The sequence below is a fragment of the Streptomyces sp. RKAG293 genome (assembly GCF_023701745.1).
Classification (GTDB): Bacteria; Actinomycetota; Actinomycetes; order Streptomycetales; family Streptomycetaceae; genus Actinacidiphila.
The window spans coordinates 5,965,344-6,080,686 of sequence record NZ_JAJOZB010000001.1 but is presented as its reverse complement, the minus strand read 5'-3'; the positions used below and the strand labels follow the sequence as shown (position 1 = coordinate 6,080,686).

The following is a 115,343-nucleotide window of genomic DNA, read 5'->3' as shown; positions in this document are numbered from 1 at the left end:
GGATGAGGAGGGTGACGTCGCCGCCGTCGTCCAGGATCATGTTCAGGCCGCCGTCGGGCCAGGTGACGGCCTGCTCGGCACACCACCAGTACTCCTCCATCGTCTCGCCCTTCCAGGCGAAGACGGGGGTGCCCCGCGGGTCCTCGGGGGTGCCGTTCGGGCCCACCGCGACCGCCGCCGCCGCGTGGTCCTGGGTGGAGAAGATGTTGCAGGACGCCCAGCGGACCTCGGCGCCCAGCGCGACCAGGGTCTCGATGAGGACGGCGGTCTGGATCGTCATGTGCAGCGAGCCGGTGATCCGCGCGCCGGTCAGCGGCTTGGACGCCGCGTACTCGGCGCGGATCGACATCAGACCGGGCATCTCGTGCTCGGCCATGATGATCTCCTTGCGGCCGAACGCGGCGAGGGAGAGGTCCGCGACCTTGAAATCAGCGGCGGTGAGGGACGGCATCTGCGCTCCTTGTGTTCTGGTGGATCTCAAGCGTCGCGGTGGACCGGTTGAGGGTGATGTAGTGCAGGCCGGGGGCGCCTTCGTCGAGCAGGCGCTGGGCCAGCCGCGTCGCGTGGTCGACCCCGATCCGGTGGGCGCTCTCCGGGTCGTGCTGCGCCGCCGCCAGCTGCTCGGCCAGCCCGGGCGGGAAGGTCGCGTCGCTCAGCTCCGCGAAGCGCCGGATCTGCCGGACGTCGGTGGCGGGCATGATCTCCGGGATGATCGGGGTGTCGCATCCCGCGGCGGCCACCCGGTCCCGCAGCCGCAGATAGTCGTCCGCGTCGAAGAACATCTGGGTGATGGCGTAGTCGGCGCCCGCCCGGCACTTGTCGACGAAGTGCCGGATGTCGTCGTCCCAGTTCAGGGAGCGGGGGTGGCGTTCCGGAAAGGCCGCCACGCCGATGCTGAAGTCACCGATGGAGCGGACGAGTTCGACGAGGTCCGCCGCGTGGTCCAGGCCCCCGGGATGCCGCTGCCACGGGCCGCGCGGGTCGCCCGGCGGGTCGCCGCGCAGGACGAGGACGTCGCGGATCCCGGCGTCCGCGTACCGGCCGACGATCTGCCGCAGCTCCGCCACCGTGTGGCCGACCGCGGTCAGATGGGCGACCGGGCGCAGCGTCGTCTCGGTGGCGATGCGCCGGGTGACGTCCACGGTCCGGTCGCGGGAGGAGCCGCCGGCGCCGTAGGTGACGGACACGAAGGTGGGTCCGACGGCCTCGATGCGGCGGATCGCGTCCCACAGGACGCGCTCGCCCGCGTCCGTCTTCGGGGGGAAGAACTCGAACGAGAACGTGCGCTGCCCGGCGGCGAGGACATCGCGCAGGTTGTTGCTGGTCAGCGTGGTCGACATGGTGGGCACGGTCCTCCTTACGCCTTGTAGTAGCTGGCTTCCGGGTGGTGGATGACGATCGCGTCGGTGGACTGTTCCGGGTGCAGCTGGAACTCCTCGGAGAGGACGACGCCGATGCGTTCCGGCTTGAGCAGGTCCATGATCTTGGCGCGGTCCTCCAGGTCCGGGCAGGCCGGATAGCCGAGCGAGTAGCGGCAGCCCTGGTACTCGGTGCGGAACATCGCGTCCAGGTTGTCCGGGTCGGCGCCCGCGATCCCCAGCTCGGAGCGGACCCGGGCGTGCCAGTACTCGGCCAGCGCCTCGGTCAACTGGACGGAAAGGCCGTGCAGTTCGAGATAGTCGCGGTAGGCGTTGGCGGCGAACAGCTCGTTCGCCACCTCGGAGACCTTGTTCCCCATGGTCACGACGGTGAGCGCGATGACGTCCGGCTCACCGCTGCCTTCGGGGCGGAAGAAGTCCGACAGGCAGAGGTGCCGGTCGCGGTGCTGGCGGGGGAACGTGAAGCGGTGGCTCTCGCCGCCGGTCTTCTCGTCCAGGATGATCAGGTCGTCGCCCTTGGACACACAGGGGAAGTAGCCGTAGACCACGGCCGCTTCGAGCATGTTCTCGGTGTGCAGCCGGTCCAGCCACATCCGCAGCCGCGGCCGGCCCTCCGTCTCGACCAGCTCCTCGTACGAAGGCCCGCCCCCACGGCCGGACTTCAGCCCCCACTGGCCCATGAACGTGGCCCGCTCGTCCAGCCAGGAGGAGTACTCCGCGAGCGGAATGCCCTTCACGATCCGCGTCCCCAGGAACGGCGCCTTCGGGACGGGGTTGTCGGCCGCCACGTCGGAGCGGGCGGGCAGCAGTTCCGGGGTCACCGGACCGCGTGCGGGACGGTCCACGGCGGCGACGCGGCGCTGCTTGAGCGGGGGGAGGGTGGCGCCGGGGACGCCGCGCTTGACGGCGATCAGCGCGTCCATCAGCCGCAGGCCCTCGAAGGCGTCGCGGGCGTAGCGGACCTCGCCTTCGTAGATCTCGTGCAGGTCCTGCTCGACATAGGCGCGGGTCAGCGCCGCTCCACCCAGAATCACCGGATAGTCGGCGGCCATCTTGCGCTGGTTGAGCTCCTGCAGGTTCTCCTTCATGATCACGGTGGACTTCACGAGGAGACCCGACATGCCGATCACGTCGGCCTTGTGCTCGGTGGCCGCGTCCAGGATCGCCGCCACCGGCTGCTTGATCCCGAGGTTCACGACGTTGTAGCCGTTGTTCGACAGGATGATGTCGACGAGGTTCTTGCCGATGTCATGGACGTCGCCGCGAACCGTGGCGAGCACGATGGTGCCCTTGCCCTCCGCGTCGGACTTCTCCATATGCGGTTCCAGATACGCCACCGCGGTCTTCATGACCTCCGCGGACTGCAGCACGAACGGCAACTGCATCTGACCGGAGCCGAACAGCTCACCGACGACCTTCATGCCCTCCAGCAGCGTGTCGTTGACAATCTGCAGAGCCGACTGAACGGTCAGCGCCTCATCGAGATCCTGCTCCAGGCCGTTCTTCTCACCGTCGATGATCCGCCGCTGCAAGCGCTCGTCCAGCGGCAGCGCGGCCAGCTCTTCCGCACGCCCCGCCTTCACCGATTTCATGTCGACACCCTCGAAGGCCGCCAGGAAGGCCTGCAACGGGTCGTAGCCCTCACGACGCCGGTCGTAGACCAGGTCGAGGGCGATCTCCCGCTGCTCCTCGGGGATCCGGGCGATCGGCACGATCTTGCTGGCGTGCACGATGGCGGAGTCGAGGCCGGCTTCCACGCACTCGTTGAGGAAGACCGAGTTCAGCACGACACGGGCGGCGGGGTTGAGGCCGAAGGAGATGTTCGACAGACCCAGGGTCGTCTGTACCAGGGGATGGCGGCGCTTCAGCTCCCTGATGGCCTCGATCGTCGAGATGCCGTCCTTACGGGACTCCTCCTGGCCGGTCGCGATCGTGAACGTCAGGCAGTCCACCAGGATGTCCGATTCGAGGATGCCCCAGTTGGTGGTCAGGTCCTCGATCAGCCGCTCGGCGATGGCGACCTTGTGCTCCGGGGTCCGTGCCTGACCCTCCTCGTCGATGGTCAGCGCGATCAGCGCGGCGCCGTGCTCGGCGGCCAGCGCCGTGATCTGCGCGAACCGGGACTCGGGGCCGTCGCCGTCCTCGTAGTTGACGGAGTTGATGACCGCCCGGCCACCGAGCTTCTCCAACCCCGCCCGCAGGACGGGCACTTCGGTGGAGTCCAGTACGATCGGCAACGTCGACGCCGTCGCGAAGCGACCGGCGACCTCGGCCATGTCCGCGGCACCGTCACGGCCCACGTAGTCCACGCACAGGTCCAGCAGGTGCGCACCCTCGCGGATCTGGTCGCGGGCCATCTCGACACAGTCGTCCCAGCGGCCTTCCAGCATGGCCTCACGGAACTTCTTCGACCCGTTGGCGTTCGTCCGCTCACCGATCGCGAGATACGACGCGTCCTGCTTGAACGGCACCGTCTGGTAGAGCGACGCCGCACCCGGCTCCGGGCGCGGATCGCGCGGCGACAGCTCCAGGCCCCGCACCCGCTCCACGACCTGCCGCAGGTGCTCAGGGGTGGTGCCGCAGCAGCCGCCCACCAGGGACAGCCCGTACTCGCGCACGAACGTCTCGTGGGCGTCCGCGAGCTCCTCCGGCGACAGCGGGTAGTGCGCGCCGTCCTTGCCCAGCACTGGCAGCCCGGCGTTCGGCATGCAGGAGACGGCGATACGGGCGTGCCGGGCGAGATAGCGCAGGTGCTCGCTCATCTCGGCGGGGCCGGTGGCGCAGTTCAGGCCGATCATGTCGATGCCGAGCGGCTCCAGCGCCGTCAGCGCCGCGCCGATCTCGGAACCCAGCAGCATCGTGCCCGTCGTCTCCACCGTGACCTGGCAGATCAGCGGCAGCTGGATGCCTGCGGAGCTCATCGCCCGCCGGGCGCCGACGATGGCGGCCTTGGTCTGGAGCAGGTCCTGGGTGGTCTCCACCAGGATCGCGTCCGCGCCGCCGTCGATGAGGCCGGCGACGTTCTCCTCGTAGCCGTCCCGCAGCAGCGCATAGGGCGCGTGGCCGAGGGTCGGGAGCTTGGTGCCGGGTCCTACGGAGCCCAGCACCCAGCGCGGCCGGTCCGGCGTGGCGAAACCGTCCGCCACCTCACGGGCCAACCGGGCGCCGGAGAGCGAGAGTTCATGAATGCGGCCGGGGATGTCGTACTCCCCCAGCGCCGCCAGGTTCGCACCGAAGGTGTTGGTCTCGACGCAGTCGACACCCACCGCGAAGTACTCCTCGTGCACCGACCGGACGATGTCCGGCCGCGTCACGTTCAGAACCTCGTTGCAGCCCTCCAGGTTCTCGAAGTCGTCCAGCGACGGGTCCTGCGCCTGCAGCATCGTGCCCATCGCGCCATCGCCCACCACCACCCGCGACGCGAACGCGTCCCGCAGCAGCCGCACCCTCTCCCGGCTCTCCTGGCTCTCCTGGCTCTTCTGACTCTTCTGGTTCCTCTGGCTCTTCTGGCTCACGCTCACAGGGACCTCGCCAAATAGGACAGCCGCGGTTCGAGCTCAGTGGCGGACGCGGTGCCGTAGCCGGTCCGCAGCCGGCTGAGGAGGTCGGTGCGGTCCAGGTGGTACTCCTGGGTGCCGACCGATTCGAGGACGACGGTGGCCAGCGCGCAGCCCAGTTCGGCCGAGCGCCGCAGGGTGAGATCCCAGGAGACGCCGGCGAGGAACCCGGCGCGGAAGGCGTCGCCGACCCCGGTGGGTTCGGTGGCGCCGGTGGTCGGGGCGGCCGGTACGAGGATCGGGGCTTCGCCCGCGCGCTCGATGCGGACGCCCTTGGCGCCGAGCGTGGTGATCCAGGTGCCGACGCGCTGGAGCACCTGGTCCGCGCTCCAGCCGGTGCGTTCCTGGAGGAGCGCCGCCTCGTACTCGTTGCTGAAGAGGAAGCGCGGGCCGTCGAGGAGCAGCCGCACCGACTCGCCGTCCAGGCGCGCGAGTTGCTGCGACGGATCGGCCGCGAAGGGAATGCCCAGCTCACGGCATTCGGCGGTGTGCCGGAGCATCGCCTCGGGGTCGTTGGGGGCGATGACGACCAGGTCGAGGGCGCCGGCGCGTTCCGTGACGGGGGCGAGGGCGATCCGGCGGGCCTCGGCCATGGCGCCCGCGTAGAACGTGGCGATCTGGTTCTGCACCGAGTCGGTGGTGCAGACGAAGCGGGCCGTCTGGTGCTCGTGGGAGACCTGGACGGAGTCGGTGTCGACGCCGTGCTGCTTGAGCCAGACCTGGTAGTCGGCGAAGTCCGGGCCGACCGCGCCGACCAGTACCGGGGCGAGGCCGAGCTGGCCCATGCCGAACGCGATGTTCGCCGCCACCCCTCCCCGCCGGACCTCCAGGGTGTCGGCGAGGAAGGACAGGGAGACGTTCTGGAGCTGGTCGGCGACCAGGTGGTCGGTGAACCGACCGGGGAAGACCATCAGATGGTCGGTTGCGATGGATCCTGTGATGGCGGTGCGCATCTCAGTCACTCACTCCTCCGGTGCTCTTCCTCGGCCGGCTGTCAGAGACCGGCGGCCTGGCGGAGTTTGGCCGCCCGGTCGGTGGACTCCCAGGTGAAGTCGGCGTCCGTCCGGCCGAAGTGGCCGTAGGCGGCGGTCTGCGCGTAGATGGGCCGCAGCAGGTCGAGGTCGCGCACGATGGCGGCCGGGCGCAGGTCGAAGACCTGGCTGACGGCGTCCTGGATGCGGGCCACGGGGATGGTCTCGGTGCCGAACGTCTCGACGAACAGCCCGACGGGGGCGGCCTTGCCGATGGCGTAGGCGACCTGGACCTCGCAGCGCGTCGCCAGATCGGCGGCGACGACGTTCTTGGCGACCCAGCGCATCGCGTAGGCGGCCGAACGGTCCACCTTGGACGGGTCCTTGCCGGAGAACGCGCCGCCACCGTGCCGGGCCATCCCGCCGTACGTATCGACGATGATCTTCCGGCCGGTCAGCCCCGCGTCACCCATCGGACCACCCACCTCGAACCGCCCGGTCGGGTTGACGAGCAACCGGTAGCCCTCCGTCGACAGGGTGAGGCCGAGGGCTTCGAGCTCCGGCTCCACGACGAACTCCCGGATGTCCGGGGCCAGCAGGGAGTCCAGGCTGATGTCGGGCGCGTGCTGGCTGGAGATCACGACGGTGTCGAGGCGGACGGCCTTGCTGCCGTCGTACTCGATGGTGACCTGGGTCTTGCCGTCCGGGCGCAGATACGCCAGCCGGCCGCTCTTGCGGACCGCGGAGAGCCGGCGGGAGAGGCGGTGGGCGAGGGCGATAGGCAGCGGCATCAGCTCGGGCGTGTCGTCGCACGCGTACCCGAACATCAGGCCCTGGTCACCGGCGCCCTGACGGTCGAGGTCGTCCTCGCCGCCCTCCACCCGCGACTCGTACGCCGCGTCGACGCCCTGCGCGATGTCCGGGGACTGCGCACCGATGGAGACCGACACACCGCACGAAGCCCCGTCGAATCCCTTCGCGGACGAGTCGTACCCGATATCCAGCACCGTCTGCCGCACGATCGCCGGAATATCGGCGTACGCGGACGTGGTGACCTCGCCGGCAATGTGCACCTGACCGGTCGTGATCAGGGTTTCGACAGCGACCCGGGCGGTGCGGTCCTGCCCGAGGAGTGCGTCGAGTACGGAGTCACTGATCTGGTCGGCGATTTTGTCGGGGTGTCCCTCGGTAACCGATTCCGACGTGAAAAGGCGGCGGGCCATGGATTCCTCCAGATGCGTATCCAACGCTCCGGTGGACCGTGGAGCGATATCCACGAGAGCGTGCGATCGGCTCCTTGCGGACGGCTAAAGCGAAACCTGTGCACGGCCCGCCCAACGGGGGTAGCCTTTTTTGACGCCCTTGCGGGCCGTGGATCGCTTTAGGGGCGCTTTAGTCCCACCTGTCGCAATGGATGCGAGAAAGGAGCTATCCATGACCCGCTACCTCATCAGCTTCCTCCCGTGGATCGCCTATGCCTTCGTCGCCACAAGCGATGACTGGCGCAAGGGTGCACTGGTCGGGCTCGGGATCGCCACAGTGGTGATCTGGCGCGATCGCAAGTCCGGCAAGAACTGGGACGAGATGGTGATCGAGACCAGCGCGTTCGTGTTCTTCGCGGGGATCGCCTGGCTGTCCTACGCGCAACCGGACTCGGATCTGGTCCGTTACGGGCCGGCTCTTGTCGACGCGTGGCTCGCCCTCACCGCCTGGGGCTCGCTGCTCATCCGTCGGCCGTTCACCCTCGGCATCGCACGCAAACTCGTACCGGAGAAGGTCGCCCGCACGGAGGCGTTCTACCGGACCAACGCCGTCATCACGCAGGTGTGGGGGCTCGCCTTCGCGGCCGCCGCCGTCGTGCTGGCCTTCATCATCCGCGCCGACGCGCACGCGACGACACCCATGATCGTCGTCAAGGTCGCCAGCTTCGTGATCCCCGTGCTCTTCACGATCCGCTACCCGAAGGCCGTCGCCGCGCGCCGCGCGCACCAGACGGCCTGACCCCAACCCGCGCCAACGCTCCCCCCACCGTCCCACCGCCTCAGTGAGTGAGGCGGTGGGTTCAGTGTTGCCCCGGTTCGGTACTGCGTCGCTGCCCGGCTCCGCCCACGGCGGCCACGGGGGACATGACCGTGCGGCGGCCACGGTGACATGACCGTGCCCCGGATCCTCAGCGGATCCGGGGCACAGGCGGAAGGTTGGTGTCGGTCAGCCGTAGGCCCAGGCGCCCGGCGGGCTGTAGCCATCGGGGGTCCAGCGCGGCGGCCGGCTGCTCTGCCCGCCCCGTCCGCCCTGGTCGTCGTCGGCCACGGCCTTCTGCCGGAGGACGGCGAGGAGGGCCACCGTCGCGGCGGCCACCTGTTCGTCGTCCGGCTCGCCGCGGACGAACTGGATGAGCAGTTCGTCGGCGCCCACATCTGCTGCCGGCTCTTCCGCGGCCGGTGCGCTCGGTGTCGTCATGGCCGTCACACCGGCGGGTTTCCGTGCTTGCGGGACGGGAGCGTGGCGTGCTTCGTGCGGAGCATCGCCAGCGAGCGGATCAGCACCGAACGGGTCTCCGCGGGGTCGATGACGTCGTCGACAAGACCGCGCTCCGCCGCGTAGTAGGGGTGCATCAGTTCCTCCTGGTACTGCTTGATGCGCTCGGCGCGGACCGCGTCCGGGTCGTCGGCCGCGGCGATCTCGCGCCGGAAGACGACGTTGGCGGCGCCCTCCGCGCCCATGACCGCGATCTCGTTGGTCGGCCAGGCGAAGGACAGGTCGGTGCCGATGGACCGCGAGTCCATGACGATGTACGAACCGCCGTAGGCCTTGCGGAGGATGACCTGGATCCGCGGCACGGTGGCGTTGCAGTACGCGTACAGCAGCTTCGCGCCGTGCCGGATGATGCCGCCGTGCTCCTGCGCGCTGCCGGGCAGGAAGCCCGGCACGTCGACGAGGGTGACCAGCGGAATGCTGAACGAGTCGCACATCTGGACGAACCGCGCGGCCTTTTCCGAGGCGTTGATGTCCAGGACGCCCGCCAGGGACGCCGGCTGGTTCGCCACGATGCCGACCACCTGGCCGTCCAGCCGCGCCAGCGCGCAGACGATGTTGGTGGCCCAGGCGGCGTGCACCTCGAAGAAGTCGCCGTCGTCGACGATCTCCTCGATCACCGGCCGGATGTCGTAGGCGCGGGTGGCGTCGGCCGGCACCAGTTCCAGCAGCGACTCGTTGCGGCGGTCGGCCGGGTCGGCCGTGGTGACGGCCGGCGGCAGTTCCCGGTTGTTCGAGGGCAGCAGCGAGAGCAGGTAGCGGACTTCGGCGAGGCACTCGGCCTCGTCCTCGTAGACGAACTGGGCCGCGCCGGAGACGGACGCGTGCACGTCGGCGCCGCCGAGCTGGTCGTGGGAGATCTTCTCGCCGGTGACGGCCTGCACCACGTCGGGCCCGGTGATGTACATCTGCGAGGTGCCGCGCACCATGAAGACGAAGTCGGTGAGGGCCGGGGAGTAGGTGGCGCCGCCCGCGCACGGGCCGAGCATCACGCTGATCTGCGGGATGACGCCCGACGAGCGGACGTTGCGGCGGAAGATGCCGCCGTAGCCGGCGAGCGCGGTGACGCCTTCCTGGATGCGGGCCCCGGCGCCGTCGCTGAGGCTGACCAGGGGTGCGCCGGCCGATTCTGCCAGGTCCATCACCTTGTGGATCTTCTCGGCGTGGGCCTCGCCCAGCGAGCCGCCGAAGATCCGGAAGTCATGGGCGTAGACGAAGACCGTGCGGCCCATGACCTCGCCCCAGCCGGTCACCACACCGTCGGTGTAGGGGCGCTTGTTCTCCAGCCCGAAGCCGGTGGCACGGTGCCGGCGCAGCGGTTCGATCTCGGTGAACGTGCCCTCGTCGAAGAGCAGTTCCAGCCGTTCGTGAACGGTCAGTTTGCCCTTGGCCCACTGCTGTTCCGTCGCGCGCGGCCCCGGTCCGTCCCTGACCGTCTGTTTGACCAGGTTGAGCAGCGCGACCCGGGACCTCGGGTCCTGCCGCGGTGGCGGGAGCTGTCCCGTCACCGGGGCCAGCGTCTGCGGCCCGGTCGAGGTGATGTCCTCGGCAATGGTCATGGTTCGGTTCACCCATCCACTCGGTCAGGTCCACTCGGTCAGGCGATTGCAGCGATTGATGAAACAGCCTGAACCTCATTGAAGCCGCGGCGTCGAAGCAGGTGCCACAGCATCGACCCCCTACCCTCCGGCAGCCCACCCCTATTCCCTGTCCGGTATGGGTGTTGCTAAGGGGAGCGGGCGGGGAGACATAGGGGTTACTCCCCCTTGCGACAGCCCGTAGAAAAGACCGGACGAGGCCAGTTCGCGACAAGGCGGGTTTCAGCGATGACTACGGCAATGGTGTTTCCAGGAATGGGTCCCACCCGTTTCTCCGACCTGGGCAGGTTTCTGCTTCTGAATACCTTTGCCCGCGATCTCCTGCCGATCGCCGACGAGGCCCTGGGCTACTCGGTGTTCGACCGGTTCCGTGAGTCCGGCGAGGATTATTCGGAGGCGGCGCAGGTCGCCTTCATGGTCGCCTCGACGGCGCTCGCCCAGTGGGCCCGCGCCGAGCTGGGCGCCGAGGCCGGGATCTGCGCGGGGCCCAGTTTCGGCGAGAAGCCGCTGATGGCGTTCTGCGGTGCGCTGGACTTCCCCGACGCGGTGGTGATGACGGCCCGGCTGGCCCGTTGCACCGCCGACTACTTCGCCACCGAGCACCGGGACGTGGTCACCCAGTCCTTCGTCCGGGCTCCCGTCGACGGGCTGCGCGAGCTGCTCGCCGGGATGGACGAGCGGGGCGAGTGGTACGACCTGTCCTGCCGCCTCGACAAGGGCTTCGAGATGATCTCGCTGCGCGAGGAGCATCTGGAGGCGTTCACCGGCCGGCTGCGGAAGATCGGTTCGCTGCCGCTGTACGCGATGCGCCCGCCGATGCACTCCTCGCTCTTCACCGGGCTGCGTGACCGGGCCGCCGTCGAGGTCATCGACGCCCTGCCGCTGCGCGACCCCGAACTGCCGGTGCTCGCCGACCAGGACGGCCGGCTCATCGACACCGCCGAGGGGCTCAGGACGATGCTCCGGGACCACTTCGTGCAGCCGGTGGACTGGCCGGCGGTCCTCGCCGAGCTGGGCAGGCGCGGGGTGACGCGGCTGGTGGTGGCCGGCCCCGACGCCCTGTTCAGCCGGGTGGAGTGCGCGGTGCGCCACTTCGACGTCGTCCTGGCCGATCCGAAGCACGCGATGCGTCCCAAGGCAGGCGTCTGACATGAGCGTGATCACGGAGACGGGATCGACGACGACGGCGGCGGAAGCCACCGGACCGACGGCGGCCGCCCTGGACCACACCCTGCACGGCCGGTTCCTGCGCGGCCTCGCGATCGCCCCCGACCGTCCCGCCTTCCGGGTCGGCGGCCGGGACGTCAGCTACACCGAGGCCCACGACAGCGCGCTGGCCTGGGCGGGCGCCCTCCGTGACGCGGCTCCCGCCGGGACGCACGGCCCGCGCGTCGTCGCCATCCTGGCCACCAAGACCCCCGAGGCCTACATCGGACTGCTGGCCGCCCTCTACCTGGGCGCCGTGGCGGTCCCGGTGAACCCGGACTTCCCCGCCGCCCGCAACCGTTCGATCCTGACGGCGGCCGGCGTCGACGCGGTGATCACCGACCGGCGCGGACTGGCCGCCCTCGACGCCCTGACGGCGGACTGGGACGACCGGACCGCCGCGGACGGCCCGCTGCTCGTCCTCGTCCCGGGCGCGGAACCGCGCCCGGACCTCATCACGGCCACCCCGCAGGAGACCGCCCTCGCGGCGCCGCTGCCGGCCGGTGCCGAGGACACCGCGTACATCCTGTTCACGTCCGGCTCGACCGGCCGCCCGAAGGGCGTGCCCACCAGCCACCGCGCGGCCGACAGCTACTTCCGCACGCTGGACGCGCGGTACGGCTTCGGCCCCGACGACGTGTTCTCGCAGACCTTCGACCTGACCTTCGACTGCGCCATGTTCGACCTGTTCTGCGCCTGGGGCGCGGGCGGCTGTGTCGTCCCGATCCCCATGCAGGCGTACCGGAACCTGCCGGAGTTCCTGGCCGAGCAGCGGATGACGGTGTGGTTCTCGACCCCGGGCGGCATCGCGCTGGCCCGCCGCACCGGCGCCCTGTCGCCGGGCGCGCTGCCCGGGCTGCGCTGGAGCCTGTTCGCGGGCGAGCCGCTGCACCGGCAGGACGCGGAGGACTGGCTGCGGGCCGCGCCGCACTCCGTGGTGGAGAACCTGTACGGGCCGACGGAGCTGACGATCACCGTGACCGCGCACCGGCTGTCCCCCTCGACCCCCGACGAGCGATACGTCAACGGCGTCGTCCCGATCGGCCCGGTGCACGACTCCCTCCGCCAGCTGCTGCTCGCCCCGGACGGATCGGTGGACACCGGAACCGACGCCGGCGGGAGCGAGAGCCGGACGGACGCCGGTGAGGGCGAACTGTGCATCACCGGGCCGCAGATGTTCTCGGGCTACCTCGACCCGGCCGAGGACGCGGGCCGTTTCCTGGAGCACGACGGGCGGCGCTGGTACCGGACCGGGGACCGCGTACGCCGGTACCCGGACGGCGAGATCGCCTACGTGGGACGGGCCGACGACCAGGTGCAGGTGCAGGGCTGGCGGGTGGAGCTCTCCGAGGTCAGCCACAGCGTGCGCCGGCTGCCGGGGGTCGAGGACGCCGTCACGGTGGCCGCGGCCGTCGGCGGCAGCCACGAACTCGTCACGTTCTACACCGGTGAGCCCGCCGCATCGGCCGACCTGGCCCGCCGGTTGACCGCGGACCTGCCCAAGGCGATGGTCCCCCGGCTCTTCCAGCATCTGGAGGAGTTCCCGATGAACCCCAACCGGAAGATCGACCGGTCCACTCTCAGGTCCCGCGCCGAGGCGCTGCTGGACCGCGGCCGGATCCGCAGCTGACAAGGAGATGACCGTGACCATCGTGGACACCGTGAGCGACCACACCGACCGCGTCGCCGACACCCGGCGGCTGCTGCACGAACTGCTGGACACGACGGCGGCCCTGCGGCCCCGGAACATCGCCGTACGCGACTCCAGGGACGCCTGGACCTGGGAGGACCTGGTCCAGCAGAGCCACAGCGTCGCCGGCTGGCTGCGTGAGCAGGGGGTGGGCCCGGGCGACCGTATCGTCGTCCGGCTGCCGAACGTCCGCGAGATGGTGGCGCTGCTCTACGCCGCCTCCCGTGTCGGGGCGGCCCTCGTGCCGATCAGCGCGGAGATGAAGGAGTTCCACCTCAGGGCCGTCATCGCCAACTGCGAGCCCCGGGTGGTCGTGGTCGTGGACGGGCTGGCCGAGGGCGTCCAGGCGCTCACGGAGGTGCCCGTGCACGAGGTGGGCGCCGTCTGGGCCGCCGCCACCGGCACCGAGGTGCGCGTCACGTCCGAGGCGACGTCGGTCGACTCCCCCGCCGTCCTCATCTACACCTCGGGCAGCACCGCCACCCCGAAGGGCATCGTCTGCCCGCACGCGCAGATGTCCTTCGCCGCCGACGCCATCAACCAGGTGCTCGGCTACCGCGCGGACGACGTCGTCTTCTGCCGCGTCCCGCTCTCCTTCGACTACGGCCTGTTCCAGGTACTGCTGACCTGCCTGTCCGGCGCCGAACTCGTCCTCGCGGACGGGGAGGCCGACCCCAAGCTGCACATCCTGATCCGCGAGACCGGCGCGACGATCCTGCCGCTCGTCCCGTCGCTCGGCGGCCCGCTGATCCGGCTCGCCGAGCGCGACCCGCGCCCCACCAAGCTGCGGATGTTCACCAGCACCGGCGCGGCCCTGGAGCAGCGGATCATCGACGGGCTGTGGCGCTGCTTCCCCGACGCCCGCGTCGTGCGGATGTACGGCATCTCCGAGTGCAAGCGGATCACCGTCATGCCGCCCGACGAGGACCGCACCCGGCCCGGCTCGTCCGGCCGCCCGCTCCCGGGCACCCAGGTGACCATCCTCGACGAGGAGGGCAACGAGGTCCCGGCCGGCGGCAGCGGCGAGATCACCGTCACCGGACCGAACGTCATGGCCGGCTACTGGCGGCTGCCCGAGATCACCGCCCGTACCTTCCGCACCGACCCGGAGACGGGCGTCACCCGCCTGCACACCGGTGACTACGGTTCGCTGGACGCGGACGGCTATCTGTATTTCGAGGGCCGCCGCGACGACATGTTCAAGCGCAAGGGCATGCGGGTCAGCACCATCGAGATCGAAGCCGCCGCCATGGACATCCCGGGGGTGCGGAACGCCGCCGCCCTCAAGCCGACCGCCGACCGCGACCTGCTGCTGTTCGTGGCCGCCGACCTGCCGCCGCAGACCGTACTGCGCGAGCTGGCGCAGCGGCTCGAGGCCGTCAAGGTCCCGTCGCTGTGCAAGGTCATCGACGACTTCCCGCTGACCGCCAACGGCAAGAACGCCAAGCAGCAGCTCGAGGCGCTGCTCGTAGCGGAAGAGCTGGCCGCCGGATGACCATCACCGAGGCCACGGCCGTCGTGAGCGACGAAGAGCTGGTCGCGCGCTACGGATCACCGCTCTACGTCTACGACCTGGACCGCGTCATCGCCGCCCGCGACGCTCTGCGGGCCGCCCTGCCGGAGCAGTTCACCCTCTTCTACTCCCTGAAGGCCAACCCGCACCCCGGGCTGGTCCGCGCCCTCGGCGAGGGCGACGGGGCGTGCCGCGCCGAGGTGTGCTCGACCGGCGAGCTGGCGTCCGCGCTCGAAGCCGGTCACCGCGCCGACCGGATCCTCTACTCCGGTCCCGGCAAGACGGCGGAGGAGATCTCCGCCGCGCTGACCGCGGGCGTCCGCACCTTCTCCGTCGAGTCGCTCGGCGACCTGCAACGGCTGGGCGCGCGGGCGGTGCTCCACGGCACCACCGCCGACGCCCTGATCCGCGTCAACAGCGCGGCGGCCGCCGCCACCACCAGCATCCGGATGACCGGTACGCCCTCCCAGTTCGGCTTCGACGCGGAAGGTCTCTCCGACCTGCTGCCGGAGATCCGCGCGGTGGAGGGGATCCGGGTCGCGGGCGCGCACTTCTTCCCGCTCAGCAACTCCAAGGACGAGGCGAGTCTCATCGCCGAGTTCCAGGAGACCATCCGCGGCGCGGCCCGCCTGGAGGCCGAACTCGGCACACCGCTGCGCCTGTTGGACATCGGCGGGGGGTTCGCCGCCCCGTACTCGGTGCCCGGCGGCCGGCCCGTCTACGGGAATCTGCGCGCCGCACTGGAGCAGACCCTCGACGAGCACTTCCCGCGCTGGCGGCAGGGCGTCCCGGAGATCGCCTGCGAGTCGGGGCGCTATCTGGTCGGCGACAGCGGCCGGCTGCTGACCACGGTCACCAACGTCAAGCAGAGCCGCGGCCGGACCTTCGCGGTGCTGGACGCGGGCATCAACACCCTCGGCGGCATGGCCGGTCTGGGGCGGCTGCTGCCGCTCTCGGTCGAGCCGAAGGCCGGCGGGCGGGACGGTGAGGATGAAGAGGAGGAGACCGTCGTCACCCTCGCCGGACCGCTGTGCACCCCCGGTGACCTGCTCTCCCGCTCCGCCCGCATGCCCCTCCCGCGGCCCGGCGACGTGATCGCCGTACCCAACGTGGGCGCGTACGGGCCCACCGCGAGCCTGCTGCTGTTCCTCGGCCGTCCCGCGCCGGCCGAAATCCTGCTCAGAGCCGGTGAAGTGACGTCGGCATCGCGCCTGATCTCTTCCCGCGCAGAAATCGACACTGGAGTTCAGTGATGAGCGAGTCCGCATCCCACGAGTCCACCGCAGACGGCTCCGCCGTCGATCCGGCCGACCGGGCCGAGCTGGTCGATCTGGCCGAACTGGCCGGCCTGGCCGAGGCGGAGCAGTACCGACGCCTTCTCGCGGTGGTCCGAAGGGAGGCGGAAGCGGCGCTGCGCAAGGCCGGTCGGGAGGGACAGTTCCCGCTCGACCTGTCGCAGCCGTTCCTGCAGCTCGGCTTCGACTCGCTGGCCGTCGTCGATCTGCACCGCCGGCTCAGCGACGCGACGGGGCTCGACCTGCCGATCACCATCGCCTTCGACCACCCGACGCCGACCGCGCTGGCCAGGCAGCTGATGTGGGAGGCCTTCGGCGTCCGGTTCGACGGCCGTACAGGAGCCGATTCACCGGCCGCCGTTCCCTCTTCGGCCGCCGGCTCCGGCTCCGGCTCCGGCTCCGCATTCGACGAGCCGATCGCGATCGTCGGCATGGCGTGCCGCTACCCGGGTGGCATCAGCTCACCCGAGCAGCTGTGGGACCTGGTCGTGTCGGGCCGGGACGCCATCGGCACCCTGCCCACCGATCGCGGCTGGGACGTGGAGGGCCTCTACGACCCGGACCCGGACGCGCCCGGCAAGACGTACACGCGGGAGGGCGGCTTCCTCTACGGAGCGGCCGAGTTCGATGCCGACTTCTTCGGCATCAGCCCGCGCGAGGCCGCCTCCATGGACCCGCAACAGCGCCTCACCCTGGAGACCTCCTGGGAGGCGTTCGAGCGGGCCGGCATCGACCCGGCCGGGCTGCGCGGATCGGCGACCGGCGTCTTCGTCGGGGCCGAACCGCAGGAGTACGGACCCCGGCTGCACCAGGCGCCCGAGGGCTACGAGGGATATCTGCTCACCGGCAGCGCCACCAGCGTCATCTCCGGGCGCGTCGCCTACACCCTGGGCCTGGAGGGCCCGACGCTGACGGTCGACACCGCGTGCTCCGCGTCGCTCGTCGCCCTGCACCTCGCGGTCCAGTCGCTGCGCGCCGGCGAGTGCTCGCTCGCGCTCGCGAGCGGCGTCGCCGTGATGTCCAGCCCCGGCGCCTTCACCGCGTTCAGCCGGCAGCGCGGACTCGCGCCCGACGGACACTGCAAGCCGTTCGCCGAGGCCGCCGACGGAACGTGCTGGGGCGAGGGCGTCGGTGTCCTCGTCGTCGAGCGGCTCTCCGACGCGCGACGCAACGGCCACCGCGTGCTGGCGGTCGTGCGCAGCAGCGCGATCAACCAGGACGGCGCGAGCAACGGCCTCACCGCCCCCAACGGCCCCTCCCAGCAGCGCCTCATCCAGCAGGCCCTGGCGAGCGGCGGCCTCACCGCCGCGGAAGTGGACGCCGTCGAGGCGCACGGCACCGGAACGAAGCTCGGCGACCCGATCGAGGCACAGGCCCTGATCGCCACGTACGGGCAGGGGCACGACGCCGAACACCCGCTGTGGCTGGGCTCGGTGAAGTCCAACATCGGGCACACGGCCGCCGCCGCGGGCGTCGCGGGCATCATCAAGATGGTGCAGGCGATGCGCCACGAGACGCTGCCGCCCACCCTCAATGTCGATACACCGACACCGCACGTGGACTGGTCGGCAGGCTCGGTTGAGCTGTTGACGGAGGCGCAGCCGTGGCCGGTGCGGGAGCGTCCGCGCCGTGCGGGTGTCTCGTCCTTCGGCATCAGCGGGACGAACGCGCATGTGATCGTGGAAGAGGCCCCGGCTGAGGTCGTGGCGGAGGTTGTCGCCGCTGTCGAGCTTCCAGTGGTGCCGTGGGTGCTGTCGGGTAAGACGCCGGAGGCGTTGCAGGCTCAGGCGGTCCGGTTGCGGGAGTTCGTGCTGGCCGATGCGGGTCTGGATCCGGTGTCGGTGGGTTCGGCGTTGGCGACGACGCGTGCGGGCTTCGCTCATCGTGTGGGGGTGGTGGCGGCGGACCGTGAGGGCCTGCTGGCCGCTCTGGGAGCGGTCGTTGAGGGCGAGGCCAAGACCGCGGTGGCCGGCGCGGGTGATCTGGCGTTCCTCTTCACCGGGCAGGGCAGCCAGCGGGCCGGGATGGGACGCGAGCTCTACGCCGCCTTCCCGGTGTTCGCGGAGGCGCTGGACGCCGTCGCGGAAGCGTTCGACGAGCACCTGGACCGTCCGCTGCTGGACGTGCTGTTCGCCGACGATGATCGTCTGAACGAGACGGGCTACACCCAGCCCGCCCTCTTCGCGCTGGAAGTCGCGCTGTTCCGGCTGCTCACGTCGTGGGGTATCCGGCCGCAGGTGCTGGCGGGTCACTCCATCGGTGAGCTGGCCGCAGCGCACGTCGCGGGGGTGTGGTCGCTGGAGGACGCGGCGCTGCTGGTTGCGGCGCGTGGCCGGCTGATGCAGCAGCTCCCCTCCGGTGGTGCGATGGCGGCGATCCAGGCCACCGAGGCCGAAGTCCTGCCGCAGCTGACCGACAGGGTAGGAATCGCGGCCGTCAACGGGCCCACCTCCATCGTCGTCTCCGGTGACGAAGACGCCGTGGCTGCCGTGATCGCGCACTTCGACGCTCTGGGACGGAAGACCAAGCGGCTGACCGTCAGCCACGCCTTCCACTCCGTTCACATGGAGGCGATGCTCGACGAGTTCCGGCGCTTCGCCTACATCTTGGAGTACGCGGCACCGTCCATCCCGATCGTGTCGACGCTGACCGGGCAGGCCGCGACCACCGAGGAGCTGACCGACCCCGAGTACTGGGTCCGGCACGTGCGCGAAGCCGTGCGCTTCGCCGACGCCGTCACCACCCTCCAGAGCCAGGGCGTCACCACGTTCCTGGAGCTCGGACCGGACGCGGTGCTCACCGCCATGGGTGCCGAGAGCGTCACCGACGCCGTCCTCATCGCGACGCAGCGCCGCAGCCAGGACGAGGCGCTGGCCCTCGTGTCGTCCGTCGTCGACCTGCACACGCAGGGCACCGAGGTCGACTGGCGGGCCTTCTTCGGCACCGGCGCCGCCACCCCGCTGCTGGATCTGCCCACCTACGCCTTCCAGCGGGAGCGCTACTGGCTGGACGACGTGTCCGGTTCCGCCGACCCCTCGGCCCTCGGGATCGAGGCCACCGCGCATCCGCTGCTCGGCGCCGTCGTCGCGGTGGCCGGCTCCGACCGGCTGGTGCTCACCGGCCGGCTGTCGCTGCAGACGCACCCCTGGCTCGCGGACCACGCGGTGGGCGACACCGCGCTGCTCCCCGGCACCGGCTTCGTCGAGCTGGCCGTCCAGGCCGGCGACCGCGTCGGCTGCCCCGTGCTGGAGGAGCTGACGCTCCAGGCGCCACTGCTGCTCGACGGTTCCGGCGCGGTCGAATTCCAGCTGGTCGTGGAGGAACCCGGCCAGGACGGCAAGCGGCCGCTGGGCATCTTCTCCCGCTCCTCCGGGACGGACGACTCCCTCTGGACGCAGCATGCCGAAGGCCTGCTGCGGTCCGAGGACGCGACTGCCGCCGCCCCGCCGGCCGACCACGCATGGCCGCCCGCCGGCGCCCGGACCATCGAGGTCGAGGGCGCCTACGACCGGATGCGCGACCAGGGATACGGCTACGGCCCGTCCTTCCAGGGCCTGCGCGCCGCCTGGCGGCTGGGCGAGGAGGTCTTCGCGGAGGTCGCCCTGCCCGAGGGTGTCGACGCCACCGGCTACGCCCTGCACCCCGCCCTTCTCGACGCCGCCCTGCACGCCATCGGCATCGACCGGCCCAGTGAGAACGCCGAGCTCCCTTTCGCCTGGACCGACGTCGTCCTGCACGCCTCCGGCGCGACCGCCCTCCGGGTCCGCGTCACCCCGGCCGGCTCCGGCTACTCGCTGCGCCTGTCCGACGTTCAGGGCGGCCCGGTCGCCGACGTCGGGGCGCTGGTGCTGCGCCCGGTCGTGGCCGCCGAGTTGACGGCCTCCCAGGCTGCGGGTATGCGGGACCTCTACCACGTGGAATGGTCCGTGCCCCGGTCCGCCGGGACGGAATCCGCCGGTGAGACGGTGCTGGTGCGTGTGCCTACGCAGGTCGAGCCGATCGAGGCACTGACGGCCGTACTCGCCGAACTGCAAACCTTGTTGGCCGTCGATGACGACCGGCGGTTGGTGGTGGTGACGCGGGGTGCGGTGGCTGTTCTGCCGGGTGAGGACGTTGCGGAGCTGGGTCAGGCGGCGGTGTGGGGTCTGATCCGTTCCGCGCAGTCGGAGCACCCGGGTCGCATCGTCCTGTTGGACTCCGACACCGATGAGATCCCTGAGGCTGTGCTGGTCTCGGGTGAGCCTGAACTGGCGCTTCGTGGGGGGGAGATCCTCGTCCCGCGCTTGGCCCGTACGGTGCCGGCTGCTGCTGGTGATGCGGTGGTGTGGCGTACGGATGGCACGGTGCTGATCACCGGTGGTACCGGTGGTCTGGGTGCGCTGCTGGCCCGGCACCTGGTCACCGCGTACGGGATCCGTGATCTGCTGCTGACCAGCCGCCGCGGTCCCGACGCCCCCGGCGCCACCGAACTCACCACAGAACTCGAGCGGTTGGGTGCGACGGTGACGGTCGCCGCGTGTGACGTCTCCGACCGGGACGCGCTGGCGGCGCTCCTGGACGGGGTGGCCCTGACCGCCGTCGTCCACACGGCGGGTGTGTTGCGTGATGCGACGTTCGCCGCACTCACCCCGCAGCACCTGGCGGAAGTCCTGGCGCCGAAGGCAGACGCCGCCCGGCACCTGCACGAACTGACCGCCCATCTCACTCTCGACGCGTTCGTGCTGTTCTCGTCCGCTGCCGCCACGTTCGACGGCACCGGACAGGGCAACTACGCCGCCGCCAACGCCTACCTCGACGCCCTCGCCACCCACCGCCGCACCCAAGGACTCCCCGCCACCTCCCTCGGCTGGGGCCTATGGGCACCCGAAACCGGCGGAATGGGCGCAGGACTCTCGGCGAAGGACGTGGAGCGGGCCGCGCGTGCCGGGACCCCGGCGCACAGCGCCGCCGCAGGTCTGGCGATGTTCGACGCGGCCTGGGGCGGGGAGTACGCCCACGTGCTGGCACTGCGGCTGGAGTCCGGCGCCCTCGGGCGCCGGGCGGCCGCCGACGGTGTGCCCGCGGTGCTGCGCGGCCTGGTCCGAACCCCGGCCCGGCTCGCCGCCGCCTCGGGATCGGCGGGCGGCGACTCGTTGCAGGAGCAGCTCGGCCGTCTGCCGGCGGCGGAGCAGGAGCGCTTCCTGCTCTCGCTGGTCCGTACGCAGGTCGCGGCCGCGCTCGGTCACTCCGGGCCGGACGCGGTCGATCCCGCGCGCGGCTTCGGCACGCTGGGCTTCGACTCCCTCGCGGCCGTCGAACTCCGCAACCGGCTCGGCACGGCCACCGGCCTGCGGCTGCCCGCGACCCTCACCTTCGACTACCCGAACGCCACCACCCTCGCCCGCTACCTGCGGGAGAAGCTCGTCGGCGACGAGACCGGCGGGGCCACCTCCTCCGCTGCCGCCGCCGTTGTCGCTGCCCGGCAGTCGACGGACGACGACCCGATCGCGATCGTCGGCATGTCCTGCCGCTTCCCGGGCGGGGTGCGCAGTCCCGAGGGGCTGTGGGACCTGCTTGCCGCGGGCCGGGACGCCATCGCGGACTTCCCCGAGGACCGCGGCCCGAGCTGGTACGACGCCTACGACCCCGACCCGGCTGCCATCGGCAAGACGTACTCCAAGGAAGGCGCGTTCCTCGACGACGCGGGCCGGTTCGACGCCGACTTCTTCGGCATCAGCCCGCGCGAGGCCCTGGCGACCGACCCCCAGCAGCGGCTGCTGCTGGAGGCGTCGTGGGAGGCGTTCGAGCGCGCCGGGATCGACCCGGAGAGCCTGCAGGGCACTTCGACCGGGGTGTTCGCGGGCGTCATGTACCACGACTTCGCGCCCCGCCTCCGTGACGTGCCCGAGGAGCTCGCGGGCTACCTCGGAAACGGCGGCCTCGGCAGCGTCGTCTCCGGCCGGGTCTCGTACGCCCTGGGCCTGGAGGGCCCCGCGCTGACGGTCGACACCGCCTGCTCGTCCTCCCTCGTCGCCGTCCACCTGGCCGGCCAGGCGCTGCGCGCCGGCGAGTGCTCGCTGGCGCTGGCGGGTGGCGTCACCGTGATGACCACCCCGGATACCTTTGTCGACTTCAGCCGCCAGCGCGGCCTCGCCGCCGACGGCCGGTGCAAGCCGTTCGCGGAGGCGGCGGACGGTACGGGCTGGGGCGAGGGCGTCGGCGTCCTCGTCCTGGAGAAGCTCAGCGACGCGCGGCGCAACGGCCACCGCGTCCTGGCCGTCGTCCGCGGCAGCGCGATCAACCAGGACGGCGCCAGCAGCCAGCTGACCGCCCCCAACGGCCCCGCCCAGCAGCGCGTGATCCGCCAAGCCCTGGCCGCCGGTTCACTCACCACGGGTGACGTCGACGTCGTCGAGGGCCACGGCACGGGCACCCGGCTGGGCGACCCCATCGAGGCGCAGGCGCTGCTGGCGACGTACGGGCAGGAGCGGGCGGACGGTCAGCCGCTGTGGCTCGGCTCGGTCAAGTCCAACCTTGGCCACACGCAGGCCGCCGCCGGTGTCGCGGGCATCATCAAGATGGTGCTGGCGATGCGCCACGAGGAACTGCCCCGCACGCTCGGCGTCGACACTCCCAGCTCGCACGTGGACTGGAGTGCCGGTGACGTCGAGCTGCTGACCGAGGCCCAGCCGTGGCCGGTGCGGGAGCGCCCGCGCCGTGCGGGTGTCTCGTCCTTCGGCATCAGCGGAACGAACGCCCACGTCATTGTGGAAGAGGCCCCCGCAGAGGTCTCGACGGAACAGGCTGCGGCCGCTGCACTGCCCGTAGTGCCGTGGGTGCTGTCCGGCAAGACGCCCGACGCCGTCCAGGCCCAGGCCGCCCGGCTCCGCGACTTCGTCCTCGCCGATCCGGAGCTGGACCCGGCGGCGATCGGATCCGCCCTGGCCACCACACGTGCGGCCTTCACCCACCGCGCTGGCGTCGTCGCCCCTGACCGCGACGGCCTACTGGCCGGACTGACCACGCTCGCCGAAGGTGGCACCGCGGCTGGAGCGGTGCGCGGAACGGCCGGTTCCGGCCCGTTGGGATTCCTCTTCACCGGGCAGGGCAGTCAGCGGGCGGGGATGGGGCGTGAGCTGTACGCCGCCTTCCCCGTCTTCGCCTCAGCGCTGGACGATGTGGTGGCCGCGTTCGGCGATCAGCTGGAACTGCCGCTGCTGGATGTGCTGTTCGGTGACGACGGCCGGTTGAACGAGACGGGCTTCACGCAGCCTGCTCTGTTCGCTCTGGAAGTGGCGCTGTTCCGGCTGCTGGAGTCCTTCGGGGTCCGGCCGCAGGTGCTGGCCGGTCACTCCATCGGTGAGTTGGCCGCCGCGCACGTTGCCGGTGTCTGGTCGCTGGAGGACGCGGCGCTGCTGGTTGCCGCTCGTGGCCGGCTGATGCAGCAGCTCCCTGCCGGTGGTGCGATGGCCGCGATCCAGGCCACCGAGGCCGAAGTCCTGCCGCAGCTCACCGAGAAGGTCGGCATCGCGGCCGTCAACGGACCCACCTCCATCGTCGTCTCCGGCGACGAAGACGCCGTAGCCGCCGTCATCGCGCACTTCGACGGCATCGGACGGAAGACCAAGCGCCTCACCGTCAGCCACGCCTTCCACTCCCTCCACATGCAGCCGATGCTGGAAGAGTTCCGGGCGATAGCGGCCGGACTCACCTACAGCGCACCCGCCATCCCGATCGTCTCGACGCTCACCGGACAGGCCGCCACCACTGAGGAGTTGACCGACCCCACCTACTGGGTCCGCCACGTCCGCGAAGCCGTCCGCTTCGCCGACGCCGTCACCACCCTCCAGGACCAGGGCGTCAGCACCTTCCTGGAGCTCGGCCCGGACGCCGTCCTCACCGCCATGGGCGCCGACAGCGCCACCGAAACCACCACCCTGATCCCCGCCCTCCGCCGTGACCACAACGAAGCGCAGATCTTCGTCACCTCCCTCGCGACCCTCCACACCCGAGGCGTCCCCGTCTCCTGGCCGGCCTTCTTCGGCACCGGGCGAACCCGCGTCGACCTCCCCACCTACGCCTTCCAGCACCAGCACTACTGGCTCGCCGACAGCGCCGTCTCCACCGGCGACCCCTCCGGGCTCGGCCAGGGCACCACCACCCACCCGCTCCTCACCGCGGCGATCACCCTCCCCGACACCGACGGACTGCTGTTCACCGGCCGGCTCTCGCTGGCCACCCACCCGTGGCTCGCGGACCACGCCGTCAACGGCACCGTCATCGTCCCCGGCGCAGCGCTCGCCGACCTCGCCATCCACACCGGCGACCACACCCACACCAGCACGCTGCAGGAGCTCACCCTTTTCGCGCCTGTCGTCGTTCCGCAGACCGGTGCCATCCATCTGCGGGTCAGGATCGGCGGGGTGGAGGAGCGGACGCTGTCGGTGTTCTCGCGCGCCGAGGGTGCGGCGGAGGACGAGCCCTGGACGCGGCACGCGGACGGGCTGCTCACCTCGCACGCTGCCGAGCCCGGCTTCGACCTGGTGCAGTGGCCGCCGGCCGGGGCCGAGGCCGTGGCGGTCGACGGGCTGTACGGGACGATGGCCGCGAGCGGCCTGGAGTACGGGCCGACGTTCCAGGGGCTGCGCGCCGCCTGGAAGGTCGGCGACGAGGTCTTCGCCGAGGTCGCACTGCCGGAGGGCACCGACACGAACGGGTTCGGGCTGCATCCGGCGCTGCTCGACGCGGCGCTGCACGGCATCGGGTTGTCCGGGGCCGACAGCGGAGTGGCCGAGCTGCCGTTCGCCTGGTCCGACGTCGCCCTCTACGCGACCGGCGCCACCGCGCTGCGCGTACGGATCGCCCCGGCGGGTTCGGGCTACGCCCTGGACCTGGCCGATGCGCAGGGCGCTCCGGTCGCGTCCGTCGGGATGCTCGCCCTGCGTCCGGTGAACACGGGCGAGTTGGCGGCGGCCCAAGCCGCCCAGGCCCGGGATCTGTACGAGATCCAGTGGTCCGCGGTGGATGCGGATCCGGCAGCTACGGCAACTACGGCAGCGGAGAACACGAACGCCGTCGACGAGAGCGCGCTGCTGCGCGTCGTGTCGCGGGCCGATGCCCGGTCCACGGTCGTCGACGTGCTCGCGCAGGTGCAGGGTTGGCTGGCGGACGACGCCCACGCCGGTTCCGACGGCCGGCTGGTCGTCGTCACCCGGGGCGCGGTCGCCGCGCTTCCCGGGGAGGACGTCACCGACCTCGCGCAGGCCGCCGTGCACGGGCTCGTCAGGGCCGCGCAGGCGGAGCACCCGGACCGTCTCGTCCTCGTCGACACCGACGCGGAGGCCGGCACCGGTCAGATACCCGCCACCGTGCTCACCGCCGACGAGCCGGAACTGGCCGTCCGCAATTCCCAGGTGTACGCCCCGCGGCTGGCCCGTTCGGCGCCGTCCGCCGAGGCGACCCCTTGGCGTACGGACGGCAGCGTCCTGATCACCGGCGGCACCGGAGGACTGGGCGCGCTCACCGCCCGCCACCTGGTCGCCGAGCACGGAGTCCGCGACCTCCTGCTCACCAGCAGGCGCGGACAAGACGCTCCGGGAGCAGCCGAACTCGCGGCAGAACTCACCGCAGCGGGCGCCACCGTCACCATCGCCGCCTGCGACGTCTCCGACCGGGACGCCCTCGCGGAACTCCTGCACGACCTCCCGTTGACCGCCGTGATCCACACCGCGGGTGTCGTGGACGACGGGACCGTGGAGTCCCTCACTCCCGGCCAGGTGGGCACGGTGTTCGGCCCGAAGGCCGAGGCCGCGCGCCATCTGCACGAGCTGACCGCGCACCTCACCCTCGACGCGTTCGTGCTCTTCTCGTCGACGGCCGCCACCTTCGACGGCACGGGCCAGGCCAACTACGCGGCCGCCAACGCCTATCTCGACGCCCTGGCCACCCACCGCCGTACGCACAACCTGGCCGCGACCTCGCTCGCCTGGGGCCTGTGGGCCCCCGAATCGGGCGGCATGGGGGCGGATCTGACGCAGGCGGACGTGGACAGGGTGGCGCGCGGCGGTGCGCTGGCGCTGGGGCGCCAGGCGGGTCTCGCGCTGCTCGACGCGGCGCTGGCCGGCGGGAAGGCCCATCTGCTGCCGGTGCCCTTCTCCACGGCGGCGCTGGAGGCGCGGGCTGGGAGCCAGGGCCTGCCGGCCATCCTGCGGGGGCTCGTCAGGGCACCCGCGGCACGGCGCGGCACCGTACAGGCCGCTACGGGCGCCGCGGCCGCGGAGAGTCTGAAGGACCGGCTGCTCAAGCTCCCGCCGGCGGAACGTACGCCGGTGGTGCTGGACCTCGTGCGGTCCCAAGTGGCCGCCGTGCTCGGGCACTCCGGGGTGGACGCCGTCGATCCGGCGCGCGGCTTCGGCGGGCTGGGCTTCGACTCGCTCGCCGCCGTCGAGTTCCGCAACCGGCTCACGCCGGCGACCGGGCTGCGCCTTCCCGCGACGCTGATCTTCGACTACCCGACCTCCGAGGCCCTCGCCGAGTACATCCGCGAGCAGCTGGCACCGGCGCCGTCGGGCCCGGCGGCGCTGCGGGCCCTGGAGGCCGAACTGGCGGACCTGGAAGACCGGTTGGTCACCACGACCGACAACGGCGATGTGGACGAGCAGGACCACACCCGGGTCACCGACAGCCTGCGGGCCCTGGTGGCCCGCTGGACGGCGCTGCGCGCCGGAGCCGCGGAGGCGGCGGCGTCCGCCGCGGCGGACGAGGCGGAACTGGCCTCGGCCGACGCGGACCAGCTCTTCGACATTCTCGACAGCGAGTTCGAACCTCTCGACTGACCCGGCCGGCGCCGATGCCGGCGCACCCCCGTATGACCCGCATGACTCGTCTGAGGAGAGATCCGACATGGTTGTTCAGGACCCCGCGCCGATGGCGGCCACCCGTAAGGAGACGGACCTTTGGCTGCTGGAGCGGCTGGTACCGGGATCGGGCGTCAACAACCTGTCCCTGACCTTCGACGTGGACGGTGAGATCGACTCCGCGGCGCTGTCCCGGGCGCTGACCCTGGTGGTGCGCAAGTACGACATCCTGCGCACCGTCTTCCGCACCTCCGAGACCGACCTCACCAAGGAGGTGCTGGCGGCCGACGCGATCACCTCGATCGATGTCACCTCGGTCGACGTCACCGAGGACGGACTCCAGACCGCCGTCGAGGCGTTCGTCGCGGAGCCGTTCGCCCTGGACGGGAGCCCGCTCGTCAGGGCGGCCCGCTTCCGGCGGGCGGGCGGCGCCGGCGATGTGGTGAGCGTCGCGCTCCACCACCTCGTCTTCGACGCGATGTCGACCGTCACCCTGCTCGGTGAGCTGATCAGCGCCTACCAGGCGCCCGACACGTACGCCACCGACCCGGTCGCCGCGGTCGTCGAGGCGGAGCCGTCCGAGGAGAGCGTCGACTTCTGGCGCGACCAGCTCCGCGGTTTCCGCGGCGCGGACGACGGCCTCTGGTACGGGAATCCGGCCTCGGCCACCCCGGACCTGGCGGGCGACACCCTGCAGTACCCGCTGTCGGACGACGCCCTCGCCGTGGTCGGCCGCCTGCAGCGCGAGCTGCGCGCGCCGGAGGCCGTGATCCTGCTGGCCGCCTACTACCTGCTGCTCGCGCAGCACGGCGCGGGCTCGGACATCGTCGTCGGTTCGCCCGTCAGCGTGCGCCCGCCGGGTCACGAGGGCGCCATCGGCTACCACGTGAACGTGCTGCCGCTGCGGGTGCGGATGGATCCGGCCAAGCCGTTCAAGCGGCTGGTGAACCGGGCCCGCGCGGTGTTCCTGGAGAGCCTCGGCGAGCCGGGGGTGACCGCCGAGTCCGTACTGGACGAGGTGCGGGACGGCGGCTCCTCGTCCTGGCGGAACTCGCTCTTCAACCACCTGTTCAACTACGTGCCGGGCGGCACCTCGGGAACGTTCGAGGTGGCCGGACACCCGGCGAGGATCCGCGGGGTGGAGAACGGCTTCAGCAAGTTCGACCTGGAGTTCTTCTTCATGCCGGAGCCGGAGGCGGCGAAGACCACGATCCGCGCCGTGTTCCGCACCCAGGTCTTCTCCCCGGCCGACGTGCAGCTGCTGCTCGCCCGCTACGACGCCCTGCTGTGCACCCTCGGCGACCAACTGGACCGGCCGATCGGGGAGATCTCCGGCTGGAGCGCGGCCGACCACGCCGCGGTCCTGGCCGGCCACCGGGACGGCCTGCCCGAGGCCCTCCTCGGCCCGTCCGTCGCGCCGTTCTCCCGCTACGCGAAGCTCGCCGCCAAGGCCGACAGCGCGGCCCTGACCCGGGCCTTCGTGGCCGCCCCCGACGGGACGGAGCTGCCGGTGGGCGTCCGCGGCGAGCTCTGCCTCGCCGACGAGGACGTCACCCGCACCGGTGACGTGGCCCGCTGGCTTCCCGACGGCCGGATCGAGATCCTCGGCCGGCTGGACCGCCGGGTGACCGTGCAGGGGCTCGCCCTCGGCCTGGAGGACGTCGACGCCGCGCTGCTCGCGCACCCCGCCGTCGACGCCGCCGTGACGGTCGCCGCGGGCGGGGTCCTCGTCTCCTTCGTCGCCACCGCCGGCGGTACCGGGGCCGGACCCGGCCTGCTGGAGCAGCTCTGGAAGCAGGTGCGCACCGACCTTCCCGGTCCGGCGGAGCCGGCCCGCATCATCGTCACCGAGGGGCTTCCGACCGTGAACGGCGCCCCTGACCTGCAGGGCCTGCGGCTGCGTGCCGAGGAGCTGCTGCGCACCGAGGCAGCGCCCGAGCCGGTGGACACCACCGAGCTGACCCGTGCGCTGATCGCGCTGTGGAAGCAGTTCCTCAAGCGCGAGGACCTGGACGCGGACTCCGGCTTCTTCACCAGCGGCGGCCACTCGCTGCTCGCCGTCCAGCTGCTGCAGCGCGTCAAGCGCACCACCGGTATCCAGGTGAAGATCCGGCTGGCCGACCTGTTCGCGCACCCGACCCCGGAGAAGCTCAGCGCGTACATCTCCAGCAAGAAGGCCTAACGGGTCGCACGACGACGAGGGGGCTCGTACCGGCTGATTCATCCGGTACGAGCCCCTCTGTCGCGCCTACGCGACGCAGAACTCATTGCCCTCGGGGTCCTGGAGGGTGACCCCGTAGTGGTCCAGGCCGTCCTGCGACAGGACGCGGACCTTCGTGGCGCCGGCGGCCACCAGCCGTTCGGCCTCGGCGTTCACCCGGGAGGTGCGGGTCTCCAGCGGGACGTCCCGGCCGCCGCCGACCTTCAGGTCCAGATGCAGCCGGTTCTTGATCGTCTTGGCTTCCGGCACGATCTGGAAGAAGATGCGGGGCCCGGCGCCCGTCGGGTCGACGAGCGAGTCGGCGCAGCTGTTGGACGGGTCGCCGAGCTCGTCCTCGGGCACCCCGATGCTGATCCAGTACGCCCGCCAGGTCGCGAACCCGGCGGGCGGTTCCTCCTCGCGGTACCCCAGGGCGGTCGCCCAGAAGGGGACCAGCACGGCGGGGTCGGCACAGTCGATGCTGATCTGCAGAGTGGTGGTCATGCCTCCATCGTGCCCGCAGGGACTGACAGTCCGGCCGCGCCGTCCCGCTCGTCAGCCGACCTCGGCCAGCCAGGCCTTCATGACGGTGTCGAAGCGCTCGGGCTCCTCGACGTGCGGCATGTGGCTGGACTGCTCGAAGAGCTCCCAGCGGGCGCCGGGGATGTGGTCGAGGAACGGCTGGATGGTCGCGGGGGTGGCCTCGTCGTACGCGCCCGAGATGATCAGGGCCGGGACGGCGACGGCCGGCAGCCGGTCGATGACCGTCCAGTCCTTCAGGGTGCCGATGACGTGGAAGTCGTTGGGGCCGTTCATGGTGCCGTAGACCGTCGGGTCGCTCTGCAGCTCCAGGAGCGTGGCGGCGACCTCGCGCGGCAGCGGGTTCGCCCGGCAGACGTGCCGCTGGTAGAAGGCGTAGACGGAGCGCTGGTAGTCCGGGTGGTCGAAGTCCTCGGTGGCCTCGTGGCGGCGCAGGGTGTCGCGGTGCACCGGCGGCATCGCGTCCTTGAGCCCCTCGCACGCCGCGCGCCACAGCGGCATGGAGGCCGGGGAGTTGGCGATGACGAGGCCGCGCAGGCCTGCGGGGCGGCGGACGGCGTGCTCCGCGCCCAGCATGCCGCCCCAGGACTGGCCGAACAGCAGGTAGTCGTCGGCGATGCCGAGGTGGGCGAGGAGGTTGTCCAGCTCGTCGAGGAAGAGGTCGACGGTCCAGAAGCCGGCGCCGCGGTCGGGCAGCCGGGTGGAGCCACCGTTGCCGATCTGGTCGTAGTGGATCACCGGACGGCCGGTGGACGCGGCGAGTTCGGTCATCCGCAGCAGGTAGTCGTGGGTGGATCCGGGGCCGCCGTGCGCGATGACCAGCGGGGTGCGCCCGGTGTGCAGATCGCCGGTGACCCGGTACCAGGTGCGGTGGCCGCGGAAGGGGGCGGTGCCCTTCTGGGTGGGGGCGGGGAACATCGTGGAGTACCTCACGTCTCGGCTCGGCGGTGACTCGGGAGGGGAGCGATGGCTCGGGAGGGGAAAGCGGAACGGGCGGGAAACGACACCGGCGCCGTCGGCGGGAGCTTCCCCGCTGACGGCGCCGGTGCCGGCGGCCGGGCGACGATCAGGCCCTGGCGGCCTCACGACGGGTGTTGAGGATGACGGCACCGGACAGGACGACCGTCCAGCCGGCGAGGACCAGCGCGGCGACCAGGGTGCGGGTGCCGTGCAGGAGCGCGCCGTGGCCGACGTCCGCGAGCCAGTAGCTCGGCAGGGCCTTGACGATCGCGGTCAGCCAGCCGGGGAAGCCGGTGGTCGGCAGCAGCAGGCCGCCGAGGAAGCCGAAGAGCAGCACCAGGCCCTGGAGATACATCTGCTGGTGCTCGACGGCCACGTACAGACCGATGACCAGGCCGAGGACCGCGCACGGCAGGGCCGCGATCCAGATGCCGAGCGTGATCTGCAACCAGCCCGCGAAGGACAGGTGCACATCCTGGAGGGTGGCGCCGGCGAGCGCGACGAAGACCGGTCCGGGCAGCGCAACGATCATGCTGACGGCGATCTTCGACAGCAGGTACGTACGCGGCAGCAGCGGGGTGAGCCGCAGCTGGCGGTGCCAACCGATCGCCCGCTCATGGGAGACCCGGGCGCTGGTGTGCATGGAGGAGGTGAACGCGCTGTACGCGGCCAGGCTGCACATCAGCCAGGCGCTGTACGTGATGCCGTGGCCGTTCGGGATCTCCTTGCCCTTGTAGAGCATGCACTCCATCAGGTAGAGGCCCACGGGCAGGACGATCGCGAAGATGATGAAGCGGGGGCCGCGGAGCATCCGCTTGATCTCGATGGACAGGTAGCCGGTCATGCCGCGTCCTCCTGCACTTCCGAGTCGTCGCCATCGGTGGCGGTCAGGGAGAGGAACGCCTCCTCCAGGCCGCTGGCGGTGATCTCGATGTCGTACGCGTCGGGGTAGGTGGTGAGCAGGGCGCGCAGGCTCTTGTCGGAGTCCTCGCAGTGCAGTTCGACACGGCCCAGGCGCAGCGTGACCGCGGTCACCCCGGGCAGCTTCCGCAGGTCCGCCTCCTTCGCGTCGGGGACCGAGGCGCGCAGCACGCGGCCCGCGGTGAGGGCACGGATCTTGGCGACGGTGCCGTCGGCGGCGATCTCGCCACCGCGCATGAGGACGACGCGGTCGGCGAACTCCTCGGCCTCGTCCAGGTAGTGGGTCGCGAAGACGACCGTGCGGCCGGTGTCGGTGAACTTCCGCATGGACTCCCAGAACTTGCGGCGGCTGCCGACGTCCATGGCGGAGGTGGGCTCGTCGAGCACCAGGAGCTGCGGGTTGCCGATGAGCGCGCAGGCGAAGCGGGCGCGCTGGCGCTGGCCGCCGGAGAGCTTGGTGCCGCGGCGGTCGACGATGTCCTCGATGTTGGCGCGTCGCAGCACCTCGTCGAGGGGCAGCGGCTTCTTGTAGAGGGAGGAGATCATCTCCAGCGTCTCGCGGACGGAGATGTCGTCGATCAGCGAGCCCTCCTGGAGGACGGCGCTGACCAGCCCTTCCCGTACCGCGAGGTAGGGGGCCCGGCCGAAGATGCTGATCTCGCCCGAGGTGGGGTGGGACAGGCCGAGGATCATGTCGATGGTGGTGGACTTGCCCGCGCCGTTGGGGCCGAGGAGCGCGACGACCTCGCCGGGGTTGATGGTCAGGTCGACGCCCTTGACCGCCTGGACCTCGCCGTAGACCTTGCGCAGCCCGGTGACGCGGATGGCCGGCTCGACCTCGGGCGCGGACTTCTTCTCGGCTCCAGCGGCTGCGGGCGCCGGCGCCGGCTCCGGCGGTGCCGCTACCGGAACGGTCCCCTCTGCCCTGGCGGTGGTCTTCTCTGTGGTCTTCATGTCACATCCGGATCTGTCGGGAGAGGTCCTGTGCGGTCAGCAGCTCGGCCAGCGCCGTGGCGGCGCCTTCGTCACGCAGCAGGTCGGTGTGATCGCAGTCGAACCGGAGTTCACGGGCCACGGCTCCGGCCGCGCCGTCCGGGTCGGTGGAACGCAGCCGGTTGAGTCCGCTGAGCGGGCTTCCGGAGCTGAAGGCGACGGCGTCAGTCCACGCGGTGGCGGCCGAGGAGTTGAGCTGTCCGGCCGCGACGACGTAGGCGACGAAGGAGGTGAAGGACTCGGTGAACTCGGTCCGGCTCTCGGGTTCCAGCTCGATCTCGTCGAAGGCGGCTTCGCTGATCTCCCGGAAGAGCCCGACGAGCACCGGGCCGATGTACCCGAGGTTCTCGGGGTCGGCCTCCAGCGCCTGCCGTGCGGTCTCCTGGGCCTCGGCGACCGGTTCGGCACCGATGATTCCCGCGAACAGCTCGACGGATTTGTGGAACTGCCAGAGCAGACCGAACGCGTTGGCCTGCTCGGGGTCGAACAGGATGAGCTGAGGGGCTCGTTCCTGCCACTGCGCTATGCGGCCGGCCAGGGCGGCGGCGTACACCGCTCCGGCGCAGAAGCCGAGTACGGCGCCGACCTGCTGCCCGCTGCCGCGGACGTCCTCGAACCAGCGGTCGAGGTACTCCTCGCCCGACGGCCCGATGTCGGTGGCGATGGCCTGCGGCATCGTCTCCCAGACCGGATGGCTGGTGGCGGTCAGGCCGACGATGTCGGCGAATCGCGCATCGGGTCGCCCGGTGGCCGTGAAGTCGACAGCGAGGACCAGATCTCCTGGGCCCTTGCCGCCGATTTCCCACCACGCATCGGATGTCTCCACCAACAGCCCCTTCCGTTCCCTGCTGTCCCGTGCACCCGCATGGGGAGTGCTTCCGATGCTAGAAGCGGGCAATTGCACTGAGATCCCCTAGCGGACCCCCTAGCGCCCCCTACTCGTGCGGGGCAACCGCCGCGGCCGGTGCCGGGGCCGCTGCCACGATCTCCAGCAGGTGCTCGGCCAGCTCGTCGGGCGTCTCGTACTCGTAGATCACGGCGGCGGACAGCCGGGCGCCGACGGCCGCGCCGATCCGGTCGCGGAACTCGACGGCGAGCAGCGAGGAGAACCCGAGGTCGATGAACTCGCTGTCGGCCTCGATCTCCCCGGCGGACGCGTGGCCGAGGACGGACGCGGTGACCGAACGCACCAGGTCCAGCAGGAGCTCGGCGCGGGCCGGCCCGTCGGCCGCGTGCAGCCGCCGCTGGAACTCCAGCGGATCGTCGGCCTGCGGGTCCCCTCCCCCAGCTACCGCTGGGAGGTGCCCCCGAGCGTCCGGCAGGTCCAGGACGCTGCCGGCGGCACCGGGAGCGGCGGGTCCCGCCGAGGCGCGGCCCGCGGCCGCCAGCCAGTAGTGCTGGTGCTGGAAGGCGTATGTCGGCAGCGGGGCCCGGCGTGCGCCGGTGCCGTCGAAGAGCGCGGCCCAGTCCACGGCGGCGCCGCGCATCCGCAGCCGGGCGGCGGCCTCGGTGACCGCGTGCGGCTCGGTGCGGTCCCTGCGCAGGACGGGGAGCACGGCGGCGGGCGCCGGTGCGGTCAGGCAGTCGCGGACCAGCGCGGACAGGACGGCGTCCGGGCCCAGTTCGAGATACGTGGCAGCGCCCTCGGCCTCCAGGCTGCCCACGGCGTCGGCGAAGCGCACCGTCTCGCGGACGTGCCGCACCCAGTAGTCGGGGCTGCGCAGTTCCTGCGGGGTGACGGGCTTGCCGGTGAGGGACGACACGATCGCGATGGTCGGCTCGAGGTACGTCAGGCCGTGGGCGACCTGCCCGAACCCGTCGAGCATCGGTTCCATCAGCGAGGAGTGGAAGGCGTGGCTGACGGTGAGGCGCTTGGTCTTGCGGCCCAGGTCACGGAAGTGCCCGGCGACCGTCTCGACCGCCGCCTCGTCGCCGGAGATGACGACGGCCTGCGGGCCGTTGACGGCCGCGATCCCGACTGCTTCGGTCAGGTGCGGCAGCACCTCCGCCTCGGTGGCCTGCAGGGCCGCCATCGCGCCGCCGGCCGGCAGCGCCTGCATCAGCCGGCCCCGGGCGGCGACGAGCGCCGCCGCGTCCTCCAGCGACCAGAGCCCGGCGACGTGCGCGGCGGCCAGTTCGCCGATCGAGTGCCCGGCGAGCAGGTCGGGCCGTACGCCCCAGGACTCCAGCAGCCGGTACAGGGCCACTTCGAGAGCGAAGAGCGCGGGCTGCGCGTAGCCGGTCGTGTCCAGCAGCGCCGCCTCCGCGGTGCCCGGTTCGGCGAACAGCACCTGCTGGAGGGGGTGTTCGAGGTGCGGGTCGAGCGCGGCGCACACGGCGTCCAGCGCCCGCGCGAACGCCGGCTGCGCGGCGTGCAGTTCGCGGCCCATGCCGGGCTTCTGGCTGCCCTGCCCGGTGAACAGGAAGGCGATACGTCCGCTCCCCTGCGCCTCCTGGACCACGGCCGGGCCCTGGCCGCCCGCCGCGAGTCCCTCCAGCGCGGCCAGCAGGCCCGCCCGGCTGTCGGCGACGAGCGCCGCCCGGTGGCTGAGCTGGGTACGGGAGGTGGCGAGGGACAGTCCGATGTCGGCGGCCGACAGGTCCGGGCGGTCCGTGACGTGGGCGTGCAGCCGGGCCGCCTGGGCGCGCAGTCCCGCGGCGCCCTTCGCGGACAGCAGCCAGGGCACCGGACGGTGCTCCGGGGCCGCGGCCGCCTCGGCCGGCTCCTCCTGCGGTGCCTGCTCCAGGACGACGTGGGCGTTGGTGCCGCTGATGCCGAACGCGGACACCGCGGCGCGGCGCGGCCGGCCGCTGTCGGGCCAGGCGCGGGCCTCGGCGAGCAGTTCGACGGCGCCCGCCGACCAGTCGACGTGCGGGCTGGCCTCGTCGATGTGCAGCGACTTGGGGAGCACCGCGTGCCGCAGCGCCATCACCATCTTGATGACGCCGGCGGCGCCCGCGGCGGCCTGGGTGTGCCCGAGGTTGGACTTCACCGAGCCGAGCCACAGCGGCCGGTCGGCGGGCCGGTCCTGGCCGTAGGTCGCGATGAGCGCCTGGGCCTCGATCGGGTCACCGAGTACGGTGCCGGTGCCGTGCGCCTCGACGGCGTCGATGTCCCCGGTGCTCAGCCCGGCGGCGGCCAGCGCCTCCAGGATCACCTGCTGCTGGGACGGGCCGCTGGGGGCGGTGAGGCCGTTGCTGGCGCCGTCCTGGTTGATGGAGCTGCCCCGCACCAGGGCGAGGACGGGGTGCCCGTTGCGGCGCGCGTCGGAGAGCCGCTCCAGGAGCAGCACGCCGACGCCCTCGCCCCAGCCGGTGCCGTCCGCGGCCTTCGCGAACGGCTTGCACCGGCCGTCGGGGGCCAGCCCGCGCTGCCTGCTGAAGTCGATGAACGTGTCGGGGGTGGCCATGACGGTGACGCCGCCGGCCAGCGCGAGACCGCATTCGCCGTTGCGCAGCGCCTGCATCGCCAGGTGCAGCGTCACCAGCGACGACGAGCAGGCGGTGTCGACGGTGACGGCCGGGCCCTGCAGCCCCAGCGCGTACGAGACGCGTCCGGACAGCACGCTGCCGGCCGTACCGGTGCCGAGGAAGCCCTCGACGCCGTCCGGGATCGACGCCCGGTCCGAGCCGTAGTCGTGGTACATGACGCCCGCGTAGACGCCGGTCCGGGTGCCGCGGACGGTCGCCGGGTCGATCCCGGCGTGCTCGAACGCCTCCCAGGACGCCTCGAGCAGCAGCCGCTGCTGCGGGTCCATGGCCAGCGCCTCACGCGGGCTGATGCCGAAGAACGCGGCGTCGAAGTCCCCGGCCCCGGCGAGGAATCCGCCCTCCTTGGCGTAGCTCTTGCCCAGGGCGTTCGGGTCGGGGTCGTAGAGGTTCTCGACGTCCCAGCCCCGGTCGGTGGGAAACCCGCCGGCGCCGTCGCCACCGGCGGCCAGCATCTCCCACAGCTCCTCGGGCGAGGTGATCCCGCCCGGGTAGCGGCAGCTCATGCCGACGATGGCGACGGGTTCGCGGGTCCTGTCCTCCAGGTCCTGGATGCGGCGGCGGGCCTGGAGGAGATCGGTGGTCGCCCGCTTCAGATAGTCGCGGAGCTTCTGTTCGGTGTCCGTGGTCATGCGTGCTTCAGCTCCTTGTATCGGGCGAGCGGGCGATCAGGTGGGACGGGTCAGTCGGAGCCGATCTCGCCGTCCAGCAGCGCGAACAGCTCGTCGTCCGAGGCCTCGTCGACGGTCGCCGCCTCGTCCTGGGCGGCCGGCGCGGGCGCTGCCGCGTCGTGCCAGCGGGACAGCAGCGCCTGGAGGCGCACGGTGACCTTGGAGCGGGTCAGCTTGTCCAACCCGTCGGTGTTCAGCAGCGGTTCGAGCTGTTCCAGGCTCGCGAGCAGCGCCTGCGCGGGGTCGTCGTCCGCGGGGGCCAGTGCCTGGAGGAGATGGTCGGCCAGCTCCAGCGGGGTCGGGTAGTCGAAGACGAGCGTGGCCGGCAGCCGCACCCCGGTCTCGACGACGAGCCGGTTGCGGAACTCCACGGCCGTCAGCGAGTCGAAGCCGAAGTCCTTGAACGGCTTCTCCGCCTCGACGGGCTGGTCGGCGGCGAAGCCGAGCACGGCCGCGACCTGCTTGCGGACCAGCCCCAGCACCAGCTGCGGCCGTTCGCCGACCGGCAGCGCCGCCAGCCGCGCGGTGAGGCCGCCGTCGGCCGCGCCCGCTCCGCCGGCCGCCGCCGCGCGCCGCACCGGGCCGCGCACCAGCGACCGGAACATGCCGGGCACCTCGCCGCTCATGGCGCGGCCCAGGGCCCGGGTGTCCAGGCCGACCGGCACCAGGAGCGCCCGGTCCGCGGCGACCGCCGTGTCGAACAGTGCGAGGCCCTGCTCCTGGCCGAGGGCCAGGATGCCGCCGCGCGCCATCCGCTCGACGTCGGCCCCGGTGAGGGCCGATCCCATGCCGCCGGTCGCCGGGTCCCACAGGCCCCAGGCGAGCGCCGTGCCCGGCTGCCCCGCGGCCCGGCGCTGGGCGGCGAGGCCGTCCAGATAGGTGTTGGCGGCGGCGTAGTTGCCCTGTCCCGCGCCGCCGAAGACTCCGGCCGCGGAGGAGAACAGGACGAACGCGTCCAGGTCCAGGTGCGCCGTCAGCTCGTGGAGGTGACGGGCGGCGTCGGCCTTGGGGCCGAGGACGGACGCGACGCGGGCGGGGGTCAGCTTGCCGATGACGCCGTCGTCCACGATGCCGGCCGTGTGCACGACGGCGCTGAGCCGGACGACACCCGCCAGCAGTCCGGCCAGGCTGTCGCGGTTCGAGACGTCGCAGGCCGCGACGGTCACCGCGGCGCCGGCCGCCTCCAGTTCGGCGACCAGGGCGTCCGCGCCGGGCGCCTCCGGACCGCGGCGGCTGACGAGCAGCAGGTCCCGTACGCCCCGGGCGGTGACCAGGTGCCGGGCGACGAGCGCGCCCAACCCGCCGGTTCCGCCGGTGATCAGGACGGTGCCGTCGGAGCACCAGGGGGCGGTGCCGGCTTCCGCCGTGACCGCACGGACGAGCCGCGGCGCCCACAACACACCTTCACGGAGTGCGAGTTCGGATTCGGCGGCGGAGAGCACGCCCTTCGGAACCACGTCCGCGTCGGTGTCCAGCAGGACGATGCGGCCCGGGTTCTCCGCCTGGGCGGCCCGGACGAGGCCGGTCACCGCCGCCTGGCCGAGATCCGTCACCCCCTCGCCGGGGGTCACCACCGCCGCGCCGCGGGTCAGGACGAGCAGCCGCCCGTCCTCGTTTTCCTCGTCGGCCAACCACTCCTGAAGGTCCGTCAGTACGGCGCTGACCGCATCGGCCGCGGAGCGACCGGCCGGTGCCGTCAGAACGGTCGGCGCGGGTCCTGAGTCCGTGGCACCGGGGGTGATCTGCTTCCACTCGACGGTGAACAGCGCGTCGTCGGAGGTGTCCGGGGTGCCCAACTGGGCTGCGGACACCGGTCGCAGGGTGAGGGTGCCGATCGACGCGACCGCGCCGCCCTCGGCGTCGGCGACCCGCACCGAGACACCGCCGGGGGTGGCCGCCGGGGCCAGCCGTACCCGCAGCGCCTTGGCGCCCGAGGCGTGCAGGGTGACGTCCGACCAGGCGAAGGGCAGCCACATGGCGCCCGGGTCCGCGTCGGCCGGGCCGCTCATCAGGCCGGGGCCGCCCAGCGCGACCGCGTGCAGCGCGGCGTCCAGCAGGGCGGGGTGCAGACCGAACAGCCCGGCCTGCGACTCCTCCTGCTCGGGCAGCGCGACCTCGGCGAAGACCTCGTCACCGAGCAGCCAGGCGGCCCGCAGGCCCTGGAAGGCCGGGCCGTACTCCAGGCCGCGGCCGGCCAGCTCGTCGTAGAGGTCGTCCACCGCGACCGGCTCGGCGCCGGCCGGGGGCCACTGCGCCAGATCGAACCCGGCGGCGGGGGCGTGCTCGGTGAGCGTGCCGTCGGCGTGCCGCGTCCATGCCGTGCCCTCCGGCGCGCCCTCCGGCCGGGAGAAGATCGTCACGGCACGCAGCTCGCCGCCGTCCAGCCGCACCCGGACCTGGACGGCGCCCACGGCGGGGACGACCAGCGGCGCGTGGAGGGTCAGTTCCTCCAGCGTGCCGCAGCCCGCCAGGTCACCGGCGTGCACGGCGATCTCGACGAGTGCGGTGCCGGGGACGATCACGGTGCCGTTGACGGCGTGGTCGGCCAGCCACGGGTGGGTGGCGAGCGACAGCCGCCCGGTGAACAGCAGCCCGTCAGACTCCGGGATGCCCACGGCCGCGCCGAGCAGCGGATGTCCCGCCGTGTCCTGGCCGAAGTCGGCGGCGTCGCCGCTCGGCAGGGCGTTGGACTTGAACCAGTAGCCGCGGTGCTGGAAGGCGTACGTCGGCAGGTCCACGAGTCCGGCGGCGGCGCGGCCCGCGAAGAAGGCCCGCCAGTCGACGCCGATGCCGCGCAGGTACAGGCGGGTGACGGCCTCCACCAGGGTCTGTGCCTCGTCGCGGTCCCGGCGCAGCGCGGGGACCAGGACCGACGCGACCGGGTCGGTCACGCTCTCGGCGCCCATCGCGCTCAGTACGGCGTCGGGTCCCAGTTCCAGGAACGCGGTGACGCCCCGCTCCTCCAGTGTGGTGACGGCGTCGGCGAAGCGGACGGCCTCACGGACGTGCCGGACCCAGTAGGCGGGGTCGGTCAGCTCCTCCTGGGTGGCGGCCTTGCCGGTGAGCGTCGACACGATCGGGATCGAGGGCGCGTGGTACGTGAGCCCGGCCGCGACGGTACGGAACTCCTCGAGCATCGGCTCCATGTGGACGGAGTGGAAGGCGTGGCTGACGGTGAGGCGCTTGGTCTTGCGGCCCAGTTCGTCGAAGTACGTGACGACCTGCCCGACCGCGTCCTCGTCGCCCGAGACGACGATGGAGGTGGGCCCGTTGACGGCCGCGATGCCCACCCTGTCGGTGAGCCGCGGCAGCACCTCGGCCTCGGTGGCCTGGATCGCCGCCATCGCACCGCCGGACGGCAGTTGCTGCATCAGCCGGCCGCGGGCGGAGACGAGCAGCGCCGCGTCCTCCAGCGACCACACCCCCGCCACATGAGCGGCAGCCAGCTCCCCGATGGAGTGGCCCGCCAGCACCTGCGGCCGGATGCCCCACGCGGCGACCTGCCGGAACAGGGCCACCTCCAGGGCGAACAGCGCGGGCTGGGTGTAGCCGGTCGCGTCCAGCGAGCCGTCGTCCGCGAACAGCACGTCCTTGAGCGGACGGTCCAGGTGCGCGTCGAATGCCGCCGCTACCTCGTCGAGCGCCGCCGCGAACACCGGGAACGCGGCGTACAGCTCCCGCCCCATGCCGGCCCGCTGGCTGCCCTGGCCGGTGAACAGGAAGCCGAGCTGCCCTGATCCGGGGCCGTCGCGCAGGACGCCCGGCGCGCTCCCGCCGTCGGCGAGGGCCGCGAGGGCGGTGAGCAGTTCCTCCCGGCCCCCGGCCACCACGCCCGCCCGGTACGGGAAGGCGGAGCGCGTCGTGGCGAGTGCCGAGCCGACCGTGGACGGGTCGGCGGTGACGGAACCGTCCCGCAGGTACGCGTGCAGCCGCCCGGCCTGCGCGGTCAGCGCCTCCGGGGTGCGGGCGGACAGCAGCCACGGCACGACCGGCAGTTCGGCGACCGCGGCCTCCTCCGCCGACTCCTCGGCCGGCGTCTCCTCCACGATCACATGCGCGTTCGTCCCGCTGATGCCGAAGGAGGAGACGCCCGCGCGGCGGGTCCGCTCCCCCGCCGGCCACGGCCGGGCCTCGGTCAGCAGCTGGACGGTCCCGGCCGACCAGTCGACGTGTGAGCTGGGCGCGTCCACGTGCAGGGTGCGCGGCAGTTCCTCGTGATGCAGGGCGAGCACCATCTTGATGATCCCGGCGACGCCCGCGGCGCCCTGGGTGTGCCCGAGGTTGGACTTGATCGAGCCCAGCCACAGCGGCTGGTCCTGCGGGCGCTCCTGCCCGTAGGCGGCGATGAGCGCCTGTGCCTCGATGGGGTCGCCGAGCTTCGTTCCGGTGCCGTGCGCCTCGACCGCGTCGACCTGGTCGGCCGACAGCCGGGCGCTCGCCAGCGCCTGGCGGATGACGCGCTGCTGGGAGGGGCCGTTGGGGGCGGTGAGGCCGTTGCTGGCGCCGTCCTGGTTGACGGCGCTGCCGCGGACCACGGCCAGCACGCGGTGCCCGTTGCGCCGGGCGTCGCTGAGCTTCTCCAGCAGCAGGACGCCGACGCCCTCCGAGAGACCGGTGCCGTCGGCGGCCTCCGCGAACGGCTTGCAGCGGCCGTCACCGGCCAGCCCGTCCGCCCGGCTGAACTCCAGGAACGTTCCGGCGGAGCCCATCACCGTCACCCCGCCGGCCAGCGCCAGCGTGCACTCGCCCGCCCGCAGCGCCTGGCCCGCGAGGTGCAGGGCGACCAGGGCGGACGAGCAGGCGGTGTCGATGGTGACGGCCGGGCCCTCCAGGCCCAGCGCGTACGAGACCCGGCCGGACAGGACGCTGCCCGCGACACCGGTCATCATGTGCCCGGCGACCTCGGCGGGCATCTTCTGCAGCCCGCGCAGGTAGTCGGAGCTGCTGACGCCGGTGAAGACCGCCGTGCGGGTGCCGGACAGCGCCACCGGGTCGATCCCGGCGCGTTCCAGCGCCTCCCACGACGTCTCCAGCAGCACCCGCTGCTGCGGGTCCATCGCGAGGGCCTCGCGGGGGCTGATCCCGAAGAACTCGGCGTCGAACTCGGCGGCGTCGGCGAGGAAGCCGCCCTCGGGGGCGCCGTCGCCCGCGGCGCCGCCCTTCTCCCGTTCGCTGTCCTGGAACTGGGTGAGGTTCCAGCCGCGGTCGGTGGGGAACGGAGTGAGACCGTCCGCGCCGGCCGCGAGCAGCTCCCACAGCTCCTCGGGCGAGGTGACGCCGCCCGGGAAACGGCAGGCCATCCCGATGATCGCGATCGGCTCGCGGTCCTTGTCCTCCGCCTCCCGCAGCCGCCGACGGGCATCGTGCAGGTCAGCGGCGACCCGCTTGAGTGTGTCGACCAGCTGCTTCTCGTCCGCCATCAGTTCTCCTCAAAGGTGTGCAGGGCGCCGTCAGGCGATGCCGAGTTCGTCCGTGATGAAGGCCAGGACCTCGTCGGTCGTGGCGTCCTGCAGTCGTTCGTTGACGTTCTCGCCGGTGTCGCCGCCCGCGCCGGCGCGCAGGTTCTTGAACCGGGAGAGCAGTTCCTCCAGGCGGGCGGTGACGGCGGCGTGGACGCTGTCGTCGAGGGACACCTCCGGCAGATAGCCGTCGAGGCGGTCGAGTTCGGCGAGCACGGCGTCGGCCGGGTCGGTCTGCTCGGGGGCGAACTCGCCGTAGAGCAGCCGGGCCAGCGCCAGCGGGGTCGGGTGGTCGAAGACGGCGGTGGCGGGCAGCCGGACACCGGTGGCGGCGCCGAGCCGGTTGCGGAACTCCACGGCGGTCAGCGAGTCGAAGCCCAGCTCCTTGAAGGAGCGGGTGGCGCCGACCGCCGAGGTGCCGGCGAAGCCGAGCACCGCCGCCGCGTAGGACTGCACCAGGTCGAGCAGCACGGTCTCCCACTCGTCGGTGGGCAGTGCGGCGAGCCGCTTGCGCAGCGCGTCGCCCTGGGCGCCGGCCTCCGCCGCCGACGCGCCCTGCGCGGTGCGCCGGGACGGGCCGCGGACCAGGGACCGCATCAGCGGCGCCACCGGGCCGTCGCCGGCCTGCGAGCGCAGGCCCGCGGTGCTGAGGCCGATCGGGACGAGAGCGGGCTCCGTCCCGCCGACTCCGGCGTCGAACAGGGCCAGGCCCTGCTCGGGGCTGAGCGGCCGGATGCCGGAGCGGGCCAGCCGCGCCAGGTCCGTGCTCTCCAGGTGCCCGGTCATACCGCTCGGCTCGGCCCACAGGCCCCAGGCGAGGGACACGGCGGGCAGCGCCGCGGCCCTGCGGTGGGCGGCGAGGGCGTCGAGGTAGGCGTTGGCCGCCGCGTAGTTGGCCTGGCCCGCGTTGCCGAAGACCCCGGCGGAGGAGGAGAACAGGACGAACGCGTCCAGTTCCGTGCCGGCCGCGACCGTCAGCTCGTGCAGGTGCCGGGCCGCCTCGGCCTTGGGGGCGAGGACCGCGAACAGCTTCTCGGGGGTGAGCTTGCCGAGCGTCGCGTCGTCGAGCACACCGGCCGCGTGGACCACACCGCGCAGCGGTCGCGCCTCAGGAACGGACGCGAGGAGCGCGGCGACCGCGTCCCGGTCGGCGACGTCGCAGGCGGCGACGGTGGCGGTGGCTCCCGCCCCGGAGAGTTCGGCCACGAGTTCGGCCGCCCCCGGGGCGTCCTGGCCCCGCCTGCTGGTGAGCAGCAGGTGCCGTACGCCGTGCTCGCCGACCAGGTGCCGGGCGACGAGCGCGCCCAGACCGCCGGTACCGCCGGTGATCAGGACGGTGCCGTCGGACTGCCACGGCGCCAGGACGTCGGCCCGCGCCTCGGCCCGGACCAGCCGGGGGGCGAGGATCTTCCCGTCCCGCAGCGCGAACTCCGGCTCACCGGTGGCCAGGGCCGCCGCGAGCAGCGTCCGGGAGGGGATGCCGGTGCCGATGTCCGCGAGGACGATCCGGCCGGGGCTCTCGGACTGCGCGGAGCGCACCAGGCCGTGGACGGCGGACTGCGCGAGGTCGGCGATGTCCTCGCCGGCCTCGGCGGCGACCGCGCCGCGGGTGACGACGACGAGCGTGGTGCCGTCGGTGCGCGGGTCGGCGAGCCACACCTGCAGGTCGCCGAGTGCCTGCATGACGGTGTCCTCGGTGCCGCTCTGCCAGTGCACGGGCGTCAGGACGGTGCCGATGGAACCGTCCAGCTCATCGGTGCTGAAGATCTCCGGCAGGCCGGGGAAGAGCGGGTCGTCGCCGAACACCGCCCAGTCCGTGGGTGCTTGCGGCTGGTCGTCCGGGGCCGTGACCGCGGTCCACTCGACGCGGAACAGCGAGTCCCGGAACGGGTCGGAGCCGGCCGAACCGAGCTGGGCGAGCGCCTCCAGGGGGAGGCGGCGCAGCAGCAGGGAGTCGACGGCGGCGACCGGCGCCCCGGTGGCGTCGGCGACGTTCAGGGTGACGGCGCCGGTGCCGGGCGCCGCGGCGATCCGCACCCGCAGGGCGGAGGCCCCGACGCTGTGCAGCGCGACACCGGACCAGGCGAACGGCAGCCAGGGCCCCTCTCCTTCGTCACCTTCCAGGAATCCACCGAGCGCGATGGCGTGCAGGGCGGCGTCCAGCAGGGCCGGGTGCAGGGCGTAGTCGGCGGCCGCGGAGACCGCCTCGGTGGGCAGCTCGACCTCGGCGAAGAGCTCGCCGTCGCGCCGCCAGGCCGCCCGCAGTCCGCGGAAGACCGGCCCGTAGTCCAGGCCGACGGCGCCGAGGTCCGCGTACAGGCTCTCGGTCGTCAGCGCCTCGGCGCCGGCCGGCGGCCACTCGGTGAGGTCGGGTCCCGGGGCCGGGGTGTCCGCGGTCAGCAGACCGCTCGCGTGCCGGGTCCACGGGGTGTCCTCGTCGCTGTCCTCGGGCCGGGAGAAGACCGCCACCGGGCGGTGTCCGTCGGCGGCGGGCTCGTCGACCAGGACGCGCAGCTGGGTCTCGCCGCGCTCCGGCAGGACGAGCGGGGCCTCCAGGGTCAGTTCGGCCAGCGTGCCGCAGTCGGCCTCGTCACCGGCCCGTACGGCGAGTTCGAGCAGCGCCGTCCCGGGGACGAAGACCACCCCGCCGACCGCGTGATCGCCCAGCCAGGGCTGGGACTTGAGGGAGAGCCGGCCGGTGAGCAGGTGGCCGTCGCGGTCGGGCAGCGCCACGGCCGCGCCGAGCAGCGGGTGTCCTGCGGGCGTCTGGCCGAGCCCGGCCGGGTCCACGGACCCGGAGACGGCCTCCAGCCAGTAGCGCTCGCCCTGGAACGCGTACGTCGGCAGGCCGGTGCGCTCCAGCGTGCGGCCGGCGAAGACCGCCGACCAGTCGGGGCGTCCGCCGTGCGCGACCAGCCGCCCGAGGGAGGTCAGGACGCGGCCGGCGCCGCCGTCGTCGCGGCGCAGCGTGCCGGTGACGACGACGTCGTCGGCTCCGGCGGCGGCCACGGTGTCCTGGACGCCGACGGTGAGCACCGGGTGCGGGCTGCACTCGACGAACACCGTGTGCCCGGTGAGGGCGAGCGCCCGCACGGCCGGCTCGAACTTGACGGTGTGGCGCAGGTTGCGGTGCCAGTACGTGGCGTCCATCTCGCTGCCGTCGATCAGCCGGTCCTCCAGCGTGGAGTACAGCGGGACGCGTCCCACCTGCGGCCGGACGGGGGCGAGCACGTCCGCCAGCTCCTCGCGCAGCGACTCCACGTGCGAGGAGTGCGAGGCGTAGTCGACGTCGATGCGGCGGGCCCTGATGGTGCGCCGCTCGCAGGTGGCGAGCAGTTCGTCGAGCGCGCCGGGGTCTCCGGAGACGACGGTGGAGGACGGGCCGTTGTTCGCGGCCACCGAGATCTGGCCGGGCCAGGCGGTCAGCAGCTCCTCGACCTCGGCGGCGGGCAGCGGCAGGGAGACCATGCCGCCGGTGCCGGCGAGCCCGACGAGCGCGAGGCTGCGCAGGGTGACGACGCGGGCGGCGTCCTGGAGGCTGAGCGCCCCCGCGACGCACGCGGCGGCGATCTCGCCCTGCGAGTGCCCGACGACGGCGGACGGCCGGATGCCGAGCGACTCCCAGACGGCGGCGAGCGAGACCATCACCGCCCACAGGGCGGGCTGGACCACGTCGACGCGCTCCAGGGACGCGGCGCCCTCGACGCCGCGCAGCACGTCCAGCAGCGACCAGTCGGTGAACTCGTCGGCTGCGGCGGCGCACGCTTCGAGGCGGGCCCTGAACACCGGTGAGGTCTCCAGGAGTTCGGCGGCCATGCCGATCCACTGCGAGCCCTGGCCCGGGAAGACGAAGACCGTCTTGCCGGGGGCGCCCGCGAGGCCCTCCTCGACGCCGGCGGCGGGAACGCCGTCGGCGATGTCCTTGAGGGTCTGGATCAGCGTCGGCCCGTCCGCACCCACGAGCACCGCGCGGTGCTCGAAGGGCGTGCGGGTGGTGGCCAGCGCGTGCCCGATGCTGCCGAGCGCGGTGGCGCCGAGCTCGGGCGCTCCTGCCAGGTGGGCGTGCAGCTTGCGGGCCTGGGCGCGCAGCGCGATCTCGCTGCGGCCGGTGAGCAGCCACGGCACGGGTGTGGTGCCGGTGGCGGTGAACGGCGCGGGGGCGGCCGGCTCCTCGACGGCGGCGGCCGGCTCGATCGCCGGCGCCTCCTCCAGGATGACGTGCGCGTTGGTCCCGCTGAAGCCGAAGGCGGAGACGCCCGCCCGGCGGGCGCCGGACCCGCCGCGCGGCCACGGCCGCGCCTCGGTGAGCAGCTCCACGTTCCCCGCGGACCAGTCGATGTGCGGGCTGGGCTCGCCGACGTGCAGCGTCGCCGGCAGCTCCTCGTGGCCGAGCGCGGTGACCATCTTGATGACGCCCGCGATACCGGCGGCGGCCTGGGTGTGGCCGAGGTTGGACTTGACGGAGCCGAGCCACAGCGGCTGGTCGGCGGGCCGCTCCTGGCCGTAGGTCGCGATGATCGCCTGGGCCTCGATCGGGTCGCCGAGCCGGGTGCCGGTGCCGTGTGCCTCGACCGCGTCGATGTCGGCGGCAGCCAGTCCGGCGGAGGCCAGCGCCTGCCGGATGACGCGCTGCTGGGAGGGGCCGTTGGGGGCGGTGAGCCCGTTGCTGGCGCCGTCCTGGTTCAGGGCGCTGGCGCGGACCACGGCGAGGATCTCGTGCCCGTTGCGCCGCGCGTCCGAGAGCCGCTCGACGAGGATCATGCCGACGCCCTCGGCCCAGCCGGTGCCGTCCGCCGTGGACGCGAACGCCTTGCAGCGGCCGTCGGCGGCCAGTCCCCGCTGGCGGCTGAAGTCGACGAACGTGTCGGGCGTGGCCATGACGGTGACACCGCCGGCCAGCGCCAGCGTGCACTCGCCGCGCTGCAGGGCCTGGATCGCCAGGTGCAGGGCGACCAGGGACGAGGAGCAGGCCGTGTCGACGGTGATCGCCGGTCCCTCCAGCCCCAGCACGTACGAGACGCGGCCCGACAGCACCCCGGCGGACGTCCCGGTCCCGAGGAAGCCGTCGACGCCCTCGGGCAGTTCGCCGAGCCGGGTGCCGTAGTCGTGGTAGATCACGCCGGCGAAGACCCCGGTCGAGCTGCCGCGCAGCGTGGCCGGGTCGATCCCGGCCCGCTCCAGCGCCTCCCACGAGGTCTCCAGCAGCAGTCGCTGCTGCGGGTCCATGGCGAGGGCCTCACGCGGGCTGATGCCGAAGAAGGGGGCGTCGAAGTCGGTGGCGTCGTACAGGAACGCGCCCTGGTCGGTGTACGTGGTGCCGGGGCGTTCGCCCGTCGGGTCGTAGAGCGACTCGACGTCCCAGCCGCGGTCGTCGGGCAGCCCGGCCATCGCGTCGGTGCGGGTGGCGAGCAGCTGCCACAGGTCCTCCGGGGAGCGCACCCCGCCGGGGAACCGGCAGCCCATCCCGACGATCGCGATGGGCTCGTCACCGGAGACCGTCGTGCTCGCCACCGGTCCGCCGCCGCCCGCCGCCAGTTCGCCGACGAGCTCGGTGCGCAGGAACGTGGCCAGCACGTCCGGCGCCGGGTAGTCGAAGACGAGCGTGGCGGGCAGCCGCAGACCGGCCGCGGAACCGAGCCGGTTGCGGAACTCCACACCGGTCAGCGAGTCGAACCCGAGGTCCTTGAACGCCCGGGACGGGTCGATGGCCTCGGCGCCGGAGTGGCCGAGAACGGCCGCGACGTTGCTGCGCACCAGGTCGAGCAGGAACTCCTCCTGCTCGGCGAGGGTCATCGCGGCCAGCCGCGGACCGAGCTCCAGCGCGGCCCCGGCGGTGGCCGCACGGGCGGTACGGCGGGCCGGAGCCCGCACCAACGCCCGCAGCAGCGGCGGCACTTCGTCGGGGGCGGCGGTCGCCGGCAGTTCCAGGTGCATGGGGACGAGGGCGTGGGCGGCGAGGCCGACGGCCGTGTCGTACAGGGCCAGGCCCTCGGCGCTGGTGAGCGCCGCCGCGCCGGAGCGCGCCAGCCGTTCGCGGTCGGCCGCCTCCAGGACGTCGGCCATGCCGCCGCCCTCGGAGGCCCAGGCGCCCCAGCCCAGCGACAGGGCGGGCAGGCCCGCACCGCGCCGGTGCGCGGCGAGCGCGTCCAGGTAGGCGTTGGCGGCCGCGTAGTTGGCCTGGCCGGGGTTGCCGAACGTGCCGGCCGCCGAGGAGAACAGCACGAACGCGGCGAGGTCCAGGCCGCGGGTCAGCTCGTGCAGGTGACGGGCCGCGTCGGCCTTCGGGCCGAAGACCCGGTCGACGCGCTCGGGGGTGAGCGACGCGAGGATGCCGTCGTCGAGCAGGCCCGCCGCGTGCAGCACCGCCGTCAGCGGGTGCGCCGCCGGTATCGCGGCGAGCGTGGCGGCCAGCGCCTCACGGTCCGCGGCGTCGCAGGCGGCGAACGTGACGCTCGCCCCCAACGCTGCGAGTTCAGCGGCGAGTTCGGCGGCACCGGGTGCGTTCAGGCCGCGCCGGCTGGTCAGCAGCAGGTGGCGTACGCCGTACTCGGTGACCAGGTGGCGGGCCAGCAGCCCGCCGAGCGCGCCGGTGGCGCCGGTGATCAGCACCGTGCCCTCGGGCGCGAGCGGCGCGGGCACCGTCAGCACGAGCTTGCCGGTGTGCCGGGCCTGCCCGATGTGGCGGAACGCCTCGGGCGCCTGCCGGACGTCCCAGGCGGTGACGGGCAGCGGCAACAGTGCGCCGCTGTTGAAGAGCTCCAGGAGGGCGGCGTACATCTCCTGGATCCGCTCGGGACCCGCGTCCATGACGTCGAACGCCTGGTACGCGACGCCCGGGTGGTCGGCGGCGACCGTGTCCGCGTCCCGGATGTCCGTCTTGCCCATCTCGACGAACCGGCCGCCGCGCGGCAGCAGCCGCAGCGACGCGTCCACGAACTCGCGGGCGAGGGAGTCCAGGACGACGTCCATGCCGCGGCCGCCGGTCGCGCCGAGGAAGCTCGGCTCGAAGTCCAGGGTGCGCGAGGACGCGATCCGGTCGTCGGTCAGACCGAGACCGCGCAGCGTCCCCCACTTGCCGGTGCTCGCCGTGCCGTACACCTCGGCGCCCAGGTGGGCGGCGAGCTGCACGGCGGCGATGCCGACGCCGCCGGCGGCGGCGTGGATGAGGATCTTCTCGCCGGACTTCAGCCCGGCCAGGTCGTTCAGCGCGTAGTACGCCGTCAGGTAGACCACCGGGGCGGCGGCCGCCTCGGCGAACGTCCAGCCGATCGGCATGGGCGCGACGAGCCGGTGGTCGACGACCGCGAGCGGCCCGAACGCACCCGAGAACAGGCCCATCACGCGGTCGCCGGGCGCGAACCCGCTGACGCCGGGGCCCGTCTCCACGACCACACCGGCCGCCTCGAGACCGAGCCGGCCCGCGTCGCCCGGGTACATGCCGAGCACGTTCATCACATCGCGGAAGTTCAGACCCGCCGCGCGGATCGCGACCCGGATCTGACCCTCGGCGAGCAGCTCGGCCGCCTCGGGGAAGTCGGCGACGTAGATGCTGTCGAGGGTCCCGCTGGCGGTGAAGTCCAGCCGCCAGGGGGCCGTGTCGGCATGCGCCGGGAGGGTCTGCAGGCTGTCGGCGGACGAGCTGCGGAGCAGCCGCGCGGTGAGCGCCTGCCCGCCGCGCAGCGCCAGCTGCGGCTCGTCCGCGGCGATCGCGGCGGCCACCGCCGGGACCAGGGCCGCGGCCGAGGCCGGGGTGCCGTCGAGGTCCACGAGCACGATCCGGTCCGGGTACTCGGACTGCGCGGACCGCGCCAGGCCCCACACCGCCGCGGCACCGGGGTCGGCGACGGCGTCGCCGGGAGCGGCGGCCAGAGCGCCGCTGGTGACGAGCACCAGCCGCGCGCCGGGCGGCTGATCGGCGTCCAGCCACTCCTGGAGCAGCGCCAGGGCGCTGTGCACGGTGGCGCCGACGGCCGCGGAACCCGCGGTGGACGCGGACTCGACGGTGGTGAACTGCGCGAGGGCCAGCTCGGCCTCGGCCGCGCCGGCCGCCACCGTCAGGGTCTCCCCCGCCGCGGTGAGCGCGTCGGCCAGGCCGAACGCGTCGGCGCCGATCAGCGCCCAACTGCCTCCGGAGCGCGCCTCGTCGGCGACCTGCAGCGGGGTCCAGTCGAGCCGGAACAGCGACTCGTGGTGGGCGGCGCCACCGGCGGTCGCCGTCAGCTGGTCCACCGCGAGGGCGCGCAGCACCAGCGAGCCCACGGACGCGACCGGTGCTCCGGCGGCGTCGGCCAGCTGGATCGACACACCGCTGCCGGAGGCCGCGGGCGACACCCGGATCCGCAGCACACTCGCACCGGCCGCGTACAGGGCGACGTCCGACCAGGCGAAGGGAAGCTGCGGCGCGCTGCCGTCCTCGACGAAGTCGCCGAGGCTGATCGCGTGCAGTGTCGCGTCGAGCAATGCCGGGTGCAGTCCGAACGCCTCGGTGTCGGCGGACGCGTCCTCGGGCAGTGAGACCTCGGCGAAGACGGTGTCCCCGTGCCGCCAGGCGGCCCGCAGACCCTGGAACAGCGGGCCGTACTCCAGGCCCGACGCCGCCAGGTCGTCATAGAGGTGACCGGTGTCGATCGCGCTCGCGCCGGCCGGCGGCCACTGCGAGAAGTCGAACGCCGGGTCGGGGGCCAGTACCGACGCCGTCAGCAGGCCGTCGGCGTGGCAGGTCCAGGGGGCGTCGTCGGGCGCGTCCTCGGGCCGCGAGAAGACCGTGACGGGCCGTAGCCCGCCCGCATCGGCCTCCCCCGCCTGCACGCGCAGCTGAACGGCGCCCTGCTCGCCCAGCACCAGCGGCGCCTGCAGCGTCAGCTCCTCGACGGTGCCGCACCCGACCTCGTCGCCCGCCCGCACGGCGATCTCGACGAGCGCGGCGCCGGGCACGATGACCGTGCCGGAGACGGCGTGGTCGGCCAGCCACGGGTGGGTGTTGAGCGAGAGCCGCCCCGTGAACAGCACGCTGTCCGTGTCCGGCAGCGTGATCGCACCGCTGAGGAACGGGTGACCGCCGGACCGCAGCCCCAGCCCGGTCGCATCACCGGTCGACGCCACCGTGCGCGGCCAGTACTGCCGGTGCTCGAAGGCGTAGGTGGGGAGATCGACGGGGGTGTGGCCGGTACCGAAGAAGGCCGGCCAGGAGACGGTGCCGCCGTGGGCGTGGAGGCGGACGAGGGCTTCGGTGAGGAGCTGGGCCTCGTTGTGGTCGCGGCGGAGGGTGGGGATCAGGGTGGCGGTGTCGGCGGCGGAGTCGGCGGCCATCGCGGTGAGAACGGCGTCCGGGCCGAGCTCCAGGAACTTGGTGACGCCCTGGTCCTGGAGGGTGGTGACGGCGTCGGCGAAGCGGACGGCTTCGCGGACGTGACGGACCCAGTAGGTGGGGTCGGTCAACTCCTCGGTGGTGGCGGCCTGTCCGGTGAGCGTCGAGACGATCGGGATGGTGGGTGCGGTGTAGGTGAGCCCGGCCGCGATGGTGCCGAATTCGGCGAGCATCGGTTCCATGTGGAGGGAGTGGAAGGCGTGACTGACGGTGAGGCGCTTGGTCTTGCGACCTATCGCGTCGAAGTGCGCGATGACGGCGGCTACGGCGTCCTCGTCACCGGAGACGACGATGGAGGTGGGCCCGTTGACGGCCGCGATGCCGACCTTCTCGGTGAGCTGCGGCAGGACTTCGGCCTCGGTGGCCTGGATCGCGGCCATCGCACCACCCGCAGGGAGCTGCTGCATCAGCCGGCCACGCGCCGCGACGAGCAGCGCCGCGTCTTCCAGCGACCAGACACCGGCAACGTGCGCTGCGGCCAGCTCACCGATGGAGTGACCGGCCAGCACCTGCGGCCGGACCCCGAAGGACTCCAGCAGCCGGAACAACGCCACTTCCAGAGCGAACAGAGCAGGCTGCGTGAAGCCCGTCTCGTTCAACCGGCTGTTGGTCGCTGCGAACAGCACGTCCTTCAGCGGCAGTTCAAGGTGAGCATCGAGCGCGGCACACACCTCGTCCAGCGCCGCCGCGAACACCGGGAAGGCGGTGTACAGCTCGCGCCCCATCCCGGCCCGCTGGCTGCCCTGCCCGGTGAACAGGAACGCCGTCCGGCCCCCGTGTGCGGAACCCTGTACGAGGCCGGGGGCGTCGCCGCCCTCGGCCAGTGCCGTCAGGCCGGCGATCAGACCGGCGCGGTCGGCGACGACGCCCGCTCGGTGGGAGAACACCGCGCGGGTCGTGGCCAGGGAGTACCCGACGGCGGCCGGGGCGAGTTCGAGAGTGGTGGCAGCGAGCAGGTGGTCCCGCAGGCGGGCGGCCTGGGCCCGGACGGCGTCCGGCGTCTTGCCGGACAGCGTCCACGGCACCACCGGCAGCGCGGCGACGGGAGCGGCTTCCTCGGCCTGCGCCTCGACCGGCGCTTCTTCCACGATGACGTGAGCGTTCGTTCCGCTGATGCCGAAGGACGAGATGCCCGCGCGGCGGGTCCGCTCCCCGGCCGGCCACGGCTGGGCCTCGGTCAGCAGCTCGACGTCACCGGCGGTCCAGTCGACATGGGAGCTCGGGGCGTCCACGCCCAGCGTGCGCGGCAGCTCCTCGTGCCGCATCGCCAGCACCATCTTGATGATGCCCGCGACACCGGCGGCGGCCTGCGTGTGCCCGAGGTTGGACTTCACCGAGCCGAGCCACAGCGGCCGGCCCTCCGGGCGGTCCTGCCCGTACGTCGCGAGCAGCGCCTGCGCCTCGATCGGGTCGCCGAGCTTGGTGCCGGTGCCGTGCGCCTCGACCGCGTCGACCTGGTCGGCCGAGAGCCGGGCGCCGGCCAGCGCCTGGCGGATGACGCGCTGCTGGGAGGGGCCGTTGGGGGCCGTGAGGCCGTTGCTCGCGCCGTCCTGGTTGACGGCGCTGCCGCGCACGAGCGCGAGCACGCGGTGGCCGTTGCGCTTGGCGTCGCTGAGCTTCTCCAGCAGCAGCATGCCGACGCCCTCGCCCCAGCCGGTGCCGTCCGCGGCCTCGGCGAAGGGCTTGCAGCGGCCGTCGGGGGCCAGGCCGCGCTGGCGGCTGAAGTCGACAAAGGTGTCCGGGGTCGCCATGACGGTGACACCGCCGGCGAGCGCCAGCGAGCACTCACCGGTGCGCAGCGCCTGGGCCGCCAGGTGCACGGTGACCAGGGACGACGAGCACGCCGTGTCGACGGTGACGGCCGGGCCCTCCAGCCCGAAGGCGTACGAGACGCGGCCTGAGGCGAGGCTGCCGCCGACGCCCAGGAAGCCCTCGACGTCATCGGCGGCGTGCTCGAGCACGTCGCTGTAGTCGCCGTACATGACACCCGCGAAGACACCGGTCGCGCTGCCGCGCACCGAGGCCGGGTCGATGCCCGCGCGCTCGAACGCCTCCCACGACGACTCCAGCAGCAGCCGGTGCTGCGGGTCCATGGCCACCGCTTCGCGCGGGCTGATCCCGAAGAAGCCGGGGTCGAAGTCCGCGGCACGGTCCAGGAAACCGCCGTGCCGGGAGTACGTCTTGCCCACGGCGTCCGGGTCGGGGTCGTAGATCCCCTCGACGTCCCAGCCACGGTCCAGCGGGAACGACGACACCCCGTCGCCGCCCGCTGCCAGCAGCGCCCACAGCTCCTCGGGCGACGTGACCCCGCCCGGGTACCGGCAGGCCATACCCACAATCGCGATCGGCTCGTGGCCCGCGCCGGAGAGCTGGCGGTTCTGCTCGCGCAGCCGCTCCGTCTCCTTCAGCGACGCGCGCAGAGCCTCAACGATTCTCTCGTTCGATGCAGACGTTGCAGACACCTGAACCTCACCCATTCGCGTCATCAGAAGTCGGACCCTTCGAGCGCCTTCGAGATGAGGCTCTCGGCATCCATATCGTCGATCGATTCGCTCGCGTCCTCGGCCGTCGGGCCGTCGTCCTCCGTCTGGAGGCCCGCGAGTTGCAGCAGTGTGTCCAGCAGTCCGGTCTCCCGGAGCCGGGCCAGTGGGATGGCGAGCAGCGAGGCGCGGACGCTCTCCTCGTACGCGGCGGTCCCCGGATCCGTGGTCGTGTCGGGGGCCGCTTCGCCGAGCAGGAAGTCGGCCAGCTCCTGCGGCGTCGGATAGTCGAAGACGAGCGTCGCCGGGAGCCGCACTCCGGCCGCCGCGCTCAGCTGGTTGCGGAATTCCACCGCGGTGAGCGAGTCGAAGCCGAACTCCTTGAACGGCTTGCCCAGCTCCACCTCCTGCGCCGCGGTGAGGCCGAGCACCGCGACGACCTGGCTACGGACCAGCTCGACGACCACCGGGAGGCGTTCGTCGGACGGCAGCGCCGCCAGCCGCTGGGCCAGACCGGAAGCCCCGGCGCCGCCGGAGTCCCCCGCGGCGGCCGTGCGCCGGACCTTGCCGCGGACCAGGCCGCGGAAGAGGCCCGGCACTTCGCCACCCGCGGAGCGCACCAGTGCGGGCACATCGAGCCCGGCGGGGACCAGCACCGCCCGGTCCGAGACCAGCGAGGCGTCCAGCAGGGCCAGCCCCTGCTCCTCGCCGAGGGCCAGGACGCCCCCACGGGCCATCCGTTCCACCTCGGCCCCGGTGAGCTGCGAGCCCATCCCGCCGGCTTCCGGCGCCCACAGACCCCAGGCGAGGGAGACCGCGGGAAGACCGCCGGCCCGGCGGTGGGTGGCCAGCGCGTCCAGATAGGCGTTGGCTGCGGCGTAGGCGCCCTGCCCCGCACCGCCCAGGACCCCGGCCGCCGACGAGAACAGGACGAACGCGTCCAGGTCCGTCCCGGCCGTCAGCTCGTGCAGGTGGCGCGCCGCATCGGCCTTCGGGGCGAGTACGGCGGCCAGCCGCTCGGGGGTGAGCGACCCGAGGACACCGTCGTCCACGATGCCGGCCGCGTGGATCACGGCGGTCAACGGGACCTCGTGCAGGAGTTCCGCGAGGGCGTCCCGGTCGGAGACGTCGCAGGCGGCGATGGTGACGGTGGCGCCCGCTGCGGTGAGTTCCGCCGCGAGTTCGGCTGCTCCCGGAGCGTCTTGTCCGCGCCTGCTGGTGAGCAGGAGGTCGCGGACTCCGTGCTCGGCGACCAGGTGACGGGCGGTGAGCGCACCCAGGCCGCTCGTGCCGCCGGTGATCAGGACGGTGCCGCCCGTGCGCCAAGGGGTCGCCTCGGCGGAGGGCGCCGTGCGCACCAGGCGGGGGGCCAGGAAGGCCCCGGCGCGCAGTGCCAGTTCCGATTCACCGGAGGAGGTGAGGGCGGTGGCCGGTATCTCCTCACCATCGCCATTGGTGTCGGTGTCGACGAGAACCACGCGATCCGGGTTCTCGGCCTGTGCCGCCCTGACGAGACCCTGGACGGCGGCCTGCGCGAGGTCGGTGACGTCCTCCCCGGGAAGCGCGGCGACCGCGCCCCGGGTGACGACGACCAGCTTGGCGTCGGAGTCGGCTGCGTCGGCCAGCCACTGCTGCAGTCCGGCCAGGACCGTGGAAAGTGTCTCGGCCGTTCCGAGCCCGGACGGGACGCGCAGCAGCCCCTCCTCGGGGATCACGTCGGTGGACGCTTCGGTACCGGCCAGGTCCGCGACCTGCACCCAGTCCAGTCCGAACAGTGCGTCGCCGTGCCGCGCGACCGGCACCTGCTCGGCGAGCGGCCGCAGCGTCAGCGAACCGACCGACGCGACCGGCGAACCGGCGGCGTCCGCCAGCTGCAGCGCCACACCGCCCGGCCGGTCCGCCGGGGCGATCCGGACGCGCAGCGCCGTCGCGCCGGTGGCGAAGAGGGTGACGTCGTCCCAGGAGAAGGGCAGTTGGGCGCGCCCGTCGTCCTCGAAGAACCCGCCGAGACCGATGCCGTGCAGTGCCGCGTCGAGCAGCGCCGGGTGGAGCCCGAACCCGCTCGTCTCGGCGCCCTCGGCCAGCGAGACCTCCGTGAAGACCTCGTCCCCGCGCCTCCAGGCGGCCTCCAGCCCCTGGAAGACCGGCCCGTACTCCAGGCCCAACAGGGCCAGGTCGTCGTAGAGGCTCTCGACCGCCACGGCGTCGGCCCCGGCCGGCGGCCACTGCACCAGGTCGAAGCCCGCATCCGTGACCGTCGAGGAGAGCACGCCTTCCGCGTGCTGCACCCACTGCTCCTCGTCCGAGCCTTCGACACGCGAGAACACGCTCACCCGCCGCCGGCCGGAACCGTCGTCCGCACCTGTTCTGACCCGCAGTTGGGTCGCCGAAGTGGGAAGGACGACGAGGGGGGCGTAGAGGGTGAGCTCTTCCAGCGTGCTGGTGTGGGTGTGGTCGCCGGTGTGGATGGCGAGGTCGGCGAGCGCTGCGCCGGGGACGATGACCGTGCCGTTGACGGCGTGGTCCGCGAGCCACGGGTGGGTGTGGAGCGCGAGCCGCCCGGTGAACAGCATTCCTTCCGAGTCCGGCAGCGCTATCGCCGCGCTGAGGAGCGGGTGCGTGGTGTCGCTCTGACCGAAGCCCGAGGCCTTCCCACTGGGTGCGACGGTGTCGGCGAGCCAGTAGTGCTGGTGCTGGAAGGCGTAGGTGGGGAGGTCGACGGGGGTCCGGCCGGTGCCGAAGAGGGTCGGCCAGTCGACCGTGACGCCCCGGGTGTGCAGCCGGACCAGCGCCTCGGTGAACAGCTGGGCTTCGTTGTGGTCGCGGCGGAGGGCGGGGATCCGGGTGGTGGTTTCGGTGGCGCTGTCGGCGCCCATGGCGGTCAGGACGGCGTCCGGGCCGAGTTCCAGGAAGGTGCTGACGCCCTGGTCCTGGAGGGTGGTGACGGCGTCGGCGAAGCGGACGGCTTCGCGGACGTGGCGGACCCAGTAGGTGGGGTCGGTGAGTTCTTCGGTGGTGGCGGCCTGTCCGGTGAGCGTCGAGACGATCGGGATGGTGGGCGCGCTGTAGGTGAGTTCGGCCGCTATCGCCCGGAACTCTTCGAGCATCGGCTGCATGTGGAGGGAGTGGAAGGCGTGGCTGACGGTGAGGCGCTTGGTCTTCCGTCCGATGCCGTCGAAGTGCGCGATGACGGCGGCCACGGCGTCCTCGTCGCCGGAGACGACGATGGAGGTGGGCCCGTTGACGGCCGCGATGCCGACCTTCTCGGTGAGCTGCGGCAGGACTTCGGCCTCGGTGGCCTGGATCGCCGCCATCGCACCACCCGCAGGAAGCTGCTGCATCAGCCGGCCACGCGCCGCAACCAGCAGCGCCGCGTCCTCCAGCGACCAGACACCGGCAACGTGCGCTGCGGCCAACTCACCGATGGAGTGACCCGCGAGCACCTGCGGCCGGACCCCGAAGGACTCCAACAGCCGGAACAACGCGACCTCCAGAGCGAACAGAGCAGGCTGCGTGAAGCCCGTCTCGTTCAACCGGCTGTTCTGCTCCGCGAAGAGAACGTCCTTCAGCGGCAGTTCAAGGTGAGCGTCGAGTGCGGCACACACCTTGTCCAGCGCCGCCGCGAACACCGGGAAGGCGGCGTAGAGTTCACGCCCCATCCCCGCCCGCTGGCTGCCCTGCCCCGTGAACAGGAACGCCGTCCGGCTCGGTCCGGCGAGGCTGCGCACCACACCTGGTGCGTTCCGGCCGTCGGCCAGGGCCGAGAGGGCGGAGAGCAGACCGTCGCGGTCGGCGGCCACGACGCCGCCCCGGTGCGCGAACACCGCACGGGTCGTCGTCAGTGCGGATCCGATCGCCGCAGGGTCCAGACCGGCATCGGCCAGGACGAGATCGTGCAGCCGGGCGGCCTGGGCTTGGACGGCGTCCGGCGTCCTTCCGGACAGTACCCACGGGACCACCGGAAGCTCGGCCGAGGCGACAACCTCCGCCACGACTTCGGCCGGAGCTTCTTCCACAATGACGTGGGCGTTCGTCCCACTGATGCCGAAGGACGAGACACCCGCACGGCGCGGACGCTCCCGCACCGGCCACGGCTGCGCCTCCGTCAACAGCTCGACCGATCCAGCCGACCAGTCCACGTGTGAACTCGGGGCGTCGACGCCGAGCGTGCGCGGCAGTTCCTCGTGCCGCATCGCCAGCACCATCTTGATGATGCCCGCGACGCCCGCAGCAGCCTGCGTGTGCCCGAGGTTGGACTTCACCGAACCCAGCCACAGCGGCCGTCCGGCTTCCCGCTCCTGCCCGTAGGTGGCGATGAGCGCCTGGGCCTCGATCGGGTCACCGAGGGTCGTGCCCGTTCCGTGCGCCTCCACCGCGTCGACCTGGTCGGCCGAGAGGTTGGCGCCGGCCAGGGCCTGCCGGATGACGCGCTGCTGGGACGGCCCGTTGGGCGCCGTCAGTCCGTTGCTGGCGCCGTCCTGGTTGACGGCGCTGCCCCGGACCAGGGCCAGCACCCGGTGGCCGTTGCGCTGCGCGTCGGACAGCCGCTCCAGGAGCAGCATGCCGACGCCCTCGCCCCAGCCCGTACCGTCGGCGGCCTCCGCGAACGGCTTGCAGCGGCCGTCGGGGGCGAGGCCCCGCTGGCGGCTGAAGCCGACGAAGGTCTCCGGGGTCGCCATGACCGTCACACCACCGGCGAGCGCCAGCGAGCACTCGCCCGAGCGCAGCGCCTGACCGGCCAGGTGCACCGTGACGAGGGACGACGAGCAGGCGGTGTCGACCGTGACGGCCGGGCCCTCCAGCCCGAAGGCGTACGCGACGCGACCCGACGCGACACTGCCGGAGCTGCCGGTCCCGAGGTAGCCCTCCAGGTCGGCGGGGTAGCTGTTGAGCCGGATGCCGTAGTCGTTGTACATGACGCCGGCGAACACACCGGTGGAGCTGCCGCGTACGGTCGCCGGGTCGATGCCCGCGCGCTCGAACGCCTCCCAGGCGGACTCCAGCAGGAGCCGGTGCTGGGGGTCGGTGGCCAGGGCCTCACGCGGGCTGATCCCGAAGAACGCCGGGTCGAAGTCCGCGGCCTGTTCCAGGAATCCGCCGTGCCGGGAGTACGTCTTGCCGACCGCGTCCGGGTCCGGGTCGTACAGACCGGCCACGTCCCAGCCACGGTCGTCCGGGAACGGCGTCACGGCGTCGCCACCGGCGGCGAGCAGCGTCCACAGCTCCTCGGGCGAGGAGACCCCGCCGGGGAACCGGCACGCCATGCCGACGATCGCGATCGGTTCGTCGGCCATCGAGCCGGAACCGGTCACCGACGCGGTCGGGCCGGCCGCCGCTTCCACTGCCGCGTCCTCGCCCAGCAGCTCCACCAGCAGGAACTCGGCCACGGCGGTCGGCGTCGGGTAGTCGAAGACGAGCGTCGCGGGCAGCCGTACGCCGGCCTCCGCGCCCAGCTGGTTGCGGAACTCGACTCCGGTGAGGGAGTCGACGCCCAGCTCGCTGAACAGACTGTCGGGCGCGATGTCATCCGGGCCGCCGAAGCCCAGCACGGTCGCGATCTGCCCGCGCACCAACCCGAGCAGCAGCTCGTGCCGCGCGGCCGGGGCCAGCGCCGTCAGGCGCTCCTCCAGCGACACCGGTCCGGTGCCCGCACCGGTACCCGCCTGCACAGCTCGGCGCGCGGGGGCCCTGACGAGTCCCCGCAGGATCGCCGGCACCTCGCCGGGAGCGGAGGCCAGTGCCTTGAGGTCGAGCCGGATCGGCACCAGGTGCGCGTGCTCGCTGCGCTGTGCCGCGTCGAAGAGCGCCAGACCCGCCGTCGCGTCGAGTGCGAGCACGCCCGCCCGGGCCATCCGCTCCAGATCCGTCGAGGACAGTCCTGCGCCCATTCCGCCGGTTTCGGGTGCCCATAGGCCCCAGCCGAGGGAGGTGGCGGGGAGTCCTTGGGTGCGGCGGTGGGTGGCGAGGGCGTCGAGGTAGGCGTTGGCGGCGGCGTAGTTGCCCTGTCCGGTGCCGTCGAACGTGGCGGCAGCGGACGAGAACAGCACGAACGCGTCCAGGTCCGTCCCCGCGGTCAGTTCGTGCAGGTGCCGGGCGGCGTCCGCCTTCGGCGCCAGGACTTCCGCCAGGTGCTGCGGGGTGAGTGCGGCGAACGTCGCATCACGCAACACACCCGCCGTGTGGACGACGGCGGTCAGGGCCACCCCGTCCAGGAGCGCCGCCAGCGCGTCCCGGTCGGAGACGTCACACGCGGCGACCGTCACCGTCGCACCCAACCGCTCGAGTTCTGTGGTGAGTTCGGTGGCGCCGGGGGCGTCGGGGCCGCGTCGGCTGGTCAGCAGCAGATCACGGATCCCGTACGCGGTGACCAGGTGCCGGGCCAGCAGCGCGCCCAGACCACCGGTACCACCAGTGATCAGCACCGTGCCATCCGTACGCCACACCACCGGCTCACCAGCAGCAGGAATCGTGCGGGCCAAGCGCGGGACGAGGATCTCCCCGCCACGAAGCGCCAACTCCGGCTCACCCGACGCCAGCACACCCTCAGGGATCACCTCAACATCGGCATCCAGCAGGACGATGCGACCCGGGTGCTCCGACTGCGCGGAACGGATCAGACCCCACACCGCCGCCTGACCCAGCTCCGCAACGTCCTCACCCGGCAACGCAGCCACCGCACCCCGCGTCACCACCACCAACCGGCCGTCCGCATCAGCGGTCAACCAGTCCTGGGTGAAGGCGAGTACGGCATCGAGCGTCTCGTTCGCCGTCGCTCCGGTCGGGCACCGGTACACCGTCGCGTCGCCCGTCGCGTCGCCCGTTCCGTCGGCCGAGGCCGCCGGCGCGGGGAGCGCGGTCCAGTCCAGGTGGAAGAGCGAGTCGTGGGCGAGGCGCTCAGGGGTGGCGAAGTCGTCGGCTGCGAGGGGTCGCAGCGCGAGCGCGCCGACCGCCGCCACCGGTACGCCCTGGTCGTCGGCGAGCTGCAGTGCGTAGCCCGAGTCCGCGGGGGCGATCCGCACCCGCAGCGCGGTCGCACCGGTCGCGTACACGGCCACGTCGGAGCAGGCGAACGGCAGCTCGGCCGCGCCGTTGTCCGTCTCCCGCAGGGCGATGCCGTGCAGAGCGGCGTCCAGCAGGGCGGGGTGGAGAGCGAAGGCATCGGCCTCGGCTCCTTCGGTTCCGTCCGGCAGGACGACTTCGGTGAAGACGTCCTCGCCGAGGCGCCAGGCGGCCCGCAGCCCCTGGAAGAGCGGCCCGTACTCCAGCCCCAGCACGGCCAGATCGGCGTAGAGGCGATCCACGGCGACCGGCTCACTACCGGTGGGCGGCCACTGCGCCAGGTCGAACCCGGGCTCCGGAACGTCGGCGCTCAGCACGCCTTCGGCGTTCCGCACCCACTGCCCGTCGTTCGTCGTGTCCTCGGCGCGCGAGAACACGCTCACCGTCCGCCGGCCACGCGCGTCGGCCTCGCCGACCGTGACCCGCAGCTGTACGGCGCCCTGGCCGTCGAGCACCAACGGTGCCTGGAGCATCAGCTCCTCCAGCGCCCCGCAGCCCGCCTCGTCGCCCGCCCGCACGGCGATCTCGACGAGCGCCGCACCGGGCACGACCACCGTGCCGGACACCGCGTGCTCCGCCAGCCACGGGTGCGACGACAGCGACAGCCGCCCGGTGAAGAGCACCCCGTCGGAGTCGGGAAGGGCGATGGCCGCTCCCAGCAGGGGGTGTTCGGCATCTGCCAGACCGGCCGCGCGGACGTCTCCCGCCGTGACGGCGGCCCGCTCCGGCCAGTAGTGCTGGTGCTGGAAGGCGTAGGTGGGCAGATCCAGCAGCGGGGTGGTCGCACCGGTGCCGAAGAAGGCCCGCCAGTCGACCTCGACACCGCGCGTGTGCAGTGCGGCGACGGACGACACGAAGGTCTCGGCCTCGTCCTGCTCCCGCCGCAGCGACGCGATCAGCGCGGTACCGGCCGCATCCGTGACACTGTCGGCGCCCATCACCGTCAGAACGGCGTCGGGGCCCAGTTCCAGGAACGTGCTGACGCCCTGGCCCTCAAGGGTGGTGACGGCGTCGGCGAAGCGCACGGCTTCGCGCACGTGCCGGACCCAGTACTCGGGGTCGGTCAGCTCCTCGATGGTGGCGGGCCGCCCGGTCAGCGTCGAGACGATCGGTATCGACGGCGCCGCGTACGTGAGCCCGGCCGCGATGGCGCCGAACTCCTCCAGCATCGGCTCCATGTGGACGGAGTGGAAGGCGTGGCTGACGGTCAGCCGCTTGGTCTTCCGTCCCAGGGCGTCGAAGTGCGCGATGACCTGAGCCACGGCCTCTTCATCGCCGGAGACGACGATGGACGTCGGGCCGTTGACGGCCGCGATCCCGACCCGCTCGGTGAGCTGTGGCAGGACTTCGGCTTCCGTCGCCTGGATCGCTGCCATGGCACCGCCGGACGGCAGTTGCTGCATCAGCCGGCCACGCGCCGCAACCAGCAGCGCCGCGTCCTCCAGCGACCAGACACCGGCGACGTGTGCGGCGGCCAGCTCACCGATGGAGTGACCCGCCAGCACCTGCGGCCGGATACCCCATGACGTGAGCAGCCGGAACAGTGCGACTTCCAGCGCGAAGAGGGCGGGCTGGGTGTAGCCCGTCTCGTTCAGACGGTTGTCGTCGGCGAACAGCACGTCCAGCAGCGGACGGTCCAGGTGCTCGTCGAACGCTTCCGCGACGGCGTCCAGCGCCTCCGCGAACACGGGGAAGGCGGCGTAGAGCTCGCGCCCCATGCCGGCCCGCTGGCTGCCCTGCCCGGTGAAGAGGAACGCCAGATCACCCGCGCCGGCCACCGCGGTCTTGGCCGCACCGTCAACGACCGTGTCCAGAGCGGACAGCAGGCCCTCACGGTCCGCCGCCACCACCCCCACACGATGCGCGAAGCCCGCACGCGTCGTCGCCAGTGCCGAACCCACCGACACCGGATCCAGACCCGCATCGGCCAGCACGAACTCCCGCAACCGGACCGCCTGAGCCCGCAACGCCTCCGGTGTCTTACCCGACAGCACCCACGGCACCATTGGAAGCTCGACAGCGGCGACAACCTCCGCCACGACCTCAGCCGGGGCCTCTTCCACGATCACATGCGCGTTCGTCCCACTGATCCCGAACGACGACACACCCGCACGGCGCGGACGCTCCCGCACCGGCCACGGCTGCGCCTCCGTCAACAGCTCGACGGACCCCGCCGACCAGTCCACGTGCGAACTCGGGGCGTCGACGCCGAGCGTGCGCGGCAGTTCCTCGTGCCGCATCGCCAGCACCATCTTGATGATCCCCGCGACACCCGCAGCAGCCTGCGTGTGCCCGAGGTTGGACTTGACCGAGCCGAGCCACAGCGGCTGACCGTCCGCCCGCTCCTGCCCGTACGTCGCCAGCAGCGCCTGGGCTTCGATCGGGTCACCCAGCCGGGTGCCCGTGCCGTGCGCCTCGACGACGTCGACGTCACCCGTGGTGAGCGAACCGGCGGCCAGGGCCTGGCGGATCACGCGCTGCTGGGAGGGGCCGTTGGGGGCGGTGAGACCGTTGCTGGCGCCGTCCTGGTTGATCGCGCTGCTGCGCACGACCGCCAGCACGCGGTGGCCGTTGCGCTGCGCGTCGGAGAGCCGCTCCAGGAGCAGCATGCCGACGCCCTCGCCCCAGCCGGTGCCGTCGGCGGCGTCGGCGAACGGCTTGCAGTAGCCGTCGGGGGCGAGGCCGCGCTGGCGGCTGAAGTCGACGAAGGTGTCGGGGGTCGCCATGACCGTCACGCCGCCCGCGAGGGCGAGCGAGCACTCGCCCGAGCGCAGGGCCTGGCCGGCCAGGTGGACGGCGACGAGGGAGGACGAGCAGGCGGTGTCCACGGTCACGGCCGGGCCTTCGAGGCCCAGGGTGTACGAGACACGGCCGGAGGCGATGCTGCCGCCGACGCCCATGAAGCCTTCGGTGTTGCGGTGGGCGGACTGCTCCAGCACCGAGGTGTAGTCGTGGTACATCACACCCGCGAAGACGCCGGTGGAGCTGCCGCGTACGGTCGCCGGGTCGATGCCCGCGCGCTCGAACGCCTCCCACGACGACTCCAGCAGCAACCGGTGCTGCGGGTCCATCGCGAGCGCCTCACGTGGGCTGATCCCGAAGAAGCCGGGGTCGAAGTCGGCCGCCCGGTCCAGGAAGCCGCCGTGGCGCGAGTACGTCTTGCCGACCGCGTCCGGGTCGGGGTCGTAGATCCCTTCGATGTCCCAGCCGCGGTCGACCGGGAACGAGGACACCCCGTCGCCGCCCGCGGCCAGCAGTGCCCACAGCTCCTCGGGAGAGGAGACCCCGCCGGGGAACCTGCAGGCCATCCCGACGATCGCGATCGGCTCGTCGAGCACGGATCCGGCCGCCGGAAGCACCGCGGCCGTCACGTCGGCCGCGGTCGCGGCTTCCTCGCCCAGCAGCTCCACCAGCAGGAACTCGGCCACGGCGATCGGCGTCGGGTAGTCGAAGACGAGCGTCGCGGGCAGCCGTACCTCGGCTTCGGCACCGAGGCGGTTGCGGAACTCCACCGCCGTGAGCGAGTCGAAGCCGAACTCCTTGAACGGCTTGTCACCGGCGACCTTCTGCACGCCGTCGTAACCGAGCACGGCCGCGACATGGCGCCGGACGAGGTCGAGGAGCAGCCGGCGCCGCTCCACTCCGGTCAGTGCGCCGAGGCGCTCCGTCAGCCCGGTGGCGTCCGCCGCGGCCGAGCCCGCCGCCTTGCGGGCGGTGGGGGCCGGACGCGTCAGACCGCTCAGGACGGCGGGGAGGGTGTTGAGCCGGGCCCGCTGCTCCAGGGCGCTCCGGCCGAAGGCGACGGGGAGCAGATGGGCGTGGCTGTCGGCGAGCGCGGCGTCGAGGAGGGCCAGGCCCTGCTGCCGGCCGATGGCGAGTACGCCGGAGCGTTCCATCCGCTCGACGTCCGCCGTGGTCAGTTCGGCGCCCATGCCGCCGACCGCCGGGTCCCACAGGCCCCAGGCGAGCGAGAGCCCGGCCAATCCCTGGCTCTGGCGGTGGACCGCCAGCGCGTCGAGGTAGGCGTTCGCGGCGGCGTAACCGCCCTGTCCTGAACCGTCGAACGTGCCGGCGGCGGACGAGAACAGGATGAACGCGTCGAGGTCCGTGCCGGCCGTCAGCTCGTGGAGGTGCCGGGCCGCGTCCGCCTTGGGGGCCAGGACGGCGGCCACCCGCTCTGCGGTGAGCGAGGTGATCATGCCGTCGTCGACCACGCCCGCCGCGTGCACGACCGCGGTGATCGACTCCTCGGCGAGCAGCTGGGCCAGCGCGGCACGGTCGGAGACGTCGCAGGCCGCGACCGTCACCGAAGCGCCGGCCGTCTCCAGCTCGGCCACCAACTCGGTCGCGCCGGGGGCCTGGAGGCCACGGCGGCTCGTCAGCACCAGGTTGCGAACGCCGTGCTCGGCGACCAGGTGGCGCGCGGTGAGCGCGCCCAGGCCGCCGGTGCCGCCGGTGATCAGGACGGTGCCGTCGGCACGCCACGTCACTCCGCCGGTGGCGGGAGCGGTACGCGCGAGGCGCGGTACGAGCAACTCACCGTCCCGGAGGGCGAGTTCCGGCTCACCCGAGACGGTGACAGCGTCCGGGATGTCGTCCGTGTCCGTGTCCGTGTCGGTGTCGGTGTCGGTGTCGGTGTCGAGGAGGACGATGCGGCCCGGGTGCTCCGTCTGGGCGGCCCTGACCAGGCCGTGGACGGCCGCCTGGCCCAGGTCGGTGATGTCCTCACCGGGAAGCGCGGCGACCGCGCCCCGGGTGCGGACGACGAGGCGCGCGTCGGACGCCTCCTCGTCGGCCAGCCACTGCTGCAGCCGCGCCAGGACGCCGGTGACCGCCTCGGCGGGCCCGACCCCGGCGGGAACGCTCAGGATCTCCGCTGTCGCACCCGCGTCCTCGTGCGACGCCTGCTGCGGCAGCGGGCTCCACCGGACCTCGTACAGCTCACGGTCGTGCGCGCTCTGCAGTTCACCGGTGGCGACCGGGCGCAGCGCCAGCGAACCCACCGTGGCCACGGGTGCGCCCTGGGGGTCGGCGAGGCGCAGGGTGTAGCCGGAGGCGGCGGGGGTGATCCGCACCCGCAGGGCGGTCGCGCCCGCCGCGTGCAGAGCGACGTCGGACCAGGCGAACGGCAGCTCGGCCGCCCCGCCGTCCGGCTGCGCGAGCGTGATCCCGTGCAGGGTGGCGTCCAGCAGCGCGGGGTGGATGCCGAAGCCCGCGGCCTCGACCCCTTCCGGCAGCGCAACCTCGGCGAAGATCTCCGCGCCGTGCCGCCAGGCGGCCCGCACACCCTGGAACGTCGTCCCGTACTCCAGGCCGCTCGCGGCCATCGCCGCGTACAGCCCGTCGACCGGTACGGTCTCGGCCCCGGCCGGCGGCCACTGCGCCAGGTCGAACCCGGCCGCGGCCGCGGTGTCATCGGGCGCGAGCAGACCGTCGGCGTGCCGCGTCCAGGCGCTCTCGGAGGCGTCCTCGACACGCGAGAACACCACCACCGTCCGCCGTCCGTCCCGACCGGGCTCACCGATCTGGACCCGCAGCTGAACGGTCCTGGTGCCGGGCACCACCAGCGGTGCGTGCAGCGTGAGTTCGTCCAGCACGCCGCAGCCGGTCTCGTCGCCCGCCCGCACGGCGATCTCGACGAGCGCCGCACCCGGCACGACGACCGTGCCCGCGACCACGTGATCCGCGAGCCACGGGTGGGAGCCGAGCGACAGCCTGCCCGTGAACAGCAGCCCGTCCGACTCCGGCAGCACGACGGCCGCACCGAGCAACGGGTGTCCCGCGTCCACGAGTCCGACGGCGGCCATGTCACCGGCGGCCGAGGCCGTCGGGGTGTCCAGCCAGTAACGGCTCGACTGGAAGGCGTAGGTGGGGAGGTCGACGCGGGTGCGCCCGGTGCCGAAGAAGGTCGGCCAGGAGACGGGGACGCCCCGGGTGTGGAGGGTCGCGAGGGAGGTGACGAAGATCTGCGCTTCGTTGTGGTCACGGCGGAGGGCCGGGACGAGGGTCGTGTTCTCCGTGGCACTGTCGGCACCCATGGCGGTCAGGACGGCGTCCGGGCCGAGCTCCAGGAAGGTGCTGACGCCCTGGTCCTGGAGGGTGGTGACGGCGTCGGCGAAGCGGACGGCTTCGCGGACGTGCCGGACCCAGTACCCCGGGTCAGCCAGCTCCTGGTGGGTCGCCGTCTTGCCGGTGAGCGTCGAGACGATCGGAATGGTGGGCGCGCTGTAGGTGAGTTCGGCCGCTATCGTCCGGAACTCTTCGAGCATCGGCTGCATGTGGAGGGAGTGGAAGGCGTGGCTGACGGTGAGGCGCTTGGTCTTCCGTCCGATGCCGTCGAAGTGCGCGATGACGGCGGCTACGGCGTCTTCGTCGCCGGAGACGACGATGGAGGTGGGTCCGTTGACGGCCGCGATGCCGACCTTCTCGGTGAGCTGCGGCAGGACTTCGGCCTCGGTGGCCTGGATCGCCGCCATCGCACCACCGGACGGCAGTTGCTGCATCAGCCGGCCACGCGCCGCAACCAGCAGCGCCGCATCCTCCAACGACCAGACACCCGCCACATGCGCTGCGGCCAACTCACCGATGGAATGACCCGCCAGCACCTGCGGCCGGACCCCGAAGGACTCCAACAGCCGGAACAACGCCACTTCCAGAGCGAACAGAGCAGGCTGCGTGAAGCCCGTCTCGTTCAACCGGCTGTTGGTCTCCGCGAACAGAACGTCCTTCAGCGGCAGTTCAAGGTGAGCATCGAGCGCGGCACACACCTCGTCCAGCGCCGCCGCGAACACCGGGAACGCCGCGTAGAGTTCACGCCCCATCCCCGCCCGCTGACTGCCCTGCCCGGTGAACAGGAACGCCGTCCGGCCGGAGCCGGCCAGGCCCTGCACCGCGCCGGGGGCGCTCTCGCCCTCAGCGAGTAGCGCCAGTCCGGCCAGCAGGCCGTCACGGTCGGCGGCCACGACGCCGCCCCGGTGCGCGAACACCGCACGGGTCGTCGCGAGTGCCGAACCGATCGCCGCAGGGTCCAGACCCGCGTCGGCCAGCACGAACTCCCGCAGGCGTGCCGCCTGCGCCCGCAGGGCCTCGGGCGACTTGCCCGAGAGCACCCACGGCACCACCGGCAGTTCCGGGACCACGGGCGGCACGGCATCTTCAACGGTGGCATCGTCAACAGCGGATTCGGCGGGAGCCTCCTCCACGATGACGTGCGCGTTCGTCCCGCTGATGCCGAAGGACGAGACGCCCGCGCGGCGGGTCCGCTCCCCGGCCGGCCACGGCCGGGCCTCGGTCAGCAGCTCGACGGAGCCCGCCGTCCAGTCCACGTGCGAGCTCGGGGCGTCCACGTGCAGGGTGCGGGGCAGTTCCTCGTGCCCGAGGGCGAGCACCATCTTGATGATTCCGGCGACACCGGCGGCGGCCTGCGTGTGACCGAGGTTGGACTTGACCGAACCGAGCCACAGGGGCCGGCCGTCCGCCCGCTCCTGCCCGTACGTCGCGAGCAGCGCCTGGGCCTCGATGGGGTCGCCGAGCCGGGTGCCGGTGCCGTGGGCCTCGACGGCGTCGATGTCCTCGGCCGAGAGTCGGGCGCCGGCCAGGGCCTGCCGGATGACGCGCTGCTGGGAGGGCCCGTTGGGGGCGGTGAGCTGGCTGCTGGCGCCGTCCTGGTTGACCGCGCTCCCCTTCACGACGGCCAGTACGTGGTGGCCGTTGCGGCGTGCGTCGGAGAGTCGCTCCAGGACCAGTACGCCGACGCCTTCGCCCCAGCCCGTACCGTCGGCGGCGTCGGCGAACGGCTTGCAGCGGCCGTCCGCGGCGAGGCCGCGCTGCTGGCTGAAGTCGACGAAGGTGTCGGGGGTCGCCATGACCGTCACCCCGCCGGCGAGAGCCAGCGAGCATTCGCCCTGGCGCAGCGCGGAGGCGGCCAGGTGGACGGTGACGAGGGAGGACGAGCAGGCGGTGTCCACGGTCACGGCCGGGCCTTCGAGGCCCAGGGTGTACGAGACACGGCCGGACAGGACGCTGCCCGCGGTGCCGGTGCCGAGGAAGCCTTCGACGCCTTCGGGGACGACCGTGCGGTCGGTGCCGTACTCGTGGTACATGATGCCCGCGAAGACGCCGGTGGAGCTGCCGCGCATGGTCGCGGGGTCGATGCCGGCGCGTTCGAACGCTTCCCAGGACGCTTCGAGGAGCAGGCGCTGCTGGGGGTCGGCCGCCAGGGCCTCGCGCGGGCTGATGCCGAAGAACTCGGCGTCGAACTCCGTGGCGTCGTGGACGAAGCCGCCTTCGCGGGAGTACGTCTTGCCGGCGGCCTCGGTGTCCGGGTCGGGGTCGTAGATGCCCTCGACGTCCCAGCCGCGGTCCGACGGGAAGTCCGATATCGCGTCGCCGCCCGCGGCGAGCAGCTCCCACAGTTCCTCGGGATTGCGTACACCGCCGGGGAACCGGCAGGACATTCCGATGATGGCAATGGGTTCGCGCTGCTTGTCCTCCTCCTCACGGAGGCGCCGACGAGTCTCCCTCAGCTCGGCCGTAGCCCGCTTGAGGTAGTCGAGGAGCTTTTCTTCATTCGACTCTTTCGACACGTGGTCCACCTCATGAGGAAGAACTGGAACAGCCATTCGTTCCGGCCACGCTATTTCGGCCCTTCGGGACCAACCACCCCTGCCCACCCCTATCCGGTGCCGGCGGTCAGGGGTGGGCAGGGGTGGACAGAGGGGCCGCCGCAAACGCCGCGGGGCACGGCATCCAGCCAAGGATGCCGTGCCCCCGATGCGTTGTTCCAAGCCCTCTTCGCCGGTCGGCCGACGTCGGTCGACCGGTTCGGCCGACCGTCAGCCGACGGGGACCAGGAGACCCGACAGCGTTCCCCACAGGGCGCCCGGCGTCTCGAACGTCTCCATGGCGAGCGCGTCGTCGGTGAACTTGACGTCGTACGCGTTCTCCAGCGCGATCAGCAGGTCGACGATACCGAGGGAGTCGAGGCCGAATTCCCGGAGGTCGAGCTCAGCGGTGAATGCGGCGTCCTCCGGCAGGAATGAGAGATGGGGCCTGACGATTTCTTCGAACTGGGCGTCCCACATACGAATGCTTCCTTTCTGTCCCGTCAGTCCCGGGCCAGGATCATTTCGACCACGCTGTGCTCCGTGGACAGGTGCTTGATCGAGCGGATTTCGAAGCCGGCACCTTCCGCCTGCTTGCGCATGTCCGGCTCGGAGCGGATACGGGTGCCCTCTTCGCAGACGACCATCTGGAAGAGCGAGCGGATCGCGGACGCGTTGTCGTGGCCGAGCAGCGGCTCGATCACGAAGAGCACCGGCTCGGCCGCGAGGCCCTCGGAGTCCTCGACGGTGCGGACCATGGCCTTGCGCACGGTCTCCAGGATCTTGACGCTGCTGTCCGGGCTCCAGTTGTGGAGCACGTTCTTGAGGAAGTACGCGTCGCCGCCCGCCGGGACCTCCGCGAAGAAGTCCGACTCGACGAACGTCAGCCGGCGGATGAGGTCCTCGTCGCCGGTGGCGGCGAGTTCCTTGGTGCCGCGCTCGGCGACGTCGGCGCGGTCGGCGACGACGCCCTCGACGTCGGGGTGCGCGCCCAGGATGCCCTTGAGCAGGTGGCCGGTGCCGCCGCCGATGTCGACGACCTTGCGGATCCAGGAGAAGTCGAAGTCACGGGCGAGCTCGGCGGCGGCCGGGCGGGTGATGTCCGCCATGGCCTTGTCGTAGATCTCGCCGGCGTCGGTGTCCTGGTCCATGTAGGCGTAGATGGAGCCGCCGTACTCGGACTGGGAGGCCGGCTTGCCGGTCTTGACGGTCGTCAGCAGGTCGCGCCAGACGTCGTAGTACATCTCGCCGCCGAGTACGCACCAGTAGCGCATCGACTGCGGGTGGTCGTCGCGCAGCGGCTGCGACGTCTCGGTGTGCTCGAACGTGCCGTCCTCGTTCTCCTTGAAGACGCCGACGATGCCGAGCACCCGCAGCAGGTACAGCACCCCGTCCGGGTCGGAGTCGGTGAGCTGCGCGAGCTCCGCGGGCGACTTGGGACCGTCCGCGAGGTGGTCGGCGATACCGAGCCGGGCGGCGACGCTGAGCGAGCGGGAGATCCACCCCATGCCCGCGAGTTGCAAGAGCGACATCGTGTTCATCCTCTACTGGTTGAAGACCGAAGGGCAGGAGGGACGTACGGGACCTGTGTGGCGGTACGGGACCTGTGGTGGCACCGGACCTACGTGGTGGAGAGCGAGGGGACCGGGGCCGTGGCGTCGGAGTCCTCGGCGACGGCCGCGGCCAGCCGCAGCGCGGTCCGGTGGTCGACCACGTCCTGGAGGCTGAAGCGGACGCCGCTCCTGCGGGCCTTGTTGGCCACCTGGGCGGCTCCGAGGCTGGTGCCGCCGAGGGCGAAGAAGTCGTCGTCGACGCCGACCCTGGCCGCCCCGGAGTACTGGGCGAACAGCTCGCAGAGCAGTGTCTGGAGCTCGGTCCACGGGGCGCGGAACGCGGTCAGGGAGGCGAAGCGGGGTACCGGCAGGGAGCCGGCCTCCAGCTTGCCGTTGGCGTTCAGCGGGAGGGCGTCCAGGGTGAGGATCACGCTGGGGACCATGTATTCGGGCAGCGTCTCGGCGGCGTACGCGGACAGCCGGCCGACGTCGATGCCGCCCTTGGACGACGGCACCACGTAGGCGATCAGGTGGGCGCTTCCGGCGCCCTCCTGATGCACCGTCACCGCTGCCTGGCCGACCTCCAGCCGGCGCAGCAGCGCGGACTCGATCTCGCCCAGTTCGATGCGGAAGCCGCGGATCTTGACCTGGCCGTCGAACCGGCCGAGGAAGTCCAGGGTGCCGTCGGCCGAGCGGCGCACCCGGTCGCCGGTCCGGTACATCCGCGATCCGGGGGCGCCGAACGGGTCGGCGACGAAGCGTTCCGCGGTCAGTGCCGGCCGGTTGAGGTAGCCGCGGGCGAGCTGGCCGCCCGCGATGTACAGCTCGCCGGTCTCCCCCGCCGGGACGGGCCGCAGGGCGCCGTCCAGTACGTGGAGTTCGCTGGTGTGGGTGGGGCGTCCGATGGAGACCGCCCCCGGCGGCAGCTCGTCGTCCGGTGCCAGGATGTGCACGCAGCAGCCGACGGTGGCCTCGGTCGGGCCGTACTCGTTGATGACGGTGACGCCCGGGTTGTCCTTGCGGAACGTCTCGACGGTCTCGGAGAGCAGCAGCTCACCGCCCACCACCAGTTCCCCGGTGGGCGCGGACTCCGGCGGCAGCGTGGCGAGGAGCGCCATGTGCGACGGGGTGACCTTCAGGAACGTGGGCCGCTCGCGCACCTCCTCCAGCGGGCCGACCTGGACGCGGCCGCCGGAGACCAGGGGCGCGTACAGGGTCGTGACGGTCATGTCGAAGGCCACGGAGGAGTGCAGCAGGGCCCGGCCCGCCGCGCTCGGGTAGGTGGCGCGGGCGTAGTCGAGGTAGGCGGCCAGCGGGCGGTGGGTGACGACCACGCCCTTGGGCCGGCCGGTCGATCCCGAGGTGTAGATGACGTACGCCGGGTTGTCCGGGCGCAGCGGCGCGGTCCGGTCGGCGTCGCCGGGGTCGGTGGCCGGTGCCGCCGCGACCAGGGCGGCGGTCTCCGGGTCGTCGAGCGCGATCACCGGCTGGTCGCCGGTGGCGGAGCCGGCTTCGGCGGCGGTGGTCACGAGCAGCGCGGGCCGGGCGTCGGCCATCATGAACGTGAGCCGCTCGGCCGGGTTGTCCAGGTCCAGCGGCAGATACGCGGCCCCGGCCTTGAGCACGGCGAGGAACGCCACCACCAGGTCGAGGGAGCGGCGCATCCCGACGGCGACGAGCTGTTCGGGGCCCGCGCCGCCCGCTATGAGGTGGTGAGCGAGGCGGTTCGCCCGTGCGTTCAGTTCGGCGTACGTGAGTTCCGTACCGCCGTCGGAGACGGCGACGGCCTCGGGCGTGCGCCGTACCTGCTCCTCGATCCGGGCGGGCAGCAGCCCGCCGTCCGTGCTGTCGGTCGTGCCGGTCCTGCGCGGAACGGCGTCGATTCCCCCGTGGTCAGCCATGGGTCACCTGCCTGCGGTTGATTCGGTGCGGTCGCCGGAGAGCAGCTCCGACAGGGCGCGGGCGACGCCGTTGATGCGCAGCAGGTCGTCGTGGTCGACGTCGAAGCGGATCTCCCGGCCGACGGGGTGCGACGGCGGGCGCGAGGTGATCGCGGTGCCGCGGGCCCACAGCGGCAGCGGGTCGATGGACGAGGCGGCGGCCAGGTAGCCGACCAGTGAGCCGAAGACTCCGGCGAGATCGTCGCGGATGTCGTCGTCGAGTTCGAGGCGTTCTGCGGCGGTGCCCACCGCGCGGGTGAAGATCAGGGCGAGTTCGGGGCCGACGGCCGCGAGGTCGTCGGCGTAGCGCCGCTCGATCTGCCGTCCCGCCTCGTGGAACTCGGTCAGCTCCTCGGGCATCAGGAGGGAGGCGAGCGAGTCGCCGGCGGCGTGGAAGTCCTTGTACAGGCCGGCCGTGTTGGGCAGTTCGGGGTCGAACAGCACCAGGGCCGGGGTGTCCTGCCATTCGCCGATGCGTTCGGCGAGCGCGGCGGCGAAGACCGCTCCCGCGCAGTAGCCGAGGACGGCGGTGACGCGCCGGCCGCTCTCCCGTACGTCGGTGAGCCACCAGTCGACATAGCCGTCGAGGGCGACCGCGTCGTCCGCGGTCGGCGGGAGCGTCGTCCAGAAGGCGGCGGCGGGCGGGTCCAGCCGGGGTGCGAAATCGGCGAAACTCGCCTGGGTGCGCCCGCTGGTGCTGAAATCGACCGACAGAATCAATTCGTCCCGGTCGCCTTTTGTCAGCGATTTCCATGAAAGGAGACTCACGTGATTCCCTATCCAGCCGATTCCAGGAATTCTTCCGTTGGCATGACGCTAGACGAAAGGTGCCGGCGGGCGGACCCCCTAGGGACGCCCGCCGCACCCCTAACCGTCGCGAGCGCAGGGGCCGGACGGGCGTTAGCCCGCGACGGCCACGCCCATGCGCCGGGTGATGGCGTCGAGTACTTCCTTCGGCCGGTCGGCGAGGTAGAAGTGGCCGCCGCCGGGGAACACCTGGAGCTCGCACGCACCGGTGGTGTGGTCGCCCCAGGCAGCGGCCTCGGCAAGCGTGGTCGTCGGGTCGTCGTCGCCGACGAACACCGTGACGGGGCAGTCGATCCGCACCCCGGCGTCCGCCCGGTAGGTCTCGACCGCCTTGTAGTCGTTGCGGATCGAGGGGAGGGCGAGCCGCATGATCTCCTCGTTGCCCAGCACCCGCGAATCGGTTCCGCTGAGCCGGCGCAACTCCGTGATCAGGCCTTCGTCGTCCTTCTGGTGCACCCGGTCGGTGCGGGTGCGGGACGGGGCGCGGCGGGCGGAGGCGATCAGCCGGGCGGGCGCGGGCAGGCCGGCGTCCGCCATCCGCCGGGCGACCTCGAAGGCCACCGTGGCGCCCATGCTGTGGCCGAAGAACGTCAGCGGTTCGTCGGCGAACTCCCGCAGGTCCTCGAAGACCCGGTCGGCGAGCTCCGCGATGGTGTCGATGAGCGGTTCCTTGCGCCGGTCCTGCCGGCCCGGGTACTGCACGACCAGTACGTCGATGTCCGGGGCGAGCGCCTGCGACACCGGGAAGTAGAAGCTCGCCGATCCGCCGGCGTGCGGGAAGCAGACCAGGCGCGGGGTGCCCGCGAGGGCGGTGTGGTAGTGCCGGATGTACTGATTGCTGGTGGAAGGGGCGGTGCCGGTCATGGTTCTCCTCACAGAGGGGGCAGGGTGGGCATCAGCGGGCCCTGGTCCACCGGGAGTTCGGGAAGGAAGCCGAACAGCATCGAGGTGAGCCCCCACATCCCGGTGAACTCCGCGACCTCGGCGTCGTCGACGTCCACTCCGGTGTCGCGCAGCGCGGCGGCGAGCCACCGCTGCTTCTCCGGGTCGCCCGGGGACGCCTGCGGTTCCGAGACCGGGACGGTGGCGGGCAGCGATCCGGCGGCGAGGTCGGGGCGGCGCAGGTGCCAGTTGGTGTGCGACTGGTAGACGTCGGCCAGCGCCGCGAGCCCGAAGTCGCTCCACGGTACCCCCGCGAGCTGCAGGGACAGCGGCATGCCGTCGCCACCGAAGCCCATCGGGACGGCGACCGCGGGGAAGCCGACGGCGCTCCACAGGCCGGGCAGCCAGGAGACGGTGCCCAGTGCGGCGGGGTCGTCGTAACGGGGTGCGGTGGTCGGCCAGGTCGGGGTGGCCATCGCGTCGAGGCCGTCGAAGCGTTCGCGCAGGCTCGCGGCGGCCGAGGCGCGGACCCGCTGCGCGTGCAGATAGGTCGGCGCGCCGATCAGGCCGCCGAGGACGGCGGTCCGGCGGAAGGGCCGCCCGTACTCCGCCCAGCGGGTGCGCAGCCCGGCGCCGTGCAGCTCGAACGCCTCCGCGAGGAGGGTGATGAACTGCGCCGCGAACAGCGGGTACACCTCGGGGAGTTCCACGGTGACGATCTCGGCGCCGGCTTCCCGCAGCTCTTCGAGGGCGCCGGCGAACGCCGCCGCGCAGTCCTCCGACAGCTGTGCCGACTCCTCCAGCGCCTTCGCCGGAACGCCGATGCGGGCGCCGCGCAGGTCGGTCCGCCAGCCGGTGGTGTCCGGCCGCCCGGCCAGCACCGCGAGGGTGCTCGCGCAGTCCCTGACGTTGCGGGCCAGCGGGCCGACGACGTCCAGCGAGCGGCTCAGCGGGCGGCAGCCGCCGTCGGGGACCAGGCCGTGGGTGGGCTTGAAGCCGGTGACGCCGCACAGCGCGGCCGGGATGCGGATGCTGCCGTTGCTGTCCGTGCCGAGGCCGACGTCGAACAGTTCGGCGGGCAGCCCGTTGGCGCTGCCGCAACTGGAGCCGCCCGTCCAGCGGTTGATGTCCCACGGGTTGCGCGGCACGGGGAAGTCCAGGGCCGGGTCGGGCCGGCCCAGTGCGTGCTCCGCCATGGTGGTGCGGCCCAGCGGTACGGCGCCCGCGGCCCGCAGCCGGGCGACGGGTACGGCGTCGCGACCGGCCCACCAGTCCGTGTCGTGCACCCGGCTCTGGCAGGTCGCGGGCGCGTCACGTGTCGCGAAGACGTCCTTCACGCCCAGCGTCAGCCCGTGCAGCGGCCCGGCCTCGGCGCCGTCCGCCACCGCCGCGTCCAACTGCTCCGCCGCGGCGGCGGCCTGTTCGGTGAACCGGCCGAGATACGTACCGAGCACCGGGTCGAGCCGGTCCGCCCGGTCGAACGCCTCTGCCACCCGGGTCCTGACGTCAGCCATTCCCGTCCATCCTGTCCTCGGCCGATCCATACTGAATTCGGACTCCGAGTCTAGGTAAGGGGAATTGTGGTCCAGACCCCCTTTCCTGCCCCTAACACCCCCTGTCGACCTGCTGTCAGAACTTCCCCCGACTACCGTGAAAGTGCCCGCGGGGAACATGGTGCGACCGTGCCCGTCCGGGCTCTGAGGGCCTATTCGGCCGGTTCACGGGGGAGCCTTCCTTGATAATGGATGTGAATTCCTGGCCGGTCGGGCAGGTCGCGCTCGCCGACGACTCAGGAACCGGCCCACGGCAGTTGGCGACCCTGGTCCTGGACGTCCTCGGACCGGGGCTCGCGCCCGGCGGACTCCCGCCGCTGTCCGGCGAGCCGCTCGTCGTCCGCACCGGCGGCTACGTCGTCGACCCGCCGTTCTTCGGCAACGGCGATCTCGGCCGGCTCGCGGTGGCCGGCACCGTCAACGCGCTCATCGCGACCGGAGCCGACCCGTACGCCCTCACGCTGGGGCTGATCGTCGAGGCCGGGACGCCGTTGCAACTCCTGCGCCGCATCACGGAGTCCGTCCGCGACACCGCCCATGAGGCGGGGATCGCCATCGCCGCCGTCGACACCCGGGTGGTGCGCGCGGGCGACGCCGACCAGCTGTTCCTCACCGCGACCGGCATCGGGGTGCACCGCCGTCCGCCGCTGCCGCTGAGCGGGGTGCGGCCCGGCGACCGCGTCCTGGTGACGGCGCCGCTCGGCAACCACGCCGTCCATCTGCTGTCGCTACGCGCCGGACTGGGCTTCGAACACCATGTGCCCAGCGACTGCGCCCCGTTGACGTCCCTGCTGAACGGGCTGCCACCGGGCACGGTCCGGGCCGCCGCACCGATCACCTCGGGCGGGCTCGCCGCGACGCTGCGCTCCTGCGCGACGGCCCGCGGGCTCACGCTGCGGATCGACGAGGGGGCGCTTCCCGTCCAGTACGAGGCCCGGCCCGCCTTCGAACTCCTCGGCCTGTCACCGCTGCACGCCGCGAACGCCGGCTCGATGTGCCTGTTCGCGCCGCCGGCGGCGGCCGACGCGGTCCTCGCCGCGCTCCGCTCCCACCCGTACGGGCGGCAGGCCGCCATCGTCGGCACGGTCACCGATGACACCGCCGGGGCCGTCGAGCTCCGCTCCCCCGACGGACCGGTCCACCGGCTGCCCGCCGGGGTGCCGCCGGGCAGCGCCGAACCACCGCGGCTGCGCTGACGGCCGCGCCCCGCGCGGCGGGAGGCCCTCAGGCCGCCGCGACCAGCCGGTCGTAGCCGCGCAGCAGCGTCAGGGCGGCGGCCGTCGCGAGGACCGGCAGCAGGGTGAAGCCGAGCAGTACGCCCAGTTCGGCCGTGGAGCTCTGCCGGGCGGACTCGCCGTCCGTGGACGAGGCATAGCCGAAGACCTGCAGGACCAGCCCGTACAGGAAGGGCGCCAGGGCGAGGCCGAGCATCTCGCCGGTGGTGAAGACGCCGGAGAAGACACCGGCCTGGCGGCGGCCGGTGCGTTCGGTGTCGTGGGCGGTCCGGTCGGTGAGCATCGCGTACAGGAACAGCAGCTGGCCGGCGTGCCCGGTGCCGGTCACGGCGATGGCGACCGCGACCACGGCGAGCGGCAGGTCGGGCGAGGCGAGCAGCAGCAGGCAGCCGGCGATGAAGAGCCCGCAGGCGGCGGCGTATCCCCGGCGGTTGCCGATGCGGGAGCCGAGGCGCGACCAGAGGTTGACGGTGAGCAGGTTCGGCAGGACGAAGGCGCCGACGACCAGCCCGGTGGCGTCCGAGTCGTGCAGCACGTGATCGGTGAAGTACGGGGCCCCGACGAGCATGAAGCCGGTCGCGAGCGACTGGACGACGCCGCAGCGCAGCAGCGCCATGAACGGGGCGTTGGCGCGGGCCACGGCGAACTGGTGGCGCAGGCTCGGCTCGCTCTCCAGGACCCGGTCGCCGCGGGTTCCCGCGGTGCCGAGGAAGGCGCCGACCGCACCGATGGTGATGACGAGCGCGCCGAACAGACCGACCCAGCGGTGTCCGGGAATGCCCCCGCCGCCCGCGTCCGCGATGGCGGGTCCCGCGGCGCCGGCGATCAGGGCGGCGATGCCGATGACGGCCACCCGGCCGCCGACCAGCCGCAGTTGGTCCTGGCGCCGGGTGGTGATCTCGGCCGGCATGGCCGCGTAGGGCACCTGGAAGAACGCGAAGGCCGTCGCGGAGAGCAGGAATCCGGCGCCGGTGAACCCGGCGCCCGCCGTGCCGGCCGCCACTCCGGAGAACATCAGCGCGAACGTCAGGGCCGCGGCGAGCCCGCCGAGCAGAACGTACGGCCGGCGCGCGCCCCAGCGCGTCCGGGTACGGTCGCTCGCCCGGCCGACCAGCGGGTTCAGCACGGCGTCCCACACCTTGGGGAGCAGCACGACGGTGCCGGCCAGGGCGGCCCCGATGCCGAGGGTGTCGGTCAGGTAGGGCAGCAGCAGGAGGCCGGGCAGGGTGTTGAACGTTCCGGTGACCAGCGAGCCGGAGGCGTAGCCGAAACGCAGGCGCGCGCCCGGGACGGCGGGCGCGGCCTGCGGTCGGGGCCGCGGCGGCAGGACAGCTTGTTCGGGTTCGACGGCCGTCATGACGTGCTCCTCCGACATCGTGAGGGGACGTGGCGGGGTGCCGCCAGGCCCACTTGCCCCCGAGCCTGACCAACGGGCGGCGCGGGCGGAAGTCGGGGAATTCCCCCACATGGCACTTCCTGTCGTGCAGCTTCCGGACAGGGGAACGCTCTTGGCCGGGCCCGCGGGGGCGGGCACGCTGCGAGAGCCGCCGAGATCACCGGGACCGCATACCGGGACCCCTGGAATCACCGAGGACAGCGAGGACAACGTGCCGCCTGTGGAGACCGCCCTGTCGCAGGCCACCGGCTCCGCACCGGTCGGCCGTCACCAGGAACTGCTCGTTCTGGAGGAGTCGTTGCGGCTCGCCCGGACGTCGGCGCGGATCGTCTCGCTGGCCGGTGAGCCATGGGTCGGCAAGTCCCGGCTGCTGGCGGAGCTGATCGCCGCGGCGCACGACGACGGCTGGACGGTGGCCTCGGGCCGGGCAGGACGGCTCGGCGGGCCCGTGCCGTTCGAGGTGTTCGTCGACGCTCTCGACGACCAGCTGGCGCGGATCGGCCCCGACCTGGCGGGTCGGCTGGGGCCCCGGGAGGCGGACCGGCTCGCCGGGGTCTTTCCCGCGCTGGCCGCGGGGCGCCGGGAGCCGGCCGGGCCGGCCCCGGCCGACCCGGACGCGTACTGGCTGATCCGCGCGATGCGCACCCTGATCGGGCAGGCGGCGGAGGCGAACGGGCTGCTGCTCGTCCTCGACGACGTGCACCGCGCCGATCCGCTGTCGCTGCAGCTCCTGGACCACCTGGTCCGGCATCCGCCGCAGGCACCGGTGCTCATCGCGCTCGCCTACCGCGACTCCCCCACCGCGCGCCATCTCTCGTCGCTGCGCACCCTGCGGGCCCATGGCGCCATGCCGTCCTGGCGGCACCTGGACGTCGCCCCGCTCCCCGAGCGGGACGCCGCCGCGCTGCTGCCGCCCGGGCTCGACCCGATCCGGCGCCAGTTGCTGCTCCGGGACGCGGCCGGGGTGCCGGGGCTGCTGCACGCCCTGCGCGACGCGGGCCGGCTGCCGGTCGATCCGGACGCCGCGTCCGTGGACTTCCGGGCGCTGTCCCCGGTGGCCTGGCGGACCGCCTGCGCCGCCGCCGTGCTCGGCGACCCGTTCACTCCCGGCAGCGTCGCCGAGGTGGCGGAACTGCCGCTGGAACGGGTGCTCGGCGGGCTCGACGATCTGCGGAGCGAGGGCCTCATCCGGACCGACGGCCATCTGCGCCGCTTCCGCTTCCGGCACCCGGCCGTCGCGGGCCTCGTCCTGCGCGCCACCGACGCGGGCTGGCGGTACGGCGCGCAGGGCCGCGCACTGCACGCGACGGCGCCGACCGTCGATCCGGCCGCCGGCCCGGCCGCCGCGCCGATGCCGCTGTCCGCGATGACGGACGCGCTGGCCGGGGACGAGCTGACGGCGGGCCTTCCGGACGGGCCCGGCGCCGTCGAGCTGGCGTCACTGAGCCGCCGTGAGGTCCAGGTCGCCGTGCTCGTCAGCGCGGGCTTCACCAATCAGCAGATCGCGGGCCGGATGCAGCTCAGCCCCAAGACCGTGGAGACGTATCTGAGCCGGATCTTCAAGAAGCTGGGTGTCGTGTCCCGTACGCAGGTCGCCCATCTGGTGGGGCGCGGCGGCCGGCACCTCTGAAGGCGAGGGGCCCGGGCCGCCCGGGGATGGCGAAGGCCCCGCCCAGGGGTCCGGGGGAAGACCCGGGGGCGGGGCTCGCGGGTTGCCCGGGGCTCCCGTGCGGGGGAGTAAGGGAGCGGGGGCAGCGGTACGAGCGTGCGCCCGACCTCATGGGCTTCGCTAAAGCCTCACCGGAGGATCAACGGGGCGGAGTTCCGGCCGTGCAGCTTGCTGCCACCGCTCTCAGCTGGCCCGGACCCCCCTCGCTCCGGAACCTTGGACGAGGAGACTCCCGACGCCGCATCCGCGGGGAAGACGCCGGACCAAGGAGACGCCATGACCGTAGAAAGCGCGGCCACCGCTGAACTGGCACTCGGCAGCGGCACCCGCCACCTCATCCACTGCCCGCCGTCGTGGGACCACTACCTGCTGGATGCCCCGAGCGTCGGGGAGGAACACTTCGTGCTGGCCGGTGAGCTGCCGCGGGCGCATCCGCTGTTCAACGACGGGCCCGGCCACTTCCATGACGCGCAGATCGTCACGGAGACGATCCGGGAGATCGGCGAGTTCGTCGGACACCGCTACTTCGGGGTGCCGCAGGACCGCCCGGGGCTCTTCTACGGCTTCAACCTGCGCCTCACCGAACTGCGCGCCTGGCGCACCGACTGGGCCGACGCGACGGACTCGGGCACGGCGAGGATGACGACGGGCATCACGGCGAAGCCCGCGAACGCGATGAACGGCGTACCGCGCGGCCTCGACTTCCACATCGACGTGAAGATCAACGACATGCCGTGCTGCACCGGCACGGCGGGGCTGGTCTTCCTGATGCCGCAGCTGCACCGCAACCACCTGGCCCACAACCGCCAGGCGCTGCGCGCCGCACCGGAGCTGGACGACGCCCCGGACGGGGCGCTGCGGCCGGTGGACCCGGCCGAGGTCGGCCGCTCCGCGGTGTCGAACGTCGTGGTCAGCGAGCCGTCGGAGTCCTCGCGCGGCCGGCTCACGACGTGGCTGCTGACCGACAACCCGAATCCGGTCTTCGCTCCGGAGGGCGGCCACCTGTCCGGGACGCAGCTGCTGGAGTCCGTGCGCCAGACCTCGCTGCTGGCGGCCGGCCGGGCCTTCGGGCTCGCCCCCGCGCGCAGCACGCTGGCCTCCTCCGAGGTGCACTTCCGCAGCTACGCGGAGCCCGGACTGCCGCTGCGCTGCACGGCGGTGCCGGGGGCGCTCGGCCGGGACGAGTACGGCCGGCCGGCCGTGCCCGTGACGCTGACGGTGACGCAGCGGCGCCGTGCCGTGGCGGAGGCCAGGACCACCGTGGTCCAGGACTTCTGACCCGGCGCCACCAACCGGTCCTGGTACGTACGACAGCAGACCTTGCACGGACCTTGCACGAACCTTGCACGTGGGAACGCAGAGCGGGACGGGGGTAACGCGATGAGATTCTGGATTCTGGGCCCGATGGAGATCGGTGGGGACGACGGGCCGGCGGCCGGCCCCGACGGCGCCGCCACGCCCGCCGTCTCCTACACACCGCGCGCCGCCAAGCTGCGCGTCGTGCTGGCCGCCCTGCTGGTACGGGCGAACGAGGTGGTGTCGGTCGAGAGCCTGATCGACGAGCTGTGGCAGGACAACCCGCCGCGCACCGCCACCACGACCCTCCAGGTCTACGTCTCCCAGCTGCGCAAGCTGCTGCACTCCGCCGACCCCGAGCACGGCCGCGACACCCTGCTGACCCGCCCGCCCGGCTATCTGCTGCGGCTGGAACCGGACCGGCTCGACATGACCACGTTCGAGGAGCTGCACGCCCGAGGACGCAAGGCGCTGGAGGCGGAGGACTACGCGTCCGCCGCGGAACTGCAGCAGCGGGCCATCGCGCTGTGGCGCGGACCGCTGCTCTCGGACACCCCGCACGGCCCGTTGCTGGGCGGCGCGGCGGTCCGGCTGACCGAGGCCCGGATGACGGCGCTCGACCAGCGGATCCGCGCGGACCTCCAGCTCGGCCGGCACCGCGGGCTCATCGCCGAACTGCAGTCCCTGGCCTCGGAGCACCCGCTGCGCGAGGAGTTCCACGCCCATCTGATGGTGGCGCTGTACCGGACCGGCCGGCAGGCGGAGGCGCTGCGTACGTTCGGACGGGTCCGCCGCACCCTCGTCGACGAGCTGGCCATCGAGCCCGGCCCGCGGCTGCAGCGGCTGCACCGGCGCATCCTGGCCGGGGACGCGGCCCTGCTGAGCTCGGGCGGCAGCGGCGGCGCCGTCGTCATCGGAACGGCGACCGGGACCGGGTCCGGCGGTGCGGACACGTCGGCGCCGGGCGTTCCCGAGCGGCCCGCGTTCCAGGCCGTCACCTCGCTGCCCGCCGCGGACGGCGCGTTCACCGGCCGCGACGGGGTGCTCGCGGAGGTGGAGCGGCTGCTGCGCGACGCCCCGGCCGGCACCAGCGTCGCCATCACCGGCAAGTCCGGCGTCGGCAAGACCGCGCTGGCCGTCGAGGCGGCGCACCGCAGCGCCGACGCCTTCCCCGACGGCCGGATCTTCCTCGATCTGGAGCCCGACCCCGGTCGGCCGCTCGGCGCGGCGGACGCGATGACGCGACTGCTGCGCCGCGCGGGAACGCAGGTCACCCTGCCCGCCGAGGCGCAGGACCTCCAGGACGCGCTGCGCCATCTGCTCACCGACCGCCGGATCCTGCTGGTCCTGGACAACGCCACCTCCGAGGCGCAGCTGCGCCCGCTGCTGCCCGCCACCGCGGGCTCCACCGCTCTCATCACCGGGCGCCGGCTGCCCGCCGGACTCGGCGGCGTCCGCCCGGTGGTGCTGAACGCCCTGGACCCGGAGGAGTCGCTGCGGCTCTTCGACGCGCTGGCGGGGCCCGGCCCCGCGGCAGCGGAGCCCGCGGCTGCGGCCGAGATCGTGGAGCTCTGCGGCCATCTGCCGCTCGCCGTGCACATCGCGGCCGCCCAGCTGCGGGCCCGGCCGCACTGGACCGCCGGTTCGCTCGCCGCCCGGCTGCGCGACGAACGCTCCCGGCTGACCGAGCTCCAGCTCGGCGACCTCGACGTGCGCGGCACCCTGATGGTCGCCTACCTGGACTCCTCCCCCGCCGCGCAGCGCGCCTTCCGTCTCCTGGGGCTGCTGCCCGCGGGGCCGTTCGGGCTGTGGGCGGCGGCCGCCGTCCTCGGTCTGGAGGAGGGCGAGGCCGGCCGGATCGTCGAGAACCTGGTGGACGGGCGGCTGTTGGAGGCGTCCGTGCACGACGGGCTCCGCCAGGGCCGCTACCACTTCCATGAGCTGCTGCGGATCCTCGCCGCAGAACTCCTCGCCGCCGAGGAGACCCCGGAGTCGGCACGCGCCGCCACCGAGCGGATGTGCGAGGCGTACACGCAGGCCGCCGAACGCGCCGATGCGGCGCTCACCCCGCGACCGGTGACCGGACCGGTGGCTGTCCCTGGTCCGGTCACCGACCACCCTCAGGAGTGGTTCGCCCAGGAGCAGCCGGCCCTGGTGCACGCGGTCCGCGCGGCGCACGCCGCCGGGCTGTGGTCCGCCGTGCTGCGTCTCGTCGACGCCATGACCGGTTATCTGGAGGCGCACGCCTCCTGGGCCGACTGGCGGACCACCCACACCTTCGGGCTCGACGCCGCCCGGCACAGCGGCGACCGGGCGGGCGAGGCCCGCATGCTGCGTTCGCTGGGGGACCTCGCCTGGCAGAACCGGCGGCTCGACGAAGCCGCCGACCTGTACACCCGGGCCCGTGACACCGCGGAACTCTGTGCCGACCCGTACGAATACGGCCGCGCCCTGGTCGGTCTCGCCGACCTCCACCTGGACAACGGCGACACCGCGGCGGCCGCCGCTCTGCTCGAACCGGCCCTGGCCGCCCTCGCCGCCCCGGCCCGGGCCCGCGGCCGGTACGACGCGCTGCGGGCGCTGGCCCTGCTCGCTCTGGAGGCGGAGGGCCCGGAAGCCGCCCAGGCCCGGTTCACCCAGTGCCTGGACCTCGCCACGGCGCTCAAGGACCGGCGGCTGGAGGCGTACGCCCGCCGTGCGCTGCGGGCGCTGCGTGATCCGGCACCGGCCGCCGGCAAGCCCACCGACCTCGAAGTGCGCCCCGGCATCTGGCGGCTGCGGGCCCCGGCGCCGCGCCGGTCGCCGCTGCCTGCGCCCGGCCGTCTGTCGGCCCTTACCGCCTGAACCGCACATCCGGCGCCAGGTTTTAGTTCTGCTTTGGCCGAGGAGCCGACCATGACCGCGTCCTATGAGGGCAGGGGGAACGATGCCGGTATCGCAGCAGGAACGGGAACGGCGGCAGGACCGCCCGCAGGCCGGGCCTGAACGGTTCGGCCCGCGCCGCAGTCTGGTCGGGCGGGAGACGGAAACGGTCGTCCTGGCCGGGCGGTTGCGGGATCCGTCGGTGCGGCTGCTGACCCTGACGGGGCCCGCCGGGGTCGGGAAGAGCCGGCTCGCGGCGGAGGCAGCCGCCGGGGCGGCGGACTTCTTCGACGAGGTGCGGTGCGTGGACCTGGCGCGGGAGGCGCTTCCCGACCGGGTGCCCGAGGGGCACGTCCTGCTCGTCCTGGACGGCTGCGACCAGCCGGACGTTCCTCCGGTCGCCGGGATCGGCGAACTCATCGCGTCCAACGACCGGTTGGTGGTGCTGGCCACCGGCCAGGAGCCGCTGCACGTCTACGGGGAACGGCTGCTGCCCGTCGCACCGCTGCCGGTGCCCGAGACGGCCGCGGCGGCCGAGCCCGATGTGCAGGAGGTCCAGGACGTTCCGTCGGTCGCGCTGTTCATCCGGCGGGCCCGGGACGCCGACCCCGGTTTCGCGCTGACGGCGGAGAACGTCGCGGCCGTCGCGGAGATCTGCGCGCTGCTGGAGGGGCTGCCGCTCGCCGTCGAACTGGCCGCCGGGCGGCTGCGGCTGTTCCCGCCGCACGTCCTGCTCGCCCGGCTGCGGCACCGGACCACGATCCTGGCCGGCGGCCCGGTGGACGCGCCGGAACGGCACCGGTCGCTGACGGCGCTCGCGCGGTGGAGCTGCCGGCAGCTGGACGCGGAACAGCGCGGGCACCTGGAGCAGCTGGCCGTCTTCGAGCGGGGATTCGGACTGGCGATGCTGGTCCGGGTGGGCGCCGAGGACGTGCTGGAGACGCTGATCGACAAGAACCTGCTGACCGTCGTCGACCAGGAGCTGGGCGAGCCCCGGTTCGCCGTCCCCGAGCCGGTGCGGTCGTTCCTGCTCAACGAGCTGGAGCAGGCGGGCGGCACGGACGCGGCCCTGGACCGGCACGCGAGCGAGTACCAGCGGCTGGTGACGGCCACCGAACCGCGGCTGGCCGGCACCGAACAGGAGAAGTGGCTCGGTGTGCTGGCCGCGGAGAGCGGCAACATCAGCGCGGCGCTGCGCCGGCTGCGGGCCCGGGGCGAGCGGGAGGCCGTCGCGGCGCTGGTCTCCGCGTGCCGGCAGCCGTGGCTCGTCCAGGGGCGGCTGCGCGAGGGCCTCGACTGGTGCGACGGCCTCGCCGAGGACGGCCCGGGTGACGGCGGCGGGACGCTGCCGGAGCCGGTGCGGGCCCGGCTCGTCGACCTGTCGGGCACCTTCACGGCGGCGCTCGGCGACCCGGACCTGGCGGTTCGGCGGCACCGCCGCGCGCTCGCGCTGTGCAAGCGGCTCGGCGACCGCCGGCAGGGCGCGCTGGTGACGGCGCGGATGGGCATGGCGCTGCTGCTGCTGGGCGATCCGTCCGGGGCGCAGGCGGCGCTCGGCCCCGCGCTGGCCACCCTGGAGTCGCTGGGCGCGGCGGGACCCGCCGCAGAGGCCGGCACCGCGCTGGCCGGGGCGCTGCGCGTGCAGGGCGAGACCCGCAAGGGGAAGGAACTGCTGGACCGCGCGCTCGACGCGTACCGGCGGATCCGCGACCCGCGCGGACTGGCGACCGCGCTGCGCGAGTCCGCGGCCTTCGCCGAGGACGGTGAGGACCTGGACGCGGCGGGCCGGGCGCTGCGCGAGAGCCTGCGGCTGTACGACTCGATCGGCGAACGCACCGAACTCCCCGCCACCCTGGAGTCGTTCGCGCTGCTGCTGCTCCGCGCCTCCCCCGGCCAGCAGCCGCGCGCCGTCCGGCTGATCGCGGCTGCCGACGCGCTGCGCCGGAGCTTCGGGGGCAGGGTCCCCGACGAGCGGTGGGGAGTGCTGGAGGAGGCGCTGGCGGGGCTGCGGGAGCGGCTGCACTGGACGGGCTTCGCCACCGCGTGGGCCGAGGGGCTGCGGCTGGCGCCCGGCGCGGCCGTGGCGGAGGCGCTGGCGGCGGCCGTGCCCGCCCCGCACGCCGAGCAGGAGAGCCCGGCGGCGCAGCCGCTCACCCCGCGCCAGGTCCAGGTCGCGATGCTCGTCTCGGAGGGTCTGACCAACCGGCAGATAGCCGGTCAGCTCGGCATTTCCGAATGGACGGTGGTCAACCACGTCCGCCAGGTGATGCGCCGGCTCAACTGCACCTCCCGGGTGCAGGTGGCCTGGTCGGTCGGCCGATGGCCGTAACCGTGAACGGAAGTACGGACAGGGACGCGGACCCGGCGGAGCAGGCGACCGGGCACCTGTCCGGGCTGCTGGCCGCCGTCACACCGCCCGAGGAGGTGGCGGCCCGGTTCCGGGCCGAGGGCTGGTGGCGGGACGAGACGTTCCTGCACGACCTGTACCGGACCGCGGCCATGGACCCCGGCCGGCCCGCCATCGTCTCCCAGCGGATCCACCGCCCTGCCGACCGCCGTACGGTCACCGTCAGCTACGCGCAACTGGCCCTCTACGTCGACCGGTTCGCCGCCGCGCTCGACCGTCTCGGGATCGGCGCCGGCGATCCGGTCGCCTTCCAGCTGCCGAGCTGGTGGGAGGCCGCCGCGCTCACCCTGGCCTGCCTGCGGGTGGGCGCGCTCGCCGTCCCCGTCCTGCCGACCGTGCGTGCGCACGGCCTGGAACGGATCCTGGAGGGCAGCCGGGCGCGGATCTGTGTGGTGCCCGACGTCTGGGAGGGCTTCCCGCACGCGCAGGCCCTCGCCGATCTCGCCCCGGCGCTCCCCTGGCTGCGGCACCGCGTGGTGATCGGTGACGCCGCCGCGACGGGCGCCCTCGACTTCGCCGGGTACTTCCAGCGCACTCCGCACGAACGCGGGCCGCGCGCACGGCGGTTGAGCCTGCGCTCCGACCGGGCGGACCGGATCAGCCTCATGATCACCGTCATGAGCCTGGGCGATGCCTACGCCGCCGCCCTGCACACCCCCAACACCCTGTACGCGAACATCAGCACCCAGCGGGACCCGGCGGGGCCGGGCCGGCGGCCCGGCGAGGTCTTCTACTCGGCGCTGCCGCTCACCTCCCTCGCCTCGCTGCTGTACAGCGTCTGCTGGCCGCTCGCGGTCGGCGGCACCGGTGTCTACCAGGACGTCTGGGATCCGGGCAGCTGCCTCGACCTGATGGCCGCCGCCGGGGTCAACCAGGCGTACGCGGCTCCCGTCTACTGGTCCGAGGTGCTCGCCGCGCAGCAGCACCGCCCCCGCGAGCTCGGCGCCCTGCGCCTGCTGCTCTCCGGCGGGCGCACCAGCACGCCGGCCCAGCTGCTCGCCGATCTGCCGGGGGCGCTGGGCGCGCCGGTCCGCACCGTCTGGGGCGCCCCCGAGCTGGGCATGGGCACGGTGACCCGGGGCGACACCCCGGCCGAGCGCAACGCCGAGAGCGACGGGCGCCCGCTGCCCGGCCTCGAGGTCTCCGTGGTGCCCGCCGAGGGCGTCGGGGACGCGCAGACGTCACAGCTCCGGGTCCGCGGCCCCTCCGTCTGCCTGGCGACGTGGCAGCGCGGCGGCGGACCGGCCCCGCTGATCACCTGGGACCGCGACGAGGGCTGGCTCGACACCGGGGACCTCGCCAAGGCCGACGGCCTCGGCGGCGTCCAGGTCATGCGGCGGGCCGGCGAGCGGCTGGGCGGCATCTTCCTGGTGCCGGTGGCCGAGCTGGAGGAGCGGCTGCTGACCCATCCCCGGGTGCGCGAGGCCGCGGTGGTCGGCTACGTCGATCCGGAGTACGGCGAGATGCCGTGCGCCGTCGTCGTGCCCACCACCGAGGCGGAGCCGCCCGGCCTGGTCGAGCTGCGGGACCACCTGGCCGGGCGCGGCGTCGCCGCCGCGTTCCTGCCGACCCGGCTGGAGCTGGTCGGTTCGCTGCCCAGGGACGACCGGGGCGAGCTGCGCAAGGAGGGCCTGCGCAGCTGGCTCGCCCGCATCCGGCCGGGCGTCCCCCGCCCGGTCCCGGTCCCCGCGCCCGACGCGTAGGGCCGGTTCACGGTGCGGAGGCCGGGCTACTCCGACAGGCCGGAGATCCGGATCGCGAACGCGGCGAGTTCGTCGCGCCAGCCGGGGGCGAGCGGCGCGGCGTCCACGACGCGGTCGGCACGGGCGACGAGCTGGGAGATGATCCGCTCCGCCGTGTCCCGCTCCTCCGTGCCCAGCAGCACCTCGCGCAGCATCTGCGCGTCCCAGTCGTAGCCGGGCCCGCCCTCCAGGAAGCCGCGCAGCCGCCAGGCGGCGTGCAGGGGGCGGGCGTAGTCGCGGTACGAGGCGGCGAGGTCCTGCCGGCCGGCCAGCGCGGCGCCGAGCAGCAGCGGGTGGTGCAGGGCGTACCAGCCCGCCCCGCAGCCCTTGGCGCAGCCCGCGATGCAGCGGCCCGGCCACGGGTCGTCGAGGTACTCCGTCACACAGGCGGCGTCGGTGTGGGCGCCGATGACGCGTTCGGTGCGCAACTCGTCCCACAGCTGCCACGCGGCGGCCGGCAGCCGCGACGCGAGCCGGTCCGCGTAGGCGAGCGCCAGGTCCCCCGCGAGGACCGCGGTGCCCTCGCCGAAGCGCCGGGACTCACCGCGCCAGCCGCTGCGCTCGTGCTCGGCGGCATGGCTGACGTGCAGGGTGGGGATGCCGTGCCGCAGCGGGGCGTTGTCGCGGATGTCGCTGCGGATGAGGAAGCAGGTGTCGAGCAGTTCCAGCGCGGCCGCCGCGTCGACGATCGCGGTGGAGGTGGGGTCGCCGCCCGCGGCGAGGTAGCCGGTGACGCAGATGACGGGGCGGATCCGGTCGCCGCCCGCCCGCACCAGCTCGGTGATCGAGCCGACCAGGCTCGCCGCCCTCGGGTTCACCGCGTGCCAGCGGTCGAACTCCCCGGCCAGCAGGCCGCGCAGCCGCTCCTCCACCTGGTCGAGCAGTCCGGCACGCAGTTGCCCGGGGACGGATGTCTTCGGCGGCAGAGGATGCGTGGTCATGATGAGCCTCCCTGGATCGGCTGCTCCGAGCCTTCCGGGGCGGTCGGTGCCGCTCAAGGGCGGTGGGCGGCCGGCCGGCCGAACGGGCGTGCGGCGGCTGCCGGAGAGCCCGTTCCCTGCCATCCGCGGGAGCACCCGGCGGGGGGTTGCTATGCGCTTGTCATGGCGCCGTGGTCCGGCACAAACCCCGCGCATACCCGGCTTTAGCGCGGTGTCGGTTCATGGGGGTGCTGCTCGACGCGGGCAGACCGGGCACCACGCCCGACCCACAGCACTGCTGCAGGAGGACTCGTGTCCAACAACTCGTCGAACAACAACAACGACTCGAACAACAGCAACAACAGCTCCAACAACAACGCGAACGCGAACAACAACGCGACCACGAACTTCGCGGACAACAACAACAGCAACATGAACAACAACGACTCGAACAACAACGGCAACAACAACGCCAACACCCCCCGTCTGCAGAGCGTCGTCCCGGCCGACCTCGCGCAGATCCTCGAGGACATCGACGCGGACAACGGCGACGCGTGACACCGCCGGGGCGGTGCGGTCCTGACGACCGCACCGCCCCGCGCACACGCACCGCCCCGCGCACCCGCACCCGCACCCGCCGCCACCCCGCACCGCCCCGCCATAGCGCGGCACCGTCACCGTCACCGGGAAGGAACCGCGATGAATCGCATCAGGGTCGTCGGGCTCGGCGTCCAGGGGATCGAGCAGCTCACCCTCGCCGGACTGCGCCAGCTGCGGGAGGCCGAAGCGGTGCTCCACCTGGTCGACCCGGCCGTCGACGTCCGCGAACTGACGGACCGGCCCACCGAATCACTGCACGCGCTCCACCTGGCCGGCGCACGCGACCACGACGACTTCGGCCGGCTGCTCGGCCGCATCCTGGACCGGGCGCGGTCCGACGGCGACATCGCCGTCCTGCTGCCCGGCGACCCACGGCTCGGTGTCACGGTCGTCCAGCAGCTCCAGCGGCTGGCCGACGCGGGTGAACTGACCCTGCATGTCGAGCCGGGCGTCTCGCACTTCGCCACCACCGTCAACAACCTGGGGATCGACCCGCTGGAACGCGGCACCCTGGTCGTCGACGCCAATCGCCTGCTGCTCTTCCAGCAGCTGCCGAACCCCGCGTTCAACACCTTCGTCTACCACCTCGGTGGCGCGGACCAGGCGGAGCTGCTCCAGCGGCTGCTGCTGCGCGCCTACGACGCCGAGCACCCCGCCTGCCTGGTCGAGGCGGGCCCCGCCGCCGACGGCACCTCCGCCGTCGCCTGGGGCCGGGTCGGCTCGCTGGGCGAACTGCTCGCCAACGTCTTCTTCGCGAGCCCGCTCTACCTCCCGGCCGCCGTCCCGCGCCGTGTCGACCGCGCCGTCCTGGCGCTGCTGACGCCGTTCCGCTCCGAGCCGGCCGAGCCGGCCGCCTGGTGAATGAGCCCCCGGAACACCGCGGTTGACGCACCCCGCGCACGCGTACCCGCCGATGCCGTCTTCCCCGGCGACGCCGCCGCCGTGGCCGCCTACCGGGACCAGCGCCGCCTGCTGCAGAAGGAGGCGGTCCTGGGGCGCGGCGAGCTGATCGAGAGCGTGCTGCGCGGCCGCCGCGCGGCCCTGGCCGGGCTCCGCGCGACCCCCTGGCTGCGCCGGCTGATCGACAGCACCCACCGGCAGGTCCGGCAGGTGATGGCGCGCCCCGAGTACGCGGACGTCCTGCCGCTGCGCCGCTCGATGCTGACGTTCCTCGCCGAACTGCCGCTGCCCATCCCGGCCGACAGCGTCATCCTGCGCCACCCCACCCACGCGCCCGCCGCCGAGATCCTGGCCGGCCTGCCGGAGCTGCGGCACCGGCGCGCGGAGGTGACGCGGATCCTCGCCGAGTCCTCGCTCCAGGAGACCGGCACCCCGTTCCGCACGGTGGACGACGACAGCGGGCGCGCGATCGTGCTGGGCCAGGACGCCCCCACGATCGACGCCCTGGCCGGCATCGCCCACGAGCTGGGCCACTGCCTGTACGAACGGGCCCGGCCGGGACGCTCGGTCCGGTCGCAGTTCGCGTCGGAACGGCTCGCGCACTGCCTGGAGGAGCGGCTGGTCGCCGCGTACCTGCGGGAGCGCGGCAGCCCCGAAGAGTGCCGCGACTGGTGGTCCTACCAGCGCCGGGTCGACGCCCACAATCTGTACTTCTTCCGGCTGGAGCGGGCGCTCATGTACGAACAGCCCGACTCCGTACCGGAGTTGATGCCCGAGTCGACCACGTCGTTCCGCGAGTCGCTGTTCATCCTGCCGGGCTACCAGGTGGTGTACGCCCGCGCGTCACTCGCCCGGCTGCCCGCCCATGGCGGCGCGTAGGCTCACCGGCCGCATGTCCGTCCAGTGCGCCTCGACGTGGTCAAGACAGGCCTGCCGGCCGCTCTCCTCCAGGACGATCCGCCAGCCGGCGGGCACGTCGTTGGCGGCCGGCCACACGGAGTACTGGCCCTCGTCGTTGACCAGTGCCAGATAGGTGGCGTCCGGGTCCTCGAACGGTGTGCTCAACTGCTCGTCCTCTCCCTGGGTACGGGGTGCTGTGACAGGTGGGGGTTGTGGACTTCCAACAAAGGTGCGCGTCAAGGGAGTTCGGCGGTCACGCCATCTCGGTGACGCTGAGCTGAAGGTCCACCGGCAGCTCCTGCCGGCTGCTGATGCTGAGCTTGCGGTAGACCCGCGTCAGGTGCTGCTCGACGGTGCTGACGGTGATGTAGAGCTTCATCGCGATCTCCCGGTTGGTGTGCCCGTGCACCGCGAGCATCGCCACCCGCTTCTCGGAGTCGCTGAGCTTGGCCTCCAGGTCCGCGTAGGCCGCCACCGGCGCCGGGTCCTCCGGCACCCCGCCCGCGGCGCTGTGCCCCGGGAGGGTCTTCTCGCGCAGTGCCTCGGCCCCGCACTCCTGCGCCAGGTGCCAGGCCCGCCGGTTGACCATGTTGGCGCGGGTCGGCTCGCCCAGTTCCTTCAGCACCTGGCCGAGTTCGGCCATGGAACGGGCCAGCTCGTAGCGGTCGCCCGACCGGCGCAGTTCGTCGACGGACTTCGCGAGCAGGATCTGCCGCTCCCTGGGCTCACGCGTCGCGGCGCGCAGCCGCAGCGAGATACCGGACACCCACGGGTTGGCGGCGTCGCGGGTGGCGAGCTGGTCGGTCACGAAGCGCTCCGCCTGGTGCGCCTCGCCGAGCTGCAGCAGCGCCTCCGCCGCGTCGGTGCGCCACGGCAGCAGCAGCGGCCGGTCCAGACCCCAGCGCTTGGTGCGCCGGCCGATGTCCAGGAAGTCGCCGAGCGCCGCGTGGTAGCGGCTGGTCGCCAGGTGGTACTGGCCGCGGGCGCGCAGATAGGCAAGCCCGTGGAAGCTGCCGGCCAGGCCCTCGGGGACCGGCTGGCTGAGCACCCGGGCGGCCGCGTCGTAGTGGCCCATCGCGGTGCGGGCGCGGACCAGCGTCGCCGCCACCCCGCACAGGAAGACGCTGCCGCCGCGTTCCGGCACCAGCTTGAGGGCGAGCGCGGCCCGCTCCTCGGCGCCCTGCAGATCCCCCTGGCGCAGCAGGGCCTCGGCCCACAGCGAGGTGAACAGCGCCTGCCAGCCCGGGGCTTCGCGGCGGGCGGCCTCCTCGCCGATGACCTGGCTCCAGTGCACGGCCCGCTGCGCACCCCCGAGGTGCAGCAGGACCCGCAGGGCCTGCACGATCGGCTCCACGGTGGCGGCAGCGAGCGTCGTCCCGCGCAGGAACAGTTCGGCGTCCTCGGCGGCCGTGCCGTCCTGCACGCCGTCCGGGATCGCCCACAGGGCGGCCGGCGCGACCGCCACCGTGGCGGCGTTGACGCTGGAGTGCGCGGCGGTGGACGGCGGCGAGCCCGCGGCGCGGGTCCGCCCGCCGGCCCAGCGCGGGAAGGCGGACAGCCCGTCCAGCGGATCGTCCCGGTGCCCCGGCAGCTGGCCGCCGGGTCTGCTGCCGAGCGCGGAGCCCAGCGACGAGACCGGTGCCGTGCCGTGCTGCGGGTCGGGCCGCCGGCCCGTGTCGCCGGTCGCGGTCGCGAGCCGGGCGAGTACGTCGCCGGCCTCGTCGATCCGCCCCTGGGCGGCCAGCAGCCGGGCCAGCGGGCCCATCCGGGCCGGGGCGAGCCGGTCGGCGCGCAGCGCGTCCAGCGGTTCGCTGAGATGCCGTTCGGCGGCGCCCGGGTTGGTCCGCCAGGTCACGGCGGCCAGCCGGGTGCGGAACTCGGCGCGCTGTTCGTCGTCGGTGCAGCCCTGGTACGCCAGCTCCAGGCAGGCGGCGGCCGGTACGGCCTTGCCGTCGGCGAGCAGCTGCTCGGCCGCCGCCCGCAGGACCGGCACCGCCCAGTCCTCGTCCGCGTGCTGCGCGGCGAGCAGCTGGCCGGCGACGGCCGACGCGGGCATGCCGTACTGGTGCGCCAGCCTGGCGGCCCGCCGGTGCAGTCCGGTGCGGGCGGCCGGATCCATCCGGTCGAGGAGCGAGCGGCGCACCGCGGGGTGCCGGAAGCGGAAGCTCTCCAGGATCCCGGCGGCGTTCAGCGCGGCGACCCCCTGGACCGCCGCGGGAGTGGTGATGCCCAGCAGCTGCGCCGCCAGTTCCGCGGTGCCGGTCCTGCCCAGCACGGCCAGCGCCTCGGCCAGCTGGGTGGTCCGCGGCCCGCAGCGGTACAGGCAGGCCAGGACGGCCTGGGTGAACGCGCCGCCCGCCTCCGGCTCCGGGATCGCGCCCGCCGGGGAGTTGCGCCGGGCGACCCGGTACTCCTCGACGAGGGCGCGCAGCAGCAGCGGGTTGCCGCCGCTGACGGTCCAGAAGTGGCCGGCGTGGTCGGCGAGCCGCTCGTCCCCCGCCGTGTCCGGCTGCCCGTCGAGACCCTGGGCGAGCACCTCGGCGACGGCGTACCGGCCGAGCCGCTCCAGCCGGACCCGGGTGAAGTTGGGCTGCCGCAGCAGCTCGGTGCCGAACACCGGGTCGTCGCTGCGCTCGTGCACCGGTTCGGTCAGCACCAGCAGGATCCTGGCGTTGCGGGCCCTGCGGGCCAGTTGCAGCAGATAGCGGCAGGACAGGTCGTCCACCAGATGCAGGTCGTCGACGCAGATCACCACCGGTGTCCGCGTACTGAGGTCATGGACGGCGTCGCTGAACGCCTGCATGGCCTCGATCCTCGACGGGCCCTGGTTCTGCGCCGGTTCCGGGAGTGTCCCGGGCGGCGCGCTGTTGACGAGCTGCCCCAGCACCGCCAGTGGCAGGGCCCGTTCCGCCGCGGATCCCATCGCGCGCAGCACGACGGCGCCGGCCTTCTCGGCCGACTCGGCGACGGTGTCGGCGAGTTCGCTCTTCCCGCAGCCGACCGCGCCTTCGACCAGCACGATCCGGGCATGTCCCGCCATACATCCGGCCAAGGCCGTATCCAGTAGCGCCAGTTCCGCCTCACGGTCGATCAGCACCATCTTCGCCCCACTGTCCCCGTAATCCAGTGCGGTCCGCGCTCCCGCCGGCCGGAATAACCGGCCTTTTTCCCCAGAGGAAGCGCATTGGCACTGGCGAATTGAAACGGAGGATTCTCCCCGTTGAATCAGGAATCCAGTGTAGGCAGGGAACTCGCGTCCCACGGTGGCCGGAAGTTGCCCTGCAGTAAGTACTCCAGCGGCGCGCGAGTGCCCGTCCGACGTGCTATCGGGCGGGGCAGGTCAGAGGGCCGTGGCGGGCTCCGGAAGGATCTGCCGCGGCACGTTCCTGGGGTGGCCGGGAGTGCGCCACTCACGGGGGTAGCCGACCGACACCTCTTCGAACCGCACCCCGTCGTACCAGGTGGTGCGGGGAATGTGCAGATGCCCGTAGACGACGGCGGCGGCCCGGAATCGGGTGTGCCAGTCCGCCGTCAGCTCAGTTCCGCACCATTGGGCGAATTCGGGATAACGCAGGATATTCGTCGGGTCCCGCACCAGGGGGAAGTGGTTGACGAGGACGGTCCGCAGTTCCGGATCGCAGGCTTCCAGCCGCCGCGCGGTCTCCGCCACCCGGGCCCGGCACCACGCGTCCCGCGACGGGTAGGGATCGGGGTGCAGCAGGAACTCGTCGGTGCAGACGATGCCGGCCTCGTAGGCCTGCGCGAGCGACTCCTCCTTCGTGGCCGCGGTGGGCGTGCGGAAGGTGTAGTCGTACAGCAGGAACAGCGGCGCGACGACGACCGGGCCGCCGGGGCCGCTCCAGACCGGGTACGGGTCCTCCGGACTGTGCACGCCCAGCGACCGGCAGACCTCCACCAGATGCCGGTAGCGGGCCTCGCCGCGCAGCTGCACGGCATCGCCGTGCGGGGTCCACAGGTCATGGTTGCCCGGCGCCCACACGACGTGGGCGAACCGCACGCTCAGCAGTTCCAGGGCCCACTCGACGTCCTCGAGCACCTCGCCCACGTCGCCCGCCACGATCAGCCAGTCCGCCGGGTTGTCCGGGCGCAGCTCCTCGAGGATCTTCCGGTTCTCCGGATGCGCGACATGCAGGTCACTGATGCCCAGCAACTTCCCTTGAGACATCCGATGAGGGTAGAACGGCGAAGAGTGGGGAAGAACCCCTATGTCCGGGCAGGCACCCCCTGCCCCCGGCCCGACCGGCCGCCTTGTCATGGCGTGTAGCAACCGCATGGCAAGCCGTCGCGCGCCCATGCCTGCCGACCGGCAGGCCGCCTCCCGGCCGTCTCCCGGATAGCAGCTGGTGGGCATGGATCGGGGCTGCGACCTGCCATATCACCGCCGCCGGCGCCGCATTCGTTGTCCCGTGACCCCCCGGAACGGCAGCGTGGAAATCGCTCGCCACCCACCGGAGCGAGCAAGCGGCAGACGCCGACGAGGCGTCGGACGAAACGGGGCTCCCATGATCGCGCAGCTGCTTCCCACCGAGGTCGTCGCGGTGGACGCGACGCTGGACCCGCCCGAGGCGACCCTGTTCCCGGAGGAGGCGGAGCAGATCCGCAACGCGGTGGAGAAGCGGCGGCTGGAATTCACCACGGCGCGCTGGTGCGCCCGCCGCGCCCTGGCCGGGCTCGGCCTGCCGGCGATGCCGATACTCCCCGGCCTCCGCGGCGCGCCGCAGTGGGCCCCGGACGTGGTCGGCAGCATGACGCACTGCAACGGCTACCGTGCGGCGGCCGTGGCCCGTACCAGCGACATGGCGGCGATCGGGATCGACGCCGAGCCCAACGACACCCTCCCGGAGGGCATCCTGGAGTCCATCGCGCTCCCCCAGGAGCGCGGCTGGGTACGGCAGTTGATGCGGACGACCCCCGAGGTGTGCTGGGACCGGCTGCTGTTCAGCATGAAGGAGTCCGTCTACAAGGCCTGGTTCCCGCTCACCGGCCGGGAGCTGGACTTCGAGGACGCGCTCATCACCGTCAACCCGCTGGCGCGTACCTTCCGCGCGCGGCTGCTGCTGCCGGCGTCCGCCCTGAAAGAGGGGGACCCCACGGGTTTCAGCGGACGCTGGTCGGCGGGCGGTGGCGTACTGGTCAGTGCGATCGCGGTTCCGGCGACGGTTCCCGCGACGGTGGGGGCACAGCAGAACGCTCCCTACCAGATGCTGGTAGGGAGCGCTGCGTAAATCAGGCCGAACGACCGGGGATGGTCAGTCCCCCGGGATGGTCAGTCCCACTCGTCGTCATCAGCGTGTACGTGCCCCGTGTTGTAAGCCACAGGAGTGCTGATGGCATCCCCCGCCTGACGTTCCAAGGTCTGCGCCTGCGCCGGGGAGTACCCGACCGCCAGCGCCGCGACCGCACTTGCGACGAGCATCGCCCGTACGGTCACACTCTTCATATTCGCCGAAACCCTCATGTTTCCCCCAAAAGGATCGGTCTCACGGACTTCACTGTGGTGCTGTCGTCACTTGAGGCTCACTAGAGCCACTGTCCGACCCGCACACAATGCCCAGGTTCGAATCCCCGCTCCAAGGCCAACCCGATGGCCTAAGCTTGCATGGCAGCAACTTCACAGCTCACGGGGGAGCGCCACGGATGGCCGGAAGCGGCAATTCCAGTTCGGAGTTCGCCGAGTTGGACGACTTGAGCGCTGCCGCTTACGGGGCCGCCGTCGAGTTCGGACGGTTCGACCGGGCGGACATCGCGGAGCGACTTTCGCTCACCACGCCCGAGGTCGACCGGGTGGAACACGTCCTGCGACTTCTGCACCTTCTGCAGCCGATGCCGGGTGATCCCGACGTGCTGGTTCCGGTGGGACCGGATGTCGCGGCCGCGGATCTGGTGGGATCCGCCGAGCATCAGATCCGGGATCTGCAGCAGGCCGTCACCGATGTGCGGTCGAAGCTGCTGTCGCTGATGCCGCGGTACTTCGAGGGACGCCGGATGCGCAACCGGCTGGAGGCCTTCGACGTCATCAGCGACAAGGACACCATCCAGTCGATGATCAACCACCTGACGCAGCAGTGCCGCAAGGAGCTGCTCACGGTGCAGCCCGGCGGCGCCCGCTCGTCACCGTCGCTGGCGTCGGCCCGGCAGCGCGCGCTGAACACGCTGGACCGGGGGGTGCGGATCCGCACCATCTACCAGCACACGGCCCGCAGCGACCTCGCCACCAGGGCGTATGTCCGGGACATCTCCGCCGAGGGCGCCGAGGTCCGCACCGCGGACGAACTCATCGACCGCATGATCATTTACGATCGGGAGACCGTCTTCCTGCCGGAGCGCAAGTCGGCCTCGAAGACCCCCGGCGCGGCGATCGTCCGCGAACCGACGCTGGTCGCCTTCCTGTGCGCGGTCTTCGAGCACCTGTGGGACGGCGCCACCCCGTTCAACCCCGACAGCCAGTCGACGTCCTCGGGGACCGACGATCTCCGCGCGTCGATCATCCGGCTGATGGCCAAGGGATACAAGGACGAGATGGTGGCGCGCCGGCTCGGCATGTCGGTACGCACCTGCCGCCGCCACATATCGGAGATCACCGAACAGCTCGAGGCCACCAGCCGGTTCCAGGCGGGGTTCAACGTCGCGCTGTCCGGGATGCTGGACCAGTTCGGCCTCAAGGAGTGACGACCCCGGGGACAGCGCCCCGGAGAAACGTCACTCCTGCTCATTGAGCGCGGCGGTGATCGCGTCCGCGGCGTCCTGGTCGAGCATGGTCGTGATGTCGGTGTCCAGCACCGCGCCGAAGCCCGCGTCGTACACCGCCGCGCTCACGCAGTAGCCGGTGTCGAGCACGAAGGTGCGGAACGCCCACTCGGACCCGGTCCCGGCCGTGCCGTCCGGGCGCTGCACGCGCACCGGCTTGCCGTCCGGGCCGAACCCGAACTCGCTGAACCGGAACTGCATGCCCTGCCCGATGGCCTTGCTGTACGCCTCCTTGAGGGTCCACAGCCGCACCAGGCTGGGGTTGCGCTGCTCCTCCTCCAGCGAGGCGAGGGTGACCAGTTCGTACGGTGTGCACACATGGCGGCCCAGGCCGCTGCCGTACATCTGCCGGTCGGTCCGCTCGGCGTCCACGCCGATCAGGCCGCGGGTGGTGAGGCCGACCAGCAGCAGGTCCTCGGTGTGGCTGAGGCTGATGTCGATCTGGTCGCAGCCGCGCAGATACGGCCGCCCGGTCGGCCCGTAGGCGAGCTCCAGGTCGTCGGGATCGCCGTTGAGCACCGCGCCGGCCGCGAACTTCAGCAGGATCCGCGAGGCCGCGTAGCGGCTGCGGACGGCGGGGTGGGCGAGGTCGAGATAGCGGGACCAGTCCCGGCCGAGCAGCGCGCGCAGTTCGTCGCCCTCGGGCAGGTCCGGCTGCAGATCGGCCAGCTGGGCGTAGATCAGCGCGGTTCCGTAGGCCGTCAGGTCGGCACGGACCCTGTCCCAGGCGGCACCCCTCGCGCCCACCTCGACCGGCTCGCCGAGGGGTGGGCCGAGAGTGGAGTTCCCGGGGACGGTCATCCTTGCTCCTCCAGACGGTGGTTCAACAGCGGTGGGTGTTCCAGGTGCGCGGTGGCGCGGGTCTCACGGCGCGGCGGCTCTCGCGCCGCCGGCCACCAGCGAGTGGATCTGCTGGAAGGTGCGGGCCTCCAGGACCTGCCGGACCGGGATCCGGCGCCCGGTCTCGTCCTCCAGCAGCGACACCAGCCGGAGCAGGTGCAGCGAGTCCCAGCCCTCAACGTCCGCGAGGTCGGTGTACGCGTCCCGGTCCGACAGCTCCAGGCCCAGTTCGGTGCGCAGCAGCCGCAGAAAGCCGCCCAGGTCATCGATGCCGCTCATCGGCGGTCCCCTCCCGGTCCGTCGTGTCCATCGTTCGGGTCGTGCTCGTCGAGTCGTTCGAGCCGTGCGTCGATCGTGAGGTGGTCCGGCACCGGCGGGACCGTACGCAGGTCATGACGCAGCAGTACACCGCCGCCGTTGCCGTCCTCCCCCAACTCCTCGAACACCTCCTCGAAGCCGAGCGAGGGATAGAAGTCCCGCACCCGGTGGTTCTTCGCGGTCGGCCGGTACCGCGCGTGCACCGCGGTGAGCCCGGCGTCCCGCGCCCGCTCCAGCAGGACGGCGACGCAGCCCTGCTCGATGCCCCTTGCCAGAACGCGGCAGCTCAACCAGATGTTGTCCAGATGAAGTCCGTCGGCCGCGCGATGGCCGAGTACCGCCCCGACGAGCCCGTTGTCGCCGAAACGGTCGGTCGCCCGCGCCGCGAGCACCAGTTGCCGCGGATCGGCGGCCCGTGCCTCCAGGTCCGCCTGCGCCAGCCGCAGTCCGGTGAGGTTGAACTGGTTGGTGCGCTGGGTGAGCTGGGCGAGCCGGGCGAACTCGTGCGGCAGGGGCGCGCTCAGCTGCACACCCACCTTGAGCTCGCGCAGGAAGTCCGCGTGCGAGCCGCTACCCTCGCGCAGCTCCCGGCGCTCGCGCTCCACCCGGTACTGCCCGGTCCTGGCCCGGTCCTCGTCCGTCAGCCGGGGCGTGTCGAACCAGCCGTCCGCCAGCAGCCGCGTCACATGCAGCGCGGGTTCGTCGTCGAGCGGGACGACGGAGACCTGCGGGGCGCCGTGCCGCACCTGGGCGCGTTCGGCCGGCGAGTCGTCGGCGAGGACGAGGGAGTCGAGGCCGATGCCGAGCCGGTCGGCGATGTCGGCGACATTGCCGTCCTTGGGCTGCCAGTTGGCATTGACCTGCACGAAGTCCGTCTCGCGCAGCACCATGTCGGGGTGGTCGCGGAGCACGGCGAGCACCGGCTCCGCATCGTTCTTGCTGCTCACCGCGAGCAGCACGCCCTGCGAGCCGAGCTGCTTGACGGTCCGCTGGAACGCCCCGAACGCCTCTCCGCGCAGCGTGCCCGCCGCCGCGATCCCGTCCGCCCCCGCGTCGCCCAGGATGCCGTCCCAGAGCGTGTCGTCCAGGTCGAGCACCAGGCACTTCTTCGTCATCCCGCGCAGCGACCTGGCGAGGTGCGCGGCCTCGCGGGCGTAGGCGGCGAGCAGCGGCGCGGTGTACTGGGCCTTGGCGTAGCCGGCCAGCCGGGGATCCGAGACGGGGCCGGTCTCGGCGATCAGCGGGTCGAGGTCGATGACGGCCAGGCCGGGGAAGCGCTCGGTCAGCCGCAGCAGCGCGGCGTTGAACTCCCGCCACACCACGCCGAGTTGGGCCCGTGAGCGGTGGTCGACGAGCTGATGGGTGTGGCGGCGCAGCAGCGGCAGGGTGTTGAGCACCAGCGTGCCGCCGGTCCCGTCCGCCGTCCCGGCGAGCCGGGCGTGCTCGGCGGCCAGGCCGGTGAGCCGCTCCAGTACGTCGTCGGCGGCGCGGGACAGTGCGGCGACGTCCCAGGGCAGCGGCACCTCGGAGAAGACGGTCTCGGCGTCGAGCAGGCACAGCGAGAGGTCGGCCTCCAGACCGTGGAAGAGCCCCTGCTCGGAGGTCAGATCGTGCAGGTAGGCGCCGTGGTCGCCGAGCACGGGCCGCAGCAGCAGCCCGTGCCGGGCCAGTTCCGCGGTGAGCGGGTCGACGAGCTGGGCCACGGTGGACTGGCCGGTGACGGCGACGGTGACGACAGGGGTGCCCGGATGGGCGGCCAGGACGGCGGCGCGGTCGAGGCCGGCCAGTAGCCGGCCGGCCCGCGGCAGATCGGCGGCCGCGGACGTGCCGGGGTCGTCGGTGAGCTCCGCGAGCAGCGGGGCGACCCGGTCGTACTCCGCCTCCAGCCGCCCGAGTGCCTTGAGCTCGCGCAGCCGTTCCAGTCCTGTTGTCATGTAACGCAATCCGTCCTTCTCCGACCTTCTCAGACCTTCTCCAGAGCGAGCCCGGTCTTGATCCACTTGCTGGACTCCACCGCGATGGCGAGCGCCCGCTGGCCGACCCGCAGTTCGGGCAGCAGTCGTTCGATCTGCTGGAAGGGCAGGGCGTTGCCGGTGTTGCCGGTGTCGGAGACACAGCTGATCTCGCGGGCGCCCGGCACCGCCAGGTGCTCCACGATGCGCTGGGTCATCCGGGTGGACAGCTGCGGCGGCAGCAGGAAGTCGAGGTCGCCGACGCCCCAGTCCAGCAGGCCCAGGAGGTCCCAGAGGATCTCCACGGCCATGACGGGGACGCTCTCCTCGATCTCCTTGTAGTCCTCGGAGATCATCTGGCGTTCGGTGTGCCGGTCGGTGATCCCGTACCAGTCGATGATCTGGCCGGGCGGCCGGCCGAGCCCGGCGAAGCGGTTGAGCACCCCGCGCAGCGCGACCCGTTCACCGGCCGGCTCCGCGGTGAGGACGGCGGCGCCCGCGCCGTCCCCGAACAGCACGTAGTTCACCAGCTCCTCGGTGGGCATCCGGCTCAGGTCACGGCGCAGGTCGAGATGGCGGTTGGTGACGTCCCCGCCGATCACCAGCCCCGCGCCGCTGCCGCCCGCGATCAGCGAACGTCCCAGGTCGATGGCCTGCACCGCGCCGGAGCAGCCGGCCTGGAGCTGGTACGCGGGCAGGTAGTTGAGCCCGAGCCGGTCGGCGACCCGGGCGGCGGTGGTCGGCAGCAGGGTGTCGGGGGTCGCGGTGGCGAGGACGAGGAACTCGATGTCGGAGGGGTCGAGACCGGCACCGGCGATGGCCAGGTCCCCGGCCTCCGCGCACAGGTCGGTGAGGCTCTGGTGGACCTCGCCGGTCGCCAGGTCCCAGGCGAAGTGCCGGGTCCTGGTGCCGACGAAGATGTCGATCCACTCCTCGCTCACGCTGAGCAGCTTCCCCAGGGTGCTGTTGTCCACCGGCGTTCCGGGCAGCGCTGTACCGGTGGAGGCGAGGTACGCCGTCGTCCCGGTCATGGCGTACGCACGCTGACGCACTCGGTCAGGAACTCCGCCAGCGAGCCCACGGACCGCAGCGCGGGCAGGAGTTGCTGGACGGAGATCTCGCCGGCGCTCGACAGCCGCGCCTCGATCCGGTCCTTGAGCTGCATGATCATCACCGAGTCGAATCCCAGGTCCTCGTAGAAGCGTGCCGCGGCCACCACCTGCTCCAGCGGATAGCCGCCGACCTCCGCGACCGCCTCGACGACGGCGGCCAGCACCGGGTCCCGTTCCTGCGACAGCGCGTCCAGCCGGGCGGGCGGGGTGTCCGCGGGCTCGGCGAACTCGGTCGGGAGCGCGGCCGGGGGCCCAGCGCGAGCGCGGGCTCCACCCGGCGTACGGGGGTCCGATCGCTCCTGGTGGTCTTCTCCGACGGCTCGGCCGGCCGGTTCCAGAAGCGGTGCCGGTCGGAGAACACATAGGGCCGCAGCCGTTCGGCCGTGCGCTGCCGCGGTGCGTAGAGCGCGTCCCACTCCGGGTCCAGCCCGGCCCGGTAGAGCGCGGCGACCAGCTCGGCCAGGTCCCGGCCGGACGCCTCGGCGCCCGGCGCCAGGTGCAGGAACCCGATGTCCCCGCGCAGCCCGGCCCGTCCCGCCAGCGGCAGCAGCTGCGGCTTGGGGCCGATCTCGATCAGATGCGTGGGGGCCAGCGCCTCGTTGAGCGCGCCCAGCGCGGACGAGAACAGCACCGGCTCGGCCGCCTGGCCGGTCCAGTACGCACCGTCCATCGGCTCGTCACGCAGCATCCGGCCGTAACGGGTGGAGGCCAGCGGCACCTGCGGCGGCGCGGCGGCGACGGTGCCGGCCGTCTCCGCGAACCGGGTCAGCGCCGGGGCCATCAGCGGCGAGTGGAAGGCGTGCGAGACCGGTACGGCCCGGGTCCGCACCCCCCGCGAGCGCAGGATCTCCGCGATCCGCTCCAGCGCCCGCACGGCGCCGGACAGCACCACGTCGGCGGGCCCGTTGACCGCGCCGAGGCCGACCTGAGGCTCGTCGTCGAGCAGGCTCCGCAGCTCGGCGGGGCTCGCGTTGACCGCCAGCATGCCGCCGCCCGCGGGCAGTTCCTGCATCAGCGCGCCGCGGACGGCCACCAGCCGGGCCGCCTCGTCCAGGCTCAGCACCCCGGCGAGCACCGCCGCCGGGTACTCGCCGATGCTGTGGCCGAGCACGGCGGCGGGCCGGACGCCGAGTTCGGTGAGGGTACGGGCCAGGGCGTAGCCGACCGCGAACAGGGCGGGCTGCGCGTTGCCGGTCTCGTGAATGCGCTGCTCACCACCCAGGATCAGATCGCGGACGGAGCCTCCGGTGTGCGGGGCGAGAGCCGCGTCGGCCTCGTCGAGAAAGTGCCGGTACACGGCGGAGTCACGGTGGAGCCCGGCGGTCATGGCCGGGAACTGGCTGCCCTGGCCGGTGAAGAGGAACGCCACCACGGGACGGCTCCACGGCCGGTGCGCGACCCCGGCCGGCTGGTCCTGCCCGGCGGCCTGCCGCAGCCCCGCGGCGAGTTCCGCGGTGTCGCGGGCGGTGAGGGCGAAGCGGAACGGCAGCCCGGTCTTGATCCGGTTGCTGTTCCAGCACAGCGCCGCCGCCTCGCCGCGCGGCCGCTTCGCGACGGCCTCCGCCTGGTCCGCGAGATTGCGGCGCAGCGCCTCCGGGGTGTCGCCGGTGAGGGTGAAGACACCGGCCGCGCCGCCGGCCGTGTCCCGCCGGACGGCGGACTCGGCGGCCTTGTTCCTGGTCCGGGGCGCGGTGGCGAGCACCGCGTGCGCGTTGGTGCCGCCCATCCCGAAGCTGCTCACCCCGGCCACGGCCTCGCCGGGCGGCAGCCGCAGCGGCGACTTCAGCAGCCGCAGCCCGCGCTCCGCGAGCCGCAGCTGCGGGTTCTCGCGGTCCGCGAAGCGGCTGGCCGGCACGATCCGGTGGTGCAGCGCCAGCGCCGCCTTGATCAGCCCCGCGATGCCGGCCGCGCCCTCGGTGTGCCCGAGGTTGCCCTTCACGGAGCCGATCGCGCACGGTTCGGCGCGCTCCACACCGTGCACCGTGCCCAGCGCAGCGCATTCGATGGCGTCGCCCAGCACCGTGCCGGTGCCGTGCGCCTCGATGAACGAGACCTGCTCCGGGGTGACGCCGGCCCGCCGGTACGCGGCCTCGACGACCTTCTGCTGCGACCAGCGGTTGGGGGCGGTGACGCCGTTGCTGCGGCCGTCCTGGTTCACGGCGGTGCCGCGGATCACCGCGTAGATCCGCTGCCCGTCGGCGAGCGCGTCCGCGGTCCTGCGCAGCACGACCAGGCCGACGCCGTCACTGCGCGCGATGCCGTCGGCGTCCGCGCTGAACGGACGGCAGCGGCCGTCGGACGAGGCCAGCCCGAGCTGGGTGTAGACGATGCCGAGCGCCGGGGACAGCACCAGGTTCACCCCGCCGGCCAGCGCCGTGTCGCACTCGCCGGACAGCAGCGCGTTGGCAGCCAGGTGCACGGCGACCAGCGATGAGGAGCAGGCGGTGTCGACCGCGAGGCTCGGCCCGGTGAGGTTCAGGTGGTACGAGATCCGGTTGGCGGTCATCCCCGCGCTGCTGCCCGCGCCCAGCTGCGGGGTGATCTCCGTGTGGTCGCCCATCCGCAGCCGGCCCCACTCACCGCCCATCACCCCGACGAAGACACCGGCGTCCGTGCCGGCCAGCGCGCCCGGGGCCCGCCCGGAGTCCTCCAGGGCGCGCCAGGCGCACTGCAGCAGCAGCCGGTGCTGCGGGTCCATCGCGGCGGCCTCGCGCGGCGCCACCGAGAAGAAGTCGTTGTCGAAGGCGTCCGCGTCGTCGATGAAGCCGCCGCGCGTCATCTCCGAGTGCACGCCGCCGGGCTCCCGCGAGGCGTAGTCGCGGGGGTTCCAGCGCTGCTCGGGAATGTCGCCGACGGCGTCGCCGCCGCGCATCAGCAGGTCCCAGTACGCGTCGCCGCCCGGCGCTCCGGGGAACGCGCAGTCGAGCCCGACGATGGCGATGGAGTCCATCAGCGGTTGCCCTCCGCGACCCGTGGGATCTCCACTGCCATGTACCCGACGAGGCTCTGGACCGTCGGGTGGTCCCAGAGCAGCGTGGGCTCCACGTACAGCCCGAACTGGTCCTCCAGGTCGCCGCACAGGCTCAGCGCGGCCACCGAGTCCATGCCGAACTCGGCCAGCGGCACCGTCGGGTCGATGCTGTCGGCCGGCCGGTTGAGGTAGAGCGCGAGCCGGTCGAGCAACCAGCCACGGTGCAGGTTGTCGGCGAGCACAGCACTGTGCCGGGTCGTCGGAGCGGTCATCGCTGGACTCCTTGGGTACGCGTCAGGCCCATGAACCGTCAGCCGGGAATGGGAGTGTTGTAGAGGTCGTAGCTGCGCTGGGCGCTGAAACGGACGTGGACTTCGTGCCGGAGCCGGGTCTCGCACTCCCCCGGCAGATCGGGGACCTTGGCGCCCAGCCGCCGCGCGATGCGGTGCAGGGCCGCGGCCGCCCAGGCCGGGTCGGCCAGGAACGGGTCGGAGCCGTCCTGGTTGTGCCGCCACACCCCCAGCACGGCGGACGCAGCGAGCAGCAGCGCGTACCGGTCCATCAGGGCGAACGAGGCAGGGCCCACCGGGGTGGTGCGGTCCGCGGGCTCCAGGGCCAGGACCCGGTCGCGCAGATCGCGGAACTCCTCCACCAGCTGCCCGGCCAACCCGCGCAGCGCCCGCTCCACCGGGCTGCGGCCCGGGATCGCGGCGGCGACCGACAGCAGCGACGCGCTGAGGCTGTCGCGGCCGCAGGCCAGGCTGAGCGACTCGGTGCGCAGCGGCGGCAGTTCGGCGCGCGGCCGGAACAGCCCGGCGGGCGCGTCGTCCTCGGTGAACCAGGACTGCCGCGCCAGCCGGTGCAGCTGCGGGATGACGGTGGCCTGGCAGGCGACCGAGCCGGCGTGCCCGAGGCTGAGCACCGGCACGTCCCTGACGTGCTTCTGGAAGATGCCCAGCGTGCCTTCGCGGGTGTAGAACCCGGCGCCGAGCACGATCGACAGGTCGTACATCGTCTCGGTGAGGATCCGCGGCAGCAGGTACTTCAGCGCCGCCGAGTACACACTGGTCTGCGTCGGCAGCAGATGGATCGCGCGCATCGCGACGAGCGCCAGGCTGTCGTACAGCAGCAGGTTGACGAAGGCCCCGGTCGCGGCGGCGTCGGTGCGCTGCGAGTCGGAACGGGCGCCGCCCCAGCCGCCGCCGCGGTGCTCGTGGTCGAAGCGGACCGCCGTGCGCAGGCTGGTGTCCACGGCCGCGAGCGCGGTCGCGGCGATCACGGTACGGCTGATCTGGAAGGACCGCAGCGCCGTTTCGATACCGCTGCCGACCGGCCCGAGCAGCGCGGACTCCGGCACCGGGCAGTCGTCGAACTCCAGCCCGGCGAAGGCGTTGCCGCGCAGTCCGACCGGCATCTGGTGCGGCACGATCCTGGAGCGGTCCGCGGGCAGCTCACCGGGGTTCAGCAGCAGCACCGAGTGGCTGCGGCTGCCGGGCGCCGGATCGGTGCGGCAGAACAGCACCAGGGCTTCCGACCGGGCCAGGTTGTTGATCACCGGCTTGCCGCCGCTGAGCAGGAACCCGCCGCCGTCCGCCCGCCGCGCCGCGACCTGGCTGCGGACCAGCTGGTTGCTGTGCGCCGTCTCGTGCTGCGCGATGGCCGCCTTCGCGCCGCGCAGCATCGAGCCGGCGAGCCACTCCTGCTGCTCGTCGCTGCCCGCCATCCAGACGTCGGAGGCGGCCATGTACGACATCATCCCGTAGCTCATGCCGAGCCCGACGTCCCGGCGGAAGACCGGGCGCATGACGCGGACCAGGGTGTCGATGGAGTCCAGCCGGCCGCCGAGCCTGCTGGGGACGAACTCCCGGTTCATCCCGAAGTCGTCGAGCAGCCCCTCGCCCCGGCTGAACGGCACCGCGGCCCGGTCGGCGTTCAGCACCGCCTGGTAGCCGCAGGGGTTGCCGGGGTCGGTGGGGTCGCCGAGCAGCGCCTCCAGTTCGGCGACGCGCGCCTGCACCGCAGCCTCACGCTGCTGCGGTGCGGGCGTCTCGGCGAGGGCGGCGGGACCGCCGGTCGCGGGCCTGGTCACCACGGCCTGCCTCTCCCGCCGGCCGGTTCCGGTTGCAGCAGGTCCTCGCCGAGCAGGGTGTCGCGGGCCCGCACCACGGCGTGCACGGCCGGGTCCAGCGCCTCGTACTCGCCGCGCAGTTCACCGTCGAGGAAGAGCTGCCGCATCAGGGTGCGCTGCACCTTGCCGCTGGTGGTCCTGCGGACCGTTCCCGGCCGGACCAGCAGGACGTTGCCCGCCGGGATGTTGAAGTCCTGGCCGATCATCGCCTGCACCTGCTGGGCCAGCGCCCGCAGGCTCGCCGCGCTCGCGCCCTCGCCCTTGACCTCCTGCACCACCACCAGCTGCTCGCGCCCGGCCTCGACGCTGAAGGCCGCTCCGGCGCCGTGGGCGAGCGCCGGGCTGATGGCGCGCACCGCGAACTCGACGTCCTGCGGATACACGTTCCGCCCGTTGATGATGATCACTTCCTTGAGGCGGCCGGTGACGAACAGCTCACCGTCCTCCAGCACGCCCAGGTCCCCGGTGCGCAGGAACCCGGTCTCGCCGTCGTTCAGGGTGCCGTGGAAGGTCGCGTCGGACTCCTCCGGCCGCTGCCAGTAGCCCTGGGCGACGCTGTCGCCGCGCAGCCAGATCTCGCCGACGGCGCCGGCCGGCAGCTCCCGGTAGCCGGCCGGGTCCACGATCCGTACGTCGAAGTCGGTGACGTGCCCGCTGCTGACGAGGGTCCGCTGCGGCCTGCCGGGCTCGGCCGCCGCCAGCTGGTCGCGCTCCAGGGCCTTGGTGTCCGCCTGCTTCTCGGTGAACGGGGCGTCGGGGACGCCCCCGGACACGATGAGGGTCGCCTCGGCCAGCCCGTAGCAGGGGTACAGCGCCTGGGGCCGCAGCCCGGCGGGGGCGAAGCGCTCGGCGAACGCCTTGAGGGTGTCCGCGCGGACCGGCTCGGCGCCGTTGAGCGCGAGCCGCCAGCGGGACAGGTCGAGCGCCTCGATCTGCTCGTCGGTGACGCGGCGCAGGCACAGCTCGAAGCAGAAGTTGGGTCCGCCGCCCGCGGTCACGCCGTACTCGTCGATCGCCTGCAGCCAGCGCACCGGCCGCTTGATGAAGGAGGTCGGCGACATCTGCACGGAGGAGCTGCCCAGCCACAGCGGGTGCAGCAGATGGGCGATGAAGCCCATGTCGTGGAAGTGCGGCAGCCAGCCGCCGAACCGGTCCTCCGGCGTGGTGCCCAGGGACCGGCCGATGGCCGCCTCGTTGGCCATCAGGTTGCGGTGCGAGACCATGACGCCGCGCGGGTCGGAGACCGAGCCCGAGGTGTACTGCAGGAACGCCAGGTCGTCGGGGCGGGCCGCGACGGGCTGCCAGGCGGCCGGGTCGCCGAAGCCGGTGTTGTCCGTGGCCAGGCAGACCACGTCCTCGCGGCGGGCCCGGGAGAGCCACAGCGCGATGTCCGGCGCGTTGGCCCGGTCCGTGAGCACCAGCTTCGCTCCGGAGTCCCGGATCACCGCCGAGGTACGGCTCAGCCGCTTCTCCTGGCCGGCGTCACCGGGCAGCGGCGCCGGCACGGCCACCGCTCCGGCGTACAGGCAGCCGATGAACGCCTTCAGGAACTCGGCCGTCGTCGGGTACAGGAGCAGCACCGGCTGCCCCTCCACGCCGTGCAGCTGCAGGACGGAGGCGATCCGCCGCGCTTCCCGGTCCAGCTCCCCGTAGGTCAGATGCTCGGCCGCCATGGCCGGTCCCGCGTCCCGGAGGAAGACATGGGCGTCCGCGTCGGCGAGCTCCGCGGCCCGTTCCAGGACAAGCTCGGTGAAAGTGGCGAAGCCTGACAATGACATCCCCTCGACATCCCCTCGCGGCGCAGCCACCGGTCCACTGACGGACCGGCGTGGAACGGGTCCCGCACATGTCGTTGGAGGATCGGTCGAACGGCTAAAGCAGCGGTTGCGCGAACCGGTTGACACGGCCGACCAGCGGCCAAGAGGATGGAATTCAGGTGGGTGACGTGCGTCACCGATCGTGCGGAGCGAACCCCGGCAGCCCCTGGAGGGGCCCGTGCACAGCCCGGCATTCCGGACAGCGTTCGACCACCCTCATCCGCGGGGCCCGGCCACGGCCGCCCGGCGGCGATCCGCGACCGCGATGACCGGCCATCTCCGCACAGCGGGCCGCTGGCATATGGCACAACCGTTGCTAAAGTCGCCTCTGGGTGAGGGGGTAGCCATGGCTGTGACTGTTCGAGGTGGGGCGGCGGAATCCGACGATGTCGGTCTTGCCCTGTACCAGGCATTGCGTGATCAGGGGTCGTGCCCGCCGGCGACGGCCGCGGCACGACTGGGTCTCACCGCCACCGAGGCGGCGGTCGGCTGGGCGGAGCTCCGTGAACTGGGGCTGATTCGCGCCGGACGCAGCCCGGAGGAGGTCGACCCGGTGGATCCGGACACCGCGCTGATCAGCCTGCTGGACCGGCAGCGGGCCGCACTGCAGGCGCAGCGTGAAGAGCTCACGGCGATCGTCAGAGCGTCGGAGTCCCTGATGGAGCGCTACCGGCCCGCCGTACAGCGGGACGCGGCCAAGGTCGAGGTGGAGATCATCACCGGCGACGGCCGCAAGCGGCAGATGGTCGGCGACTACTACGCCACCCTCACCACCCGCTCGCGCTCCATGCATCCGGGGCCGCTGCCGCCGGCCGAGGTACTGGCCGAGTCCCTCCAGGGCGACGCCGACATGGTCAAACGCGGTATCCGGGTACAGGCGATCTACACCCAGGGCATCAATTCGGCGCCCCGGCAGCGCAAGTACCTCTCCGAACTGGCCTCCGCGGGTGTGGAGGTACGGCTGGCGCCCCAGGTCCCGCTGGACCTGAGCATCGGCGACATGCACACCGCGATGCTCGCGGCCAACCCCGACAACCCGTCGGAGGCCGCGCTCCTCGTCCGCGGTACGGCTCTGGTCCGCACCTACAGCGCCCTCTACGAGGACTGCTGGTTGCGCTCGGTGCCGTACTCGACCAAAGTGGCTGACCGGTTCGACTCCGCGAGCGAGCTGACCGAGCAGCACCGCACCGCCATGCGTCTCCTGGCCAACGGACTCACCGATGAGCGGATCGCCAGGAAACTGGGCATCTCACTCCGTACGGTGAGCCGCCTGGTCTCCGAGGTCATGAGATACCTGCAGGCCGAGAGCCGGTTCCAGGCCGGGGTACTCGCCGTGACTCATGGGTTCATCTGACCTCATGACCTTCCGATTCGCGCCATTGCGCACTTACGCACCTGCCCTAACTGGCCACTTGCCGTCCATTTTTGGCACCCTGGCATTGCTACAAGGGCATCCCGAACCCGTGAGCAACTTCCTGCCTTCCCAGACAAGGATCACGATGTCGAGCATGCAGCACCTGACCAAGGTCACAGCGGTCGCAGCCCTGGTGCTCGCCCTTTCTTCAGTCGGCGCCACCGCCATGGCCGCGACGCACGACTCCGCCGTGGGGTCGCAGCGCACGCCACAGAGCGCCAACCCGGCTGTGTGGGTTCCGGCAGCCGCGCCGGATGTGTGGGTTCCCGCGTCGGCCACCGCCTGACAACAGACCTTCCCCCCTCCCCCACAGCGCTGTACGGTTCGCGGCTATGCCGCGGGCCGTACAGCGTTTTCTGCGTCCAGGCGCGTTTCGGCCAGAGCAACAGCGATTTTCAGCCATATCGCCCGGGAGGCGCTCGCAGGACGGCCCGGAAGGCCACTCGGAGGCGTGGATACGCGGGTGGCGGAGTACGGCGCGACACAAGGGTGCCTTTTCAGCCATGAGGGGCCGTTCTCGGCCAACCGGCACCGAATCTTTTCAGCCGTTCTCACCGGCCGATCACGCACCGTCTCCGGCCCGTGCCCGCTCGGTGGGAGCCGGCGCCGCGCTCAGCCCGTGAGGCGGTCGCGGCCCAGCGTGCGCAGCACGTCCTCCTGGGCGTAGAAGACCTGCCGACCGTCGCGCTTACGCCGCCACTGGTGCTCATTGGCGAGCCAGTAGACCGTGCCTGCGGGTATCCGCCAGGCCGAGGAGATCTCACGGGCGCTGAGCCCGGGCGGGACCCCGTCACAGGCCCGGCCCCGGTACAGGGCGCGCCAGCGCTCCGGCGGCCAGACGTGGGCGCGGTCCGTATCGCACTCCACAGCCGGGGGAAGCGTGGAGCCGGGTTCACGGACGACGGCGGTGAGGCGGCCGGGGCAGGACTGCACGATGCAGGGACCGACGGGGATACGGCGCTCCAGCCGGGGCCGGGCGATCTTCATACAGCGGCGGACGAGTGCGTCGACCTCCGCCGCGGCGTCCTCGGCCGCGGGGTGAACGGCCAGCCACGCCAGATGGCGTCGTAGGAATGCGGCGAGGGCCGGCACCGTCCGCAGGGGGAGGCGGACGGTGCGGCCCTCGACTATCAGATCGGCCCAGGAGGCGAGGGTGCCTCGGATGTCGGCGCGCGCATCGACAGCCGGCCCGTTCAGCGGGATGCCGGGCCGGCCACCTGCGGTGACACGGTCGCCACCGTCCACAGCCGGAACGAGCGCAGCCTCCAACTCGCCATATACCCGGGGAAGCAAGGCGAGTTGCCGATCCAACCGCTCCTGGCAGGGGAGGCACAGCGCAGGATCCGTGTCCACGCATAGATGCCCGGTACGGAATTCGCTCTCCTGCACTCCGCTGTCCCTTCCTCGCCGAGGCGGTAAGAAGAGAAAAGCAGGAGAGCGACCACCCCGACAATGAGTTCCAACCTGCCGGATCGCGCCATGGCGTGGCCCCGCCCTTAGGGGGACACGGGGCGATCTTGCGAGGTCAGGCGGGCAGCACGGCTTCGATGGCTTCGACCAGCTCAGCGGCCTCGGGCTCGGTGCGCGGCCGGAACCTGCCCGCCACCTCGCCGTCCGGGCCGATCAGGAACTTCTCGAAGTTCCACTGCACGTCCCCGGCCTCGCCCTCGGCGTCCTTCGCCTGCGTCAGCTCGGCGTACAGCGGGTGCCGCTCCTCGCCGTTGACGTCGGCCTTCTCCAGGAGCGGGAAACTCACACCGTAGCTGGTGGAGCAGAAGGTCTGGATCTCCTCCGCGCTGCCGGGCTCCTGGCCGGCGAACTGGTTGCTGGGCACACCGAGCACGGTGAAGCCGCGCTCCGCGTACCGCTGCTGCAGCCGCTCCAGGCCCTCGTACTGCGGGGTGAGACCGCACTTGGAGGCGACGTTGACGATGAGCAGCGCCTTGCCGCGCTGGTCCGCCAGCGAGGCGGGCTCGCCGGACAGGGTGCGCAGCGGGATGTCGTACAGGCTCACAGGGGTCTCCTACTTGTCCTTGACTACTTGTCCTTGACGGTGATGCCGAGGGTCTGGGCGAGGGCCGGGGCCAGGTCGAAGAGCTGGAGGGTGGTGATGAGGGCACCCTTGAGCGATTCATGGCCGTCGGCGAGTTCGAGGGTGGTGGCGCCGCGCAGATCGGTCTTCTTCAGCGTGGCGCGGGCGAGGTGGACGCGCTCCAGCCGGGTGCCGGGGAAGCTCACCCCGGTCAGCTTGGCGCCGCCGAGGTCCACGTCCCGCAGCACGCAGTCCTCGAAGACCACGTCGTGCAGCGTGGTGGCCCGCAGGTTCACCGAGTCGAACTTGCACTGGCGGAACACGACGCGCCGCAGCACCGAGCCGTACGCCTCGATGCCCGCCAGCGCGCACGCGGTGAAGGCGGTGTCGAGCCAGGAGGACTCGGCGAGCGCGGTGCCGGTGAAGCGGGTCGCGTGCGCCCAGACGTCGTTGAAACGGGCGCCGCGCAGCGGGGTGCCGGTGAAGCCGCAGTCCGTGATGGCGCACTCGAGGAAGTGCACCCCCGAGGCCTTCTCGTCCTCGAAGGTGAGCCGGTCGAAGTGCACCGTGTCGTACCGCTCGTCGACCTCCAGGCCGCCCTCGTGCGGGCGCAGCAGGTCGGCGTAGGGCAGGTCGGCGAGCTCCTCGGGTGGCGTCACACCGTGCAGCCTACGTCCCGGCCCCGACAGCGGGGCTCGCGGTGCCCATCGGTCGCATAAGGGACATTGGCCCCGCCGCTTGCTACGTTGCAGCCCATGAGCGCAACGACCACCGACGCTCCCCCGCCCCTCGTGCTGCTGCCGAAGCGGCGCGGCGTGGAGCTCTCCCTGCTGATCGGTGCGGTCCTCATCTCGGTGTACGGCTACGCGGAAGTGGGACTGGCCCGGAACGGCGCCGTGCCGCCCGACGCGGCGGGGTACGGAGCGGGGCTCGGCGTCCTGGCGCTGCTCGCCCATGCCGCGGTCAGGGCCCGCGCCCCCTACGCCGACCCGCTGCTGCTCCCGATCGCCGTCCTGCTCAACGGGGTCGGGCTGGTCCTCATCTACCGGCTCGATCTGGAGCCGGTGCTCGGCGCCGAGGGCGCTCCCACCCAGCTGGTCTGGTCGACGCTGGGCATCGGGCTCTTCATCGCGGTGGTCCTGGTGCTGCGCGATCACCGGGTGCTGTCGCGCTACGCGTACGTCTGCTGCGCGGCCGCCCTGTTCCTCATGGTCGTCCCGATCTCCTTCCCGGCGATCAACGGCGCCAAGATCTGGATCCGGATCGCCGGCTTCTCGATCCAGCCGGGCGAGTTCGCCAAGATCCTGCTCGCGCTGTTCTTCGCCGCGTACCTCGCGACCAACCGCAACGCCCTGGCGTACACCGGCCGCACCTTCTGGAAGCTGCAGCTGCCCACCGGCCGGGTGCTCGGCCCGATCGTGACGATCTGGCTGCTCAGCGTGTGCCTGCTGATCGCGGAGCGGGACCTGGGCACCTCGCTGCTGTTCTTCGGGCTCTTCGTGGTGATGCTGTACGTCGCGACCGGCCGGACCGGCTGGATCGCGGTGGGGCTGCTGCTGTCGGCGCTCGGCGCCTTCGCCGTCGGTGCGGTCGAACCGCACGTCCACGCGCGGGTGGAGGACTGGCTGCACCCGTTCGCCAGCATCGAGGCGGGCGACGGACCCAACCAGCTCGCCCAGTCGCTGTTCGCCTTCGGCGCGGGCGGCATGCTCGGCACCGGCCTGGGGCAGGGCCACTCGTATCTGATCGGCTTCGCCACCAAGTCCGACTTCATCCTCTCCACGGTCGGCGAGGAGCTGGGCATGGCGGGACTGACCGTGCTCCTGGTGCTCTACGCGCTGCTGGTGGCCCGCGGCTACCGCGCGGGGCTGGCGCTGCGCGACCCGTTCGGCCGGCTGCTGGCGATCGGCCTCGCCTCGATCCTGGCCCTGCAGGTCTTCGTGATCGCGGGCGGGGTGATGGACCTGATCCCGCTGACCGGCATGGCGATGCCGTTCCTCGCCCAGGG

General features: G+C 72.7%; 59 protein-coding genes and 2 pseudogenes (2 of these 61 cut by a window edge). 21 read left to right on the top strand and 40 right to left on the bottom strand.

The features are described 5' to 3' along the window. The 5 genes from ahcY to metK all read right to left on the bottom strand — a co-directional run. Window positions 1–451, bottom strand: partial view of an adenosylhomocysteinase gene (gene ahcY / locus LNW72_RS27070; protein ID WP_250977741.1) — the 5' portion only. 995 nt of this gene lie to the left of the window's left edge; the window shows 451 of its 1,446 coding nt (coding positions 1–451); the start codon lies at window positions 449–451; its stop codon lies beyond the left edge, outside the window. After that, the gene (gene metF / locus LNW72_RS27065) at window positions 429–1,340 is read right to left on the bottom strand and encodes a methylenetetrahydrofolate reductase [NAD(P)H] (protein WP_250980329.1); all 912 of its coding nucleotides are present in this window, start codon (window positions 1,338–1,340) and stop codon (window positions 429–431) included. The genes ahcY and metF overlap by 23 nt, the downstream gene beginning before the upstream one ends. A 17-nt stretch (window positions 1,341–1,357) precedes the next feature. After that, complete coding sequence (metH, locus tag LNW72_RS27060; protein ID WP_250980328.1) at window positions 1,358–4,825, bottom strand: methionine synthase; 3,468 nt, start codon at window positions 4,823–4,825, stop codon at window positions 1,358–1,360. Window positions 4,826–4,896: 71 nt separating this feature from the next. Beyond that, window positions 4,897–5,889 carry a carbohydrate kinase family protein gene (locus tag LNW72_RS27055; protein WP_250977740.1) on the bottom strand — a complete coding sequence of 331 codons (993 nt, stop codon included), beginning with the start codon at window positions 5,887–5,889 and terminating at the stop codon, window positions 4,897–4,899. Window positions 5,890–5,930: 41 nt separating this feature from the next. Further along, complete coding sequence (metK, locus tag LNW72_RS27050) at window positions 5,931–7,130, bottom strand: methionine adenosyltransferase (protein ID WP_250977739.1); 1,200 nt, start codon at window positions 7,128–7,130, stop codon at window positions 5,931–5,933. A gap of 211 nt (window positions 7,131–7,341) precedes the next feature. Between metK and LNW72_RS27045 the strand changes: the two genes are divergently transcribed. Further along, window positions 7,342–7,908 (top strand): hypothetical protein, encoded by a 567-nt coding sequence (locus LNW72_RS27045; protein ID WP_164293354.1) that lies wholly within the window; start codon window positions 7,342–7,344, stop codon window positions 7,906–7,908. A 207-nt stretch (window positions 7,909–8,115) separates the two neighbouring features. On the opposite strand, the gene LNW72_RS27040 is transcribed toward LNW72_RS27045, so the two are convergent. Together LNW72_RS27040 and LNW72_RS27035 are read right to left on the bottom strand one after the other, a co-directional pair. Further along, window positions 8,116–8,367: an acyl-CoA carboxylase epsilon subunit gene (locus LNW72_RS27040; RefSeq protein WP_250977738.1), complete on the bottom strand. Its 252-nt coding sequence runs from the start codon at window positions 8,365–8,367 to the stop codon at window positions 8,116–8,118. 5 nt (window positions 8,368–8,372) lie between these two features. Next, window positions 8,373–10,001 carry an acyl-CoA carboxylase subunit beta gene (locus tag LNW72_RS27035; protein WP_250977737.1) on the bottom strand — a complete coding sequence of 543 codons (1,629 nt, stop codon included), beginning with the start codon at window positions 9,999–10,001 and terminating at the stop codon, window positions 8,373–8,375. A 294-nt stretch (window positions 10,002–10,295) separates the two neighbouring features. Here LNW72_RS27035 and LNW72_RS27030 point away from each other — a divergent pair, with 294 nt between their 5' ends. The 6 genes and pseudogenes from LNW72_RS27030 to LNW72_RS27005 all read left to right on the top strand — a co-directional run bounded on the left by LNW72_RS27030 (window position 10,296) and on the right by LNW72_RS27005 (window position 28,761). Then, the gene (locus LNW72_RS27030; protein WP_250977736.1) at window positions 10,296–11,189 is read left to right on the top strand and encodes an ACP S-malonyltransferase; all 894 of its coding nucleotides are present in this window, start codon (window positions 10,296–10,298) and stop codon (window positions 11,187–11,189) included. A gap of 1 nt (window position 11,190) precedes the next feature. Beyond that, the gene (locus LNW72_RS27025) at window positions 11,191–12,876 is read left to right on the top strand and encodes an AMP-binding protein (RefSeq protein WP_250977735.1); all 1,686 of its coding nucleotides are present in this window, start codon (window positions 11,191–11,193) and stop codon (window positions 12,874–12,876) included. 22 nt (window positions 12,877–12,898) lie between these two features. Then, complete coding sequence (locus tag LNW72_RS27020) at window positions 12,899–14,431, top strand: AMP-binding protein (RefSeq protein ID WP_374117425.1); 1,533 nt, start codon at window positions 12,899–12,901, stop codon at window positions 14,429–14,431. Then, complete coding sequence (locus LNW72_RS27015; protein WP_250977733.1) at window positions 14,428–15,702, top strand: type III PLP-dependent enzyme; 1,275 nt, start codon at window positions 14,428–14,430, stop codon at window positions 15,700–15,702. Before LNW72_RS27020 ends, LNW72_RS27015 begins: the two co-directional genes overlap by 4 nt. Next, window positions 15,702–26,558 (top strand): annotated as a pseudogene (locus LNW72_RS27010) (type I polyketide synthase); the annotation flags it as partial. The gene LNW72_RS27015 and the pseudogene LNW72_RS27010, both read left to right, overlap by 1 nt. A gap of 67 nt (window positions 26,559–26,625) precedes the next feature. Next, entirely contained in the window at window positions 26,626–28,761 is a 2,136-nt protein-coding gene (locus LNW72_RS27005; protein ID WP_250977731.1) for a condensation domain-containing protein, read from the top strand. Between the two features lie 66 nt (window positions 28,762–28,827). Here LNW72_RS27005 and LNW72_RS27000 read toward each other — a convergent pair whose 3' ends face one another. The 15 genes and pseudogenes from LNW72_RS27000 to LNW72_RS26930 all read right to left on the bottom strand — a co-directional run bounded on the left by LNW72_RS27000 (window position 28,828) and on the right by LNW72_RS26930 (window position 76,017). After that, a complete protein-coding gene (locus LNW72_RS27000; protein WP_250977730.1) occupies window positions 28,828–29,283 on the bottom strand; it encodes a VOC family protein in 456 nt (151 codons plus the stop codon). A 51-nt stretch (window positions 29,284–29,334) separates the two neighbouring features. Further along, window positions 29,335–30,237, bottom strand: coding sequence for a proline iminopeptidase-family hydrolase (locus tag LNW72_RS26995; RefSeq protein ID WP_250977729.1), 903 nt, complete (start codon window positions 30,235–30,237; stop codon window positions 29,335–29,337). A gap of 148 nt (window positions 30,238–30,385) precedes the next feature. After that, window positions 30,386–31,123 carry an ABC transporter permease gene (locus LNW72_RS26990; protein WP_250977728.1) on the bottom strand — a complete coding sequence of 246 codons (738 nt, stop codon included), beginning with the start codon at window positions 31,121–31,123 and terminating at the stop codon, window positions 30,386–30,388. Continuing rightward, window positions 31,120–32,154 carry an ABC transporter ATP-binding protein gene (locus tag LNW72_RS26985; RefSeq protein ID WP_250977727.1) on the bottom strand — a complete coding sequence of 345 codons (1,035 nt, stop codon included), beginning with the start codon at window positions 32,152–32,154 and terminating at the stop codon, window positions 31,120–31,122. Before LNW72_RS26985 ends, LNW72_RS26990 begins: the two co-directional genes overlap by 4 nt. A 1-nt stretch (window position 32,155) precedes the next feature. Then, complete coding sequence (locus tag LNW72_RS26980) at window positions 32,156–33,019, bottom strand: hypothetical protein (RefSeq protein WP_250977726.1); 864 nt, start codon at window positions 33,017–33,019, stop codon at window positions 32,156–32,158. A 142-nt stretch (window positions 33,020–33,161) separates the two neighbouring features. Further along, window positions 33,162–36,299, bottom strand: a pseudogene (locus LNW72_RS26975) (type I polyketide synthase); the annotation flags it as partial. Between the two features lie 65 nt (window positions 36,300–36,364). Continuing rightward, window positions 36,365–41,773: a type I polyketide synthase gene (locus tag LNW72_RS26970; RefSeq protein ID WP_250977724.1), complete on the bottom strand. Its 5,409-nt coding sequence runs from the start codon at window positions 41,771–41,773 to the stop codon at window positions 36,365–36,367. A 30-nt stretch (window positions 41,774–41,803) separates the two neighbouring features. Then, window positions 41,804–53,641 carry a type I polyketide synthase gene (locus tag LNW72_RS26965; protein ID WP_250977723.1) on the bottom strand — a complete coding sequence of 3,946 codons (11,838 nt, stop codon included), beginning with the start codon at window positions 53,639–53,641 and terminating at the stop codon, window positions 41,804–41,806. Window positions 53,642–53,664: 23 nt separating this feature from the next. Next, window positions 53,665–69,303, bottom strand: a complete 15,639-nt coding sequence (locus tag LNW72_RS26960) for a type I polyketide synthase (RefSeq protein ID WP_250977722.1) — start codon at window positions 69,301–69,303, stop codon at window positions 53,665–53,667. Window positions 69,304–69,552: 249 nt separating this feature from the next. Then, window positions 69,553–69,801 (bottom strand): phosphopantetheine-binding protein, encoded by a 249-nt coding sequence (locus tag LNW72_RS26955; RefSeq protein ID WP_250977721.1) that lies wholly within the window; start codon window positions 69,799–69,801, stop codon window positions 69,553–69,555. 23 nt (window positions 69,802–69,824) lie between these two features. Next, entirely contained in the window at window positions 69,825–70,853 is a 1,029-nt protein-coding gene (locus tag LNW72_RS26950) for a methyltransferase (protein WP_187145012.1), read from the bottom strand. Window positions 70,854–70,942: 89 nt separating this feature from the next. Then, on the bottom strand, window positions 70,943–72,775 hold the full coding sequence (locus tag LNW72_RS26945; RefSeq protein ID WP_250977720.1) for a non-ribosomal peptide synthetase: 1,833 nt from the start codon (window positions 72,773–72,775) through the stop codon (window positions 70,943–70,945). A 3-nt stretch (window positions 72,776–72,778) separates the two neighbouring features. Then, entirely contained in the window at window positions 72,779–73,534 is a 756-nt protein-coding gene (locus LNW72_RS26940; protein ID WP_250977719.1) for a hypothetical protein, read from the bottom strand. A gap of 180 nt (window positions 73,535–73,714) precedes the next feature. Continuing rightward, window positions 73,715–74,485 carry an alpha/beta fold hydrolase gene (locus tag LNW72_RS26935; protein WP_250977718.1) on the bottom strand — a complete coding sequence of 257 codons (771 nt, stop codon included), beginning with the start codon at window positions 74,483–74,485 and terminating at the stop codon, window positions 73,715–73,717. 8 nt (window positions 74,486–74,493) lie between these two features. Beyond that, on the bottom strand, window positions 74,494–76,017 hold the full coding sequence (locus LNW72_RS26930; protein WP_250977717.1) for an amidase: 1,524 nt from the start codon (window positions 76,015–76,017) through the stop codon (window positions 74,494–74,496). Between the two features lie 227 nt (window positions 76,018–76,244). On the opposite strand from LNW72_RS26930, the gene hypE reads away from it, so the two are divergent. After that, complete coding sequence (gene hypE, locus LNW72_RS26925; RefSeq protein WP_250977716.1) at window positions 76,245–77,252, top strand: hydrogenase expression/formation protein HypE; 1,008 nt, start codon at window positions 76,245–76,247, stop codon at window positions 77,250–77,252. Between the two features lie 28 nt (window positions 77,253–77,280). Here hypE and LNW72_RS26920 read toward each other — a convergent pair whose 3' ends face one another. Continuing rightward, window positions 77,281–78,648: an MFS transporter gene (locus LNW72_RS26920; RefSeq protein WP_250977715.1), complete on the bottom strand. Its 1,368-nt coding sequence runs from the start codon at window positions 78,646–78,648 to the stop codon at window positions 77,281–77,283. A gap of 259 nt (window positions 78,649–78,907) precedes the next feature. On the opposite strand from LNW72_RS26920, the gene LNW72_RS26915 reads away from it, so the two are divergent. The 5 genes from LNW72_RS26915 to LNW72_RS26895 all read left to right on the top strand — a co-directional run bounded on the left by LNW72_RS26915 (window position 78,908) and on the right by LNW72_RS26895 (window position 88,624). Then, window positions 78,908–80,317, top strand: a complete 1,410-nt coding sequence (locus LNW72_RS26915) for a LuxR family transcriptional regulator (protein WP_250977714.1) — start codon at window positions 78,908–78,910, stop codon at window positions 80,315–80,317. Between the two features lie 315 nt (window positions 80,318–80,632). After that, the gene (locus tag LNW72_RS26910) at window positions 80,633–81,634 is read left to right on the top strand and encodes an AfsA-related hotdog domain-containing protein (protein ID WP_250977713.1); all 1,002 of its coding nucleotides are present in this window, start codon (window positions 80,633–80,635) and stop codon (window positions 81,632–81,634) included. 102 nt (window positions 81,635–81,736) lie between these two features. Next, window positions 81,737–84,496: an AfsR/SARP family transcriptional regulator gene (locus tag LNW72_RS26905; RefSeq protein ID WP_250977712.1), complete on the top strand. Its 2,760-nt coding sequence runs from the start codon at window positions 81,737–81,739 to the stop codon at window positions 84,494–84,496. A gap of 82 nt (window positions 84,497–84,578) precedes the next feature. Then, window positions 84,579–86,843: a LuxR C-terminal-related transcriptional regulator gene (locus tag LNW72_RS26900; RefSeq protein ID WP_250977711.1), complete on the top strand. Its 2,265-nt coding sequence runs from the start codon at window positions 84,579–84,581 to the stop codon at window positions 86,841–86,843. A 2-nt stretch (window positions 86,844–86,845) separates the two neighbouring features. Next, complete coding sequence (locus LNW72_RS26895) at window positions 86,846–88,624, top strand: AMP-binding protein (RefSeq protein WP_250977710.1); 1,779 nt, start codon at window positions 86,846–86,848, stop codon at window positions 88,622–88,624. A 26-nt stretch (window positions 88,625–88,650) separates the two neighbouring features. Here the strand turns inward: LNW72_RS26895 and LNW72_RS26890 are convergent, their stop codons facing one another. After that, entirely contained in the window at window positions 88,651–89,604 is a 954-nt protein-coding gene (locus LNW72_RS26890; RefSeq protein ID WP_250977709.1) for a polyprenyl synthetase family protein, read from the bottom strand. A 291-nt stretch (window positions 89,605–89,895) separates the two neighbouring features. On the opposite strand from LNW72_RS26890, the gene LNW72_RS26885 reads away from it, so the two are divergent. From LNW72_RS26885 to LNW72_RS26875, 3 genes are all read left to right on the top strand, one after another. Further along, window positions 89,896–90,141, top strand: coding sequence for a hypothetical protein (locus tag LNW72_RS26885; protein WP_250977708.1), 246 nt, complete (start codon window positions 89,896–89,898; stop codon window positions 90,139–90,141). Window positions 90,142–90,282: 141 nt separating this feature from the next. Continuing rightward, window positions 90,283–91,044: an SAM-dependent methyltransferase gene (locus LNW72_RS26880; RefSeq protein WP_250977707.1), complete on the top strand. Its 762-nt coding sequence runs from the start codon at window positions 90,283–90,285 to the stop codon at window positions 91,042–91,044. Then, window positions 91,045–91,962 carry a hypothetical protein gene (locus LNW72_RS26875; protein ID WP_250977706.1) on the top strand — a complete coding sequence of 306 codons (918 nt, stop codon included), beginning with the start codon at window positions 91,045–91,047 and terminating at the stop codon, window positions 91,960–91,962. Here the strand turns inward: LNW72_RS26875 and LNW72_RS26870 are convergent. From LNW72_RS26870 to LNW72_RS26860, 3 genes are all read right to left on the bottom strand, one after another. Beyond that, window positions 91,927–92,148, bottom strand: coding sequence for an MbtH family protein (locus LNW72_RS26870; protein WP_250977705.1), 222 nt, complete (start codon window positions 92,146–92,148; stop codon window positions 91,927–91,929). The two genes, LNW72_RS26875 and LNW72_RS26870, sit on opposite strands and share 36 nt — an antisense overlap. 88 nt (window positions 92,149–92,236) lie before the next feature. Beyond that, the gene (locus LNW72_RS26865; RefSeq protein WP_250977704.1) at window positions 92,237–95,083 is read right to left on the bottom strand and encodes a LuxR family transcriptional regulator; all 2,847 of its coding nucleotides are present in this window, start codon (window positions 95,081–95,083) and stop codon (window positions 92,237–92,239) included. Between the two features lie 240 nt (window positions 95,084–95,323). Beyond that, window positions 95,324–96,169, bottom strand: a complete 846-nt coding sequence (locus LNW72_RS26860; RefSeq protein WP_250977703.1) for a metallophosphoesterase — start codon at window positions 96,167–96,169, stop codon at window positions 95,324–95,326. Between the two features lie 337 nt (window positions 96,170–96,506). On the opposite strand from LNW72_RS26860, the gene LNW72_RS26855 reads away from it, so the two are divergent. Then, on the top strand, window positions 96,507–97,229 hold the full coding sequence (locus tag LNW72_RS26855; RefSeq protein WP_250977702.1) for a 4'-phosphopantetheinyl transferase superfamily protein: 723 nt from the start codon (window positions 96,507–96,509) through the stop codon (window positions 97,227–97,229). A gap of 41 nt (window positions 97,230–97,270) precedes the next feature. On the opposite strand, the gene LNW72_RS26850 is transcribed toward LNW72_RS26855, so the two are convergent. Continuing rightward, window positions 97,271–97,444, bottom strand: a complete 174-nt coding sequence (locus LNW72_RS26850; protein WP_250977701.1) for a hypothetical protein — start codon at window positions 97,442–97,444, stop codon at window positions 97,271–97,273. Between the two features lie 197 nt (window positions 97,445–97,641). On the opposite strand from LNW72_RS26850, the gene LNW72_RS26845 reads away from it, so the two are divergent. Beyond that, on the top strand, window positions 97,642–98,673 hold the full coding sequence (locus LNW72_RS26845) for a LuxR C-terminal-related transcriptional regulator (protein WP_138350855.1): 1,032 nt from the start codon (window positions 97,642–97,644) through the stop codon (window positions 98,671–98,673). Between the two features lie 30 nt (window positions 98,674–98,703). Here the strand turns inward: LNW72_RS26845 and LNW72_RS26840 are convergent, their stop codons facing one another. The 9 genes from LNW72_RS26840 to LNW72_RS26800 all read right to left on the bottom strand — a co-directional run bounded on the left by LNW72_RS26840 (window position 98,704) and on the right by LNW72_RS26800 (window position 109,850). After that, window positions 98,704–99,552, bottom strand: coding sequence for a 4'-phosphopantetheinyl transferase superfamily protein (locus LNW72_RS26840; protein WP_250977700.1), 849 nt, complete (start codon window positions 99,550–99,552; stop codon window positions 98,704–98,706). A gap of 63 nt (window positions 99,553–99,615) precedes the next feature. Next, complete coding sequence (locus LNW72_RS26835) at window positions 99,616–99,870, bottom strand: phosphopantetheine-binding protein (protein ID WP_250977699.1); 255 nt, start codon at window positions 99,868–99,870, stop codon at window positions 99,616–99,618. Next, window positions 99,867–101,843 carry an HAD-IIIC family phosphatase gene (locus LNW72_RS26830; protein ID WP_250977698.1) on the bottom strand — a complete coding sequence of 659 codons (1,977 nt, stop codon included), beginning with the start codon at window positions 101,841–101,843 and terminating at the stop codon, window positions 99,867–99,869. Before LNW72_RS26830 ends, LNW72_RS26835 begins: the two co-directional genes overlap by 4 nt. Window positions 101,844–101,872: 29 nt before the next feature. Next, window positions 101,873–102,892 carry a 3-oxoacyl-ACP synthase III family protein gene (locus tag LNW72_RS26825; protein WP_250977697.1) on the bottom strand — a complete coding sequence of 340 codons (1,020 nt, stop codon included), beginning with the start codon at window positions 102,890–102,892 and terminating at the stop codon, window positions 101,873–101,875. Continuing rightward, window positions 102,889–103,077: a phosphopantetheine-binding protein gene (locus tag LNW72_RS26820; RefSeq protein ID WP_250977696.1), complete on the bottom strand. Its 189-nt coding sequence runs from the start codon at window positions 103,075–103,077 to the stop codon at window positions 102,889–102,891. Before LNW72_RS26820 ends, LNW72_RS26825 begins: the two co-directional genes overlap by 4 nt. Continuing rightward, a complete protein-coding gene (locus LNW72_RS26815; protein WP_250977695.1) occupies window positions 103,032–105,923 on the bottom strand; it encodes a type I polyketide synthase in 2,892 nt (963 codons plus the stop codon). The genes LNW72_RS26820 and LNW72_RS26815 overlap by 46 nt, the downstream gene beginning before the upstream one ends. Next, complete coding sequence (locus tag LNW72_RS26810; RefSeq protein WP_250977694.1) at window positions 105,923–106,216, bottom strand: acyl carrier protein; 294 nt, start codon at window positions 106,214–106,216, stop codon at window positions 105,923–105,925. Before LNW72_RS26810 ends, LNW72_RS26815 begins: the two co-directional genes overlap by 1 nt. 38 nt (window positions 106,217–106,254) lie before the next feature. Beyond that, complete coding sequence (locus LNW72_RS41750; protein WP_250977693.1) at window positions 106,255–108,036, bottom strand: acyl-CoA dehydrogenase; 1,782 nt, start codon at window positions 108,034–108,036, stop codon at window positions 106,255–106,257. Next, on the bottom strand, window positions 108,030–109,850 hold the full coding sequence (locus LNW72_RS26800; protein ID WP_250977692.1) for a fatty acyl-AMP ligase: 1,821 nt from the start codon (window positions 109,848–109,850) through the stop codon (window positions 108,030–108,032). Before LNW72_RS26800 ends, LNW72_RS41750 begins: the two co-directional genes overlap by 7 nt. A gap of 385 nt (window positions 109,851–110,235) precedes the next feature. On the opposite strand from LNW72_RS26800, the gene LNW72_RS26795 reads away from it, so the two are divergent. Beyond that, the gene (locus tag LNW72_RS26795; RefSeq protein ID WP_250977691.1) at window positions 110,236–111,243 is read left to right on the top strand and encodes a LuxR C-terminal-related transcriptional regulator; all 1,008 of its coding nucleotides are present in this window, start codon (window positions 110,236–110,238) and stop codon (window positions 111,241–111,243) included. A 154-nt stretch (window positions 111,244–111,397) separates the two neighbouring features. Then, a complete protein-coding gene (locus tag LNW72_RS26790; RefSeq protein ID WP_250977690.1) occupies window positions 111,398–111,589 on the top strand; it encodes a hypothetical protein in 192 nt (63 codons plus the stop codon). A gap of 326 nt (window positions 111,590–111,915) precedes the next feature. Here LNW72_RS26790 and LNW72_RS26785 read toward each other — a convergent pair whose 3' ends face one another. From LNW72_RS26785 to LNW72_RS26775, 3 genes are all read right to left on the bottom strand, one after another. Then, window positions 111,916–112,548, bottom strand: coding sequence for a hypothetical protein (locus LNW72_RS26785; RefSeq protein ID WP_250977689.1), 633 nt, complete (start codon window positions 112,546–112,548; stop codon window positions 111,916–111,918). A 280-nt stretch (window positions 112,549–112,828) separates the two neighbouring features. Then, entirely contained in the window at window positions 112,829–113,317 is a 489-nt protein-coding gene (locus tag LNW72_RS26780) for a glutathione peroxidase (RefSeq protein WP_250977688.1), read from the bottom strand. A 23-nt stretch (window positions 113,318–113,340) separates the two neighbouring features. Then, complete coding sequence (locus tag LNW72_RS26775; protein WP_250977687.1) at window positions 113,341–113,994, bottom strand: pentapeptide repeat-containing protein; 654 nt, start codon at window positions 113,992–113,994, stop codon at window positions 113,341–113,343. A 96-nt stretch (window positions 113,995–114,090) separates the two neighbouring features. Here LNW72_RS26775 and LNW72_RS26770 point away from each other — a divergent pair, with 96 nt between their 5' ends. After that, window positions 114,091–115,343: the 5' portion of an FtsW/RodA/SpoVE family cell cycle protein gene (locus LNW72_RS26770; RefSeq protein WP_250977686.1), read on the top strand. The gene runs 97 nt beyond the window's last position; the window shows 1,253 of its 1,350 coding nt (coding positions 1–1,253); it begins with the start codon at window positions 114,091–114,093; its stop codon lies off the right edge, out of view.

Bases quoted from the DNA above. Each gene is read 5' to 3' on its own strand.
- LNW72_RS26890 (WP_250977709.1), bottom strand. From the start codon at position 89,604: ATGACCACGCATCCTCTGCCGCCGAAGACATCCGTCCCCGGGCAACTG.
- LNW72_RS26920 (WP_250977715.1), bottom strand. From the start codon at position 78,648: ATGACGGCCGTCGAACCCGAACAAGCTGTCCTGCCGCCGCGGCCCCGA.
- LNW72_RS27045 (WP_164293354.1), top strand. From the start codon at position 7,342: ATGACCCGCTACCTCATCAGCTTCCTCCCGTGGATCGCCTATGCCTTC.
- LNW72_RS26865 (WP_250977704.1), bottom strand. From the start codon at position 95,083: ATGGTGCTGATCGACCGTGAGGCGGAACTGGCGCTACTGGATACGGCC.
- LNW72_RS27035 (WP_250977737.1), bottom strand. From the start codon at position 10,001: ATGACCATTGCCGAGGACATCACCTCGACCGGGCCGCAGACGCTGGCC.
- LNW72_RS26995 (WP_250977729.1), bottom strand. From the start codon at position 30,237: ATGTTCCCCGCCCCCACCCAGAAGGGCACCGCCCCCTTCCGCGGCCAC.
- LNW72_RS26955 (WP_250977721.1), bottom strand. From the start codon at position 69,801: ATGTGGGACGCCCAGTTCGAAGAAATCGTCAGGCCCCATCTCTCATTC.
- LNW72_RS26935 (WP_250977718.1), bottom strand. From the start codon at position 74,485: ATGACCGGCACCGCCCCTTCCACCAGCAATCAGTACATCCGGCACTAC.
- LNW72_RS26840 (WP_250977700.1), bottom strand. From the start codon at position 99,552: ATGACCGTCCCCGGGAACTCCACTCTCGGCCCACCCCTCGGCGAGCCG.
- LNW72_RS26855 (WP_250977702.1), top strand. From the start codon at position 96,507: ATGATCGCGCAGCTGCTTCCCACCGAGGTCGTCGCGGTGGACGCGACG.
- LNW72_RS26945 (WP_250977720.1), bottom strand. From the start codon at position 72,775: ATGGCTGACCACGGGGGAATCGACGCCGTTCCGCGCAGGACCGGCACG.
- LNW72_RS27055 (WP_250977740.1), bottom strand. From the start codon at position 5,889: ATGCGCACCGCCATCACAGGATCCATCGCAACCGACCATCTGATGGTC.
- LNW72_RS26860 (WP_250977703.1), bottom strand. From the start codon at position 96,169: ATGTCTCAAGGGAAGTTGCTGGGCATCAGTGACCTGCATGTCGCGCAT.
- LNW72_RS26950 (WP_187145012.1), bottom strand. From the start codon at position 70,853: ATGTCGCTCTTGCAACTCGCGGGCATGGGGTGGATCTCCCGCTCGCTC.
- LNW72_RS26910 (WP_250977713.1), top strand. From the start codon at position 80,633: ATGACCGTAGAAAGCGCGGCCACCGCTGAACTGGCACTCGGCAGCGGC.
- LNW72_RS26830 (WP_250977698.1), bottom strand. From the start codon at position 101,843: ATGACAACAGGACTGGAACGGCTGCGCGAGCTCAAGGCACTCGGGCGG.
- LNW72_RS27025 (WP_250977735.1), top strand. From the start codon at position 11,191: ATGAGCGTGATCACGGAGACGGGATCGACGACGACGGCGGCGGAAGCC.
- LNW72_RS27005 (WP_250977731.1), top strand. From the start codon at position 26,626: ATGGTTGTTCAGGACCCCGCGCCGATGGCGGCCACCCGTAAGGAGACG.
- metK (WP_250977739.1), bottom strand. From the start codon at position 7,130: ATGGCCCGCCGCCTTTTCACGTCGGAATCGGTTACCGAGGGACACCCC.
- LNW72_RS26795 (WP_250977691.1), top strand. From the start codon at position 110,236: ATGGCTGTGACTGTTCGAGGTGGGGCGGCGGAATCCGACGATGTCGGT.
- LNW72_RS26845 (WP_138350855.1), top strand. From the start codon at position 97,642: ATGGCCGGAAGCGGCAATTCCAGTTCGGAGTTCGCCGAGTTGGACGAC.
- LNW72_RS26880 (WP_250977707.1), top strand. From the start codon at position 90,283: ATGAATCGCATCAGGGTCGTCGGGCTCGGCGTCCAGGGGATCGAGCAG.
- LNW72_RS26900 (WP_250977711.1), top strand. From the start codon at position 84,579: ATGCCGGTATCGCAGCAGGAACGGGAACGGCGGCAGGACCGCCCGCAG.
- LNW72_RS26970 (WP_250977724.1), bottom strand. From the start codon at position 41,773: ATGGCGGACGAGAAGCAGCTGGTCGACACACTCAAGCGGGTCGCCGCT.
- LNW72_RS27015 (WP_250977733.1), top strand. From the start codon at position 14,428: ATGACCATCACCGAGGCCACGGCCGTCGTGAGCGACGAAGAGCTGGTC.
- LNW72_RS27040 (WP_250977738.1), bottom strand. From the start codon at position 8,367: ATGACGACACCGAGCGCACCGGCCGCGGAAGAGCCGGCAGCAGATGTG.
- LNW72_RS26810 (WP_250977694.1), bottom strand. From the start codon at position 106,216: ATGACCGCTCCGACGACCCGGCACAGTGCTGTGCTCGCCGACAACCTG.
- LNW72_RS26790 (WP_250977690.1), top strand. From the start codon at position 111,398: ATGCAGCACCTGACCAAGGTCACAGCGGTCGCAGCCCTGGTGCTCGCC.
- LNW72_RS26990 (WP_250977728.1), bottom strand. From the start codon at position 31,123: ATGACCGGCTACCTGTCCATCGAGATCAAGCGGATGCTCCGCGGCCCC.
- hypE (WP_250977716.1), top strand. From the start codon at position 76,245: ATGGATGTGAATTCCTGGCCGGTCGGGCAGGTCGCGCTCGCCGACGAC.
- LNW72_RS26875 (WP_250977706.1), top strand. From the start codon at position 91,045: ATGAGCCCCCGGAACACCGCGGTTGACGCACCCCGCGCACGCGTACCC.
- LNW72_RS26800 (WP_250977692.1), bottom strand. From the start codon at position 109,850: ATGTCATTGTCAGGCTTCGCCACTTTCACCGAGCTTGTCCTGGAACGG.
- metF (WP_250980329.1), bottom strand. From the start codon at position 1,340: ATGTCGACCACGCTGACCAGCAACAACCTGCGCGATGTCCTCGCCGCC.
- LNW72_RS27030 (WP_250977736.1), top strand. From the start codon at position 10,296: ATGGGTCCCACCCGTTTCTCCGACCTGGGCAGGTTTCTGCTTCTGAAT.
- LNW72_RS26850 (WP_250977701.1), bottom strand. From the start codon at position 97,444: ATGAAGAGTGTGACCGTACGGGCGATGCTCGTCGCAAGTGCGGTCGCG.
- LNW72_RS26835 (WP_250977699.1), bottom strand. From the start codon at position 99,870: ATGAGCGGCATCGATGACCTGGGCGGCTTTCTGCGGCTGCTGCGCACC.
- LNW72_RS27000 (WP_250977730.1), bottom strand. From the start codon at position 29,283: ATGACCACCACTCTGCAGATCAGCATCGACTGTGCCGACCCCGCCGTG.
- LNW72_RS26905 (WP_250977712.1), top strand. From the start codon at position 81,737: ATGAGATTCTGGATTCTGGGCCCGATGGAGATCGGTGGGGACGACGGG.
- LNW72_RS26930 (WP_250977717.1), bottom strand. From the start codon at position 76,017: ATGGCTGACGTCAGGACCCGGGTGGCAGAGGCGTTCGACCGGGCGGAC.
- LNW72_RS26815 (WP_250977695.1), bottom strand. From the start codon at position 105,923: ATGGACTCCATCGCCATCGTCGGGCTCGACTGCGCGTTCCCCGGAGCG.
- LNW72_RS26985 (WP_250977727.1), bottom strand. From the start codon at position 32,154: ATGAAGACCACAGAGAAGACCACCGCCAGGGCAGAGGGGACCGTTCCG.
- LNW72_RS26825 (WP_250977697.1), bottom strand. From the start codon at position 102,892: ATGACCGGGACGACGGCGTACCTCGCCTCCACCGGTACAGCGCTGCCC.